Source organism: Pseudoxanthomonas sp. SE1 (genome assembly GCF_029542205.1).
Lineage (GTDB): Bacteria > Pseudomonadota > Gammaproteobacteria > Xanthomonadales > Xanthomonadaceae > Pseudoxanthomonas_A.
This window is the reverse complement of sequence record NZ_CP113783.1, coordinates 828,700-944,042: the sequence shown is the minus strand read 5'-3', so window position 1 is coordinate 944,042 and position 115,343 is coordinate 828,700. Positions and strand designations below refer to the sequence as shown.

At 67.0% G+C, this 115,343-nt stretch carries 101 protein-coding genes, 1 tRNA gene and 2 riboswitches (2 of these 104 only partly in view); of the genes, 55 read left to right on the top strand and 47 right to left on the bottom strand.

Features of this window, described 5'->3' with window-relative positions:
- Positions 1-1,718, bottom strand: partial view of a hybrid sensor histidine kinase/response regulator gene (locus tag OY559_RS04240; protein WP_277728862.1) — the 5' end (the start) only. Its footprint begins 1,849 nt before the window's first position; only the first 1,718 of its 3,567 coding nucleotides appear in the window; it begins with the start codon at positions 1,716-1,718; its stop codon lies beyond the left edge, outside the window.
- Between the two features lie 111 nt (positions 1,719-1,829).
- Here OY559_RS04240 and OY559_RS04235 point away from each other — a divergent pair, with 111 nt between their 5' ends.
- From OY559_RS04235 to OY559_RS04225, 3 genes are read left to right on the top strand one after another with little or no spacing between them, the layout of a single operon-like run.
- Positions 1,830-2,498, top strand: a complete 669-nt coding sequence (locus OY559_RS04235; protein WP_277728861.1) for a YceI family protein — start codon at positions 1,830-1,832, stop codon at positions 2,496-2,498.
- Positions 2,495-3,103, top strand: a complete 609-nt coding sequence (locus OY559_RS04230) for a cytochrome b (protein WP_277728860.1) — start codon at positions 2,495-2,497, stop codon at positions 3,101-3,103. Before OY559_RS04235 ends, OY559_RS04230 begins: the two co-directional genes overlap by 4 nt.
- Positions 3,090-3,650 carry a YceI family protein gene (locus OY559_RS04225; RefSeq protein WP_277728859.1) on the top strand — a complete coding sequence of 187 codons (561 nt, stop codon included), beginning with the start codon at positions 3,090-3,092 and terminating at the stop codon, positions 3,648-3,650. Before OY559_RS04230 ends, OY559_RS04225 begins: the two co-directional genes overlap by 14 nt.
- A 12-nt stretch (positions 3,651-3,662) precedes the next feature.
- Here the strand turns inward: OY559_RS04225 and OY559_RS04220 are convergent, their stop codons facing one another.
- Positions 3,663-4,142 (bottom strand): hypothetical protein, encoded by a 480-nt coding sequence (locus OY559_RS04220; protein WP_277728858.1) that lies wholly within the window; start codon positions 4,140-4,142, stop codon positions 3,663-3,665.
- Positions 4,130-4,354: a glutaredoxin family protein gene (locus OY559_RS04215; RefSeq protein WP_192200334.1), complete on the bottom strand. Its 225-nt coding sequence runs from the start codon at positions 4,352-4,354 to the stop codon at positions 4,130-4,132. The genes OY559_RS04220 and OY559_RS04215 overlap by 13 nt, the downstream gene beginning before the upstream one ends.
- Positions 4,355-4,426: 72 nt before the next feature.
- On the opposite strand from OY559_RS04215, the gene OY559_RS04210 reads away from it, so the two are divergent.
- From OY559_RS04210 to OY559_RS04195, 4 genes are all read left to right on the top strand, one after another.
- Complete coding sequence (locus OY559_RS04210) at positions 4,427-5,809, top strand: L-serine ammonia-lyase (RefSeq protein ID WP_277728857.1); 1,383 nt, start codon at positions 4,427-4,429, stop codon at positions 5,807-5,809.
- A gap of 10 nt (positions 5,810-5,819) precedes the next feature.
- Positions 5,820-6,161 carry a nucleoside triphosphate pyrophosphohydrolase family protein gene (locus OY559_RS04205; RefSeq protein ID WP_277728856.1) on the top strand — a complete coding sequence of 114 codons (342 nt, stop codon included), beginning with the start codon at positions 5,820-5,822 and terminating at the stop codon, positions 6,159-6,161.
- Between the two features lie 692 nt (positions 6,162-6,853).
- On the top strand, positions 6,854-9,961 hold the full coding sequence (locus tag OY559_RS04200; RefSeq protein WP_277728855.1) for a ligand-binding sensor domain-containing diguanylate cyclase: 3,108 nt from the start codon (positions 6,854-6,856) through the stop codon (positions 9,959-9,961).
- A gap of 55 nt (positions 9,962-10,016) precedes the next feature.
- Positions 10,017-11,024: an alpha/beta fold hydrolase gene (locus tag OY559_RS04195; protein ID WP_277728854.1), complete on the top strand. Its 1,008-nt coding sequence runs from the start codon at positions 10,017-10,019 to the stop codon at positions 11,022-11,024.
- A 23-nt stretch (positions 11,025-11,047) separates the two neighbouring features.
- Here OY559_RS04195 and OY559_RS04190 read toward each other — a convergent pair whose 3' ends face one another.
- From OY559_RS04190 to OY559_RS04180, 3 genes are read right to left on the bottom strand one after another with little or no spacing between them, the layout of a single operon-like run.
- Positions 11,048-12,124 (bottom strand): homoserine dehydrogenase family protein, encoded by a 1,077-nt coding sequence (locus tag OY559_RS04190; RefSeq protein WP_277728853.1) that lies wholly within the window; start codon positions 12,122-12,124, stop codon positions 11,048-11,050.
- Entirely contained in the window at positions 12,121-13,344 is a 1,224-nt protein-coding gene (locus tag OY559_RS04185; protein ID WP_277728852.1) for an O-succinylhomoserine (thiol)-lyase, read from the bottom strand. The genes OY559_RS04190 and OY559_RS04185 overlap by 4 nt, the downstream gene beginning before the upstream one ends.
- Positions 13,341-14,387 carry a homoserine O-succinyltransferase MetX gene (locus tag OY559_RS04180; RefSeq protein ID WP_277728851.1) on the bottom strand — a complete coding sequence of 349 codons (1,047 nt, stop codon included), beginning with the start codon at positions 14,385-14,387 and terminating at the stop codon, positions 13,341-13,343. Before OY559_RS04180 ends, OY559_RS04185 begins: the two co-directional genes overlap by 4 nt.
- Positions 14,388-14,478: 91 nt before the next feature.
- Positions 14,479-14,595: riboswitch (SAM riboswitch) on the bottom strand.
- A 113-nt stretch (positions 14,596-14,708) separates the two neighbouring features.
- On the opposite strand from OY559_RS04180, the gene OY559_RS04175 reads away from it, so the two are divergent.
- The 5 genes from OY559_RS04175 to OY559_RS04155 all read left to right on the top strand — a co-directional run bounded on the left by OY559_RS04175 (position 14,709) and on the right by OY559_RS04155 (position 21,285).
- Entirely contained in the window at positions 14,709-15,800 is a 1,092-nt protein-coding gene (locus OY559_RS04175) for an NHL repeat-containing protein (RefSeq protein ID WP_277728850.1), read from the top strand.
- Positions 15,797-16,723: a M23 family metallopeptidase gene (locus OY559_RS04170; RefSeq protein ID WP_277728849.1), complete on the top strand. Its 927-nt coding sequence runs from the start codon at positions 15,797-15,799 to the stop codon at positions 16,721-16,723. The genes OY559_RS04175 and OY559_RS04170 overlap by 4 nt, the downstream gene beginning before the upstream one ends.
- Before the next feature lie 84 nt (positions 16,724-16,807).
- The gene (locus tag OY559_RS04165) at positions 16,808-18,424 is read left to right on the top strand and encodes a peptide chain release factor 3 (protein ID WP_277728848.1); all 1,617 of its coding nucleotides are present in this window, start codon (positions 16,808-16,810) and stop codon (positions 18,422-18,424) included.
- 131 nt (positions 18,425-18,555) lie between these two features.
- Positions 18,556-19,248 (top strand): PAQR family membrane homeostasis protein TrhA, encoded by a 693-nt coding sequence (locus OY559_RS04160; RefSeq protein ID WP_277728847.1) that lies wholly within the window; start codon positions 18,556-18,558, stop codon positions 19,246-19,248.
- Between the two features lie 87 nt (positions 19,249-19,335).
- Positions 19,336-21,285 carry an AsmA family protein gene (locus OY559_RS04155; RefSeq protein WP_277728846.1) on the top strand — a complete coding sequence of 650 codons (1,950 nt, stop codon included), beginning with the start codon at positions 19,336-19,338 and terminating at the stop codon, positions 21,283-21,285.
- An 11-nt stretch (positions 21,286-21,296) separates the two neighbouring features.
- On the opposite strand, the gene OY559_RS04150 is transcribed toward OY559_RS04155, so the two are convergent.
- Genes OY559_RS04150 through mtgA form a run of 3 tightly spaced genes read right to left on the bottom strand, consistent with a single transcriptional unit; the run spans position 21,297 to position 23,498 of the window.
- A complete protein-coding gene (locus OY559_RS04150; RefSeq protein ID WP_277728845.1) occupies positions 21,297-21,725 on the bottom strand; it encodes a CBS domain-containing protein in 429 nt (142 codons plus the stop codon).
- A complete protein-coding gene (locus OY559_RS04145) occupies positions 21,685-22,728 on the bottom strand; it encodes a glycosyltransferase family 2 protein (RefSeq protein ID WP_277728844.1) in 1,044 nt (347 codons plus the stop codon). Before OY559_RS04145 ends, OY559_RS04150 begins: the two co-directional genes overlap by 41 nt.
- Positions 22,725-23,498 carry a monofunctional biosynthetic peptidoglycan transglycosylase gene (mtgA, locus tag OY559_RS04140; RefSeq protein WP_277728843.1) on the bottom strand — a complete coding sequence of 258 codons (774 nt, stop codon included), beginning with the start codon at positions 23,496-23,498 and terminating at the stop codon, positions 22,725-22,727. The genes OY559_RS04145 and mtgA overlap by 4 nt, the downstream gene beginning before the upstream one ends.
- A gap of 109 nt (positions 23,499-23,607) precedes the next feature.
- Here mtgA and OY559_RS04135 point away from each other — a divergent pair, with 109 nt between their 5' ends.
- The 10 genes from OY559_RS04135 to OY559_RS04090 all read left to right on the top strand — a co-directional run bounded on the left by OY559_RS04135 (position 23,608) and on the right by OY559_RS04090 (position 39,267).
- Entirely contained in the window at positions 23,608-24,519 is a 912-nt protein-coding gene (locus OY559_RS04135; protein ID WP_277728842.1) for an Hsp33 family molecular chaperone HslO, read from the top strand.
- 118 nt (positions 24,520-24,637) lie between these two features.
- Positions 24,638-25,501: an XOO1806 family protein gene (locus OY559_RS04130; protein WP_277729912.1), complete on the top strand. Its 864-nt coding sequence runs from the start codon at positions 24,638-24,640 to the stop codon at positions 25,499-25,501.
- A 292-nt stretch (positions 25,502-25,793) separates the two neighbouring features.
- Complete coding sequence (locus tag OY559_RS04125; protein ID WP_277728841.1) at positions 25,794-28,466, top strand: TonB-dependent receptor plug domain-containing protein; 2,673 nt, start codon at positions 25,794-25,796, stop codon at positions 28,464-28,466.
- A 141-nt stretch (positions 28,467-28,607) separates the two neighbouring features.
- Positions 28,608-29,282, top strand: a complete 675-nt coding sequence (locus OY559_RS04120; RefSeq protein WP_277728840.1) for a TIGR02466 family protein — start codon at positions 28,608-28,610, stop codon at positions 29,280-29,282.
- On the top strand, positions 29,252-30,271 hold the full coding sequence (locus tag OY559_RS04115; RefSeq protein WP_277728839.1) for a class I SAM-dependent methyltransferase: 1,020 nt from the start codon (positions 29,252-29,254) through the stop codon (positions 30,269-30,271). Before OY559_RS04120 ends, OY559_RS04115 begins: the two co-directional genes overlap by 31 nt.
- Positions 30,268-32,214, top strand: coding sequence for an O-linked N-acetylglucosamine transferase, SPINDLY family protein (locus OY559_RS04110; protein ID WP_277728838.1), 1,947 nt, complete (start codon positions 30,268-30,270; stop codon positions 32,212-32,214). The genes OY559_RS04115 and OY559_RS04110 overlap by 4 nt, the downstream gene beginning before the upstream one ends.
- Before the next feature lie 45 nt (positions 32,215-32,259).
- Positions 32,260-33,648, top strand: coding sequence for a putative 2OG-Fe(II) oxygenase (locus OY559_RS04105; RefSeq protein ID WP_277728837.1), 1,389 nt, complete (start codon positions 32,260-32,262; stop codon positions 33,646-33,648).
- 213 nt (positions 33,649-33,861) lie between these two features.
- Positions 33,862-36,759 carry a TonB-dependent receptor plug domain-containing protein gene (locus OY559_RS04100; protein WP_277728836.1) on the top strand — a complete coding sequence of 966 codons (2,898 nt, stop codon included), beginning with the start codon at positions 33,862-33,864 and terminating at the stop codon, positions 36,757-36,759.
- An 80-nt stretch (positions 36,760-36,839) separates the two neighbouring features.
- Positions 36,840-38,669: a tetratricopeptide repeat-containing sulfotransferase family protein gene (locus tag OY559_RS04095; protein ID WP_277728835.1), complete on the top strand. Its 1,830-nt coding sequence runs from the start codon at positions 36,840-36,842 to the stop codon at positions 38,667-38,669.
- Between the two features lie 4 nt (positions 38,670-38,673).
- Positions 38,674-39,267: a 2OG-Fe(II) oxygenase gene (locus OY559_RS04090; protein ID WP_277728834.1), complete on the top strand. Its 594-nt coding sequence runs from the start codon at positions 38,674-38,676 to the stop codon at positions 39,265-39,267.
- An 8-nt stretch (positions 39,268-39,275) separates the two neighbouring features.
- On the opposite strand, the gene OY559_RS04085 is transcribed toward OY559_RS04090, so the two are convergent.
- From OY559_RS04085 to OY559_RS04060, 6 genes are all read right to left on the bottom strand, one after another.
- Positions 39,276-40,571, bottom strand: coding sequence for an aspartyl/asparaginyl beta-hydroxylase domain-containing protein (locus OY559_RS04085; RefSeq protein WP_277728833.1), 1,296 nt, complete (start codon positions 40,569-40,571; stop codon positions 39,276-39,278).
- Between the two features lie 69 nt (positions 40,572-40,640).
- Positions 40,641-41,540 carry a DUF4097 family beta strand repeat-containing protein gene (locus tag OY559_RS04080; RefSeq protein WP_277728832.1) on the bottom strand — a complete coding sequence of 300 codons (900 nt, stop codon included), beginning with the start codon at positions 41,538-41,540 and terminating at the stop codon, positions 40,641-40,643.
- Positions 41,541-41,550: 10 nt separating this feature from the next.
- Positions 41,551-42,030 carry a hypothetical protein gene (locus OY559_RS04075; RefSeq protein WP_277728831.1) on the bottom strand — a complete coding sequence of 160 codons (480 nt, stop codon included), beginning with the start codon at positions 42,028-42,030 and terminating at the stop codon, positions 41,551-41,553.
- Positions 42,027-42,617, bottom strand: a complete 591-nt coding sequence (locus OY559_RS04070; RefSeq protein ID WP_277728830.1) for an RNA polymerase sigma factor — start codon at positions 42,615-42,617, stop codon at positions 42,027-42,029. Before OY559_RS04070 ends, OY559_RS04075 begins: the two co-directional genes overlap by 4 nt.
- 196 nt (positions 42,618-42,813) lie before the next feature.
- A complete protein-coding gene (locus OY559_RS04065) occupies positions 42,814-44,604 on the bottom strand; it encodes a phosphoenolpyruvate carboxykinase (GTP) (RefSeq protein WP_277728829.1) in 1,791 nt (596 codons plus the stop codon).
- A gap of 475 nt (positions 44,605-45,079) precedes the next feature.
- Positions 45,080-45,823, bottom strand: coding sequence for a helix-turn-helix domain-containing protein (locus OY559_RS04060; RefSeq protein WP_277728828.1), 744 nt, complete (start codon positions 45,821-45,823; stop codon positions 45,080-45,082).
- A gap of 109 nt (positions 45,824-45,932) precedes the next feature.
- Here OY559_RS04060 and OY559_RS04055 point away from each other — a divergent pair, with 109 nt between their 5' ends.
- Genes OY559_RS04055 through OY559_RS04045 form a run of 3 tightly spaced genes read left to right on the top strand, consistent with a single transcriptional unit; the run spans position 45,933 to position 47,641 of the window.
- Positions 45,933-46,379, top strand: a complete 447-nt coding sequence (locus OY559_RS04055) for a hypothetical protein (protein WP_277728827.1) — start codon at positions 45,933-45,935, stop codon at positions 46,377-46,379.
- A 4-nt stretch (positions 46,380-46,383) separates the two neighbouring features.
- Positions 46,384-47,202 carry a DUF2145 domain-containing protein gene (locus tag OY559_RS04050; protein WP_277728826.1) on the top strand — a complete coding sequence of 273 codons (819 nt, stop codon included), beginning with the start codon at positions 46,384-46,386 and terminating at the stop codon, positions 47,200-47,202.
- Positions 47,203-47,224: 22 nt separating this feature from the next.
- The gene (locus OY559_RS04045; RefSeq protein ID WP_277728825.1) at positions 47,225-47,641 is read left to right on the top strand and encodes a hypothetical protein; all 417 of its coding nucleotides are present in this window, start codon (positions 47,225-47,227) and stop codon (positions 47,639-47,641) included.
- Positions 47,642-47,704: 63 nt separating this feature from the next.
- Here the strand turns inward: OY559_RS04045 and OY559_RS04040 are convergent, their stop codons facing one another.
- Entirely contained in the window at positions 47,705-48,304 is a 600-nt protein-coding gene (locus OY559_RS04040; RefSeq protein ID WP_185741976.1) for a TetR/AcrR family transcriptional regulator, read from the bottom strand.
- 145 nt (positions 48,305-48,449) lie between these two features.
- Between OY559_RS04040 and OY559_RS04035 the strand changes: the two genes are divergently transcribed.
- From OY559_RS04035 to OY559_RS04025, 3 genes are all read left to right on the top strand, one after another.
- A complete protein-coding gene (locus tag OY559_RS04035; RefSeq protein ID WP_277728824.1) occupies positions 48,450-49,409 on the top strand; it encodes an alpha/beta fold hydrolase in 960 nt (319 codons plus the stop codon).
- A complete protein-coding gene (locus OY559_RS04030; RefSeq protein WP_277728823.1) occupies positions 49,406-51,883 on the top strand; it encodes an acyl-CoA dehydrogenase in 2,478 nt (825 codons plus the stop codon). Before OY559_RS04035 ends, OY559_RS04030 begins: the two co-directional genes overlap by 4 nt.
- Before the next feature lie 64 nt (positions 51,884-51,947).
- Positions 51,948-52,430: a hotdog fold domain-containing protein gene (locus OY559_RS04025; protein WP_277728822.1), complete on the top strand. Its 483-nt coding sequence runs from the start codon at positions 51,948-51,950 to the stop codon at positions 52,428-52,430.
- A 128-nt stretch (positions 52,431-52,558) separates the two neighbouring features.
- Here the strand turns inward: OY559_RS04025 and OY559_RS04020 are convergent, their stop codons facing one another.
- Positions 52,559-52,909, bottom strand: a complete 351-nt coding sequence (locus OY559_RS04020; protein WP_277728821.1) for a DUF1304 domain-containing protein — start codon at positions 52,907-52,909, stop codon at positions 52,559-52,561.
- A gap of 68 nt (positions 52,910-52,977) precedes the next feature.
- The gene (locus tag OY559_RS04015; protein WP_277728820.1) at positions 52,978-54,345 is read right to left on the bottom strand and encodes an NTP/NDP exchange transporter; all 1,368 of its coding nucleotides are present in this window, start codon (positions 54,343-54,345) and stop codon (positions 52,978-52,980) included.
- 214 nt (positions 54,346-54,559) lie between these two features.
- Here OY559_RS04015 and OY559_RS04010 point away from each other — a divergent pair, with 214 nt between their 5' ends.
- Together OY559_RS04010 and OY559_RS04005 are read left to right on the top strand one after the other, a co-directional pair.
- Positions 54,560-56,206: a GMC family oxidoreductase gene (locus OY559_RS04010; RefSeq protein ID WP_277728819.1), complete on the top strand. Its 1,647-nt coding sequence runs from the start codon at positions 54,560-54,562 to the stop codon at positions 56,204-56,206.
- A 431-nt stretch (positions 56,207-56,637) separates the two neighbouring features.
- Positions 56,638-58,065 (top strand): serine hydrolase domain-containing protein, encoded by a 1,428-nt coding sequence (locus OY559_RS04005; protein ID WP_277728818.1) that lies wholly within the window; start codon positions 56,638-56,640, stop codon positions 58,063-58,065.
- Between the two features lie 43 nt (positions 58,066-58,108).
- Here the strand turns inward: OY559_RS04005 and OY559_RS04000 are convergent, their stop codons facing one another.
- The 7 genes from OY559_RS04000 to OY559_RS03970 all read right to left on the bottom strand — a co-directional run bounded on the left by OY559_RS04000 (position 58,109) and on the right by OY559_RS03970 (position 63,821).
- Entirely contained in the window at positions 58,109-58,642 is a 534-nt protein-coding gene (locus OY559_RS04000; RefSeq protein ID WP_277728817.1) for an SRPBCC family protein, read from the bottom strand.
- Positions 58,643-58,755: 113 nt separating this feature from the next.
- A complete protein-coding gene (locus tag OY559_RS03995; RefSeq protein WP_142123522.1) occupies positions 58,756-59,202 on the bottom strand; it encodes a histone in 447 nt (148 codons plus the stop codon).
- Positions 59,203-60,248: 1,046 nt separating this feature from the next.
- Positions 60,249-60,644, bottom strand: a complete 396-nt coding sequence (gene gcvH / locus OY559_RS03990; RefSeq protein ID WP_277728816.1) for a glycine cleavage system protein GcvH — start codon at positions 60,642-60,644, stop codon at positions 60,249-60,251.
- 84 nt (positions 60,645-60,728) lie between these two features.
- Positions 60,729-61,850 (bottom strand): glycine cleavage system aminomethyltransferase GcvT, encoded by a 1,122-nt coding sequence (gcvT, locus tag OY559_RS03985; RefSeq protein ID WP_277728815.1) that lies wholly within the window; start codon positions 61,848-61,850, stop codon positions 60,729-60,731.
- Between the two features lie 63 nt (positions 61,851-61,913).
- The gene (locus OY559_RS03980) at positions 61,914-62,429 is read right to left on the bottom strand and encodes a hypothetical protein (protein ID WP_277728814.1); all 516 of its coding nucleotides are present in this window, start codon (positions 62,427-62,429) and stop codon (positions 61,914-61,916) included.
- Complete coding sequence (locus OY559_RS03975; RefSeq protein WP_277728813.1) at positions 62,430-62,861, bottom strand: NfeD family protein; 432 nt, start codon at positions 62,859-62,861, stop codon at positions 62,430-62,432.
- Between the two features lie 3 nt (positions 62,862-62,864).
- Positions 62,865-63,821: an SPFH domain-containing protein gene (locus tag OY559_RS03970; protein WP_277728812.1), complete on the bottom strand. Its 957-nt coding sequence runs from the start codon at positions 63,819-63,821 to the stop codon at positions 62,865-62,867.
- Between the two features lie 159 nt (positions 63,822-63,980).
- Here OY559_RS03970 and OY559_RS03965 point away from each other — a divergent pair, with 159 nt between their 5' ends.
- The 3 genes from OY559_RS03965 (at position 63,981) to OY559_RS03955 (ending at position 66,482) form a co-directional block, all read left to right on the top strand.
- Positions 63,981-64,544 (top strand): RNA polymerase sigma factor, encoded by a 564-nt coding sequence (locus tag OY559_RS03965; RefSeq protein ID WP_277728811.1) that lies wholly within the window; start codon positions 63,981-63,983, stop codon positions 64,542-64,544.
- A gap of 289 nt (positions 64,545-64,833) precedes the next feature.
- Positions 64,834-65,292: a hypothetical protein gene (locus OY559_RS03960; RefSeq protein ID WP_277728810.1), complete on the top strand. Its 459-nt coding sequence runs from the start codon at positions 64,834-64,836 to the stop codon at positions 65,290-65,292.
- A gap of 29 nt (positions 65,293-65,321) precedes the next feature.
- The gene (locus OY559_RS03955; protein WP_277728809.1) at positions 65,322-66,482 is read left to right on the top strand and encodes a PDZ domain-containing protein; all 1,161 of its coding nucleotides are present in this window, start codon (positions 65,322-65,324) and stop codon (positions 66,480-66,482) included.
- 95 nt (positions 66,483-66,577) lie between these two features.
- Here the strand turns inward: OY559_RS03955 and OY559_RS03950 are convergent, their stop codons facing one another.
- From OY559_RS03950 to OY559_RS03930, 5 genes are all read right to left on the bottom strand, one after another.
- Complete coding sequence (locus OY559_RS03950) at positions 66,578-67,534, bottom strand: DUF6607 family protein (RefSeq protein ID WP_277729911.1); 957 nt, start codon at positions 67,532-67,534, stop codon at positions 66,578-66,580.
- An 11-nt stretch (positions 67,535-67,545) separates the two neighbouring features.
- Positions 67,546-68,172 (bottom strand): ChuX/HutX family heme-like substrate-binding protein, encoded by a 627-nt coding sequence (locus OY559_RS03945; RefSeq protein WP_277728808.1) that lies wholly within the window; start codon positions 68,170-68,172, stop codon positions 67,546-67,548.
- Positions 68,173-68,177: 5 nt separating this feature from the next.
- Complete coding sequence (locus OY559_RS03940; protein WP_277728807.1) at positions 68,178-70,472, bottom strand: TonB-dependent hemoglobin/transferrin/lactoferrin family receptor; 2,295 nt, start codon at positions 70,470-70,472, stop codon at positions 68,178-68,180.
- Between the two features lie 144 nt (positions 70,473-70,616).
- Positions 70,617-70,823, bottom strand: coding sequence for a hemin uptake protein HemP (locus tag OY559_RS03935; protein WP_277728806.1), 207 nt, complete (start codon positions 70,821-70,823; stop codon positions 70,617-70,619).
- A gap of 83 nt (positions 70,824-70,906) precedes the next feature.
- On the bottom strand, positions 70,907-71,878 hold the full coding sequence (locus OY559_RS03930; protein WP_277728805.1) for an aldo/keto reductase: 972 nt from the start codon (positions 71,876-71,878) through the stop codon (positions 70,907-70,909).
- Positions 71,879-72,188: 310 nt separating this feature from the next.
- Here OY559_RS03930 and OY559_RS03925 point away from each other — a divergent pair, with 310 nt between their 5' ends.
- The 8 genes from OY559_RS03925 (at position 72,189) to OY559_RS03890 (ending at position 80,979) form a co-directional block, all read left to right on the top strand.
- Positions 72,189-72,761, top strand: coding sequence for a TMEM165/GDT1 family protein (locus OY559_RS03925; RefSeq protein ID WP_277728804.1), 573 nt, complete (start codon positions 72,189-72,191; stop codon positions 72,759-72,761).
- Positions 72,762-72,830: 69 nt separating this feature from the next.
- Positions 72,831-74,129 (top strand): NupC/NupG family nucleoside CNT transporter, encoded by a 1,299-nt coding sequence (locus tag OY559_RS03920; protein ID WP_277728803.1) that lies wholly within the window; start codon positions 72,831-72,833, stop codon positions 74,127-74,129.
- Positions 74,130-74,227: 98 nt separating this feature from the next.
- Entirely contained in the window at positions 74,228-75,223 is a 996-nt protein-coding gene (locus OY559_RS03915) for a ribokinase (protein ID WP_277728802.1), read from the top strand.
- 111 nt (positions 75,224-75,334) lie between these two features.
- On the top strand, positions 75,335-77,488 hold the full coding sequence (locus OY559_RS03910; RefSeq protein ID WP_277728801.1) for a TonB-dependent receptor: 2,154 nt from the start codon (positions 75,335-75,337) through the stop codon (positions 77,486-77,488).
- Positions 77,489-77,527: 39 nt separating this feature from the next.
- Positions 77,528-78,607, top strand: a complete 1,080-nt coding sequence (locus tag OY559_RS03905; protein WP_277728800.1) for a PepSY-associated TM helix domain-containing protein — start codon at positions 77,528-77,530, stop codon at positions 78,605-78,607.
- Positions 78,608-78,636: 29 nt separating this feature from the next.
- Positions 78,637-79,635 carry a tRNA dihydrouridine synthase DusB gene (gene dusB, locus OY559_RS03900; protein ID WP_277728799.1) on the top strand — a complete coding sequence of 333 codons (999 nt, stop codon included), beginning with the start codon at positions 78,637-78,639 and terminating at the stop codon, positions 79,633-79,635.
- Positions 79,636-79,645: 10 nt separating this feature from the next.
- Complete coding sequence (locus OY559_RS03895) at positions 79,646-80,473, top strand: class I SAM-dependent methyltransferase (protein WP_277728798.1); 828 nt, start codon at positions 79,646-79,648, stop codon at positions 80,471-80,473.
- Positions 80,474-80,658: 185 nt separating this feature from the next.
- Positions 80,659-80,979, top strand: coding sequence for a hypothetical protein (locus OY559_RS03890; protein WP_277728797.1), 321 nt, complete (start codon positions 80,659-80,661; stop codon positions 80,977-80,979).
- A 44-nt stretch (positions 80,980-81,023) separates the two neighbouring features.
- Here the strand turns inward: OY559_RS03890 and OY559_RS03885 are convergent, their stop codons facing one another.
- The 3 genes from OY559_RS03885 to OY559_RS03875 are packed head-to-tail and all read right to left on the bottom strand — an operon-like array spanning position 81,024 to position 84,651.
- Complete coding sequence (locus tag OY559_RS03885) at positions 81,024-82,076, bottom strand: metal-dependent hydrolase (protein ID WP_277728796.1); 1,053 nt, start codon at positions 82,074-82,076, stop codon at positions 81,024-81,026.
- Between the two features lie 32 nt (positions 82,077-82,108).
- A complete protein-coding gene (locus OY559_RS03880; protein WP_277728795.1) occupies positions 82,109-82,927 on the bottom strand; it encodes a UDP-2,3-diacylglucosamine diphosphatase in 819 nt (272 codons plus the stop codon).
- Complete coding sequence (locus tag OY559_RS03875) at positions 82,924-84,651, bottom strand: bifunctional ornithine lipid synthase OlsF (protein WP_277728794.1); 1,728 nt, start codon at positions 84,649-84,651, stop codon at positions 82,924-82,926. The genes OY559_RS03880 and OY559_RS03875 overlap by 4 nt, the downstream gene beginning before the upstream one ends.
- A 212-nt stretch (positions 84,652-84,863) precedes the next feature.
- On the opposite strand from OY559_RS03875, the gene metK reads away from it, so the two are divergent.
- The 3 genes from metK (at position 84,864) to OY559_RS03860 (ending at position 88,598) form a co-directional block, all read left to right on the top strand.
- A complete protein-coding gene (gene metK / locus OY559_RS03870; protein WP_277728793.1) occupies positions 84,864-86,075 on the top strand; it encodes a methionine adenosyltransferase in 1,212 nt (403 codons plus the stop codon).
- Between the two features lie 155 nt (positions 86,076-86,230).
- Positions 86,231-86,698: an acyl-CoA thioesterase gene (locus tag OY559_RS03865; RefSeq protein WP_277729910.1), complete on the top strand. Its 468-nt coding sequence runs from the start codon at positions 86,231-86,233 to the stop codon at positions 86,696-86,698.
- A gap of 40 nt (positions 86,699-86,738) precedes the next feature.
- A complete protein-coding gene (locus OY559_RS03860) occupies positions 86,739-88,598 on the top strand; it encodes an ATP-binding cassette domain-containing protein (RefSeq protein WP_277728792.1) in 1,860 nt (619 codons plus the stop codon).
- Between the two features lie 109 nt (positions 88,599-88,707).
- Here OY559_RS03860 and ppc read toward each other — a convergent pair whose 3' ends face one another.
- Positions 88,708-91,431, bottom strand: a complete 2,724-nt coding sequence (gene ppc, locus OY559_RS03855) for a phosphoenolpyruvate carboxylase (protein ID WP_277728791.1) — start codon at positions 91,429-91,431, stop codon at positions 88,708-88,710.
- A 152-nt stretch (positions 91,432-91,583) separates the two neighbouring features.
- A riboswitch (S-adenosyl-L-homocysteine riboswitch) is annotated at positions 91,584-91,711 on the top strand.
- A 34-nt stretch (positions 91,712-91,745) separates the two neighbouring features.
- Between ppc and ahcY the strand changes: the two genes are divergently transcribed.
- From ahcY to OY559_RS03835, 4 genes are all read left to right on the top strand, one after another.
- Positions 91,746-93,185 carry an adenosylhomocysteinase gene (gene ahcY / locus OY559_RS03850; RefSeq protein WP_277728790.1) on the top strand — a complete coding sequence of 480 codons (1,440 nt, stop codon included), beginning with the start codon at positions 91,746-91,748 and terminating at the stop codon, positions 93,183-93,185.
- A 210-nt stretch (positions 93,186-93,395) separates the two neighbouring features.
- On the top strand, positions 93,396-94,796 hold the full coding sequence (locus OY559_RS03845) for an MFS transporter (protein ID WP_277728789.1): 1,401 nt from the start codon (positions 93,396-93,398) through the stop codon (positions 94,794-94,796).
- Positions 94,793-97,165, top strand: a complete 2,373-nt coding sequence (locus tag OY559_RS03840) for a GH36-type glycosyl hydrolase domain-containing protein (RefSeq protein ID WP_277728788.1) — start codon at positions 94,793-94,795, stop codon at positions 97,163-97,165. Before OY559_RS03845 ends, OY559_RS03840 begins: the two co-directional genes overlap by 4 nt.
- Positions 97,162-97,674, top strand: coding sequence for a gluconokinase (locus OY559_RS03835; protein ID WP_277728787.1), 513 nt, complete (start codon positions 97,162-97,164; stop codon positions 97,672-97,674). Before OY559_RS03840 ends, OY559_RS03835 begins: the two co-directional genes overlap by 4 nt.
- An 18-nt stretch (positions 97,675-97,692) precedes the next feature.
- Here the strand turns inward: OY559_RS03835 and OY559_RS03830 are convergent, their stop codons facing one another.
- Positions 97,693-98,250 (bottom strand): DUF3228 family protein, encoded by a 558-nt coding sequence (locus tag OY559_RS03830; protein WP_277728786.1) that lies wholly within the window; start codon positions 98,248-98,250, stop codon positions 97,693-97,695.
- 133 nt (positions 98,251-98,383) lie between these two features.
- On the opposite strand from OY559_RS03830, the gene metF reads away from it, so the two are divergent.
- Positions 98,384-99,217 (top strand): methylenetetrahydrofolate reductase [NAD(P)H], encoded by an 834-nt coding sequence (gene metF / locus OY559_RS03825; RefSeq protein WP_277728785.1) that lies wholly within the window; start codon positions 98,384-98,386, stop codon positions 99,215-99,217.
- A gap of 99 nt (positions 99,218-99,316) precedes the next feature.
- Complete coding sequence (locus tag OY559_RS03820; protein ID WP_277728784.1) at positions 99,317-99,910, top strand: hypothetical protein; 594 nt, start codon at positions 99,317-99,319, stop codon at positions 99,908-99,910.
- A 14-nt stretch (positions 99,911-99,924) separates the two neighbouring features.
- Here the strand turns inward: OY559_RS03820 and OY559_RS03815 are convergent, their stop codons facing one another.
- The 7 genes from OY559_RS03815 to OY559_RS03785 form a co-directional block, all read right to left on the bottom strand.
- Positions 99,925-101,298, bottom strand: coding sequence for a sensor histidine kinase (locus OY559_RS03815; RefSeq protein ID WP_277728783.1), 1,374 nt, complete (start codon positions 101,296-101,298; stop codon positions 99,925-99,927).
- The gene (locus tag OY559_RS03810) at positions 101,285-101,968 is read right to left on the bottom strand and encodes a response regulator transcription factor (protein WP_055936695.1); all 684 of its coding nucleotides are present in this window, start codon (positions 101,966-101,968) and stop codon (positions 101,285-101,287) included. Before OY559_RS03810 ends, OY559_RS03815 begins: the two co-directional genes overlap by 14 nt.
- A gap of 12 nt (positions 101,969-101,980) precedes the next feature.
- The gene (locus tag OY559_RS03805; protein WP_277728782.1) at positions 101,981-102,463 is read right to left on the bottom strand and encodes a hypothetical protein; all 483 of its coding nucleotides are present in this window, start codon (positions 102,461-102,463) and stop codon (positions 101,981-101,983) included.
- A gap of 115 nt (positions 102,464-102,578) precedes the next feature.
- Positions 102,579-103,037 (bottom strand): hypothetical protein, encoded by a 459-nt coding sequence (locus tag OY559_RS03800; RefSeq protein WP_277728781.1) that lies wholly within the window; start codon positions 103,035-103,037, stop codon positions 102,579-102,581.
- A gap of 306 nt (positions 103,038-103,343) precedes the next feature.
- A complete protein-coding gene (rimK, locus tag OY559_RS03795; RefSeq protein ID WP_277728780.1) occupies positions 103,344-104,219 on the bottom strand; it encodes a 30S ribosomal protein S6--L-glutamate ligase in 876 nt (291 codons plus the stop codon).
- An 85-nt stretch (positions 104,220-104,304) separates the two neighbouring features.
- Positions 104,305-104,378, bottom strand: a tRNA-Gly gene (locus tag OY559_RS03790).
- A gap of 79 nt (positions 104,379-104,457) precedes the next feature.
- Complete coding sequence (locus OY559_RS03785; RefSeq protein WP_277729909.1) at positions 104,458-106,257, bottom strand: autotransporter domain-containing protein; 1,800 nt, start codon at positions 106,255-106,257, stop codon at positions 104,458-104,460.
- A gap of 173 nt (positions 106,258-106,430) precedes the next feature.
- Here OY559_RS03785 and thiS point away from each other — a divergent pair, with 173 nt between their 5' ends.
- Genes thiS through OY559_RS03760 form a run of 5 tightly spaced genes read left to right on the top strand, consistent with a single transcriptional unit; the run spans position 106,431 to position 110,502 of the window.
- Positions 106,431-106,631: a sulfur carrier protein ThiS gene (gene thiS, locus OY559_RS03780; protein WP_277728779.1), complete on the top strand. Its 201-nt coding sequence runs from the start codon at positions 106,431-106,433 to the stop codon at positions 106,629-106,631.
- Between the two features lie 60 nt (positions 106,632-106,691).
- Positions 106,692-107,486 (top strand): thiazole synthase, encoded by a 795-nt coding sequence (locus tag OY559_RS03775; protein ID WP_277728778.1) that lies wholly within the window; start codon positions 106,692-106,694, stop codon positions 107,484-107,486.
- A complete protein-coding gene (gene trmB / locus OY559_RS03770) occupies positions 107,486-108,220 on the top strand; it encodes a tRNA (guanosine(46)-N7)-methyltransferase TrmB (protein WP_277728777.1) in 735 nt (244 codons plus the stop codon). The genes OY559_RS03775 and trmB overlap by 1 nt, the downstream gene beginning before the upstream one ends.
- Before the next feature lie 33 nt (positions 108,221-108,253).
- Positions 108,254-110,122: an SLC13 family permease gene (locus OY559_RS03765; protein WP_277728776.1), complete on the top strand. Its 1,869-nt coding sequence runs from the start codon at positions 108,254-108,256 to the stop codon at positions 110,120-110,122.
- Positions 110,119-110,502 (top strand): ACT domain-containing protein, encoded by a 384-nt coding sequence (locus tag OY559_RS03760; protein WP_277728775.1) that lies wholly within the window; start codon positions 110,119-110,121, stop codon positions 110,500-110,502. The genes OY559_RS03765 and OY559_RS03760 overlap by 4 nt, the downstream gene beginning before the upstream one ends.
- 15 nt (positions 110,503-110,517) lie before the next feature.
- Here OY559_RS03760 and OY559_RS03755 read toward each other — a convergent pair whose 3' ends face one another.
- The 5 genes in view from OY559_RS03755 to gspM are tightly spaced (at most 9 nt apart) and all read right to left on the bottom strand, a layout consistent with a single transcriptional unit that may run on beyond the window.
- Positions 110,518-111,375: a glycosyltransferase family 2 protein gene (locus tag OY559_RS03755; protein ID WP_277728774.1), complete on the bottom strand. Its 858-nt coding sequence runs from the start codon at positions 111,373-111,375 to the stop codon at positions 110,518-110,520.
- Positions 111,359-112,207 carry a glycosyltransferase family 2 protein gene (locus tag OY559_RS03750; protein WP_277728773.1) on the bottom strand — a complete coding sequence of 283 codons (849 nt, stop codon included), beginning with the start codon at positions 112,205-112,207 and terminating at the stop codon, positions 111,359-111,361. Before OY559_RS03750 ends, OY559_RS03755 begins: the two co-directional genes overlap by 17 nt.
- Positions 112,204-114,408, bottom strand: a complete 2,205-nt coding sequence (gene gspD, locus OY559_RS03745; protein ID WP_277728772.1) for a type II secretion system secretin GspD — start codon at positions 114,406-114,408, stop codon at positions 112,204-112,206. The genes OY559_RS03750 and gspD overlap by 4 nt, the downstream gene beginning before the upstream one ends.
- 9 nt (positions 114,409-114,417) lie before the next feature.
- Positions 114,418-115,251 carry a type II secretion system protein, XpsN-like gene (locus tag OY559_RS03740; RefSeq protein WP_277728771.1) on the bottom strand — a complete coding sequence of 278 codons (834 nt, stop codon included), beginning with the start codon at positions 115,249-115,251 and terminating at the stop codon, positions 114,418-114,420.
- A protein-coding gene (gene gspM / locus OY559_RS03735; RefSeq protein ID WP_277728770.1) for a type II secretion system protein GspM crosses the window boundary here: on the bottom strand, positions 115,241-115,343 show its 3' end. The gene runs 506 nt beyond the window's last position; the window shows 103 of its 609 coding nt (coding positions 507-609); the start codon falls outside the window, past its right edge; its stop codon occupies positions 115,241-115,243. The genes OY559_RS03740 and gspM overlap by 11 nt, the downstream gene beginning before the upstream one ends.

Below are 115,343 nucleotides of genomic sequence, written 5' to 3'. Positions count from 1 at the left end.
CCCGTGGACTCGACCGCCGGCAATCCTTCCGCCGCGCCGATCCGCCGTTCGCGCACCCAGCCATCCGCATCGCGGCGCCATGCCTCCACCCCCGACATGCGATGCAGCCAGAGCCGGTCACCGTGCTCGAACGCGAACGCATACACACGCTCGCTGCCCAGCGCAGGCACGGCGACGAAACGGGCAGCGGCGGCATCCCAGTGCAGCATGCCTTCCGCACCTCCCAGCCACACACGGCCACTCGGTGCGACCGCGATCCCCTCGATGTCGGGAAGACTGCCGCTTCCGCCCTCTTCCTTGCGTATCGTCCTCAATACCCGCCCGCTGACGGCATCGCGCTGCTGCACGCTGCCCATCTGCGTGACCAGCCACACCGTGTCGTCCTTTGCCTCGACCAGCCAGTCGATGGACGTCCTGTCAGGTACGGCGTCGCCCCCTTCGTGCGCCCACTGCATCATCGCGCCGGTATGCGGATCGGTGCGGATCAGGCCATTGCGATGGCCGATCCACACCTGCCCACGCCGGTCCTGCAGCACCGAAGTAAGTCGCAGTTCGGCCAGCAGAGCGGCATGGTGCGGCATCGGCGTGACATGACCACGACGCGTATCCAGACGCTCCAGCTTGCCCGTGCTGCTGGCCATCCAGAGACCGTCGGCGCCCGCCTGCGACAGGCCGCGATAAAGCCCGCCGCCGAGCCCCTGCGCCGGCGAGAATGCGGCGATGCGCCTCCAGTCCGAGCGGAGATAGGCCAGGCCGCGTGTCGGTACCGGCACCCACAGGCCGCCGTCCGGCAACGCGATGACCGCCTGCAGCACGCGACCGATGCCCACGCTCTGCGCGTCGTAGTTCACCGGTGCCGGCGCGCGGTCGCCCTCGGTCCGCCACAGGCCGCCCTGGCTGGCCAGCCAGTATTCGCCCTGGCCATCACTGGCCATCGCGATCAGCGCATTGGGGCGCGCGAACATCGGCGACCAGGGCGGCGACACCCAGCGGCCCTCCGGCAACCAGCGATGCACGCCATCGGACGCACCCACCCATATCGCGCCCGCATCTGCGCTCACCGAATAGATGATCTGCGCGCCGCCGCCGGGCAGTGCCAGCCGCTGCACGCGCTGGCCGTCATAGCGCGCCAGGCCGCCCATGGTGCCGATCCACAGCGCGCCCCTGGCGTCGAAGGCCAGCGACAGCACGCTGTCCGACGGCAGGCCGTCGGCACTTCCTGCTTCCGCGGTGAACCGGGTGATGCCTCCGTCGGCCGACAGCCTGTGCAGTCCTCCGCCGAACGTGCCGAACCAGATGTCGCGGCCACGGCTGGCGATCGCGAACACATCGTCGCTGCCCATCTGCGGATGGGTGGCCTGGCGGTAGTGCCGGAAACCCTTGCGGTCGTTCCCCATCACGCTCAGGCCGCCGTTCTCCGTCGCCACCCAGACCCGGTCGGCGGCATCGATATGCAGCGCCTGCACCACGTTGCCGGGCAACGACGCCGGGTCGGCAGGATCGTGGCGCCACACCTTGAACCCCACGCCGTCGTAGCGGGCCAGGCCATCCCACGTAGCCACCCACAGATAACCGGCACCGTCACGCGCGAGCGCAGGAATGGTCGTGGAAGGCAGGCCGTCACCCGCCCCGAGCAGGCGGAAGCGCGGAATCTCGGGCACGGTCGCCGGCGCGGACGCGCACAACAGACACAGCAGCAACAGCCACCACGCACGCATCACCATTCCTGCCCGCCCTCGTTCCCTGATCGCCCCTCGGGCATCGTCGCAACGGACCGTTGCACGCGCAAGCGGGTTATCTTCATGGGCCGGCCCCTAGAATCCGTTCCCATGCCCGGATTGTCCTCCCGCTGCCTGTTGTTGCGCGTCCTCTGCCTGGCAGCCTTGTTGCCGGTGACCGCGTCCGCGCGAGACGCGCTGGCCGAGTACCGGTTGGACCCGGTGCACACGCGGGTGATGTTCGCCATCAGCCACGCGGGTTTCTCCAACGCCATCGGGACCGTCTCGGGCAGCACCGGCACGCTCGCTTTCGATCCCGATGACTGGACCCGCGCGCGTGTCGACGTACGCGTGCCGCTGGCGCGCGTGGACCTGGGCGACGCGGACTGGAACAAGGCCACGCTGGCGAAATCGCTGCTGGATGCCGAAGGCCACCCCGAAGCGCACTTCGTATCCACGCGCGTGGAACCCATCGACGCGACACATGCGCGGGCGCACGGGGAGCTGACCTTGCGTGGCGTCACGCGCGACGTCGTCCTCGATGTCGTGCTGAACGCCGCCAAGCGCCATCCGATGCCACCGTTCCGCCGCACGGTGGGGTTTTCCGCCACCACGACGATCAGCCGCGCCGATTTCGGCATCACGGCCTGGAAGTCGGTGATCGGCGACCAGGTGGACCTTCGCATCGAAGCCGAAGCCACGCATGACGGCAAGGCCGACGACCGCGACACCCTGCCTCCCCCGCCACCGCCACCGCCACCGCCGGAGCCGACGCCATGACCCTCAAGAACACCGACGAACGCTGGGGCGCGATCAGCCAACTGTTCCACTGGCTCATCGTGGTGCTGATCCTGGCGATGGCCTACCTCGGCCTGACCATGGGCGACCTGCCCAACGGGCCGCGCAAGATCGACATCTACGCGCTGCACAAGTCCATCGGACTGACCATCCTCGCCCTGGTCGCACTGCGCGTGCTGTGGCGGCTCTACGCAGGAGCGCCCGCACCGGTACCGGGCACGCCCACATGGCAGCAGCGCATCGCCTCCATCACCCACGTCCTGCTGTATGCGTTGCTGTTCGCGATTCCCCTGTCGGGCTGGGTGCTGAACTCGTCCGCCGGCTATCCGCTGCAGTGGTTCAAGCTGTTCAACCTGCCGGCCATCACCGGCCGCGATGATGGCGTGCACGAGGCTGCCGAAGGCGCACACGAGTTGCTGTTCTGGGTGCTCGTTGTACTGGTGCTCGCCCACGCCGCGGCCGCGCTCTACCACCATCTGTTCCAGGGCGATGCCACGCTGACGCGCATGCTGCCGGGGCGCCGCAAGGCCGTCGCTTCCGCTTCCCCTTCCCCCACACCGCAGGATTCTCCCGATGAAACCGTCTGACCGCGCGCGCCTGGCGCTCGCTTCCCTGTTGCTGGCCACCGCGCCGGCCATGGCCGCCGACTATGTACAGGCGCCCGGCTCCACGCTGGTCTTCGCCAGCAACTACCAGGGCGAAACCTTCACCGGCAAGTTCGGCGGCTTCACCACCACGATGAGTTTCGATCCTGCGCAGCTCGCGGCCAGCAAGCTCGATGTCGCCATCCAGCTTGCAGGCACGCAGACCGGCAACAAGGATCGCGACGACACGCTGGTGTCATCCGACTTCTTCAATGTGGGCACGTTCGCGCAGGCGCGCTACACGGCGACCAGGTTCCGTTCGCTGGGCGGCAACCAGTACGCCGCCGACGGCACGCTGTCGCTGCGTGGCGTGAGCAAGCCCGTCACGCTGACCTTCACCTGGACGCCCGGCGCGCAGCCCGTGCTGACCGGCAGGGCCAGCGTGAAGCGCCTGGACTTCGGCATCGGCGGCGGCGAGTGGGCCGATACCTCGACCATCCCGAACGACGTGGCCATCAGCACGAAAGTGGTGTTCAAACCCAAGCCCTGAGGCCCGGCATCGTCAGCTGGCCGGCACCGGAGGAATTCCGAAACACCCGCGCCTGCCCGCTTCGTCCGTGAGGCAGGCGCGATGTGCGCCCTCCGCGGCCGCAGTGCCGGGACGGATGACGAGGCCGAACACCTCGCCTGCCCGCGTCAGCAGGACGGCTTCCCAGATGGTGTCGTTGCCGCCCAGTTGCAGAAACACCTGCTGGTCATCGTTGGCGGCCTGCAAGGAAGCACCGGCGGCATCGCGCAGCATGCGGCGCAGATTGCGCAGGTCCAGGTCGGCGGGCGCGCTGGTCACTGCCTTCAGCAGCACGATGCGATCGATGGCATCCACCGGCAGCACTTGCGAGAGCGTCCGGCCTTGCCACGCAAAAGCCCCGGCACGGCCCGGGCCCGTCTTTGCCAGGTCCACGTCCGTCGCCGCGGCGCTGCCGGACGCGATGCCCAGCAAGGCAAGCCAATGCGACCAGGCGCGCATGTTCACGGCAGCCATGCCTTCACGCGGTCCGCACTGAACGGCCAATCCAGCTCCGCCCCGGTCGCGTCATCGCGCAGCACCGGCACCCGTGCGCCGTAACGCGCTTCCAGCACATCGTCATGATCGATGAACACGCTTTCGAACGCCGGCGCCCGTGAAGCGGCCAGCACGTCCAGCGCCAGGTCGCAAAGGTGGCAATCGTCACGCTGGTAAAGGATCAGGGGCATCGGCGTCCTCGTTCCGGCAATCTGTTGCGACGCGGGAAAGGTTGTCCGCGCCGACGGCATAGAATACGCGGCATGGCAGTCAGCACGTTCGACCTCTTCAAGATCGGCATCGGTCCCAGTTCTTCCCACACGGTCGGCCCCATGCGGGCCGCTGCGCGTTTTGTCGCCCGCTGGCTGGAGGAACCCGGCCGACTGCACGACGTGGCGCGGATACGTGCGGAAGTGTTCGGCTCACTGGCCCTGACCGGCCGCGGCCACGGCACCGACAAGGCCGTGCTGATGGGGCTGGAAGGCCACTACCCGAACGAGATCGACCCGGACATCATCCCGCCGGCCCTGGAGCGCATCCGCAAGGACAAGCGCCTGCTGCTGGGCGGCACCCACGCGGTCGCCTTCGACGAGAAACGCGACCTGCTGATGAACAAGCGGCAGAAGCTGCCCTACCACACCAACGGCATGCGCTTCACCGCGTACGACGCGCAGGATGAGGTGATCGCCACGCGCGACTACTACTCGGTCGGTGGCGGTTTCGTGGTCAACCAGGACGACGCCGCGGTGGACCGCATCGTCGCCGACGAGACGCCGCTGCCCTACCCGTTCAGGAGCGGCGACGAACTGCTCGCGCAGTGCCAGCGCAGCGGATTGAGCATCGCCGCACTGATGTTCGAGAACGAGAAGGCCTGGCGCAGCGAGGACGAGATCCGCGACAACCTGCGCGCGATCTGGAACGCGATGCAGTCGTGCATGGCGCGCGGTATCCGCGAGGAAGGCACCCTGCCCGGTGGCCTGCACGTCTCACGCCGCGCACCTGCGCTGCACCGGGAGCTGTCCAGCAAGCCCGAAGCCGCCATGCGCGATCCGCTGACGGTGCTGGACTGGGTCAACCTGTACGCGCTGGCGGTGAACGAGGAGAACGCCGCCGGTGGCCGCGTGGTCACCGCGCCCACCAACGGCGCGGCCGGCATCATCCCGGCGGTGCTGCACTACTACGACCGCTTCTGTCCCGGCAACAGCGAGCAGCGGGTGTTCGACTTCCTGCTCACAGCCGCGGCCATCGGCATCCTCTACAAGGAGAACGCCAGCATCAGCGGCGCCGAAGTGGGCTGCCAGGGCGAGGTGGGCGTGGCGTGTTCGATGGCGGCTGGCGGGCTGGTCGCGGCGCTGGGCGGCACGCCGAGCCAGATCGAGAATGCGGCCGAGATCGGCATGGAACACAATCTGGGCCTGACCTGCGACCCGATCGGCGGTCTGGTGCAGATCCCGTGCATCGAGCGCAACGCGATGGGCGCGGTGAAGGCCATCAACGCCAGCCGCATGGCCATGCGTGGCGACGGCAAGCACAAGGTATCGCTGGACAAGGTCATCAAGACCATGCGCGACACCGGCCGCGACATGCAGGACAAGTACAAGGAAACCAGCCGCGGCGGGTTGGCGGTGAATGTGATCGAGTGTTAGGCGGCATGACATGAGTCTTCACGACCTTGAAAAGCTGGCATTGCGTCTGAACGAGCTGTATGAGCAGCTTGAGATCGAACGTTATGGCCGCGTCTGGACCACGGAGGAACTCGCACTCGGGTTTGTCGGAGATGTAGGGGATCTGGCCAAGCTGATCCAGGCAAATGCCGGCATCAGGCATATCGATGACTGCAGAGCCAAGCTTGGCCATGAGTTGTCGGACTGCTTATGGTCAATCATTGTTCTGGCGCACAAGTGCGGCATTGACTTGCAGGCCGAATTCGTAAGGAACACGACCGAACTGACCGAACATGTCTCCCGCGAATTGGGCGCCGACACAGGTGCCGCCTGACAGGTTCGCCCAAGCCTGACCCTCTTTTTCGGCAGGCTTGATTCTGGTCGGGACTTCGATGGCCACCAGACCCGTGTGATGAATCGGCACCGCCTCTCACGACCGCGGCTATCCGATCCCCCGTCAGGGTGCGCGGAGTGAGCGAGGTGTGCCCACCTGCTGCGGCGTCGATATACCTGCCAGCCTAGGTACGCGAAGCAGCGTAGCCCGGGTAAGCGAAGCGCGCCCGGGGTCCGACACGCCAGCGTACTTCCCGGGTGCAGCCTTCGGCCTTAGCCGGGCTATGCGGCTGCGACAGTCCTTCAAGTAGTCGCCCCGACATCCCGTTCGTGGTGAGCTTGTCGAACCACGCTTTTCACGGCAGAGCGGGGCTGGCTTGACCTGACGACAGCCCGCAAAGAGCGTGGTTCGACGGGCTCACCACGAACGGGATTCAGCCAGCGCAGCCTGGGCAAGCGCAGCGCACCCGGGATCCGACACGCCGGCGCATTTCCCGGTTGCGGCCCTTGGCCGTACCCGGGCTACGCGGCCTCCGCCAGGTTGGCCACGAAGCTGCGTCATCCGCGCCCTCACGACCACGTTACGGCGACACGTCAGTCCAGGCCCTCGACCCTTTAGGCCCGCAGAACCGCGCCGATACCGTTCTTGGTAAACAGACTTACCGGAGAGCTGCCCTGTCCAGTCCCACGGACATGGCCCGCCGCGCCCGTCCTTCCTGGCGGTGCCGGTTGGCCGCCTGGTGCCTGCCCCTGCTGGGCGGGATGGCGGCGTTTTGCCCGTCGGCGCAGGCGCTCGACCCCTCCAAGTCGTTCCATCACTACGTGCGCAATCACTGGGCCCTGGAACAGGGCCTGCCCCAGCTGAGCGTCCTGGCCATCGCCCAGGACCGGCCGGGCTACCTCTGGTTCGGCACCCAGGCCGGGCTCAGCCGCTTCGATGGAGTGCGTTTCACCAACTTCGACCTGGACAACACGCCGGGCCTGCCCAGCACGTGGATAGAGGCGCTGCATACCGACGACGCAGGACGCCTGTGGATCGGCACGCCGCAAGGCCTGGCGATGCGCGAAGGCAACCAGGTCACGACACTGGCCCTCGCCGGCGGCGAAGTGCCTGGCGTGGTGGACGTGAACGCGCTGGCGCGCGACGCCCGCGGAAGGCTGCTGGTGGCCTCCAACCGGGGCGTGATGGTGGTCGTTGGTCGCCACCTGCAGACCCTCCACCGGATCGAGGACGGCGGTGCACTGGCCCTTCATGTCGATGCTGACGGGACGCTCTGGGTCGGTGGCCGCGGGCGGGTGCATGTCTTCGACGACGCAGGCGAACGCACGCTGACGTTGCCCGGCCACGTCTCCGCGGACGCGATCACCTCGCTGGCGCGCCACGATGGGCGGCTCTGGGCCGGATGCGGTGCCGGCCTGTTCGTGTTCGATGGCCGCCACTGGCAGCGGCACGGCGACGTCGCGCCTGTGAGCGGTGGTGTGCAGGCGCTGCACGAGGACCGCGACGGCATCCTGTGGGCGAGCACGCGCGACACGCTCTACCGCTTTCGCCAGAGCCGACTGCTGGAACGGATCCGCGCCGAAGGTCCGCTGGCGGAGATCCGCGCGCTCTACGAAGACCGCGAATCGAACCTGTGGCTGGGCAGCAACAACGAAGGTGTCAGCCGCGCCTGGAATGGCTGGACACGCCGCTACAGCCGCGCTGAAGGCCTCGCCCAACCGCTGCTCTGGTCGGCCGCGCGCGCGCCTGATGGCCGGACATGGGTCGGCAGCGACGATGGCGTGAGCGTGCTGGAGAAGGGGCGCTTCCGCACGCTGATACCGGGACGCGCACTGCCGCATCCCGCCGCCTACAGCCTGTTGCCCGAGAACGGCCAGACGTGGATCGGCACGCGCAACGGCGCCGCGCTCCATCGCGACGGACGCGTGCAGCGCCCGCACGTACTGGCGGCGATGGATACCGCACAGGTGAACGGCATCGTGCGGGACCGGAGCGGACGGTTGTGGTTCGCCACCAGCACCGGGCTGTACCGCTGGGATGGCGGAGACCGCCTGCGTCGCTACGCCGAACAGGCCGGCCTGCGCGACATCCGCGTCCGCGTATTGCTGGAAACCCGGGATGGCCGCCTGCTGGTCGGCACCCAGAGCGGCCTGTACGAATTCGTCGACGAACATCTCGTCGCGATTCCGTTCGGCGGCACCGGCCTGGATGCGCCGCACGTCGTCGCGCTGCACGAACTCGCCGGCGGCCAATGGCTGGCGGGCACGCTGTCGGAGGAAATGCTGCTGCTGTTCGACGGCCAGCGCTGGACGCGCCTGGACAAGCAGCGTGGCATCCCGGCGAATGCCCCGTTTTTCTTTGGCGAAGATGCCAGCGGATTCCTCTGGGTCGGCGGCCTGCGCGGGATCTATCGGGTCGCCGTCGCGGACCTGCTGGCCGCCACCGAAGATCCCGGCGTGCGCATCAACGCCAGGACACTGCTCAACGAGCGCGGGGACCGCCACGGCGGCCAGAAGGGCGACTGCTGCAACGGCGCCGGCAACAGCCGCGGGTTCCTGGTCGACAACGCACTGTGGCTGCCCACGCGCGACGGCGTGGTGGTGATGGCGACGGACCAGGACCTGGCCAACGCCTACGTCCCGGAATCGGTGATCGAACGCGTGCAGGTCCAGGGCAAGTGGCGCCCGGCGGATCCCGCCGCCGACTGGACGCTGCCCAGCGCGGCGCGCGACCTGCGCTTCGAGTTCACCACCCTCAGCTTCCAGGCCTCGGACCACATCGACATCCGTTATCGCCTGAGAGGCTATGACGAGGACTGGCGGCTGCTGGAAGATCCGCACCAGCGCAGCGCCACCTACACCAACCTGCCCGCAGGCCGGTACGTGTTCGAAGTCATCGGGACCAACAACAGCGGCGTCTCCGGTCGTGCCGCGGCCGCGCAGTCGTTCTCCATCGCCCCGTACTTCTACGAAAGCGTGTGGTTCTACCTGCTGGCCGTCATCGGCCTGGCGATCCTGGTGGTGTTGTCCAACCGCTGGGTGTTGCGACGCCACCACAACAAGCGCGTCGCGCTTGAGCGGCTGGTGCAGCAGCGCACCCGCGACCTGCAGCAGGCCAACCGGCAACTGGAAGCCATCAGCCTCACCGATCCGCTGACCGGGCTGCACAACCGCCGCTACCTGACCCGGCAACTGCCCGCCGACATCGCCTACTACCAGCGCATGCCCGGATTCGCCGCCGGCGTCGACGTGCTGGCTTTCGCACTGCTCGACATCGATCACTTCAAGTCGATCAACGACGGCCATGGCCACCAGGCCGGCGACCACGTGCTGCAGACGGTCGCGCATCGGCTGCGCACGCTGTCGCGCGACGGTGATTACGTGATCCGCTGGGGCGGGGAAGAATTCCTGATGGTATTCAGGCCGATGCCTCGCCACGAGCTGCATGCGCTGGGGCGTCGCATCTGTACCGCCATCGCCGCACAACCGATGGACGTGGGCGACACGCGACTGCAGGTGACGGCCTCGTTGGGCCTGATCGGCTATCCCCCCTTCGCCGCCGTGCCCGACCTTCTGGGCTGGGAACAACTGGTCTCGCTGGCGGATCGCGCGCTGTACGAGGTCAAGGCGAACGGCCGCAACGGCTGGGCACTCTACGAAGCCACGACCTTGCCGCTGCCACCGATCGACCCCGACCTGCTGCGCCGCGATCCCGGCGAACTGGTCCGGTGTGGCAACCTGGCGTTGCGCGGTCCGCATCATCCGATCACGACGCCTCCTGCGCCTTCGCACGACGATTGACGTCGCCTGGAGGGCATCCGCGATACGCTGTCACGCCACGTTGCGGAATCCCTGCATGAAAACTGCTCGCTGGAAGCTGGCCACGCTGGCGATGGCCCTCGCCTCGCTCTCGTCCGCGCATGCCGGACCACTGCCCCGCCACGGCGCACGGCTTGAGGGGTTCGACTACCCGCATCCGGTGCGGACCTTCTCACTCGTGTCGCAGGCACAGTCGCTTGAGATGGCCTATCTCGATGTCGCGACTGCAGCGCCGAACGGCCGTACCGTCGTGCTGCTGCACGGCAAGAACTTCTGCGCCGCCACATGGGAGTCGGCGATCACCGCATTGACGCAGGCGGGCTATCGCGTCGTCGCGCCGGACCAGATCGGCTTCTGCAAGTCGGACAAGCCGCAACGCTACCAGTACTCGTTCGACCAACTGGCTGCCAATACGCATGCGTTGCTGGAACATCTCGGCATCGACCGCGCGGTGATCGTGGGCCATTCGATGGGCGGCATGCTCGCCACGCGCTATGCGCTGCAGTATCCGCAGGCCACGCAGCACCTGCTGCTGGTCAATCCGATCGGGCTGGAGGACTGGAAGGCCAGCGGCGTACCCTGGCGGAGCATCGATGCGTGGTACGCGCGCGAACTGAAGACCTCGTTCGACACCATCCGCGATTACCAGCGCACGGTGTACTACGGCGGCGAGTGGAAGCCGGAGTACGAACACTGGGTACGCATGCTGGGTGGCATGTACGCAGGCGACGGCCGGGACGCGGTGGCATGGAGCCAGGCGCTGACCTCAGACATGGTGTTCAACCAGCCGGTCGTCCACGAATTTCCGCGGATCACCGTACCGACGACCCTCTTCATCGGCCAGAAGGACCGCACCGCCATCGGCAAGGATCTGGCATCGCCCGAACTGGCGAAACGGCTGGGCGACTATCCTGCGCTGGGCAAGCGGGCAGCGGCTGCGATTCCCGGCGCGACGCTGGTCGAGTTCGAGGACCTGGGGCATTCGCCGCAGGTGGAAGCCCCGGCCCGCTTCAACACGGCGTTGCTGGACGCCTTGACGCCTTGAGGCCATGACGCGTCCGGAATGGACTACGCCGCCTGCGAGATCGCCAGCACGTCATCCAGCAGCGCCGCCGCGGTGACGTCCGCCCCGGCGCCCGGACCCTGCACCACCAGCGGCTGTTCGGCGTAGCGGTCGCTGTAGATCGCCACCCGGTTGTCGGTGCCGCCACCGCCGCACAGCGGATGATCGACCGGCAATGCCTGCAGGCCGACGCTGGCACGCTCGGCATCGAAGCGACCGATGAAGCGCAGGCGCGCACCATTCCGGTAGGCGTCCTTGAAACGCGCCGCCAGCGGCGCATCAAGCTGCACCAGTGCGGCGTCCAGGTCGGCCAGCGGCAACGCCGCAAGCTCCGTCGGCACCAGCGAATCAACCCGCACGTCTTCCGCATGCAACGGGAACCCCGCCGCACGCGCCAGGATCATCAGCTTGCGGCGCACGTCCTCGCCGGACAGGTCCAGGCGCGGATCGGGCTCGGTGAAACCGGCCTGCCTTGCCTGGCGAACGAAGCCTGAAAACGCACGCATGCCGTCGTACTGGTTGAACAGCCACGCCAGTGAACCTGACAGCACGCCTTCGACGCGATGGATGCGGTCGCCACCGGCCACCAGCGCGCGCAGGCTGCGCAGCAGCGGCAGTCCCGCGCCGACGGTGGCGGCATCGCCGTAGTGCGCACCGGAATCCGCACGCGCCCGCGCGATGGCTTGCGCGCGCGGGAGCGAGCTGCCACTTCCCAGCTTGTTGGCGGTCACCACGTGCACGCCACGCGACAACCATTCCGCATGCCAGTCCGCCACGCTCTCGCTGGCGGTGGCATCCACCACGATATCGCCGGCACGCAGCGCTTCACCTTCTGCCCAAGGGGGCAGACCGTCCGTACGCGCGGCGGCCTGGTTGGCGTCGTCCAGCGCCTGGCGCACGGACGCGTCGCAGGCCTGCAGGGCACGTGAATTGGCCAGCCATGCCAATGTCGGCACCGGCAATGCACGCTCCTGCAACCGCTGGTAGCGCGCGACGAACGCGCTGCCCACCACACCCGTCCCCAGCAGCGCCAGTTTCGATGCGGAACGCGACACGGTCGCCAGCCGGATGACGCTACTCATGCGTCGGCGAGCCTGCGTTTGGAGTCGGCCACCACGGCTTCCGCGCGCGCCAGCGCGGCACCGATATCGGCCAGCAGGTCGTCCGTGGCCTCGATGCCCACCGACAGGCGCAACAGGCCGTCGGAGATGCCGGCCTTGGCACGCGCTTCCGGCGTCATCGCCGCGTGCGTCATCGTGGCCGGATGCGCGACCAGGCTTTCCACGCCGCCCAGCGATTCGGCCAGGGTGAAGTAGCGCAGGCCTTCGACGAACGCGCGCACGGCCTCTTCGCCACCGTCGAGTTCGACGCTCAGCATCGCGCCGAAGCCTTTCTGCTGGCGCGCGGCCACCGCGTGGCCGGGATGCGACACCAAGCCGGGGAAATAGACCCTGGACACCACCGGATGCCCGTCCAGCAGCGTCGCGATGGCATCGGCATTCTCCTGGTGCACGCGCAGGCGGGCATCCAGCGTGCGCAGGCCGCGCAGGGTCAGGAAGCTGTCGAACGGCGAGCCGGTCAGGCCCAGCGCATTCGCCCACCACACCAGTTGCTGGTGGGTCTCGGCATCGCGCGCCACCACGGCGCCCCCGACCACGTCGCTGTGGCCGTTGATGTACTTGGTGGTGGAATGCAGCACGACGTCGGCGCCGAACGCGATCGGCGTCTGCAGTGCTGGCGACAGGAAGGTATTGTCCACCACGGTGCGCGCGCCGGCCTTGTGCGCAGCGTCGATGACGAAGCGCAGGTCGGTGATGCGCAGCAGCGGATTGGACGGCGTTTCGATCAGCACCAGCTTCGGCGACTGCGCCAGCGCGTCGGCCAGCGAGCGCGGATCGGTCAGGTCGGCGGTGATCAGCTCGAAGTGGCCTTTCTTCGCCAGTGCGTTGAACAGGCGCCAGCTGCCGCCGTACGCGTCATGCGGCACCACCAGGCGATCGCCCGGCTCCAGCAATGCATTCAGCACCAGCGTGATGGCGCCCATGCCGGTAGCGGTGATGACGGCGCCCGCACCGCCTTCCAGCTCAGCCAGCGCTTCGGCCAACAGGTCGCGGGTCGGATTGCCGCTGCGGGTGTAGTCGTACTCGCGCTTCTGCGCGAAGCCGGCGAAGCTGAAGTTGGACGACAGCACGATGGGCGGCGTCACCGCGCCGTAGGCAGTGTCGCGGTCGATGCCGGCGCGCACGGCGGCAGTGGCGGGACGACACGCGGTGTCGGCATCGGTGGGGATGTAGCTGCTCATGCGAGGTCTCCGGCGGCGCGCAGGGCCGAGGTGAGGATGGAATCGATGCGGTCGGTTTCTTTCAGGAAGGCGTCATGGCCGTACGGCGAGCGCAGCACGCGCAGCTGGCCCAGCGTGCCCAGGCCTTCGACCAGCGCCACGGAATCGGACAGCGGCACCAGGCGGTCGCCTTCCACCGCGACTACCAGGGTGGGCACGCGGACGTCGGCGGGGTGGACACGGTGCAGGTCGATGGATTCGGACAGGCGCACGTAGGCGGTGACCGGCGTACGTGCGACGTACTGCGCACCGGCGGCATCCAGGTAGTCTTCGGCGGCCACGCGCACGCGGCCGTTGACGATCTCGGGTGCGCTGTCGAAGCGCTCGCCGAATTCTTCCGGCGTGCGGTAACTCAGCATGGCGAACTGGCGGGCCAGCGACAGGCCCTGCGCGTCGGCGCATTGCAGTTGGCCCAGCGTGACGGCCCGCCGCTGCAGGGCACGCCAGGCGGCCGCATACGGATGGGCGCGGTGGGCACCGCTGACGGCGACCAGCTTCTTCAACCGCTCGGGATGGCGGGCGGCGAACTGCAGGCCGACCAGCGCACCGTAGGAATAGCCGACGAAGGCCTCCAGACGCGCAATGCCCAGTGCGCCCAGCAGCTTGGCGATGGCATCGGCCTGGTCGGCCGAATCGATCGGCGCATCGAGGCGGCCGTCGGCACCGATGAAGTCGAACGCCAGCAGCTGGTACTGCGCGGGATCCAGCGCGCGGCCGGCGCCGACCAGGTCATTCAACCAGCCACTCTCGGGGAATACGTTGCTGGCGGTCAGATGGCGGTGCGCGGAGATGCCGCCAGCGACGAACACCACCGGTGCGCCCACCGGTCCCTGCAGTTCGTAACGCAGCGTCACCGCACGCGTACCGGCGTGGCGCATGGCCAGTTCCACCACCACTTCGCCGCGTACGGCGCGAGGCACGTCGTCCTGCGGCGACGACAGCGGGAGGCCTTCGATCGACGAAGGCTCGGCAAGGCGTTGGAGGGAAGGACTGACGAAGCTCATGGCGGCATCCGGTGGGCGTGATCCCTTGCGGGACGGGACTGCACCACCGAGCTTCGCGGAGCTCGCGTTCGCCGTGCTGAGGACACGGTACGAACCATCTTCCGGCAGACGCAGAGGTCCCCGCAGGATTTGGCACCTACACGGCGCTTGCGCGTCGCTGGCTGCCCCGGCTTCTTCGGGCCTGTCCCTCTGCCGGTCTCGATGGTGAGGCCACTCTGCCGCCGGTTTCCGCCGATGTCAATCGCTTTATTCGGATGAAGCGATGAAATTTGACGTTCGTCTCCCTGCCGGCCGCCACAGCGATAACGCATAATTCACAACATGACCCGGAATTGCCTCCTGGGCGGTCTCTGTGCGGTGCTGCTGGCCGCCTGCTCCACCGCCCCCCTGCACACCTCCACCCCACCCGCACCGCCGCCCAAGACCGCCGCGGACGCCATCATTCCCGAGGCCTGGGTATCCGAGCCGGTGGCCGGCGACGAGTTGGACTCGCTCGTGGCGTGGCCGACCGAGGACGGCCAGGTCTGGCTGATCGCCACAGCCAAGGCCACCCATCACCTTGCCGTCTACGACGCGGACACCGGCCAGCGCCTGCGTACGGTTGGCGCGTCCGGCGACGCGGTGGGCCAGTTCAATCGTCCCAACGGCATCGCGGTGTTCGGCGACCTGTTGTTCGTGGCCGAACGCGACAACCACCGCGTGCAGGCGTTCCGGCTGCCGAAATTCGCGCCGTTGGGCGCCTTCGGTGCCGATGTGCTGCGTGCGCCGTACGGGCTGTGGGTGCACGAAACCGCACCGGGCGAGCTGGAGTTGTTCGTCACCGACAGTTTCATGGCCGATTTCCGCACCATGAAACTGCCTCCGATGGAGGAACTGGTAGGTCGCGTGAAGCGATTCCAGGTGCGCGTCGAGGAAGGGGGCAAGCTGGAGACACGGCTGCTGGGCCAGTTCGGCGATACGGGCGCGGCGGGCGCGCTGCGCATGGTCGAATCGATCGCCGGCGACCCGGCACACGGGCGCCTGCTGATCGCCGAGGAAGACCGGCGCGTCGGCTCCACGCTGCGCGACTACACGCTGGCCGGTCACTACAACGGCCGCAGTCTGAGCACCTTCGACGCCGATGCCGAAGGCATCGCGCTCTGGGCATGCAGCGCGGACGCCGGTTACTGGGTGGCTGTGGACCAGCTGACGCCGACCCGCTTCCGCGTGTTCGACCGCGCCACGCTGGCGCCCCGCGGCGTGTTTTCCGGACAGGTGACGGCCAACACCGACGGCGAGACGGTCTACGCGATGCCGACCTCTCGCTTCCCTGCTGGCGCGCTGTTCGCGTTGCACAACGATGTCGCGCTGGCCGCCTTCGACCTGCGCGACATCGCCCGCGCACTCGACCTGCAGGGCGACTGCCCGCGGTGAACGTACGCGTGCTGGCGGCGGCCTGCGGCATCGCCGTGCTGCTCGGCAGCGTCGGCGAGTTGGATGCCGCGCGCCTGTACCGCTGGAAGGACAAGCAGGGCTACACTCAGTACGGCGACCAGCCCCCACCGCCCGACCAACTGGCCGACAGCAGCGTGGACGTCATGCGGTTCCGCAATCCACCCAGTGCGCTGGTACGCCTGCGGCTGGAGAGGCAGGGACTGCGCTACCAGGCCTGGGCCGACAACCTGATGCATGGGCCGGTGGAAGTGCAGCTCGGCTTCCGTCGCCAACGCGACGTGCGCAGCACGCCCGCGCTGCCGGCCCGCGCCGTGGTGCCCGCGCGCAGCAGCGTGCTGGTGGCCGATATCGCCGTGACGGATCCGCTGCGGGGCGGCGATTTCGAACTGACCCTCGACGGCATGCCCGGCGACCCGACCAGTCGTCCGCAGGACTACGAGTACCGTGTGCCGTTCGACTACGGACGCGTGCGCGTGGACCAGGGGCCGGGCGGCCGGTTCAGCCACAGCGACGTACAGAACCTGCACGCGGTGGATTTCGCGGTTCCCGAGGGCACGCGGATCGTGGCGGCCCGCGAAGGGTTGGTGATGCAGGTGGAATCCGACTTCGAGAAGGCCGGGCTGAACCGCGAGAAGTACGGCGGGCGCGCCAATTTCATCCGCATCCTGCACCCGGACGGCAGCATGGCGCTGTACGCACACCTCAAGGCGGAAGGCGCGCAGGTGCGCGTGGGCCAGTACGTGCGCAAGGGCCAATACATCGGGCTGTCGGGCAATACGGGGTTCTCCACCGCACCGCACCTGCATTTCGTGGTGCAGGCCAACCGCGGCATGCGGCTGGAATCGGTGCCGTTCCGGATGTTCGGTCCCCTGGGGCGGTTGCAGTTCCCGGCCAGCCGTTGAGCCGGCGCCGGCGATCCCTCCCCCGCGCCCCGCTATAATCGCGCCCCTCCCCGCTTTCTCCGTGCCCGTCCGGGCGCCCGCCCCATGTCCGATCCGAAAAGCGCAGTGGCCTCCGAAGCGGCGCGCCGCCGTACCTTCGCCATCATTTCCCACCCCGACGCCGGCAAGACCACGCTGACCGAAAAGCTGCTGCTGTTCGGCGGCGCGATCCAGATGGCCGGCTCGGTGAAGGGCCGCAAGGCCGCGCGCCACGCGACCTCGGACTGGATGGCGCTGGAGAAGGAGCGCGGCATCTCCGTCACCTCGTCGGTGATGCAGTTCCCGTACGACGGCAAGATCGTCAACCTGCTGGACACGCCGGGCCACGCGGACTTCGGCGAGGACACCTACCGCGTGCTCACCGCGGTGGACAGCGCGCTGATGGTCATCGACGTGGCCAAGGGCGTGGAAGAGCGCACGATCAAGCTGATGGAGGTATGCCGCCTGCGCGACACGCCCATCATAACCTTCATCAACAAGCTGGACCGCGAGGGCAAGGACCCGATCGACCTGCTGGACGAAGTGGAAAGCGTGCTCGGCATCCAGTGTGCGCCCGTGACCTGGCCGATCGGCATGGGCCAGCGGCTGAAGGGCGTGGTGCACCTGCTGACCGGCGAAGTGCACCTGTACGAACCGGGCCGCAACTTCACCCGCCAGGATTCCACCATCTTCGCCTCGCTGGACGATCCCCAGCTTGAAGCGCGCATCGGCAGCGAGATGCTGGCCTCGCTGCGCGATGAACTGGAACTGGTGCAGGGCGCCAGCCATCCGTTCGACAAGCAGGCGTACCTGGACGGCAAGCAGACGCCGGTGTTCTTCGGCTCGGGCGTCAACAACTTCGGCGTGCAGCCGCTGCTGGATTTCTTCGTCGAGCACGCACCGTCGCCGCAGCCCCGCGAGACCACCGGCCGCAAGGTGCAGCCGGACGAGAACCGGCTGACCGGCTTCGTGTTCAAGATCCAGGCCAACATGGACCCGCAGCACCGCGACCGCGTGGCGTTCATGCGCGTGTGTTCGGGGCGCTTCGAGGCGGGCATGAAGACCTTCCACGTGCGCAGCGGCAAGGAAATGAAGCTGGCGAATGCGCTGACCTTCATGGCCAGCGACCGCGAGATCGCCGCCGAGGCGTATCCCGGCGACGTGATCGGCATCCACAACCACGGCACCATCTCCATCGGCGATACGTTCACCGAAGGCGAAGCGCTGTCGTTCACCGGCATCCCCAACTTCGCGCCGGAACTGTTCCGCCGCGCCCGACTGCGCGACCCGCTCAAGCTCAAGCAACTGCAGAAGGGCCTGGCGCAGCTAAGCGAGGAAGGCGCCACCCAGTTCTTCCGCCCGCTGATGAGCAACGACCTGATCCTCGGCGCGGTGGGCGTGCTGCAGTTCGACGTGGTGGCCTACCGCCTGAAGGACGAGTACGGCGTGGACGCGTCGTTCGAGAACGTCAGCGTCGCCACGGCGCGCTGGATCCGCTGCGACAACGCGAAGAAGCTCGAAGAATTCCGCGACAAGAACGCCATGAACCTGGCGCTGGATGCCGCGGGCCAGTTGGTCTACCTGGCGCCGACGCGGGTGAACCTGCAACTGGCACAGGAACGCGCGCCGGACGTGGCATTCCTGGCCACGCGCGAGCACGCGCACAGCGTGGACCTGGGATGATCGACGTCGACGGACGTGCGGGTTCATCGATGTCGCCCGCATTGTCCGCCCCGCCTCGGGAAGCCTTTCCCTGCGCTGACCACCCGCGGTCGCGCCATGCACCGCGTGCTGCATTGCGGTAACGTTGCGTCATGTCCGATTCCTCCCCCCTCAAGTCCCTGCGCGCCCGCAAGCGGGCGGATCACCTGGTCGATATCCGCGACGAGATCGCGAGCGCACTGACGCACGGCCTGGGTGCCGTCGCCGCGCTCGCGGGCGGCGCGGTGCTGATCACGCTGGCGGCCATCCATGGCGATGGCTGGCAGCTGGGCGCCTCCATCGTGTTCGGCGTGACGCTGCTCCTGCTCTACACGGCCTCCACGCTGTACCACGCCATCCAGCACCCGGTGGCGAAGGGACGGCTGAAGGTCTTCGACCACTGCGCGATCTACCTGCTGATCGCAGGCACCTATACCCCGTTCACCCTGATCGGACTGCGCGGCCCGTGGGGCTGGGGGTTGTTCACGGCCATCTGGACGCTCGCCATCGCCGGCGTGATCTTCAAGCTCTTCTACACCGGCCGCTTCAAGTTGCTCTCCACCATCATCTACATCGCGATGGGCTGGCTGGTGGTCGTGGCGATCAAGCCGCTGCTGACGTCCGTCGACCCGTGGACGCTGGGATGGATGCTGGCCGGTGGCTTGTTCTATACCTTGGGCACGTTTTTCTATCACCGCGAATCGATCCGCTATTCGCACACCATCTGGCATCTTTTCGTCATCGCGGGCAGCGTCTGCCACTTCGTGGCGGTCACCCAGCAGGTGCTGCAGCCTCGCCTGGCGTGAATCGCGCGTCGACGTTGGTGTCCCGCGCATGAACCGCTGAGCGGCTGCTTCGCGGCATGTGAACACGTGGTTCCCAACCATGGGGCCATGAACGACGCACCCGTCCCTCGCCGCCGCCCTGGGTTGCGCCCGCTGTCGCGGACCAGCGCTCTGGTGCTGGGCGTACTGGCGGCGGTGATCGTGGTGGTGGCGATCCTGTTCGAGTGGAACTGGCTCCGCCGCCCGATCGAGCACGTCGTGGAATGGCAGACAGGGCGCAGTTTCCATATCGCGGGCAACCTCGATGTCGATGTGGGACGTGTGACGACGCTCCGCGCGGAGGCCCTGACCTTCGGCAACGCCGCCTGGTCCAAGGTCCCCACGATGGCGTCGGCCGACCGCGCAGAGTTGAGCGTGGATGTGTTCCCGCTGGTCTTCCTCCGCGAGACCCGCATCCCGCGCATCCACCTGACCCGGCCGCAGCTGCGGCTGGAAACCGGACCGGACGGCACAGGCAACTGGGTGTTCGGCGACGCGAACGGCGGGCGCCGCACGACGTATCACGACCTGTGGATCGACGACGGCCGGCTGCTGTTCCTGGATCCGGCACGGAAGACCGAGGTCGACATCGCGCTCGACAGCGCGCGGGCACCCACGCCGGGCGAAGCGTCCGCGGTGGATGTGGAGGGCAAGGGTCGCTGGGCGGGCAACCGCTTCACGCTCGCGGGCCAGGTGGCATCTCCCCTCGCCCTGCGCGATACCGACAAACCCTATCGCATCAACCTGCGCGCGAGCGCGGGCACGACCCATGCCCATGCGCGCGGCACGCTGCTCGATCCCTTCCACCTGCGCGACTTCGATCTGCGGTTGAGATTGGCCGGACAGGATATGGAAGACCTGTTCCCCCTGATCGGCGTCGCCACGCCACCGACACCGCCGTATCGGCTGGATGGCCGTTTCACGCGCGACGGCAGTACGTGGCGCTACGACGATTTCGCCGGCGTGGTCGGCGATAGCGATCTTCGAGGCTCGGCCGCGGTGATCGTGGGCCGCGATCGGCCCTTGCTGACGGCGAACCTGGTTTCGAAGCGGCTGGATTTCGACGATCTTGCGGGCTTCGTCGGTGCGCCACCGCAGACCGGCGGCGGTGAAACCAGCAATGCAGGGCAGCGGGCGGAAGCGGCCGATCTTGCGGCAGGTGCGCGCCTGCTACCCGATACGCCTTACAACCTCACAAAGCTGCGCGCAATGGATGCCGACGTGCGGTGGAAGGCGCACCGCATCAACGCGCCCCGCCTTCCCATCGAAGACATGGATGCGCATCTGTTCCTGGACGCGGGCCTGTTGCGATTGGAGCCGTTGAATTTCGGTGTGGCGCAGGGAGACATCCGCTCGCAGATCCGCATGGATGCGCGCAGCGACACCATCCGCACCCAGGCGACGATCTCCGCGCGCCGGCTCGACCTGGGCGAGTTGTTCCCGCGTGCCGAGCTCACGCAGACCGCCATCGGCCGCATCGGCGGCGACATGACGCTGGCGGGCACCGGCAACTCGATCGCGGGGATCCTGGGGACCGCGGACGGCGATGTCGCCATCGGTATGGGACGTGGTCAGATCAGCAACCTGCTGATGGAACTGGCAGGCCTCGATATCGCCGAGGCGTTGAAGTTCCTGGTGACGAAAGACCGCACCGTGCCCGTCCGCTGCGCTTTCGGCGATTTTGCCGTCAAGGGCGGCGTGATGCAGGCACGTGCGCTCGCGTTCGACACCACCGACACGCTCATCGTCGGCAAGGGCGAAATCAGCCTGAAGGACGAGACGCTGGACCTGGAACTGCGTCCAAGGCCGAAGGACCGCAGCATCCTGGCGCTGCGCTCTCCGCTGGTGGTGGGCGGCACGTTCAAGGACCCCTCGTTCCGTCCCGACTTCAAACGACTCGGCCTGCGCGGCGCCACTGCGCTCGCACTCGGCAGCATCGCGCCGCCGGCCGCGCTACTGGCGACGATCGAAGTCGGTCCCGGTGAAGACAGTGGCTGCGGCGGGCAATACGCGAAGTAGGCGTACGCGCCTCAGCTGGCGATATAGCGCTGCAACTGGTCCAGTTCGACCTGCTGGTCCTCGATCACGGCCTTGACCAGGTCACCGATGGAAATCACGCCGACGATCGCCTCACCCTCCACCACCGGCAGATGGCGGATGCGATGCTCGGTGACGATCTGCATGCAGTGGTCGACACTGTCGTCAGGACGCACCGTCACCACCTTTGCCGTCATGATGTCGCGTACCGGCGTATTGGATGACGAACGTCCCTGCAACACCACCTTGCGCGCATAGTCGCGCTCGGACACGATGCCGCAGAGTCGCGCGCCCTGCATGGCGAGTACCGCACCCACGCCCTTCTCCGCCATCAGCTTGATGGCATCGAGGACGGAGGCGTCGGGCGAAACCGAAAAGACTTCAGGGGTCTTGGACCCCAGCAACTGACGAACCGTGCGCATGGCGATCTCCGGGACAGGGAGCGGGTCGATCTGGCACGGGCAAGGATACTCCTGCCGCCGCCGGTTGCCACGTGTCGACCAGGTACAGCGGACGTTGCTTGGATTCCTCGTACAGACGGCCCAGGTATTCGCCGATCAGCCCCAGCGCCACCAACTGCGTACCACCGAGGAACAGGATGACCACCATCATGGTGGGCCAGCCTGCCACCGGATCGCCGAACAGGAATGCCTTGGTCACGATGTAGATGGCGAACGCGAACGCCAACAGTGCCGTGAGCACGCCGATGTAGGTCGCGACCCTCAACGGCGCCGTGGTGAAACTGGTGATGCCCTCCAGCGCGAAGTTCCACAGCTTCCAGAAGCCGAAGCTGCTGCTGCCGGCCACGCGCGCCTCGCGATGGTAGGGCACTGCCACCTGGTTGAATCCGACCCAGCCGAACAGCCCCTTCATGAACCGGTGCCGCTCCCGCAGTTCGCGCAACGCGGCAAGCGCACGCGGCGACAGCAGCCGGAAGTCGCCCGTGTCGGCAGGAATGGGCGTCTTCGACAAGCGGCCGATCACGCGGTAGAACGCATGCGCCGTGGCGCGCTTCAGCCAGCCCTCGCCTTCACGCGCGATCCGCGTGCCGTGCACGTTGTCGTGGCCGGCCTGCCACTGGCGTACGAATTCGCCAATCAGCTCCGGAGGATCCTGACCATCGGCATCCAGGATCAGCGCTGCACCGGTGTCCACCCGATCCAGTCCCGCCGTCAGCGCCGCTTCCTTGCCGAAGTTACGTGAAAGCCGCAGCACCGAGACCCGGGAATCCGCTGCGGCCAGCGCGCACAACACCGGCCACGTGGCATCCCGGCTGCCGTCGTCCACGTACAGCACGCGCCCCTGTACCTCCGGCATCGCATCCAACGCCGCCACGATGCGGGGATGCAGCAGTGGCAGCGCTTGCGCTTCGTTGTAGGCGGCCACCACCACGGTAACCTGCCAGACAATACCCACCGCGCTCATCGCAACGTCTCCAGATAGGCCGTGCCGCCGATCTGCCCGACCTGCCGCTGTATGCGTCGTGCCTGGCGCTGCACGTAGGGGCCGGGTTTCTGCGCGCTGTAGCGGCGCGGCGCCGGCAGCACCGCGGCCAGACGCGCGCTTTCGGCCGGCGTCAGGCGCGCCGCATCCTTGCCCCAGTAACGCCGTGCCGCCGCCTGGCCGCCGTACACCCCGTCACCGAATTCCGCGACATTGGCGTACACCTCCAGGATGCGATGTTTCGGCCACAGGATTTCGATCAACACCGTGTACCAGGCCTCCAACCCCTTCCGCGCCCAGCGCGTGGCGGCATGGCGGCCTTGCCACAGGAACACGTTCTTGGCGACCTGCTGGCTGATGGTGCTGGCGCCACGCAGCCGCGTTACAGGCCGGCCGCGCTTTTCGGCACGCTCGACCATCTTGCGGTTATGTGCGCGAGCCTTCTCGATGGCAGCCAGGTCGAACCCGTGGTGGCTTGCGAAGTTCTGGTCTTCCGCCGCCACCATCGATACCGGCAGGCTGGGGGCGATGCGCTCCATGTCGCGCCAGTCGTAGGCAATGCGGAAGCCCCACTCCCCCTGGCCCCAGGCTTCGAACATCCGGGCCGCCATGAACGCTGTGAACGGCGGATCGACGAACCGCAGCACGGCGACCTGCAGGATGCTGGCGGCCGCGAACAGGAACGGCAGCGCAAGCAGCCAGCGGAACCAGCGACGTGGACGCCGCACCTTGGCGGCCGTCGGCACATTCATCGGGCCATCCCGAGCTTGAGGATGGTCATGGTTGCCCCCATCGTGGCGTTTCCCTTGGCGGATTCGTACGGCGCATTATGCCGAGACGCTCCGCCCGCCCGCACTTCCCATGCATGGATCTCCCGTGACCACCGACGCCAACGCCGATACCCTGACCCGATTCCTGCTTCCCGCTGCCGGCGTCCGTGGCGTGGCCGTGCGACTGGACGAAACGTGGCAGACCGTGGCCGGACAGGACGCATATCCGCCGGCCGCCAGCGAACTGCTGGGTGAAGCCAGCGCCGCAGCAGTGCTGTTCACCGGTCACACCAAGGTGGATGGGCGTTTGTCCATCCAGCTCCGCAGCAGCGGCGCGCTGCGCACGCTGTTTGCCGAGTGCACGGCGGCGGGCACCGTGCGCGGCATCATTCAGGTACCCGGGGAGCAGGACGCCCCGCGCGATCTGCGCGACCTGGGCGACGACGCCCTGCTCGCCATCACCATCGAAAATCCCGGGCTGGATCCCCGCGAGCCCCAGCGCTACCAGAGCCTGGTCGGACTTCAAGCCAGCCGTCTGGCCGAGGCCTTCGAGGACTACTTCCGCCAGTCCGAACAGTTACCCACACGACTGCTGCTATCCGCTGACGGCGAGCGGGCCTGCGGCCTGATGCTGCAGAAGCTGCCGGGCGACGAAGGCGACGTCGACGGTTGGAACCGGGCGGGCGCCCTGTTCGACACCCTGGGCGAAACCGAACTGCTGGCGGTGCCCACCCGGGACCTGCTGCATCGCCTTTTCCACGAGGAAGCACCCCAAATACTGACCGAACGCCCAGTTCGGTTCGGATGCTCTTGTTCACGCGAGCGGGTTGAGAGCATGCTGCAGTCGTTGGGGAAGGAAGAGGCAACGGCCGCACTGGCCGACGGGGTGGCTGAAGTCCGTTGCGAGTTCTGTGGGCAGCAGTATCGGTTCACGCCCTCGGAGATCGGGGAACTTTTCAGCCCGCACCCGGTCGAAGCCGAGGCGCCGCACCGCCTGCAGTAGTCCGGTCATCAGCCGGACGCCCCGGGGACTTGTTAAAGAAACATAAAAGGCATAGCATCGGTTCCCCTTCGGGAGGGGAACTCCAGGTCGTCCTAGGAGTCTGAAGCGAGCCATGAATCTGCGTAGCCTGTCACTGTCGCTTGCCCTGCTGCTCGCCTCCGGCGTGGCGGTGGACGCGCATGCGCAGAAGAGCACGCGCAAACCGGCCGCCGATACCCAGGCTACCGCCCTGCCCATCTGGAACAACGATGGCAAGGTCGAGGCCGTCCTGTTGCTGGAACCGACCGGCCAGGCCGAAGCCGGCGCCCGCTGGCGCATGGGCCGCAATTCGCTGACCACGGCATTCGGCCTGGAAAGCGGCGATGCGCTGGGGCTGGTCTGCAACCGCAAGGCCGGCGTGGTCGGCAACATCGGCAATCTGGCGAGCCACTGCATGCTGGCGACGCTGGATGACGAGGACGAAGCGACCTCCAGCCAGCGTATCAGCGCGTCCGCCGTGCTCAGCCGTCCGGGCGGCAAGCTCGGCCTCTCGGCCGGCACGGGCCGTGACACGTTGCCGGCATGGCTGTCGTCCGGCCGCACCACGGGCCGCGTCGAACAGAACGATCTGGCCGTATTCGGACAGAAGAACATCGGTCGCGAGGGCTTCGTATCCATCGGCGGCGCAGTCGCCAAGGCCACGCTGGTACCCGCCTCCGACGTGCCCGCGTTCGCCGAACGGTGGAACAGCCGCAGCCTCACCGTCGGCGGCGGCTATGGCCCCTTCAGCGCAAACATCATCGGCCGCGTCATCGACGTGCCTGGCCAACCCGGCAAGTTCGAAGGCCTGGGCCTGGGCCTGACCTGGCGCACTCCGTGGAGCGGACAGCTCACCGTGGGTGCCGAGAACGTCATCACCCGCGGCAAGAATCCGTTCTCGCTGACCAACGACAACGCCGACGAAGGCACCGTGCCTTACGTCCGGTACGAGCAAGACCTCTAAGCCGTCGCAGCCTTCGTGCCGCGCCTCAAGCCGAGGCGGCATGGCCGTGCTCCCGTGAATGGACCACCCTGACCCGCCCTCTCCCACCCCATCGGGGCACGCGTGGAGGCTGAATTGTGTGCGCCATCTCACAAAAACGTAACAAAACTTACGTCTCCCCCTACTCAATCTTCACGCGGGTTTAATTCCCGTTAAAAGCCGACTAGTATCCGGTCACCCCCTCGTTTCGTGGTCACCCTTTTGACCGCCTCGAGGGACACCTTGGGATACCCCTTACGGGAGAGAGAGACAAATGAACTGCAAAACCACGAAGCTTCGTGACGCGATTTCGTTCGCGCTCGCGGTCGGTGCTGTGTCGGCCACGGGCGTGGGCGCTGCCTTCGCTCAGGAAGCCAGCAGCGATCAAACCACCACCCTCAATCGCATCGAAGTGACGGGTTCGCGCATCAAGCGCACCGATATCGAAACAGCGGCCCCGATCACCACGATCACCCGTGCGGACATCGAAGCGGCGGGCGAACTGTCGGTCTCCGACTTCCTGCGCAACAACGTCTACAACTCGTTCGGCTCCACGCGCGAATCTTCGGGCTCGGCCACGGGTTCGCAGGCCACCATCAACCTGCGCGGCCTGGGCTCGGCCTACACGCTGGTCCTGATCGACGGCCGTCGCATGACCAACTCCGGCGCCCTGGCCGGCGGTGCGGCCAACATCAACATGATCCCGACCTCGGCGGTCGAGCGCATCGAGATCCTGCGCGAAGGCGCCGGCGCCGTGTACGGTTCCGACGCGATCGGCGGCGTGGTCAACATCATCCTGCGCAAGGATTATGAGGGCATGAACGTCACCGCCAGCTACGAGACCTCGTCCGAAGCCGGCCCCGATGGCAACACCCTGAGCGTCTCCGGCGGCATCTCGTCCGACCGCGGCAACGTCACCTTCGTGCTGGACCACCAGCAGCGCGACATGATGTTCAACCGCGATATCCGCGACAAGATTCCCGCCGCATTGTGGACCGCGGGCCTGAGCCCGTACAACTCGTCGGCCACCTTCCTGGGCGGCGCCGGCCTGCAGAGCGTTGCCAACTGCGACCAGTTCGAAAACAGCATCCGCATCAGCGCGACCCGCTGCGCCTTCGACCACGGTGCCACCTCTGCGAACGAGTCCTCGCTGCGTCGCAATGCCCTGTTCGTCAACGGCAACTACAACCTGACCGAGTCCACGCAGTTCTTCTTCCGCGCATTGAACTCGGAAACCCGCAGCCTCGGCGTCTACGCCTCGGCGCCGGTCGACAATGGCGGCCGCGGTCCCGGCCTGCTGCCCACCATCTCGGCCACCAACCCGTTCAACCCCTTCGGCGAAGCCGGTACCCTGTACTACCGCTTCACCCCGCTGGGTACGCGCGACTCGATCCGCCAGGACAAGCAGCGCGAGTACATGGTCGGCCTGAATGGCAGCAATGAGTGGTTCGGCGGCGCCGACTGGGAAGTCAGCCTGGGCCACGGCCTGAACTCGCAGAACAGTGTCAACTACAACTACGGCATCGGCAGCACGCTGCAGCAGCTGATCGACTCGGGTTCGTTCAACCCCTTCGATCCGACTCATGCAAGCGTCGCCGCCAACGCCGGCCGTATCGGCCACACCGTGTTCGTGGAATCGCAGATGCGCTCGGTCACGGGCGACGGCCATATCAGCTTCGACCTGTTCGAGATGCCGGCCGGCGCGGTGGGCTTCGTGACGGGCTTCGAGTACCGCGATGACCGCTTCACCCAGACCTACGATGCCCAGAGCGCCGCACGCAACGTGTTCGGCTCCGCGGGTGCGGGCGGCGAAGGTGAGCGTTCCTACTACGCGGCCTATTTCGAAGCGCTGTTCCCGATCTTCGAGTCCCTGGACGTGACCCTGGCCGGCCGTTACGACAGCTACAACGACCTGGGCAGCAAGTTCTCGCCGCGCGTGTCGCTGGAATTCCGTCCGCTGGACGAGCTGCTGTTCCGTGGCACCTGGGGCAAGGGCTTCCGTGCACCGACCCTGGTCGACATGTACGGCGACAGCTCCAGCACCAACCTGAACAGCCCGCCGGTCAACACGCTCAGCCCGCCGCACGCCGGTGGTGACGAACTGGCGTGCGCAGCGTTGACGGCCGTCCGCACCGCGACCGGCAATGCCGCGTACCAGCCCTACCCGGTGAATCCCTGCACCTCGTCGGGTCAGTACACCTGGCTGGTTTCGTCCAACCCGAACCTGACCCCTGAAGAATCCACCAACTGGGGCCTGGGCGTGGTGTGGAGCCCGACCGCCGACCTGTCGTTCGCGCTGGACTACTACGACGTCGAACTGGAGAACGTGATCGGCACCGTGCCGCGCGCACTGGCCTTCCGCAACGGCGATGCCGGTGTGCCGGGCTACGGCGTCACCCGTGGCGCTCCGATCACTGCCCCCAACGGCACCGTATTGCCGGGCGCTCCGAACCTGATCCTGCTGCCGACCGACAACGGTGCGTTGCAGACGGCACGGGGCCTGGACTTCGAGGCCAGCTGGCGCTTCCAGACCGACAGCCTGGGTACGTTCAATACCAAGCTGGCGTGGTCGCATCAGCTCGAGTACGACTTCACCCCGATCGCGGCCGGCACCATCGAACGCGCCGGCACGGCAACGTTCCCCGAAGATCGTGGACAACTGGCCCTCAACTGGACCGGCGGCATCTACAACTTCGGCGTGATCACCAACTACATCGGATCGAGCTCCAACGGCACCGCAGCAACGACGCTGCCGTCGTGGACCACGTTCGATGTCCAGGCAGGTGTGAGCCTGCCGTGGAAGGCGAAGATCTCGGTCGGTGCGCGTAACGTCACCAACAAGGACGCACCGATCAACAACGCGTTGTTCGGCTTCCCGTTCTACAGCAACACCTTGTACAACATGTACGGCCGCATGATGTACATGAAGTACGAGCAGAACTTCTGATCTGATCAGAGGCTGCGAAACGGACCCGGTCCATCGGGTCCACACGATGCCCCCGGAAGGGGGCATCGTGCTTTCAGGGCCATGCCTTCCGACATGATGGTGGCGTGGCATCATTCGCGGATCGCACGATGGGACGCCCGCATGGCAAGCAATGAGATTCAGGCGCAGGTCTTCCCGCTTTACGCAGTGCCGATGCTGCAATGCCAGATCGGCGACGCTTCACGGCTCAACGCTGAACTGGCCGCGTTGTTCCTTCGACTGGAAAGCCAGGGCGACAAGCATCGTGACCCGATACGCCGGGACACCCAGTACGGCATCTTCGAGAGCCACTTTTTCCTGCACCAGCGCCCGGAGAGGCCCATCCAGGAGCTTTTCGGTTTCCTGCGTGCGTCACTGCAGACCTTCATCCAGGGCATCAACCAGCTGTCCGACGAAGACATGGCCAACATCAACCTGGACATGCACTCCTGGTTCCATGTCACCAGGAAGGGCGGGTTCCAGAGCCTGCACAATCATCCCAACGCCAGCTGGTCCGCCATCTATTGCGTCGACCCTGGCGACGCGGGTGCCCCGGAAAGCGGTGCCGTGCGATTCCACGATCCCCGGACCGGTTGCGACATGTACCGCGACCCCTCGATCGAACGCATGCAGACCCCGTATCGGATCGGCCCGTGGCAGTTGAACCACAAGCCCGGCCAGATGATCGCCTTTCCCTCCTACCTGCTGCACGAAGTGTTCCCCTACACCGGTGATCGTCCCCGGATCGTGGTTGCGCTGAATTCCTGGTGCCGCTGGAAGAACGTGCCTGCGCCGTGAGCCACGAACACACCATGCCGACTGGACCCGCGTCTCTCGAAAGCGATGCATGGAGCAGGCTCTGGCGCGCAGGCGTGCTGCACTCCTGTTCCACCGCCATCGAAGGGAACTACGACGGCGAGATCGCGGCATTCTGGAATGCCCGCTTCAACGGTCTCCAGGCACGGCAGCGGGTGGTGGACATCGGCACCGGCAACGGCGCTTTGGCCCTGCTCGCCAAGCAGCATGCCGCGAAGCGCGGCATCGACTTCGACATTCATGGGGTGGATGCGGCGGATATCGACCCTCCGCGCTGGGCATCCACCGCGACACCATTCGACGGGATCACCTTCCATGCCCGCACGCGCATGGAGGACCTGCCTTTCGAAGCGGGCAGTGTCGCGCTCGTCACGTCCCAATACGCCTTTGAATATTCACGCGCGCGCGAACCTGCGCTGCAGGAGATTTTCCGGATCATCGGGCACACGGGCACGGCGGCGTTCCTGCTGCACAGCGCGGACTCGCTGATTTCCATGACGCTGCGCCAGCAACATGAAGCGTGCGCCCTATTGTTCGACGAAACCCGGATCCTCGACCTTGCGCACCAGTGGATCTCCAGCCTGGCGGGGTCGCCTGCTTCGACTTCCACGAGCCAAGGCACCGCGCAGATCCAGCAGGCCTTCCAGTCGGCGTCCACCCGACTTGTAGCCGCAGCCTCTGCGCTTCCCGAGGCAGCGATCCTGCGCAAGACATTCCACTACCTGCACGCCACGCTGGAACAGGCACAAGGCTCGCCATGGGAGGCGTTGCAATACCTTGCGAATGCACGCGATGACTTGGAAAACGAACGCATGCGCCTGCAACACCTCTCCGGCGCCATCATGGGCCTGCGGGAACTCGAGGGCCTGCATGGACAGTGCATCGCGGCAGGATATGCATCATCCCTCCTGAGTCCTCTCGACCAGGCCGCGGGCAGCCGCATGGGCTGGACCCTCGTCGTCTCGCCATGACGGACGCCGAGCAAGCGCGCCGTTCGCACGCGGCTGGGGATACCATCACCGCAGGCATCCACTACGAACGCGCCCTGGCGGCAGACCCGGCAAATGCCGCACTCATGTTCGACTACGCGCTCCTGCTCATGCATACGGGACGTATCCAGGAAGCGGCGAAGACATTGACGGACGTCAGGCGCCTCGCCCCCGGCGAAGCCCAGGTGCTGCTCGCGCTGGCTGCCTGCCTGCGCGAGGGCGGCACCATCGAAGACGCGATGCAGGCAGCGGACGACGCCACCCGGCGTTTGCCGCATGACGCGATGGCCTGGATGCTGAAAGGGAGCATCGACGTCCGGGCAGGCGAATATCCGCGTGCGGAGACGGCGCTGCGGCGCGCGCTTTCGCTTGCGCCGGGATTCGGCGAAGCCTGGCATTACCTGGGGGAAAGCCTGCATCAGCAGCAACGCTGGGAAGAGGCTATCCACGCGTACACGAGGGCGTCGGTCGAACAGCCGGGAGAGATCTACAACATCGCGATGTGCGCCGAACAGTCGGGGAACCTGGAACTCGCACGCAGTGGCTACCAGCAGGCGTGCGGCATCTATCCCGACCGTCCGGACATCCTTCTTCGCCTGGCGCAGACCGAAGCGCGGCTCTGCGAGTTCTCGAGCGAACACGAAACGCTTGAGCGGTTCCGGCGCCTGGTCGCGGATGGTGTGCCACGCGAACCCGTTCTCGAGGCGTTCCCGCTCACTTATCTTCCACTGGAGAGCACATTGGTCCGCGCCGCCCTGGACCACTACATGGAGGCTGTTTCCGCTCGCGCGGCTGCGCTGGTCCGCCTCGCGCCTGCAACGCCGGAACCCATTCCATCCGGCGGCAGGATCCGGATCGGCTATCTCTCTGCGGACCTGGGCATGCACGCCGTGGGGCAACTGGTAGGAGATGTGTTCCGCTTCCATGAGCGGGAACGATTCGAGGTCTTCGTCTATTCCCTCCGCCGGCACGACGATGCGGTGGCATCGCGGATCCGCGAGAGCAGCGACGTGTACGTGGAGTGCGGGAATCTGGGAGTCGCTGCCGTCGTCGAGCGCATCCGGCAGGACGGCATCCATGTACTGATCGATCTGAACGGCCCTACCACGGGCGCACGCCTGGAAATCCTGGCGTCCCGGCCCGCAGCCCTGCAACTCGGTTGGCTTGGCTTCCTTCATGCCCAGCAAGCGCCGTGGCTGGACGCCATCCTGCTTGATGAGCATGTACAACCGTCAGCGCACGCCTGGTCCTTCGACGACCGTGTCGTCCACCTTCCGGTAAGCGTGTTCCCTCCTCCCCCGCGGGTTGGCGGTCGCAGACAGCGCGAACGTTTCGGCTTGCCGGCGGAGGGAAGCGTGGTTCTTGCCAGCTTCAACAACAGCTACAAGCTGGACGCAGCGTTGGCGGCGGCGTGGGTCGAGATCCTCCGGCGCGCGCCCCGGGCCACGCTGATGGTGTATCTGCCTCCTGCAGCCCGCCCGGGCTTTCTCAGTCATTGGGGCGCCATCGGCGGCGATCCATCCAGGCTCATGGTGGTCGACGCCCTTGCGCCGGAAGACCAGGCCGACCGGGCGGCGAGCTGCGACCTGATGCTCGATGCCTTCCGCTATCAAGGTGGCGCCACCACACTGGATGCGGTTGCCAGCGGGCTGCCGGTGCTCTGTCGCGCCGGGCAGACCCCTCCCTCGCGTCTCGGCGTCAGTATCAACCGGGCCCTCGGGCTGGAAGAACTCGTGGTGGCGGATACCACCGAATATGTAGCGCGAGCCGCCTGGCTCGCCAACCATCCCGGCGAACTGGAAACGCTGCGCCATCGCGTCGCGACCGCCGTGCGGGAAGGCATCCTGTTCGACGCAAGGCGCTCGGCGGCAGGAATAGAAGCGACCTGCGAGCGGCTGCTCCGGGAGAAAGGCATCCTCGCCTGACGGACCATTCCCTCCTTGCGGCAGGGTCCAACCGGTATCCACAAGATGACGAACGAACATTCCTCCATCGCAGAACTGCTCTCCCGGGCGCGCGCGGCATTGCAACGGGGCCAGACCGGTGATGCGATCCGGCTTTACCGCCTGTGCCTGGAAGCGGGGGCGCCCGTCGCCAGCGAACTGGCCGGCGTGCACTACCAGGCGGGCAACCTCGCCGCCGCGCGGGAGGTGCTGGATGCCGCCGTCGCGCACGCGCCGGGACACTGCGACTGGTACTTCCAACGCGGTCTGGTCCTGATGGGATTGACCGAGCCGGCACTGGCGTGCGCGGATTTCGACCACTTCATTTCGGCGTCGCCCGGCTTCGCACCGGCCTACTTCCAGCGCGCGCTGGCCCACCTCAGCCTGCACCGGCTCGGCGATGCCCTGGACGACTTCCAGCACGCCACGCAGCTCCAACCCGACATGGTGGACGCCTGGGTCAACATGGGCATCCTGCTGCTGCGGAAGGGCGATGCGACCGGCGCCGTCCATGCATTGCGTACTGCGGAACTGCGTTCGCCCGGGCAACCGGCGATCCTGCACGCACTTGCCAGCGCATACGACGGCGCGGGAGATGTTCCGTCTGCGCTGCAGCTTTACGCCCGGCTCGAACCTGCAACGTCGTCCAATCCGGAGTTCCTGACCAACCACGCCCTGTGCCTTCTGCGGGGAAGGCAGCCCGACGCCGCCTACCGGCGATTCAGGCGCGCACTCTCGCTGGCGCCGGGAGACCAGACCGCCCTGGCAGGCCTGTACATCGCGGCCAACGAGCTTGGCCGCCACGACGAGGTGGATGTGCTGATGGACTTCGCCGCATTGCTTGGCGTGACGACACTCAGTGCCCTTTCCACGACCGCGCTGGACGCGTTGCGCGTGGCCGTCGAATCCCACCCCGAGCTCAATTGGGAACCGGCTGGTCGCTCCACGGTGCGCGGCCAGCAGAGCATCATGCTTGACCTCACGGAGGGCTCCGCTTTCCACGCCATTGGCGATGCGATGTCCCAACGGGTCACCGACCGCATGACCGCGTTGGCCGCCAACCCCGCGCTCGCGTCACATCCGTGGCTGCGCTCGCTGCCGCGACGCTGGCGATTGCAGATGTGGGCCACCGTCCTGCGCGAAGGGGGCCACCAGACGCCACATATCCATCCGGCGGGCTGGTTGAGCGGCGTCTTCTATCTGGACGCCGGCCAGCCCGCGACCGCGGACAGCGGGGCCATCGTGTTCGGGCAGCCGCAGCCCGAGTTTGCCCAGAGCGCGCCCCCCCGCCGCCTGCAGCACCTGCCCCGCAGTGGTGACGTGCTGCTTTTCCCTTCGTATTTCTTTCACCACACCATCCCGTACAGCGGCCCTACCGCCCGCATCAGCCTGGCGTTCGACGTGATCCCCGCCTGATGCCGTCCGGATGTACCGCCTTCATCTATTCATCACCAACATGAATAGAGAGAAATGGCAATTTCCCATGCCCGGAGCCTCCAAAGCGTCTTAACGACTCTTTAATTCTCCCCACGGCGCGTCTATGATCGGGTCACCCCAGCATTTTGGTAGCCGTATTTGGCTTGCCAGCCGGGTATCCCTAGGGCGTAACAGACCTCATCTGGAGAGAGAATGAACTTCAAGACCACCAAGCTGCGCGAAGCTATCGGCTTTGTCCTCGCAGTGGGTGCGACCAGCGCGGCCGGCACCGGCCTCGCGTTCGCGCAGGAATCCACCACCGAAGGCGCCAAGACCCTGGACGCCATCCAGGTCACCGGTTCGCGCGTTGCCCGCGTCGAAACCGAGACCGCCAGCCCGGTCGTCGTCATCGATCGCGCCGCCATCGAACAGACCGGCAAGCTGACCCTGGGCGATCTGATCCAGGAAATGCCGGCCATGTCGGGCGCCCCGACCAATCCCCAGGTCAACAACGGCGGCGGTGACGGTTCGTCCACCATCGACCTGCGCGGTCTGGGTTCGGCCCGCACCCTGCTGCTGGTCAATGGCCGTCGGGTGGTCAACAGCGACGTCAACTCGATCCCGGCCTCGGCCGTGGAGCGCATCGAAATCCTGACCAGCGGTGCGTCCGCCGTGTACGGCTCCGATGCCGTTGCCGGTGTCGTGAACTTCATCCTGCGCCGCGATTTCGACGGCCTGACCGCGTCGATCGACTTCGGCATCACGCCCAGCCACCAGGACGGCCAGCGCAGCGGCGGTTCGATCACCTTCGGCCAGGTGGGCGACAAGGGCAACATCATCGCCGGCCTGAACTACAACAAGTTCGACGGCATCTCGTCCAACGATCGCGACTATTCGAAGGACGCCACGTACCTGTACAGCGGTTACGTCACCGTCTTCGGCTCCAGCCGCAACCCGAATGGCCGCATCTTCTTCCCGGAAGGCAGCCCCCTGGTTGACCAGTACGGTTGCGGTTCGGTCACCCTGACCCCCGGCACCAGCGGCACGTCGCAGGGCGACTTCCGTTGCTACAACGGCGCACGCGACTCCTACAACTACCAGGCGACCAACCTGATCATGACGCCGCAGGAACGCACCAACGCGTTCTTCCTGGCCAACTACCAGATCACGGACAACCTGAACGCGTTCGCCGAGGTCTACCACAACAAGACCTCGTCCAACTTCGCGATCGCCGCGCTGCCGTTCGACGCCAACAGCGACGGCGTCGTCATCTCGGCCGACAACTACTACAACCCTTTCGACCAGAACTTCGGCCCGGCCGCTGACGGCAGCCAGAACCAGTTCATGACGCGCTGGACCTCGCTGGGTCAGCGCCGCTCGTACTACGACACCACCACCTCGCAGGTCGTTGCCGGCCTGGAAGGCTTCGTGGGCGAGACCTGGAAGTGGGACGCCGCGTTCAACTACGGCCACTACTTCAGCGAGAACACCAGCTACGGCTACGTGGACTACGCCAGCCTGACCGACGCGCTGGGTCCGTCGTTCATGGATACCGACGGCGTGGTCAAGTGCGGTGCCCCGGGCGCCATCATCGCCGGCTGCACGCCGCTGAACATCTTCAACATCTTCGACCCGCAGTCGGTCGCCACGATGCAGGCGGCGGAAGCGCGTCCGGTCTACTCGACCATGTACCAGACCCGCAGCTTCGAGGCCAACGCCTCGGGCGAACTGTTCAGCCTGCCGGCCGGTGCCGTGCAGCTGGCATTCGGCGGCGCGTGGCGCGAAGAGTACCAGCGCAGCGAAGTCGACTACATCGCGATCGCCGATGAAACCGGCCGCTGCATGATCTCGCAGGAAGCCTGCTCGTCGCCGGTGGGCGGCAAGTACGACGTCACCGAGGTCTACGGCGAACTGTACGTGCCGATCCTGTCCGACATGCCGTTCGCGCACCTGCTGTCGGTCACGCTGGGCAGCCGCTACTCCGACTACAGCACCTTCGGCGACACCACCAACAGCAAGCTGCAGGTGGAATGGCGTCCGATCGAGAACCTGCTGTTCCGCGGCACGGTGGCGGAAGTCTTCCGCGCCCCGACCATCGGCAACCTGTACGACGGCCCGCAGGGCAATGCTCCGCAGCTGAACGACAAGTGCGAAGGCTATGGCGCCACCGGTGCACCGCGTGACCACGAAAACGCGTGCGGTGCAGGCGCAGGCGCCACCAACATCCCGACGACCGGCATCGGCCCGGCGCCGACCAGCCAGTCCAACGGCGTGTGGTCGGGTGCCGTCGCCGCAGGCTTCGACCTGCAGCCGGAAGAAGGCAAGTCGTTCTCCTACGGCGTGGTCTATGACCCGCAGTGGGCGCCCGGCCTGTCGGTCAGCCTGGACTACTGGCGCCTGTACCTGAACGACACGATCACCCGTGCCGATGCGCAGATCGTGGTCGACACCTGCTACGCCGATGACAACCACCCGTTCTGCGAATTCATCAACCGTCGTGCCGACGGCCAGGTGGACTTCATCCGCGAGCCGATCGTCAACCTGGGCCGCCTGGACACCAACGGCTGGGATCTGGCCGTGCGTTACCGCCTGCCCGACACCGCGTGGGGCAGCTGGCTGTTCGGTCTGGACGCCACGTACATCGACCGCTACGACAACGACACCAACCCGCTCAGCGAAGACGATGCCGTCAAGCACATCGCGGGCACCTACAACAGTTCGTACGGCATGTACGCCCGCACCCGCGGCCGCCTGTTCGTCAACTGGAACAAGGGTGACCTGGGCCTGAGCTGGCGCGCCCGTTATGTCAGCGGCTTCGACATCGGCAGCAACGACCTGCGTCAGAGCGTCAGCGCGGATGCCGGCTGCAACCCGCAGTTCGCTCCCGAGTACTGCTATGCACGCCGCTTCGACGACTACCTGGTGCACAGCTTCAGCGCCGCGTACTCGCTGCCGTGGTTCAACTCGAAGATCGAGGTGGGCCTGGACAACGCGTTCGACAAGCAGCCGCAGATCATGTTCCAGAACAACGTGCTCAACTCCAACACGGACGTGCAGACCTTCGATACGGTCGGCCGTTACCTGTGGGCTCGCTACACGATGAACTTCTAAGCAGCATGCGGTAAAACGTTGCACCCTGGCCGCGCGGCGCAAGCCGCGCGGCCTTTTTGTTGCCACGCTAGAATCGGACCATGAACCAACCGCTCATCCAGCAGGCCGTCGCCCTGTTCCAGAACGGCCGTTTCCAGGACGCCGCGCAGTTCTGCCAGCAGGCCCTGGCGCGCGTGCCCGGGGACGAGAGCCTCGCCACGCTGTGGGCGATGAGCCTGCAGAACCTCGGTCGCGATCAGGACGCCGCGCCTGTGTACCGGCAGTTGGCCCACGCCCGCCCGGAGATTCCGGCGCATTGGGCGAACCTGGGGCTGGTACTGCGACGCCTGGGCGAATACGCCGAAGCCGAGGCCGCCTACCGGCATGCGCTCGCACGCGATCCCCGCAACACCGGCTTCCTTGTCGACTATGGGCTGCTGCTCTTGGACATGGGCCGCATCGCCGATGCACGGCATCGCTTCCTCGATGCCGTCGACCTGCATCCCGGCCTCGCCGAAGCGCACATCTATGCCTCTCTCGCCTGCTTCGAATGCGGCGATGCCCAACGTGCCGCCGCGCTGATCCCGCCCACCGATCAATGGCGTGGCCTGCCCGATCACCTGCGTGAAGAACTCGCGACCGCGTTGATGCAGGTCGGCCGCACCAGCGAAGCCGAATCCCTGCTGATGGCGCCGGGCGTGCGGCAGTCGCTGTCGGGCATCATCCGTCTCGCGCAGCTCAACGAGCGCACCAACCAGATCCCGCGGGCCCGCGCACTGATGGACCAGGCGCGCGCGCAGGCCTCTACGGCAGGACGCCAGGAGCAGATCGACCTGCTGCATCTGGAAGCCTCGCTGGCCATGCGCGACAAGGACCATGCCAAGGCACGCGCTGCGGCGGAATCGATCATCGCACTGCGACCCCACGTGCAGGCGGAAGCCAACGCGCACTTCACCCTGGCCAACATCGCCGACAAGCAGAAAGACCCGGCAACGGCGATGTCGCACCTCGAACACGCGCACGCCATCCACTTCCAGCTGGCCGCCGATGTCGTGCCTGAAATCGCCCATTCCGACGCCGAGCCGCTGAAGGTTTCCAGCAAATGGCTGACAGCGGACGAAGGCGCGTTCCGCCACGACCCCCGCGCGCCGTCAGCGGGTGACTCCCCCGTCTTCATCGTCGGCTTTCCGCGCTCCGGCACCACCATGCTGGAACAGATGCTGGACGCCCACCCGCACTACGCCTCGATGGACGAACGCGCCACGCTGCAGCGCTGCATCGAACGGATGGAAGCGCGCGGCTTCGAGTATCCGCATGGCCTGGACATGCTCGATGGCGCGGCCGCCGACGAGTTGCGCGCCGTGTACTGGTCCGAAGTCGCCAAGGTCATCACGCTCCAGCCCGGGGAACAGTTGGTCGACAAGAACCCGCTCAACATGCTCCGCCTGCCGATGATCCTGCGCCTGTTTCCCAATGCGAAGATCATCCTGGCGCTGCGACACCCCTGCGACGTGCTGCTCAGCTGCTACATGCAGAATTTCCGGTCACCCGCCTTCATGGTGTTGTGCTCCAGCCTGGAGCGGCTGGCGAAAAGCTACGTCAATGCGATGAGGTTCTGGATCCATCACCAGGCATTGCTGGCGCCCGACACGCTGGTGCTGCGCTACGAGGACACCGTCGGCGACTTCCCCGCGCAAGTGGAGCGCATAGGCGCTTTCCTCGGCATCCGCGACCGCGACTTCCTCGCGCAGTTCAGCCAGCATGCCGCGCGCAAGGGCTACATCAGCACGCCCAGCTATTCGCAGGTGGTCGAGCCTGTGAACGCGCGTGCCGTCGGCCGCTGGCAGCCGTATTCGCGCTGGCTGCTCCCCGCGCTGCCCATCCTGCAACCCGTGGCCGACCACTGGGGCTACGACCTCACCGTACGATGACCCCATGAAAGCGCTGGCCGACTACATCCGCACCTACGACGACGCACTGCCTGCGGCGTTCTGCCAGCAGCTGATCGACGGCTTCGAGTCATCCACGCAATTCCAGGCGCCCAACGGGCGTGGCTACCGGCCGGCGCTGGACGACAGCCGCTGGACCGAGTTGAATCTCACCCGCCTGGCCGACCCCGCCTTCATCGGGTTCTTCATGACCCGCATCGAAGAAGCGCTGGCACGCTACAACGCAGACCTGTCGCTGACCCTGCCCGTGCCGCTGCGCCCACGCATCGACCGGCTGACGATGAAGAAATACCGCGCCAATGCGGGCGAGGGTTTCCAGCCGCATTTCGATTCCGTCGACGAGGTCGCGGGACGCTACATGGTGTTCCTGTGGTATCTCAACGATGTCCAGGAAGGCGGCAGCACCCGTTTCATGGACCTGGATGTCGACGTGCAGCCACGCGCGGGGCGGCTGCTGGTGTTCCCGCCCTACTGGATGTTCCAGCACGTGGGCAACGCGCCGGTTTCGAACGACAAGTACATCCTTTCGACCTACCTGCTGTTCGACAAGCCCGGCAGTCCCGAGCACACGCACGAGTAAGGCGACGATCAGTCCAGGCCCGCCTGCCTGTTGAATCCGCCGATGGCCTCCACCAGTTGCTTCAGCGCCTGGGTTTCCTCGGGTCTGAGGCGCGGATGCCAGGTGTCCAGGATCATCACCACGCGCAACTGGCGGCTGTGGTTCCAGGCCTGGTGCAGGTAGGCGTCGTCGAAGGTCACGCAGCGTCCTTCCTGCCAGTCGTGCTGCACCCCGCCCACCTCCAGCGCGCAGTCCGCCGGTACGATCAGCGGCAGGTGGGTGACCACGCGGCTGTTGGTCACCCCGTGGTGCGGCTTGATCAGGGTGCCCGGTGACAACAGCGAGAACAGCACCTCCGGCGCGTGCGCGTCGATGCGCGTCAGCGGCACCTGCGCCAGCGCCCGGGCGGTGGCGGGACACGCAGCCAGATGTTCGGGATAGGCCTGCCCGTGGCGGTGGAAGAAGTAGGCATCCCACGCGGCCGTGTCGATGTCCTGCTGGCTCGCCAGGAAATCGTCCTTGCGCGCAGCGCCACTGAAATCGAGGAAGGGCTGCAACCCGTCGCGCGCCTGCAGCACTTGCTGCAGTTCGGCACGGATCGCATCCGTTGCGTCCTCCAGCGCTTCGTACCACGGGAACAATGTGCGCTCGAAGTACGGCTCGGGCTGCAGGTCGGGGACGTACAGGAAAGTGGGACGCTGGCGCGGGTCCGGGCTGCCGCCCGGTGCGATGCCCAGATAGGCTTCCAGCGCGCGCGTGACCCGCGACAGCGCCTGCGCGCCGTGCTGTTGTTGCAGTGGCGCGATGGCCGAGAAGAACAGGCGGTGCCGGCCTGCATCGATCAGCCGCATGGCAGTCTTCACCCGCTCCCGCAGCTCGGGCGCCGTGGTCGCATCATTCAGCCATCGCCCCTGTGCCTGTGCCGTGGTGACGGCCCGGAAGTACTCCACCAGCGCCGCATCCGGGTCTCCCGGCTGCAGGCATTCGGCCAGTTGCAGCCGCGCCGGCGCCGCCTCCGGCATGAGCGCCAGGCCCCGTCGCAGCGCTGCCGCGGCGGCCACCGGATCGTCCAGCCGTTTCAGGCACGCTCCCAGCTTCAGCCAGGCATCGCCATGGTCGGGTTGGGCGTGCACCAGCGCTTCAAGTTGGCGGGCTGCGGCGGCAGGTTGCTGCAGTGCCACCAGGCTGAGCGCGGCCACCCATTGCAGGTCCGGGTCATGCGGATGTACTTCCAGCCCCTGCCCGGCCGCGGACAGCGCGTGTGCGGCATTGCCGGTTGCCAGGTGGCGTCGCGCCTGCTGGACGTGGAATGCCGCACTCGTCATGCCTGCCTCTGTATCACCGGAAACCCGTCCCGATGATACGGGAGATGCGGCGCGCGCCCGTGCGGCGACTTACTCCACCCGCACTTCCGCACTGCCCGAGAACGTCTCCACCGTGACGCGGGCGCTGCCGCTGCCGTAGCGGGTGGAGAAGCTGGAACCCGGGCCGCGACGCTTCTCGATGTCCACGCCCGTGGCCTTCAGGCTGCCGCTGAAGCTCTCGCCGCTGACCTGCGCGGACACATCCTTCGGCAGGCGCAGCAGCAGGTCGCCACTGACCGATTCCATGCTGATCTCGCCGCCGGGCGCCAGGGCCGTGCTGACACGCGCCGTGCCACTGACGGTGCTCGTGTTGAGGTCGCGCACCTGTTCGCCGGTGACGGCGACTTCGATACGGCCGGATACGGTCTCGGTACTGATGTCGCCGTTCAGGCGACCGCGCAGCACGATGTTGCCGCTGACCGTCTGCACGTCCACGTCCGCGCTGTTGAGGGTCAGGTGGGCGCTCCCGCTGACGGTTTCGATGTCCGCTTTCTGCGGCGCGGCGGCGGCCGCCACGCTGCCGCTCACGCTGCTGATGGAAAGTTCGCCTGATGCAACGCCGGTCACATGCACGTCGGCCGCGACCGACTCGATGTCCAGATCGGCGCGCAACGGCACCATCAGCACCAGGTCGGTCGGTCCGCTCTGGTTGCCGCCCCAGCCACTGTTCTTCGGGTAGCGCACTTCCACGCTCAGGTGCGGGCCGCCGCCATCCACTTCCAGGCGCTCCACGCCCTTGCCCAGCGTGCCGGTGATCTTGACCTCGTCGCGCTCCCAGCCGCGCACCTCGATGCGACCCTTGAGGTTGCTGATGTCCACCCGGCCGCGCGCATCCAGCGGACGGGTTTCGTTGATGGCGGTCTGCGCCAGCACCGGGGGCGCCAGCAGTGCGCTGCCCAGCAGCAGCGAGAAAGCGATGGTGGTACGCATGGGTAACTCCTCAGGTCATGGCCGCGCGCTGGGTCAGCGCGAGGCGTCGTGCATAGGTGCGGCGCAACTGGTTGAGCAGGAAGTGCGCGTTGGGTTCGGTGGCGATGGCGTGGCGGATCTGGGCGGCGCTTTCGTCCAGCGCATGCAGCGCCGGGGCGATCTCGGGTGCGGTCTGCACCTGCGTGTCCAGTTGCGCCAGCGCACCGGTGTAATCGCGGGTCAGCGCGGCGGCTTCGCGCTGGATCAGCGCACCGCCTTCCGGCGCCTTCTGCAGCTGCCAGGTCACGGTGACCGCGAGCAGCACGGAGGCGGCCAGGGCGAACGGCGCCATGCGGCGGCGTGGCGGTGCCACGGCCTGCTGCGGCGTGGCCGCGAGCCGCGCGGCCAGCGCCGGCCACAGATCACGCGACGGCGGCGTGTCCTGCCGCAGCGCGCGCAGTTGCCAGCGCAGTGCGTCGTCGGAAAGCGGGTTGGGGTCATGGGGGGTCATGCGTGTCCTCCTAAACGGTCGCGCAGCAGATGCCGCGCCCGGTGCAACTGTGCTTTTGAACTTCCGACCGCCATGCCCAGCTCGGTGGCGATCTCTTCGTGCTTCCAGCCTTCCACGTCGTACAGCACCAGCACGGCGCGTGCGCGTGGCGGCAGGGTGGCGACGGCGCGCTCCAGGTCCAGCGACAGCGCCGTACCATGGCCGGCGCTGTCCGCCATGCCCAGGTCGTCCAGTGCGTCCTCGTCGTCATCGAAGCGGGGACCGCTGCGACGGCTGCGCAGTTCCATCAGCGCGGTGGTCACCGCCAAGCGGTGCAGCCAGGTGGAGAAGGCGCTTTCGAAGCGGAACGCCGGCAACGCCTGCCAGGCCCGCACGAACGCTTCCTGCGTCAGGTCTTCCGCCCGCACGCCCTGCGCGCCCACCAACCGCTGGATGACGCCATGCACGCGGCCTGCATGGCGGCGGTACAGCGCTTCGAAGGCCCGCATGTCGCCCCCCGCGGCCGAACGCGCCAGCGCGGTGTCCTGGGCGGCGGCCGCCTCCGGAGCGAGGCTGTCGGCAAAAGGTTCGATCACGGCATTCAGCATACTGACTGGGATGCAGCGATGGGCGTGGAGGTTTAGAACCGCGCGGCCTTTTTCCGCCAGCGAGTATCGGTCGGCAGAAGATTCCCCTCTCCCCTCTGCGGGGAGAAGAAAAGCCGGACGCAAGAAAAAGCCCCGCGGCGTCCGGGGTGGACGCACACGGGGCGTGCGCAGGAAACAGGATGCGCGAGGTGGGGAATCAGTGCGCCAGACGGGCCGCGATGCGTTGCTGCTCGTCTTTCAGCGCCTGCGGGGTGCGGTCGCCGAATTCCTGCAGGTACTCGCCGATGCTGGCGAACTCCGCTTGCCAGCCGGCGCGGTCGAAGCCGAACAGCAGCTCGTGGGCTTCGTCGCTCAGCGCCACGCCGTCCAGGTTCAGGTCCTCGGCGCGCGGCAGGTGGCCGATCGGTGTTTCCACGGCGTCGGCCTTGCCCTCGACGCGCCGGATCATCCACTCCAGCACGCGCAGGTTCTCGCCGAAGCCGGGCCACAGGAATTTGCCGTTGCCGCCCTTGCGGAACCAGTTCACGTGGAAAATCTTGGGCAGCTTCGCGCCGTCGTGGTCGAACGACAGCCAGTGCGCGAAGTAGTCGGCGAAGTTGTAGCCGCAGAACGGCTTCATCGCCATCGGGTCGCGGCGCATCACGCCGACCGCGCCGGTCGCGGCGGCGGTGGTTTCCGACCCCATCGCCGCACCGACCAGCACGCCATGCGTCCAGTCGCGCGCTTCGAACACCAGCGGCACCAGCGAGGCGCGGCGGCCGCCGAACACGATGGCGGAAATCGGCACACCCTGCGGGTCTTCGGCCTTGGCCGAATAGCTCGGGCACTGGCGCGCGGACACGGTGAAGCGCGAGTTGGGATGCGCGGCCGGACCATTGGCCGGATCGTACTTGCGCCCCTGCCAGTCCAATGCCGGCGTGCGCGAATCCAGTCCTTCCCACCACGGCTCCTGCTCGTCGGTGACGGCGACGTTGGTGAAGATGGTGTGGTGGCTGATGGTGGCCAGCGCATTGGGGTTGGAACTGTCCGACGTGCCCGGCGCCACGCCGAAGAAGCCGGCTTCCGGGTTGATCGCGTACAGGCGGCCATCGGCGCCGGGGCGCATCCAGCAGATGTCGTCGCCGACCGTCCACACCTTCCATCCGGCCTGGCGATAGCCCTCCGGCGGAATCAGCATGGCCAGGTTGGTTTTGCCGCAGGCCGACGGGAACGCGGCGGCGATGTAGTGCGTCTCCCCCTGCGGGTTCTCGATGCCGACGATCAGCATGTGCTCGGCCAGCCAACCTTCACTGCGCGCCTGGTGCGAGGCGATGCGCAGCGCGTGGCACTTCTTGCCCAGCAGCGCGTTGCCGCCGTAGCCGGAGCCGAAGCTCTTGATGGTCAGCTCGTCCGGGAAATGCATGATGAAGCGGCGGTCCGGGTCGAGTTCACCCGTGGAGTGCAGGCCCTTCACGAACGTCCCTTCGCGTTCGATGCGCGCCAGTGCCGGCGCACCCATGCGGGTCATGATGCGCATGTTGGCCACCACGTACGGCGAATCGGTGATCTCCACGCCGCAGCGCGACAGTGGCGAATCGATCGGGCCCATGCAGTAGGGAATGACGTACAGCGTGCGACCGCGCATGCAGCCGGCGAACAGCGCGTCCATCTTCGCGTGCGCCTCGGCCGGGGCCATCCAGTGGTTGTTGGGGCCGGCGTCTTCCTGCTGGGGCGTGCAGACGAAGGTCAGGTGCTCCACGCGCGCCACGTCGCTCGGGCTGGAGCGATGCAGCCAGCTGTGCGGGTGGGTTTCGGGATTCAGCGGCAGCAGGGTGCCGTCGGCCAGCATCTGCTTGGTCAGCAGCGCGTTTTCGGCATCGCTGCCGTCGCACCAGTGGATATGGTCGGGCTGGCTGAGCGCGGCGACCTCGGCAACCCAGGCATTCAACGCGGCAAGCGAACTGCCTGGAAAATCGTTGCGTTTGAAAACATCGACCGCTGCGTTCATGCCACGCCCTCGAAAAGTGAGACCAAAATGATACCAATGTCTTGTCTTTCAGACGAGGAGAACGTCGACGGGCGGTCATGCCGGGTAGCAGTTCCGTCTCACCGATGCCAGAGAAGCCCCTTCGTAAGAGGCTTTTACCCAGTGAATGGAGCTTTTCAGGCGGGGGATGGGCCTCGGAACGCCATCGATCGGGCTCGGAGACCCGACGACGGAGCTCTCCCTTCCCGTCGATGGCTTTCGGAATGCCATCGATGGCTCTCCCGGAGCCATCGATCGCAATGGGAGCCTCATCGATCGGGCTCGGCACGTGATCGATGGGGCACGGAGCCCGATCAACGGGGCTTAGAGGGCCATCCCGATGGAGCTCAACGCCCCGTCGACGAGGCTCGACGGCCGAGCGATGGAGCAAAAAAGGCCATCGATGGCTTTCCGAGCCCGATCCGTGACATTCCGGGCCCGATCTCCGCCCCGGCGGCTAGGCCTCGCGCGAGCGCCGGTAGGGATTGAAAAGCTGCAGCAGCCAGGGTTTCTGCGCCAGTACCAGGCTGACGCCAACGCGGTCTTCCGCCGGGAGCGTGGCGTCGCGGGCCAGCAGCGCATCGAACTCGCGCGCGACTTCCTCCAGCCGCTGCCTCACCTGCTTCACGCCGTCGATGCTCAGGCTGCCGCTGAGCAGCAGCAGTGCGTCCTGCTCGCCATCGAACGGATCGGCGAAGTAATCGGACAGCAGGGTCAACCGGAAGTAGCGCTCCATGGGCCCATCGGCGCGCCAGCGGAAGTTGCGCGCGGTCAGTGCGCGGCCGCGGTTGCCGGGCATCAGTTCGATGATGCCCAGCCGGTCCAGCTTCACCAGCAAGCCGGTCCACTGCGCGGGCGTGAAGCCGAAGTGGCCCATCACGTCGTCCTCGCGCCAGCGATTGAGGGTGAGGAACAGCGCCATCAGCAGCGGCGGATCGTCCACCAGCGCCTGCTCCTGCGCTTCGCTCAGCTGCGCCATCGCCTTGCGCCCGCGCGAGGCTTCGGCGCTCAGCTCGGCCAGGCCCACGTCCAGCACGTCGCAGACCTGCTCCAGCCGCTGCAGGCTCATCGCACGGCGGGAGAACATGCGCTTCACCGCCGCCTCGCTCATGCGGATGCGCGCGGCCAGGTCGCGGTAGGTCATGTCCTGCGCGCGCAGGCAACGCTTCAGTGCATCAATCAGGTCCACCGAGACGGCCATGGGTAGCGGATTCCTATACCTGTCGTTCCGCCAGAGCTTACCTTGTCGATGATCCTTGAATCCTCGCGAAGCCTGCGCCCACCCTCCGGCGCCACTGGAGGAACCCCGCATGCACCGCCTGATCGCCCGCTCACTGACCCTGGCCCTGGCCACCGCGCTCTCCGGCGGCGCCGCCCTGCCCACCCACGCCGCGCCGCAATCCGATGGCGCCAGCCGCCTGTCGCAGGCCAGCCTGGAGGCGTCCATCGAGGTGCCGGTGGCGGTGATCCATGCCCTGGGCCACGGCGCCTCCGCCGTGGTCACCGGCGTGGCCGTGGTCGCCGGCAGCGTGGCGGTGACGGTCTCCGTCGCCGCGGCGGGCGTGGTCGCGGGCGCGTCGTTCGTGGTCTACCTGAGTGCGGAAGCGATAAGGCGGCTGGGCATCGCGGTGGGCACGGCGATCAGCGTCACCGTGGTGGCGACGGGATGGATCCTCAGCGCCGCGGGTGAAGCGCTGTGCTTCATCGCCAACGACGCCGCCCGCCCGCACATCCACAGCCATCGCTACGGCGGGTGATCGGATGATGCGCGCGCTCGCGACCCTGTGTTTCGTCTTCGCCCTCGCGCTGCCAGGGACGGCACGCGCGGGCGATGCCTGCAAACAGCTGGAGATGCCGCCGCACAAGGTGGCCGACGCCGCGCGCACCGCGTTGCTGGCCGCGGAACAGCTCGATGAGGTGGATGCGCCGGTGGCGTTGCTGGCGCGCGTGGGCACCGATCTGTCGAAGCAGGGCCTGGCCTACAGCCACGCCGGTTTCGCCGTGCGCGACCACGCGCAGGGGCGCTGGACGGTGGTGCACCTGCTCAACGAATGCGGCAGCGACCGCTCCGGCCTGTATGCGCAGGGACTGGTGAACTTCTTCGCCGACGACCTGGTGAACCAGGATCTGCGCATCGTCTGGTTCGCCCCGGACGTGGCGGACCGGCTCGCCGCGCGCCTGCAGCAGATGCCGCGCCACAGCCTGCACCACCCGCGCTACAACCTGATCGCGCGGCCCGGCAGCGAGGACTACCAGAACTCCACCGCGTGGATCGTGGAGGTGATGGCCGCGGCGCTGGCCGACCGCGGCATCTACGACCGCCGCAGCGCGTACGCATTCGCGCGTGGCGACGGCTTCGTGCCGGATACGGTCCACATCGCGTACTCGAAGCGCGTGCTGGGCGGCCTGCTCTCCGCCAATACCGACTTCACCGATCACCCTGTCGGCACGCGACTGTCAGGCGACTATCCGGTCGTCACCGTGCGCGCGATCTTCCGCTGGCTGGAGCGCAGCGGGTATGTGCGCGAGCAGCGGGAATGGCGCGGTGGCGTGCGGCAGGCGGTGATGGGGCCGGCGTGACCACTTTCATGAGGAGATCGACATGTTCCTGACCCTGCTCGCCGTCACCCTTCTGTTGTCCGCCGCCGTCGCATGGGGCGTGACGTGGATGTTCTCGAAGCCTATCGAGCGCATCCTCACCCGCATCATCGCTGACGACATCAGCCACGCATGGCTGCGTTACATGAAGTTCGCCATCCTCGTCGTCGGCGTGTCGTCCGGCGTGCGCATCCACGCCCTGGAGCGCTACATCACCGCGCCGCAATGGATGGAGAAGGACAAGACGGAGATCATCGCGCTGACCGCCGAGCGCTGGGTGCTGGAGGTCTACCGCACGGTCATCGAAACATTGCAGGGCATCGCCTGGATGCTGCTGGCGTTCTTTGCCGTGGCATTGCTGGCCTACGTGGTCGTTCGGTTGTCGGAGCTGAAGCGGGCGGCGTCCTCCGCGGCTCCGTAGGGTGGGCCTTGGCCCACCATCGACGACACGATCACGCGCGGTGGGCCAAGGCCCACCCTACGATCAAGTCGGAATCAGCGTCGAGATGACGTGTTCGAGGTAGGTCTCGAATTCTTCCGAGGTCATGCGCGGCTGCTGCAGTTGCAGCGACAACTGCAGGAATCCGACGTAGGCCGCATAGGTCAGGCGCGCGCGATGCGTCGCATCAGTGCGCTGCAGGCCGGCCTGGCGGAACATGGCGACCAGATAGTCCAGGCGACGCTGGGAGATGCGGTCGATCACCGGCTGCACGGCCGGATGGTCCAACGCCTTCAAAAGTTCGCTGTAGATGATGTGCGGCTTCACCTCGTGACCGACCAGCTGGAACAGCGTGCGCAGCCGCTCGCGCGGATCGACGACCTTTTCCAGGCTGCCGAAGATGTTCTCCTGCTCACCCGCTTCCCAGCGTTCCAGCGCGGCCTGCAGCAGCGCGTCGCGCGACGGGAAATGCCAGTAGAAGCTGCCCTTCGTGACACCCAGGCGGCGTGCCAGCGGCTCCACCGCGACTGCCGAGACGCCCTGCTCCGCGATCAGGTCGAGCGCCGCCTGTGCCCAGTCGTCCGCGCTCAGACGGGCGTTGCGGGTCGGGGCGCTGGGGGGTGTTTCCGGACTGGGTGTGCTCATGTGCCGCATTTAACCATACGCCGGGGTGTGTAGCGGTACGTTTGTTGCGCCGCACAACAAATAAAGGCAAATCAATCGGTTGCATGTGAAACCCGGCAGCCGAACCGATTGACTGCTCTAAATGCGACAACCCATACTAAGCCGTATGGTAACCCACGCCTCCCCTGCCTCCATGACCTCCTCCAGCGTCGACCACGCCGGATCGGATCGCGTGGTGAACGGGCAAGGCGATGTCGCCCTGGCGATCCGCCGCTTCCCGTCGCCTCGCGCACTGCAGTCGCACCCTGCGCTCATCTATGCGCATGGCTTCGGCCAGACACGCGGCGCGTGGAGCCGCACCGGCGAACGGATGGCGGCGCAGGGTTACGCCGGCCTCGCGTACGACGCGCGCGGCCATGGCGAATCCGACCGCAATGCCGCCGACCTTCCCTACGCCGGCGACCAGTTCGCCGACGACCTGATCGTGCTGGCCGGCGAGCAGCCGGAGCCGCCGGTGCTGGTCGGTGCCTCGATGGGCGGGCTGTTCGGCCTGATCGCCGAGTCGCGCTGGCCCGGCCTGTTCCGCGCGATGGTGCTGGTGGACATCACCCCACGCTGGGAACACGCCGGCCTGCAGCGCATCCTCGCCTTCATGACGGCGTTCCCCGAGGGTTTCGCATCGCTCGAGCACGCGGCCGACATCATCGCCGCGTACCAGCCGCAGCGGCGCACGCGCAAATCCGCCGACGACCTGCGCGAGCTGTTGCGCGAAGGCGACGACGGGCGCTGGCGCTGGCACTGGGATCCACGCCTGGTCGACGAACTGGCCCGCGACAGCGCCCAGCACCAGGACGCCATCGCCGAGGCTGCGCGCCAGGTACAGTGCCCCGTGCTGCTGATCAGCGGTGGCCGCAGCGACCTGGTCTCGGAGAAGACCGTCGAAGAGTTCAAGACACTGGTGCCGCATGCGCGCCACGTGCACCTGCCGCAGGCCACCCACATGGTGGCCGGCGACGACAACGACGCATTTACCGCCACCGTGCTGGAATACCTGGCAAGCCTGTCGGCCTCGCCCGGTAATGCCGAATCCGATGTAACCGAATCCGTGTCCGGAGCAACCCCATGAGCATCGTCATCCCCTTCCTCGCCTTCCTGCTGGCGGGCGCCTTCGCTGCCTACCACCGGATCCGGCTCGCCTACTGGGCGGCGATCACGGCCAGCCTGCTGGTCGCGTGCTGGCTGCTGGGCGCCAACCCCACCGCCACCGTCGTCGCGGCCCTGGTCGTGGTGGCGATCGCGCTGCCGCTGCTGATCCCGGCGATCCGCAAGCCGCTGATCACCACGCCGGCACTGGGCTTCCTGCGCCGCGCGCTGCCGCCGCTGTCGCAGACCGAGCGCATCGCACTGGAAACCGGCTCGGTCGGTTTCGAGGGCGACCTGTTCACCGGCGACCCGGACTGGAACAAGCTGCTCGCCTACCCGAAGCCGCAGCTCAGCGCTGAAGAACAGGCCTTCCTCGACGGCCCGGTGGAAGAGCTGTGCAAGATGACCAACGACTGGGAAATCACCCACGTCCATGCCGACCTGCCGCCGGAGTTGTGGGACTACATCAAGAAGAACAAGTTCTTCGGCATGATCATCCCGAAGCAGTACGGCGGTCTGGGCTTCTCGGCGCTGGCGCACCACAAGGTGATCCAGAAGATCGCCTCGGTCAGCAGCGTGGTCAGCTCCACGGTCGGCGTGCCCAATTCACTGGGCCCGGGTGAACTGCTGAACCACTACGGCACGCAGGAACAGAAGGACTACTACCTGCCGCGCCTCGCCATCGGCCAGGAAGTGCCCTGCTTCGGCCTGACCGGTCCGTTCGCCGGCTCCGACGCGACTTCGATCCCCGACTACGGCATCGTCTGCAAGGGCGAGTGGAACGGCGCCAACGTGCTCGGCATCCGCCTGACCTTCGACAAGCGCTACATCACCCTGGCACCGGTCGCCACGATCATCGGCCTGGCGTTCCGCATGTACGATCCGGACGGGCTGATCGGCGACACGCGCGACATCGGCATCACCCTGGCGCTGCTGCCGCGCGATACCGACGGTGTCGAGGTCGGCCGCCGCCACTTCCCGCTCAACTCGCCGTTCCAGAACGGCCCGGTGCGCGGCAAGGACGTGTTCATCCCGCTGAGCCAGTTGATCGGCGGCGTGGAGATGGCGGGCAAGGGCTGGAACATGCTCAACGAGTGCCTGGCCGTGGGCCGCTCGATCACCCTGCCCTCCACCGCCAGCGGCGGCGCGAAGGCCGGTGCCCGCGTGACCGGCGCGTATGCGCGCATCCGCAAGCAGTTCGGCCTGTCGGTCGGCCGCTTCGAGGGCGTGGAAGAGGCGCTGGCCCGCATCGGCGGCAAGGCGTATGCGATCAGCGCGTTGTCGCAGGCCACGGCCGCCGCCGTGGACCGCGGCGACGTGCCGTCGGTGCCGTCGGCCATCGCCAAGTACCACTGCACGAACATGGGCCGCGACGTCGCCAAGGACGTGATGGATATCGTCGGCGGCAAGGGCATCATCCTGGGGCCGCGCAACTTCGCCGGCCGCGCCTGGCAGGCCTCCCCCATCGCCATCACGGTGGAAGGCGCGAACATCATGACGCGCAGCCTGCTGATCTTCGGCCAGGGCTCGATCCTGTGCCATCCGTACATCATCAAGGAGATGCGCGCGGCGCAGGACCCGGACACCAAGGCCGGCATCAGCCAATTGGACGCGGTGCTGTATCCGCACATCGGCGGCGCGATCTCCAACGCGGTGCGCTCGTTCTGGTTCGGCATCACCGGTTCGAAGATCGGCGCCGCACCGGGCGACGCGTACACGAAGAAGTTCTTCCGCAAGCTCGACCGTTATGCGGCCAACCTGGCCTTGCTGACCGACATTTCGCTCGGTGCGCTGGGCGGCAAGCTGAAGTTCAAGGAATCGCTGTCCGGCCGCCTGGGCGACGTCCTGAGCCACCTGTACATGATGAGTGCGGTGCTGAAGCGCCATCATGACGAAGGCACGCCGGAAGCGGACAAGCCGCTGCTGGCGTGGGCCTTCCACAACAGCGCGTACGAGATCGAGCTGGCGCTGTCGCAGGCGCTGCGCAACTTCCCGATCAAGCCGCTGGGCTGGCTGCTGTGGCCGGTGGTGTTCCCGTTCGGCCGTCGCGCCGTGGCCCCGGGCGACCGCCTGAGCCATCGCGTCGCCATGCTGCTGATGGCGCCGAACGAGGCGCGCGACCGCCTGGGCCAGGGCGTATTCCTGACCCCGTGCGAGAACAACCCCGGCGGCCGCATCGACAGCTACCTGGCCACGGCCGTCGCCGCCGAGCCGGTCGAGCGCAAGTTCCTGAAGGCGCTGAAGACCAAGGACATCGAGGCGCTGGATTACAGCGCGCAGCTGGACGAAGGCGTGCGCGAGGGCTGGATCACGGCCGACGAGCGCAAGCTCCTGGAGGAATTGCGCGCGATCACGCTGGACACGATCACGGTGGACGACTTCGAGACCCACGAACTGCGCGCGGCCAGCTTCTACGACCTGCCGCAGCACAAGCGCCAGCCGCGCGAAGCGGCCTGACGCGCCACCACGTCAACGATCACGACGGCGGGCATGTCCCGCCGTCGTCGCGACAGGAGTTCCGATGAGCGCCGATGTCCTGAAGATCTACCGCAACCTGAGCCGCAAGCCGTTCGGCCACTGGCTGTTCTCGCGCCTGATCTGCTTCAAGGCGCCCTACTTCGGCAGCATCGGCCCGCGCATGACGCGGCTGGAGCCCGGACGTGGCGAGGCGACCATCAGCCATCGGCGCTCGGTCACCAACCACCTGGGCACCGTGCATGCGATCGCGCTGTGCAACCTGGCGGAGTTCGTCGGCGGGTTGACCACCGACGTCAGCATCCCGCGCTCCATGCGCTGGATTCCCAAGGGCATGACGGTGGAATACCTGAAGAAGGCGGTCGGCACGATGCATGCCGTCGCCACGCCGGCGTTCGAGCCGTGCGAATCGGAGGAGGGCTACGACCTGCCGATGGACGTCGTGGTCAGCGATCCGCAGGGCGAACCCGTGTTCCGCGCCCGCATCGGCATGTGGGTGTCGCCGAAGCCGGCGCGCGACACGCACTGAGTTCTTAGAGGCAGGTGTGGGAGCGACGTAAGTCGCGATCGCACGGCATCGGCCTGCACAGAGGTTGGCCATGCGCCTTGACGGCGCAATCGCGACTTACGTCGCTCCCACGTCGGTCCTGACCTCGCTCAGCGAAGCCACACCGCCACCAGCGCCGCGATCGCCGGCACGCCCTGCACGAAGAAGATGCGCTTGTTGACGCTCCACGCGCCGTACAGTGCGGCCACGACCACGCACAGCAGGAAGAAGACGACGACGTTCCACTGCGCGGTGGCCAGACCCCAAACCAGACCGGCGGCGAGGAAGCCGTTGTAGAGGCCCTGGTTGGCCGCCAGCACGCGCGTGGTCTCCGCCTTCTCGGGCGTGTTGCGGAAGGTCTTCAGACCCAGCGGCCTGGTCCACAGGAACATCTCCAGGACCAGGAAGTAGGCGTGCAGCGCTGCTACCAGCACCACCAGCACCGTCGCGATCGCACCCATTCCCGTTCCCCCTGCCGTCGTGTCGCAGCAGCATAGCGGCTGCGCGCCACGGCGTCTGCCGGCCCGCGTCAGGCCTTGGCGGCGGCGGGCGGCGTAGCGGCGACGGCGCGCTCGGAAGGCAGCTTCGATTCCTCGCGCAGCAACCTCCAGGCACTGAAGGTCATGGCGCTGGCCACCAGCAGGCCGGCGCCGAACACCACGTTCGAGCCGAACGCGGACAGGAACTTGTGCAGCCAGACGAAGCTGAGGTCGCCCCCGCGGTAGATCACGGTGTCGATGGCCGCGCCCGCCTTGTAGCGCCACTCGCGGCCGACGCGGGTGTAGATGGTCTCGCGCGCCGGCTTGGCCAGCGAGAACTCGCTGGCGCGGGTGACCACCTGCACGATGGCTACCATCACGGGCAACGGGGACGCGGAAAGGATCGAGAATCCGAGGATGATCGCGCAGCCGGGAATCAGCAGCGCGGGCGCGATGCCGAAGCGGGACAGCAGCAGGCGGGTCAGCAGCAGTTGCACGACCAGCGTCAGCGAGTTGACCGCCAGGTCCAGCGTGGCGAAATAGTCGGCACGGGCCTCGGCCGAGGTGAACATCGTGCGCGCGATGGCGTTCTGCTCGTTGTAGAGCAACGTGCCCACGCCGACACCCATCACCACCATGGCGGCGAGCCAGCGCAACAGCGGCTCGCGGGCGATGAGCTTCAAGCCCGCCAGCACCTCGCCCCCCATCGGGATCTCGCCGCTGACCTGGCGCCGCTCGGCCTCGCGCGCAACCGCCCATCTCCGCAGCCGGTAGATGCACAGGACACAGACCGAGAACAGGAAAGCGGACACCAGCATCATGTTGGGGATGCCCACGCGCACGACCAGCATCTTGGTCAGCGCAGGACCGAGGAACGCCCCCATGGTGCCGGCCGCACCGATGTATCCGTAGTAACGGCGTGCTTCGACATTGGTGAAGACATCCGCCATGAAACTCCAGAACACGGCGACCGCGAACAGGTTGAACACCGTGATCCACAGGATGAAGGCCAGGCCCCGACCGGCGATGCCGCTGTCGAACATGGCGTAGAACGCCAACAGCGTGGCGATGAAGAAGCCATAGATCACCGGCAGGAACACCCGCCGCGGGAAACGGCTCACCAGCCAGCCGTACACCGGCTGCAGCACCAGCATGATCAGGAAGACGGCGCTGAAGATGAACTGCAGCGTGAACTCGCCCAACGCGATGCCGCGACCTGCGAAGAACGCGATCAGCGCCGGCGGGAACACCGCCTCGATGTCGCTCGATGCCGCCATCGCCTCACGCACCGGACGCAGCACGTAATAGCCGCTCAGCAGGCAGAAGAAATAGACGAAGGCCCACAGCAGCGGCGGCGATTCGGTCATCGCGGCGCGGAACCGGCCGAACCGGGTGGTCGCTGGGGAGGACGGGTCCATGCTGTGCGGCCTGCCAATCGCATCATCGGGAGCGGACAAGGCCCGCCTGTGGCGCGCAAGGTATCCGATGCACTGCAACATCGCCAGCCTTTCCCGGACTCATGCCCATCGCGAATCCGTGTTTGCGCCCATCCGCCGTCGTGGCGGTGCCGGCCCGAGCATTTGCTCTACCCCTCGCCGCTAGGTTCGGCCGTACTTCGCAACAGGGCAGCATGTGTACGACTACATCATCGTGGGCGCCGGTTCGGCCGGCTGTGTCCTGGCCCACCGCCTGAGCGAAGACCCCGCCTGTCGCGTGCTGCTGCTGGAAGCCGGCCCGCGCGACTGGCATCCCTTCATCCACATGCCGGCCGGCCTGGCCAAGCTGGTGGGGCAGAAGGGCGTGAACTGGAACTACGACACCGCGCCCGAACCGTACCTCGACAACCGCCGCCTGTGGTGGCCACGGGGCAAGGTGCTCGGCGGCTCCAGTTCCATCAACGCCATGTGCTACATCCGCGGTGTTCCCCAGGACTACGACGACTGGGCGGATGCCGGCGCGGGCGGCTGGAACTGGGACAGCGTACTGCCCTACTTCCGCCGCTCGGAACGCAACGCGCGTGGCGCGGATGCACTCCACGGCGGCGACGGCCCCCTGTCCGTGTCCGACCTGCGCTACACCAATCCGCTGTCCGCCGCCTTCATCGAGGCGGGGATGCAGGCCGGCTACACCCGCAACGACGATTTCAACGGCGCGGCGCAGGCGGGTTTCGGGCTTTACCAGGTCACGCAGAAGGACGGCGCGCGCTGCTCGTCGGCGGTGGCGTACCTCGACCCCGCGCGCGACCGGCAGAACCTGGACATCGTCACCGGCGCACTGGTCCGCCGCGTCCTGCTGGAGAAGGGGCGCGCCATCGGCGTGGCCTACGCCCGTGGCGGCCATGAAGTCGTCGTACGTTGCCGGAGCGAGGTCCTGCTGAGCGGCGGCACGATCAACTCGCCGCACCTGCTGATGCTGTCGGGGATCGGGCCGGCGGAGCATCTGGAGCAGACGGGCATCAGCGTGCGCCACGCGTTGCCGGGCGTCGGCCGCAACCTCCAGGACCATCTCGACATCTGCACCCTGCAACACAGCACACAGCGCATCACCTACGACCGGGCCAGCGAGCTCAAGACCGCCTTCGACTATTTCCTGCGCGGCCACCGCGGCCCGGGCAGCAGCAACATCGCCGAAGCCGGCGCTTTCGTGCGCTCGTCGCTGGCTCCGGACGACCGCCCCGACATCCAGATGCACTTCGTGCCGGCGATGCTGGACGACCACGGCCGCAACCGGCTGGCGGGCGACGGCTATACCGCACATGCCTGCTTCCTGCGCCCGCGCAGCCGTGGCCGCATCCTGCTCGCCAGCGAGGACCCGCGCGCCGATGCGCGCATCGAAGCCAACTACCTGAGCGATCCGGAGGGCTTCGACCTGAAGATGATGGTCGAATGCGCCAAGCTGTCGCGCGACCTGTTCGCGCAGCCGGCCTTCGATGCCTACCGTGGCGCGCCCATCCACCCCGCACGCAACGACCTGTCGGACACCGAACTGGTCGCCTTCATCCGCGCCAAGGCCGAAACCGTCTACCACCCCGTCGGCACGTGCCGTATGGGTGAAGACGAAGACGCGGTGGTGGATTCCGAGTTGCGCGTGCATGGCATCGCGGGACTGCGCGTGATCGACGCCTCGGTGATGCCCTCGCTGATCGGCGGCAATACCAACGCGCCGACGATCATGATCGCGGAGCGCGCGTCGGACCTGATTCGCGGACTACCGGTGTTGTCCGCCAACCGTGCGCACGCGACGGCCACGGCGGCCGCCGCGTTTGCCACCGCCGACTGAGCGGGCCGGGCGGCGCGCTGCGCGCGCATGACGCCGCTTCAGCGGCCACGTGTTGCGATTACGGCCCAGCCCCGCATTCAGCCCGGCCGCTTCCCGCCGCAGCGCATGGCGCATGCTGAATGCGTCGCCGGAGGCGCTTAGACTGCGGGCCTTCGAGCCTCGACGACGCTCCACACGCGCCCGCATCGCAGCGGATCGCATCTAAACGGCGCAGAAGTTGCATGCGAAGGAAGCAGGCATTCCTGAACGTGTCGCACGTGTTCAGGTGCCTGTCGCAGGCGCCCGCGCCCGACTGAACTGGGACGACCGCCACACCTGTAATCAGCAACAGGATGAACAACATGGACATGGAATCTCTCCCTGTTTGTGCAATCGAAAAAAGCGGCGTTATGATCCCGGGAGGCAAAGGTCCTGGGCAGGCGTCACGTACGATGAAACACAAGACAAGCCGGCGCTCGCTGCAGATCTTCCGGATCGGCCTGATCGGGTTGATGCTGCCGTTGACGCTGTCGTCCACGGCGCAGACACCGCTGCGCTGGACATCCACCCATCACGGTACTGAAAGCGCCGCAGTCTCCGCCAATACCGTGGCCAGTGCGGCCGCCTACGCCTCGCCGACGCAACCACGCCCGTACCGCACGGCGCTGGCTGGGCAGAACATCCAGCCTCTCGCAGCAGGGTTCGACGTGCGTGCGTTCGAGGCCATGGCCGAACACCTGACCGTGGGGCATCGCGTTCCCGGCCTCGCCATGGCCATCGTCCACAACGGTCGCGTGATGAGTGCACGGGGCTATGGCGTCACCGATGTGGTCAACCCGCAACAGGTCGACGCGCATACGGTGTTCCGGCTGGCGTCGCTCTCCAAGGCGTTCGCCAGCACGCTGACCGGCCTGATGGTGCAGGACGGTTCGCTGCGCTGGGACAGCAAGGTCAACCAGTATGTGCCGGGCTTCCAGTTGAGCGATGCGAACGCGACCTCCCACGTGACCGTCGCGGACGTGCTGAGCCACAGCGTCGGCCTGCAGGCGCACAACGCCTTCGATCGCGACATCGAAGCCAATGCGGAGTACTACGACGTGGCCCGCAAGCTGGCCTACGCGCCGCTGAAGTGCGCGCCCGGCGAGTGCTATGCCTACCAGAACGTCGCCTTCAGCCTGATCGGCGATGTGGTGTTCGCCGCCACCGGCACCTTCTACGACCAGGCGGTGGACCGGCGCATCTTCAAGCCGCTGGGCATGAACGATGCGAGCATGGGCCTGGCCGGCATCGAAGGCAGCACGCGCTGGGCGCGACCGCACGTGCGCAGCCGCAACGGCTGGGTCTCGCTGACGCCCAAACCCACCTACTACCGCCTGCCCCCTGCCGCCGGCGTCAATGCCAGCGCCAGCGATCTGGCGCAGTGGCTGATTGCCCAGACAGGCCATCGCCCCGACGTGCTTCCGGCCCCCTTGCTGGCGACGCTGCATGCCCCCGTGGTCACCACGCCGGGCGAAATGCGGGGCGGCTGGCGTCGCGAGCGCATCCATTCGGCCAGCTATGCACTGGGCTGGCGCGTGTTCGACTACGCGGGTCAGCAGGTCGTCTTCCACGCGGGCGCCGTCCAGGGATATCGCGGCCTGGTCGCACTGGTTCCCGGCCAGGATCTGGGCGTGGCGATGGTGTGGAACAGCGACAGCTCACTCCCTTCCGGCCTGTTGCCGACCATCCTTGATCGTGCGATGGGCCTGCCAGGTGAACCGTGGGTCGAGACACCGGCGGATTACGACCTGCTGTTGGCCGAGTCGCCTGAGGCGACGCCTGCGGACAACAAGAAGGACAGCGGTACGTCTTCGCACCGCAGCACCGCATCTCCGCGTTGAGATGCCGGTGCACGGCGGACTGCCCGCCGCCGTGCCCATCGGATCAGGCCTGCGTGCCTTCCAGCAATGACTTGAGCTTGCGCAGTCCCTTCTCGTAGTCCGCGCCGATCATCCGGTCGAACACCAGCCCCAGCCAGCGCTTGAACGGGTTCATGCCGTGCTCGGTATCGAACGCCCATGTCAGGCGCGTGCCATCTCCTTCCGGCTCCAGCAGGTAGGCTGCCTGCGCCTGGCTGCCATCGAAGTCGAGCGCCACCACGACACGCCGGTGCGGCTCACTGGTGGTGATCTCCTGGCTGCCGCTGCCGACGGACCGATTGCCGGACCATCGCATGCGCGCACCGACGCCGCTGGCCGGTCCCTCGAACGTGTACCTGGCCTGTGGGTCGTACTCCGCCCATGGCGACCAGGCACTGAAGCGCTCGAAGGAGTTGAGCGTTGCGAAGACCTGCTCGGGACTGCGGTCGATCACCACGCTGCGCTCGACGTGGGTCGTCGCCGGCAGCAGCAGCCCCCCCAGCGCCAGTACCAACCCGACGGCGGCAATCGCCGCCAGTACCCACTTGAAGAACCTCATCCGCGCTCTCCTCCCTTTCCAAAGGATGCAGCCTAGCCGTTCGCCCATAAAAAAACTCTCCCCCCGCTGGGCACAGGGAGAGAGTCCATGGTGTTACGGCTAATCGGGTTGGCTTAGATCAGCGGAGCCGGGGTTGCCGGCAGCGCGACGGGGGCCGCTTTCTTCTTGGACTTCTTGGCAGGCTTCTTGGCGGCCTTCTTCGCGGCCTTCTTGGCCGGCTTCTTGGCTACTTTCTTGGCAGCCTTCTTCGCGGTCTTCTTGGCAGCCTTCTTCGCCGTCTTCTTGGCGGGCTTCTTGGCTACCTTCTTGGCCGACTTCTTGGTGGCCTTCTTCGCGGTCTTCTTGGCGGCCTTCTTCGCCGGCTTCTTGGCTACCTTCTTCGCAGCCTTCTTGGCGACCTTCTTCACTGCCTTCTTGGCCTTGGCGACCTTCTTGGCGACCTTCTTGGCAGCCTTCTTCACTGCCTTCTTCACGGTCTTCTTAGCAGCCGCCTTCTTGGTGGCCTTCTTGGCAGCCTTCTTGGCGGCCGGTTTCTTTTTCGCAGCTTTCTTCGTTGCCATGTGATGGCTCCTCGTCAATGAACTATGGATTTTTACGTCTGGTTACAGCACATCTGCCCGGAGGCAGGCCCAGCTGCAAGAAACGCCGCGGGAGTCGGACCCGTCGGCAGCCGTCGTCGCGACACGCGCGGCGATGCGGATTCCCCAGGGTGCCAGGCGTGCGAAACCCGGCTCCCTACAAATACGAAAACACCCGTGTCGCCAGGCGACACGGGTGCGATGAAATAGGTGCTTTGCGTTTTTCCGGGGGAAGCGAGGCCTGCGTCCACCGTGATCCCGGTGCGGACGATGGGCTGTGTTGTCTTTCGCGCTGTCGTGTTGATTCGACTCACTCGCTTCCGCAGGACGCTCTGCTTGGGGCGAAACCTAATCACGGTTTTTCAAGGTGTCAACACCTTCGCTCAACTTTTTTTCTCTGGTCGTCATGGCCGGACGGCGCCGGCAAGCGCGGATGGCGGCAACGCCGCGCCGCCGATGGGCGCACCCGATTCGACTGACGGACATGCACCTGAAAAAAAACATCGGTAAAACGCGCTTTTTTTTCTCCGGGGTCCTGCAACCCGAAGGTTGAAGCGATGATGCGATGCGTCCTCGAAGGCTGTGCGCTACTGCCCTGGCGGGTTGAACACCGGCTAAAAAAAACTTTCGTCGAGGGTGTCCGATTTCGCGTCGCACAAGTCGGATTGCGCCGATTTGCGCAAACATTTTTCCTTCCACCGGCGACTTCACCGCCATCACCGGCGCCGGAAAGTCGACGCGGCAAGGCATCGCATCGCGGCCACGGCGCGTCACTGCGCGCGCGCATCAGGCAGGTGTACCTGTCATTCCGCTTCGCCGCTCGTCGGCCACGACCCTTCGCGCGTGTCGCCCTCCACGCAACGCGACGGCGGACGCGGCGCGCCTGGCGGCCAGTGACTCGCCTTGGGTGCCGACGGGGATTTCCCTGCGCCACGCAGGCGCAGGAAACGAAACGGGGAACCGGCAACGGGGAACGCCAGGTTCCATCGTTGCCGGTTCCCCGTCGGGGGACAGCCTGTACGGATGCCTCAGTTGTCGTCGTCTTCGATCAGCTCGGCATAGTCGTCGGGCGACAGCAGGTCGTTGAGCTGGTCCGGCTCCTCGGCCTCGATCACGAAGATCCAGCCTTCGCCATAGGCGTCCTCGTTGATGGTCTCGGGCTTGTCGGCCAGCGCCGCATTGACTTCCACGATCTTGCCGGTGACCGGGCTGTAGACATCGGACGCGGCCTTCACCGATTCGACCACCGCGCTGGCGTTGCCCGCTTCGATGCGGTCGCCGACGTTGGGCAGCTCGACGTAGACCAGGTCGCCGAGCAGGCCTTGCGCGTGGTCGGAGATGCCGACGGTGATGCGACCGTCACCTTCGAGGCGGGCCCATTCATGGGACTTGAGGAATTTCAGATCGCCAGGAATCTCACTCATGGGGGGCTCCGGATCGCTGCTGGGTTCGGGTAGGGAAAGATAGTTTAGCGGAGGAATGCGCGGGTGAAGAATGCCGGGGTGCGATCACTCCAGCACGCCGGGCTGGGCCTGGCCGTCGCGCACGAACGGGAACTTCACCACACGCACCGGCACCTCCTTGCCACGGATGTCCACGCGCACGCCGCCCTCGGCACCGAGCGGGATATCGCCGGCCGGCACGCGCGCGAAGGCGATGGCCTTGCCCAGCGTCGGCGAGAACGTGCCGGACAGGATCTCGCCGTCGCCATGCGCGGTGAGCACTTTCTGGCCGTGGCGCAGCACACCCTTCTCATCCATGACCAGGCCGATCATCTGCCGCGGCGCGCCGCCGGCCTTCTGTGCTTCCAGCGTGGCGCGGCCGGTGAAGGCGCGACCTTCGTCCAGCGCGACCGTCCAGGCCAGCGCGGCTTCGTACGGCGAGACGGTGTCGTCCATGTCCTGCCCGTACAGATTCATGCCCGCCTCCAGCCGCAAGGTGTCGCGCGCGCCCAGGCCGGCGGGCTTGACGCCCGCATCGAGCAGCGCATTCCAGAACGCCACCGCCTGCGCCTGCGGCAGCACGATCTCGTAACCGTCCTCGCCGGTATAGCCGGTGCGGGCAACGAACAACGGCACGCCGTCGGTGCTGGTGGTGTCGGTGGCGGCGAACCGGGTCAGCTTGGCGACCTTCGCACGGTCCTCCTCGCGCAGCAGGCCGTGCACGCGCTCGCGCGCCGTCGGACCCTGCACGGCGATCATCGCGAAGTCGGGGCGCTCGGTGACCTGCACATCGAACGCGGCGGCCTGCGCGGTGATCCACGCCAGGTCCTTCTCGCGGGTGGCGGCATTGACCACCAGGCGGAAGAACGCCTCGTCCAGGAAATAGATGATCAGGTCGTCGATCACCCCGCCTTCTTCGTTGAGCATGGCGGTGTACAGCGCCTTGCCCGGCTTCTGCAGCTTGTCCACCGAGTTGGCGACCAGCTGGCGCAGGAACTCCCGCGTGCGCGCGCCGCGCAGGTCGACCACGGTCATGTGGCTGACGTCGAACATGCCCGCGTCGCGGCGCACTTGGTGGTGCTCTTCGATCTGGGAACCATAGTGGATCGGCATGTCCCAGCCGCCGAAGTCGACCATCTTGGCGCCGAGCGCACGATGGGTGTCGTTGAGGATGGTCTTCTGGGTCATGGCGGCGTCCGGGCGGGCAAAGAAGCGCATTATCCCAGAACGCACCAGCAGGGTGCGCCGCCGCTACAACCCGTAGTACGCCTCGTTGATGCAGTCGACAGTGCGCGCATCCAGCACCTCGAAACGGGCATCGGGCAGGCGCAGGCGACCCGCCCAGGCGACATCCTTCAACCATTCCGTCGCCGTGTCGTGCTGGCGCACGATGGCCGCGACGCGGGCATCGTCCTGCCCCTTCACGCGACAGGTACCGAACTGCAGGTAGTAGCCGGGCCGGTCGCCCGCGTATGGCACGGCATCGGTGATGCGCCATTGCGCGCGAGGCCCGTCGCGTCCCGCCAGTTGGCCGGCCACCACGAAGCGCGGCACCGGCTCATCGCTCTCGTCGGCGGCGGGCGAGGCCAACACGCCGACCGAGTACTCGCACAGACGGTCAGGATCCCGGGACAGGGAAACGCAACTCCCGCCCAGTTCGTCGAGCCCGTCGGGATACGGCGGCATCACCCGGCCGACGAGGTCCGCCGCCGTGACGGACAGCGTCGCCAGCACGGACATCGATCGCGCCAGCCCCGTCGCACCCACCTAGGCCTCCTGCACCTTCAGCGTCATGCCATTCACCGCGATCACCCTCACGCGCGTACCGACCGGCAGGTCGGGCCCTTCCACTGTCCAGAACGCGTCGTCGATCTTGACCCGGCCCCGTTCTCCCACGATGGCCTGGTCCAGCACGGCCACGGTACCGACCAGTTGCTCCGCGCGGCGGTTGAGCAGCGGCTTGTCGCTCTGGCGACCCTTGCCGCGGAACCACGTGCGGTAGATCTGGATGGACACGAAACTCAGCACGACGAAAGCTGCCACCTGCGCCAGCAGCGGGATGCCCGGCACCACCAGTACGCCGATGAACACCACCACGGCGGCAAAGCCCATCCACAGCATGAAGGCGCCTGGTGCCATGGTCTCGGCGGCGAACAGCAACAGCGCCACCGCCGCCCAACCCGCAACGTCCCAGCGCATGGCTCAGCCTCCCATCCTGGGCGGCACGCGCGGCGGCGCGGCCTGCTGCTTGCCCAGGGCCTCCTTGGCCAGTTCGGCGATGCCGGCGATGGAGCCGATGATGCCGCTGCTCTCCATCGGCATCAGCACGAACTTCTGGTTGGGCGCCGTGGCCAGTTCCTTGAAGGCTTCCACGTACTTCTGCGCGATGAAGTAGTTGATGGCCTGCACATCGCCCTTCGCGATGGCGTCGCTGACCATCTGGGTGGCCTTGGCTTCCGCTTCGGCCAGGCGCTCGCGTGCCTCGGCGTCGCGGAACGCGGCCTCCTTGCGACCCTCGGCCTCCAGCACGGCGGCCTGCTTCTCGCCCTCGGCACGCAGGATCTCGGACTGGCGCGAGCCCTCCGCCTCCAGGATCTGCGCGCGCTTCTCGCGCTCGGCCTTCATCTGCCGTGCCATCGAGTCGATGAGGTCGCGCGGCGGCTGGATGTCGCGGATCTCGATGCGGTTGACCTTGATGCCCCACGGATTGGTGGCCTGGTCCACCACGCTGAGCAACTGCGCGTTGATGGTCTCGCGCTGGCTCAGCGATTCGTCCAGGTCCATCGAACCGATCACGGTACGGATGTTGGTCTGCACCAGGGCGATCGTTGCGACCTCAAGGTTGGACACCTCGTACGCCGCCTTGGCGGCATCCAGCACCTGGAAGAACACCACCCCGTCGACTTTCACCACGGCGTTATCCTTGGTGATCACGTCCTGGCTGGGCACATCCAGCACCTGCTCCATGACGTTCACCTTGCGGCCCACGCCATAGATGATGGGCACCAGGAAGTGCAGGCCCGGATCCAGCGTGTGGGTGTACTTGCCGAAGCGCTCCACCGTCCACTCGTAACCCTGCGGCACCATCCGCACGGTCTTGAACAGGATGATGACGCCGGCCACCAGCAGGATGATGGCCACGAAACTGGTCTCGAACATCGATGTTCCCCTCTTGGTCCCTGATGCGACCCAGTATAGACCCGTGGGCTCGGCCGTCCGGGGCAAAGGCGTGCCGGTGATCGATGAACTTTCGGCACGCTGCGACGGTATTGCCCTCTGCCGCATCCCTGTATGGGACAACCCGACGAATCCCCCCGCTTGAGCCGATCGCAGTTCGCCATCGACGTCCCCGACAGCCTGGTCGCCCGTGCGCGCACAGGATGCAGGGAAGCGTTCGAACAGATCTATCGACGGTTCGAGCGCCCTGTGTTCACGCTGGCGCTGCGCATCTGCGGCGACCGGGAGCAGGCGGGCGACGTGTTGCAGGACACCATGCTGAAACTGTTCCACCATCTGCCCGACTATCGCGCCGACTGCCCGTTCTGGGGTTGGCTGCGCCAGATCGCGGTGAACGAAGCACTGCTCCGCCTGCGCAGGCAGAAACGGCTGGTGGCCGAGATTGCGGTCGACGAAGACGACCTGCCAGAAGACCAGGGCCTGCCACCCTCGGCGGCAGCCGACGCCTTCCTGTTGCAGCGCGCGCTCGATGCCTTGCCGGCCGCCACCCGCAGCGTGCTGTGGCTGTACCACGCCGAGGGCTATACCCACGACGAGATCGCTGCACTGATGCAGCGCACGCCCAGCTTCTCCAAATCGCAACTTTCACGCGGCACCCGTCGTCTGCGTGCGTTGCTGCAGATCGAGGAACCCGTCCATGCCTGAAGTCCGCGCCCGCGACGCCATGCCGCGCGACTGGGGAGACGCCTTTGCAGGCCTGCCCCTGGAAGCAGCACCCGCAGACAGCTGGGCGACGCTGGCTGGCCGCCTGCCTCCGTCCGTGGTGGCACCGCCCCATCGCTGGCCGCGGCGCGTGGCCATGGCCGCCGCGCTTGCGCTCGCCGTAGTGCTGCCCCTGCGATGGACGAACCCAACCGCTCCTTCACCCGCGCCCCCAACCACCTCGACACGTCAACCCGCTCCGCCGGCGCACACGGACTCGCCACCTTTATATGTGGAGACCGCGAAAGGCCTGCCCACCCCGATCGACAAGCGCGCCACGGACGCCGCAGCTGCGCCGTCCACGCTCCAGCGCAGCATCCTTCCGGACGCCCGGCAACGCGCGGCACGCCCCACCGGTGACGTCGACCCTGCGAAGACCGCCGCGCCCCCCGTCACTGATCCGCTGGACGCGCTGTATGCCGAATCGGCACAACTGGAAGCCGTGCTGGCGCGGCTGCCGGAATCGCGCATGGCCAACGCCGCCACGGAAGCCCTGTCCGCCGGTCTGCAGGAGCGGGTGGCCCGCATCGACGTGGCGCTGTCGCAGGCCGCCTTGCCCAACGACACGCAGACGGAACTGTGGCAGGCACGCGTGGACACGCTTCGACAGTTGACCGGCGTGGAGACCACGCAGCGCTGGCAAGTGGCGCGCGGCGAATCCTATCCGCACCCCGATACCGCGATTTACTGACCCGATACCGACCCATGCCGGAGGCACGCATGAAACCCGCCCTGCTCACCGCTTCGTTGCTGATCATCGCAGCGGCATCCCCCCTCGACAGCCTCGCCCGCCAGGACGAAAGCGCCGTGCAACAGAAGGAGCTGGAAACGGCACGTGCCGACCTCCAACGGGCCGCCAGGCGCGTGGCCGAACTGTCGCGGAATTCCTCCGTGCCCGCGCATGCCTTGCATCCGGGCACCCCGCTCCAGCGCAAACCACGCCTGGGCGTCCTGCTGACCGGCGATGACGACACCGGCGTGCGAATCACTGGCATCACGCCCGACAGCGGCGCGGCGAAGGCGGGCCTCAAGGCCGGCGATCGGCTCGTGGGCGTCGGCGGCAAACCGATTGCCGGCGCCAGTGCCGACGAGCGCCTGGCCAACGCACGCGCGGCCCTCGCGGACTTGAAGACCGACGTGCCCGTGTCGATTTCCTACCGGCGCGACGGTCGGAACCACGATGTCAAAGCCACTCCCATCCCGATCAACCCCCAGTTCGCCTTCTCCACCTACCGGATGGCCGGTCCGGAGCCCAGCGGCCTGGACGAAGCCCTCACCATCACGCTCGATGATCTGCCGGTGGGCATCGCACCGGAAGTGCAGCGCGAGCTCCGACAACTCGGCACGCTCGCGGATTGCAAGGAGCAGGACTGCAGGCTGCCGGTCCTGGCCGAAGCCTTCCGCTGGAGCAACCTGAATCTCGCCCGCGTCGATCCATCGCTGGGGCGTTACTTCGGAACCGATACCGGCGTGCTGGTGCTCTCGGCAGGGGAAGAGCTGAAGGAGCTGCAGGCAGGCGATGTCATCCTCAGGATCGAAGGCGAGCCGGTGACCACGCCGCGCGAAGCCATGCAGGCACTGCGTGGCAGGCCCGAAGAAGCCAAGGTACCGATCGAATACCTGCGTGACCGCCGAACGCAAACCACCACCCTGACGGTCCCCGAAGCCACGTCGTTCCGCCTCCCTGCCATGTCGCGCGCAATGACGCGGCCGCGTGTCGGTGCGATGCCAGGCAAGGCGCCGAAGGTCCTCGAAAGCCGGCGCGTGATGATCATCGACCAGGACGGCAACGTGCGGACGATCGAGGACGGAAAAGCCGCCCCGTTGCCGCCACCCGCTCCCCCTGTTCCATCCGCCGGCAAGAACGGCGCTCTGCTCTGACCCGCACTACAACAAGAGACTCGCTGAATCCCCTGCCCCCGCATCTGCGGGGGTCTTTTTTCAAAGAACGGCACATCCCTGTGCCGGAGAGAACGTCAGCGGACTGTGTCCGCGGTGTCGGCGTGTTCGGTTGGCGCGGGCTCCACCCAGTCGGTGAACACCTGGGCGATGTCCGCGTCCGGCACCGGCTTGCCGGCTTGCACATCACCGGCCTGGGTGAACAGCGGGATGATCATGGCCATGCCATCGACCTTGGTTTTCAAGCGCACGCCCGGCGCCTTCGACAGGAAACCGTTCCAGTGCGCGCGAACCTTGGCCCAGTAGCCAGCCGTTGCCTGCCAGTAATCGCGTGCGGGTTTGAAGTCGACTTCGGTGGTCTTCACGTAGTCGTTGAAGCCGAACTCGCGTGCCAAGACCACCTGCGTGCCGTCCGGTTTGCGCTGCACCTTGGTGTTGAACTGTTCGTGCGTCCATCCGTTCGGTGTCAGCGTGTGGCGGTTGACGACCGACAGTGCGTTGTAATCGCTGCGCTTGGTGTACTCGCGTCGCGGCAGCGGCCGCCAGCCGGGATCGCTCGTCCAGGTGGCCACGCCGTGGGCATAGTCCCAGCGACCGGTGCCGCAGTACCGCGGCGCATCGCTGACTTCGTAGACGCACTGGGTCCAGGCACCGCGGCTCACCTCGGCCGGGACCGGGCGCACGCTCCAGGTCTGGTCGGCACTGAACTCGAAGCGCGTTGGCGCCTGGTACACCCAATCCTGGCGCCAGTGCTTGGTGACATGCCCGCTCCTGGCATCCACCAGGATGTGCTGCAGGACGATCTTCGTCGGCGTGTCCTCGACGACGATCACCGTCTCGTCGCCGCCACTGCGCATCGCCGCCTGGCGTTCGTAACCGGGCTGCAGCAGCACGGTTTCGTCGAACGCGAAATCGACGATGTAATCGCCCCGCATCGCCAGGATGGACTGGCGGTCACGGACCGGATCGGCCGCTGCGGAGGCGGCGAGGAACATGGCGACAATCGACAGGGTGGTGGCGACCGGCTTCTTCATGGTGGCTTCTCTCATTGCAATCCGACCAGCGGAACGACGGTGTCGTCCGCCTCCTTTTCATTCCGTGCGTCTGCGCTTATCGGACGCACGGATTGCGCGCAGCAGCAATCGTGCAGTCCGCTTTCAAGTTCGGCACCTTCGGCGCGCGCGATACGGCGGGCGGTGGCCACGCCGAGCGCAGACATCAGCGACAGGCTGGCCGCCAGCACCGGCAGCGAGGCAGGCTGCGGCACCGCATGCAGTTGCAGCGCGCAGGCGCGCCACTGGCCTCCCAGAAGGCGGCCGGCCAGGCGCTGCCACAGGCGATCGGCCAGGCCGGCCACGTCTTCGCCCAGGCCCAGTGGCAACGAGGCCACCAGGCGGTCCCAAGCCACGAAATCGCTGTCCGGCAGCAGGCAAAGACGCCAGCAGCAACGTCCCTGTGCGTCGAAGAACAACAGCCTCTCGTCCAGGCCATCGCTGTCGAGTCCCGCATGCGCCTGCACGCGCACGGCCTGCTGCCAGCCCGCGAGTTCGCTGCCCTGCTGCGTGCGGTACAGGCACAGCACCGGACCCAGCGCCGCCATCTGGGCTGCCATGGGAAACGCATCCCGTGACGCGTCGGTGATCGAGCCCTGCAATGCGCGCAGCGTCGGCATGGCGGCTACCAACTCACCGCCACGCTGGCCGACAGCGAGCGGCCGGACGCGGTGTAGCGGTCCAGCGTGCTGCTGCCCGCTGCAACCAGTGCGATGTCGCCCGCTTCGATGTAGCTGCGATCAGCAAGATTGAAGACGCCGACATTGAACTTGGCCCCGGGCGCGAAGTCCCAGTGCGCGTACAGGTCCAGCACACCGTAGCCCGGCTGCCGGTAGTAGCTGGCATCGGATACACGTTGCTTGCGGTCGACGAACCGCCCGGCCAGTTCAATACCCCAGGCACGCGCGTCATAGGCCAGTCCAACTGTCGCCGTGAGCGGATCCACGCTGTCCAGGTCACGGGTGACGACCTGTTCGACGGTGTTGCCGTTGCCCGGGTCCACAGACTCCGGCCCCCTGCCCTTGCCCCGCGACCATGCCATCGCGCCACGCAACGACCATCCCCGCCAGCGCTCGGACAGAGCACCGAAATCCATGCCCGCCTTCATCTCGATGCCATGGATGCGCGCCTCGGCGATGTTCTGCGACTGGTACACGGACAATCCTGCCGGTCCCAATGTCGGGTCGAACCCGATGTTGCGCATCGAGGCGATGAAATCCTCGTACTCGTTGTAGTACCCGCTCAGTTCGGCATACATCGCATCGCCCGAGTAACGCACGCCAAGCTCGAGTCCATCACTGGTTTCCGGCTTCAGATCCGGGTTGGCGATGGCGGTATAGCCGAACTGCACGTTGGTGAAGCCGATGTTGACGTCGTTGTAGGGCGGCGAACGGAAACCGTGCGCATAGCCGCCGAACAGCGACCAGGCTGGCGCGAATTTCCACACCATCCCCAGTTTTGGCGACACGCTGGTCTCGCGGATGTCGGCCAGCGCCACGCCGGGATTGTCGGCATCGAATATCGCGTCATGCCGCGGTTCCAGCCGGTAGTGGTCCACGCGCAGGCCCGGCACCAGGCGGAAAGCGCCCTCGGCGAAGCCGATTTCGTCCTGCACGTACAGCGCCGCCGTGGTGGTCCTGCTGACCGGGAAATCGCGCACGGGAAACACGTCCGGCAGCATCACCGGCGTGCTGGCGCCCGTCAGCGGAAAGGTCCTCAGACCATCGCGCTTCTGCCGTGTCTCGCTGCGAGCCACGTCCACGCCGTAAACGAGGTCATGCCGCACGGCATCACCGAACGCCTTCCGGAAGTTCGCCTGCAGGCCATACGTCCTCTGGTCGAAGTTGAATTCGCGCTCGCGGATGTCGCGCAGCGTCGGTGCCGCCAATGTGCGCTCCTCGCGCGTGTACTGGGTGGTCTCGCTGTCCTGGCGATACACCTGCCAATCCAAGCTGTCGGCGAAGCCCGTCGACAGACCGTCCCATTCATGCGCAAACGCCACCCGCGCGCGGGTCTGGTGATCGCGCGCGATGACGCGGTCGTTGGTGGCGCGCGTGAGCGACTGGTAGCCCTGCTGGTTCAGCAGGTCGGTATCGACACTGTCTTCATTGCCTTCCACCGTCAGCCTGAAGCGCTGACCCTCACCTGGTGCGAAAACCAGCTTGGCCAGCAGGCTGCGGCCATCACGCTCCTGCGGGTTCGGCAGCGTACGCGTGGCACCGGTGCCGCCGACATCGGCCTGGTTCTCGGTTTCCTGGCCCTGGCGATGGCCGATGTTGACCAGACCGCTCCAGCGCTCTCCACCGAAAGCGGCAGTGGCATTGCCGAACAGGCCATTCCAGCTGCTGTCATGACCGAGGCGGAAGCCGAAGTAGGCGTCTTTGCCGTCATCCAGATAGTCGGACGGGTCTTTGGTGATGAAGGACACCACGCCGCCGAGCGCATCGGAACCGTACAGCGAACTGGAGGGGCCGCGTACGATCTCGACCTGCTTCAGCGTATCGAGATCCACGAAATCGCGGTTGGCGTTCGAGAAGCTGCCGATGGAGAACGCGTCGGACACGGCGATGCCGTCGGTCTGGATACGCACGCGATTGCCTTCCAGTCCGCGGATGCGGAAGCCCCCCAGGCCGAAGCGGCCGAAGTTGGACGTGACGGTCACGCCGGGTTCGTAGCGCACCAGATCCTTGATGTCGCGGACCAGGTGATCGTCCATTTCCTCGCGGTCGATGACGCTGACGGTATTCGGCACATCGGCGACGGCGCGTTCGCTGCGCGTGGCGGTGACCTGGATGCGCTCCAGTTCATGCGTGCCGGTATCGGCGGAAGCGGACGAAGCCGCAGTGGCGTCGGGTGCAGCGTAGGCGGGCCCGGCAAAGGCCAGCCACACGGCCGCGGTCAGCAGCGTGGGGCGCATCATGGCGTACAGCATTCCTGTGGGTGGTGGAAAACCCGGAAGGCTGGCGGCCGGAGAATCCTTGGCTGGCGCCCGGTGGAGGGAGGTGAGCGCAGGACGACGGCCTGCGACGGGCATCGCCTGGAACGGCGACGCCGGATTGCGCAGCTACTTGGTGAGGATCAGCTTGTCGTTGCTGGTGTGGCGCAGGCGATAGAGGCGATCACCATGGCGGATCAGCACTTCGCGCTGGCCCTTGAGCAGTGCATCGCTGTCCAGCGTTTCCTCGACGCGAGGCGCAGCCTGCGGCAGGGACAGGCGCTCGCGCAGCGCCGGCGTGTCGATCGTGGGCAAGGCGGTGACGTTCGAGATCATCGGGAAGCTCCGTGGCGGAACGGAACTTGATGATAATGATTCTTATTACGGAGTCAACAGGTGCGTGCCGGCTTCCGTTCAATTCAATCTGCAGCTGCGGTCAGCCGGGCCCACACGGCATCGTCGTAGCGTGCGGCCAGGTCGAGGGCCGTGAGGTTCTCGCGCAGTTGCTCCGGGCGACTGGCGCCCAGGATGACACTGGAAACGTGCGGGTTGCGCAGGCACCAGGCGATGGCCAGCGGTGCGGGCTTTTCGCCCAGTTCAACGGCGACCTGGGCGTACCGGCGGGCGCGCTCCCGCCGGCGCGCGCCCGCGGCGCCGAAGACCATGCGCTGGAGTTCCTCGTGCCCGGGCTGGCCGAGGCGCGTGTCCGCGTCCACGCCTGCGTCGTACTTGCCCGTCAGAAGGCCTGACGCCAGCGGCGACCAGGTGGTGGTTCCCAGTCCGAGTTCCGCGTACAGCGGCGCATATTCCAGTTCCACCCGCTGCCGGTGCAGCAGGTTGTACTGGGGCTGTTCCATGGTCGGCCCATGCAGATGATGCCGGCGCGCGATCGAGGCGGCCTCGCGGATGCGGGCGGCCGGCCATTCCGACGTGCCCCAGTACAACACCTTGCCCTGCCGCACCAACGTATCCATCACCCATACCGTTTCCTCGACCGGCGTGTCCGGGTCGGGACGGTGGCAGTAGTACAGGTCCAGATAATCGACCTGCAACCGCTGCAGCGCCGCGTGGCAGCCTTCGACCACATGCTTGCGCGACAGTCCGCGCTGGGTCGGGCGTGGGTTCTCCACGGCACCGAAGCAGACCTTGCTGGATACGCAGAAACCGTCGCGCGGCAGGTCCAGGTCGCGCAACACCTGGCCCATGACGCGCTCGGCTTCGCCATGGCCGTAGACCTCCGCGTTGTCGAAGAAGTTGACGCCCTGGTCCCACGCCAGTGCGATCAGCTCGCGCGCCTGCTCGCGTCCCACCTGCTGGCCGAAGGTCAGCCAGGCACCGAAGGAAAGCGCGGAAACTTGCAGGCCAGAATTGCCCAGGCGTCGGTAGTGCATGGCGTGCTCCGGTAGCGGCGTCCCATCCTAGCGCCGTTCGGCCGGGCCGCTGCGCGACGCCCAAATGAGAACGACTCCGCCTCCGCCGGCGAGGCCTCCGTACAATGCGCGCACTTTCCTCCTCCGGGGAGTAGCCCACCCGTCCTGACGGGTTCCGCGCGTCAACACACTTGGTCGCCGACCATGGTGCGCGGGGCGAAGCGATCCGCTTCACCGGGCAAGACCGAAGGCAGGCGTCGCGCTTACCCGGGCCGGGCAGTGCGTCGTTTGCCTTCGCGCTCGACGCGAATGCCTGGCCCCGGAGTTGTAGATGCTGTCCCTGCATGCCTTGCTGGTCTCCACCGGCACCGTCACCTTGGCCGAAATAGGCGACAAGACCCAACTGCTCGCCCTGTTGCTGGCGGCGCGTTACCGCAAGCCATGGCCGATAGCGCTGGGCATCCTCGCCGCCACGCTGGTCAACCATGCGATCTCGGCGTGGCTGGGCGCGGAACTGACCGAATGGCTGTCGCCCGAGGTGCTGCGCTGGGCCGTGGCGGCAAGCTTCCTGGCCGTGGCCCTGTGGACGCTCAAACCCGACACGCTGGAAGACGAAGCCGACAACCTCCCGGCCCGCGGCGCCTTCGTGGCAACCACCGTGGCCTTCTTCCTGGCCGAGATCGGCGACAAGACCCAGGTCGCCACCGTCCTGCTGGCCACCCGGTACGACCCGCTGTGGCAGGTCATCGCCGGCACCACGATCGGCATGCTGCTGGCCAACCTGCCGGTGGTCTGGCTGGGACACCGCTTTGCTGACAGGCTGCCGCTGACGCTGGCCCGCAGCTTGGCGGCGGCGGTATTCCTCGCCCTGGCCGTCTGGGTCGCCGTGCGGGGGGTCGGCTGAACGACCGGGGCCGGGCCGGGCGCTGCTAGACTCCGCGGTCAGAACAATATGCAAGGTCTGGGGGAATACATGCTGGAAGTCTTGGGGCGGATCGGCTTCGGCCTGTTCGGTCTGGCGGTGCTGATCGGCATCGTCTGGCTGTTTTCCAACAACCGGAAGGCGATCGACTGGAAACTGGTCGCCACCGGCATCACCCTGCAGATTGCCTTCGCCGCCCTGGTGCTGCTGGTACCGGGCGGGCGCGAAGTGTTCGATGCGCTGGGCCACGGCTTCGTGAAGATCCTGAGCTTCGTCAATGCCGGTTCCAGCTTCATCTTCGGCAGCCTGATGAATACCGAGACCTACGGTTTCATCTTCGCCTTCCAGGTGCTGCCCACCATCATCTTCTTCGCCGCGCTGATGGGCGTGCTGTACCACCTGGGCGTGATGCAGTTCATCGTGCGGATCATGGCGCTGGCCATCACCAAGGTGATGAAGGTGTCCGGTGCCGAGACCACCAGCGTCTGCGCCAGCGTCTTCATCGGCCAGACCGAGGCCCCGCTGACGGTGCGCCCGTACATTCCGAAGATGACCGAGTCCGAGCTGATCACCATGATGATCGGCGGCATGGCACACATCGCCGGCGGCGTGCTCGCAGCGTACGTGGGCATGCTTGGCGGCGGCGACGCCGAGCAGCAGGCCTTCTACGCCAAGCACTTGCTCGCCGCCAGCATCATGGCCGCCCCGGCCACACTGGTCGTCGCCAAGCTGCTGATCCCGGAAACCGGCACTCCGCTGACCCGCGGCACGGTGAAGATGGAAGTGGAGAAGACCTCCAGCAACATCATCGATGCCGCCGCTGCCGGCGCGGGCGACGGCCTGCGGCTGGCGCTGAACATCGGCGCGATGCTGCTCGCCTTCATCGCCCTGATCGCGCTGCTCAACTGGCCGCTGACGTGGTTCGGTGAAGCGACCGGCCTGGCCGCGGCCATCGGCAAGCCGACCGACCTGGCCACCATCTTCGGCTATCTGCTGGCGCCCATCGCATGGGTGATCGGCGTGCCGTGGCAGGACGCGACCACGGTCGCCTCGCTGATCGGCCAGAAGGTCGTCATCAATGAGTTCGTCGCCTACCTGCAGCTGGCCGACATCGTGAATGGCAAGGTCGCTGGCGTGACGCTGTCGGAGGAAGGCAAGCTCATCGCCACCTACGCGCTGTGCGGCTTCGCCAACTTCAGCTCGATCGCGATCCAGATCGGCGGCATCGGCGGGCTCGCGCCCGAGCGGCGCTCGGATCTGGCGCGCTTCGGTCTGCGCGCCGTGCTGGGCGGCACCATCGCCACGCTGATGACGGCCACCATCGCGGGCGTGCTGTCGCACTTCGGCTGAATCGGGAGGCGGCCTTCCGCGGCCGCCTTTCCGCTCTCGTTTACGTTCCCCTCCCGTGACCGCGGCATTGCCGCGGTCCGGACTCCAGGTATCACCGCATGAATACGCCATCCTCCGCCCTGTCCCGCGTCGTCGTCGTGGGCTCCTTCAATGTCGACCACGTCTGGCGCTGCGAGGCCCTGCCGTCCGCTGGTGCGACCATCGCCGGGCGCTACGCGACCGGCCCCGGCGGCAAGGGCTTCAACCAGGCCATCGCGGCGGTGCGGGCCGGTGCGGACACGACCTTTGTCTGTGCGCTGGGCGACGACGCCGGTGGGCGGCTGGCACGCGATCTGGCGAACGCCGACGGCCTGGCGCTGCGCGTGCAGGCGAGCGACGAGCCCACCGGCACCGCCGGCATCTACGTGGACGCGCACGGGCGCAACACCATCGTCATCGGTGCCGGCGCCAACGCGGTGCTGTCGGCGGACTTCGTCGCGATGCAGGCGGACGTGCTGGCGACGGCCAGCGTGGTGCTGGTCCAGTTGGAATCGCCTGCCGACGCAGTGCTGGCCGCGTTGCAGGCCGCACGGCAGCAGGGCGCCACCACGCTGCTGAATCCGGCGCCGGCGAACGCCGCGACGACCACCGAACTGCTGGCGCATGCCGACGTCATCACGCCCAACGAAACCGAGTTCGCGGCGCTGCTGGCCCGCCACCTGGGCGAACGCATCACGGCCGACGATGTCGCCACCCTCGATGGCGTCACCCTGCACCAGCATTGCCGGCAGTTGTTCCCGCACGGCACGGTGGTGGTGACGCTCGGTGCCACCGGCGTGTACGTCTCCCACCCCGAGGAGGCGTTGCGCGGCGATGCGCGGCCGCACTACCGCGTCGCCGCCGAAGCAGCGACGGTCGTCGATACGACAGGCGCCGGCGATGCCTTCAACGGTGCGCTGGCCGCGTCGCTGGCCGAAGCCGCGCAGCCGTCCTTCGCCGACCATGTGCGCTTCGCCAACCGTTATGCGGCGCTGTCCACCGAAAGGAACGGAGCCGCGCTGGCCATGCCGCTGCTGAGCGAGCTGCAGGCACGTTTCGAGACTGCGTCCGGCTGAACATGGGTTCCGGTTGGGAGGTGCGCCGGATGGCCGCCTGCGCTCACCTCTAGCTACTGATAACCATTCTCATTTAAAATGGGCAGGTTCGATATCCCAGACCTGTCCCCCATGACCCTTCCGCTTCGCCTGAGCCTGCTGTCGCTCGCCCTTTCCTCCGTCCTGAGCCCCTTCGCCTTTGCGCAGTCGAACGACGCGGTCAAACTCGACCGCGTGACGGTCTCGGCAAGCACCAGCCGTATTCCTGACTCAGCCGCAGCACTGCCGAACACCATCACGATCATCGATCGGGAGCAATTGGATCAGCAGCTGGCGCTCACGCAGGACCTGTCCCAGGTCCTCGCCAACCTGATTCCCGCCTTCACGCCCTCCCGCCAGAAGCTGACCAACGCCGGTGAGAACCTGCGCGGTCGCAAGCCGCTGTACCTGGTCGATGGCGTACCGCAGTCGACGCCATTGCGCGAAGGCGGGCGCGACGGCCACACCATCGACCCGGCGATGATCGAGCGCATCGAGGTGATCCATGGTGCCAATGCGCTGCAGGGGCTGGGCGCCTCCGGCGGCATCATCAACATCATCACCAAGCGCGCGCCCCGGAAAGACGGAGAAACCTTCCAGGACGTGAGCGTCAGTGGAAGTGTCGCGGCCCCCAGGGAAGACGACAGCGCGGGCTACAAGGCGTCCTACGTCTTCGGCACACGGCGCGGCGACGTCGACTTCGTCGGTGGTGCATCCTTTGCCAGCGAGGGGCTCTACTACGACGGCGATGGCCGGGCGATCGCCGTCAACGATGTCCAGGGCGACCTGATGGACGCGCGCAGCCACAACCTGTTCGCCAAGGTCGGCTGGAACCTCGACGACCAGCGCCGGCTGCAGGTCAGCGCCAACCGTTACGAACTGCAGGGCAACAACGATTACCACACCGTGCTGGGCAACATCGCCACCGGCCAGCTGGCCACGTCCGCGCCCGGCGGCAGCGAAGGCGAAGGCGCCCGCAATCGCTCGACATCGGTGGTGCTGGATTACACCGACCACGATCTGGCCGGCGGCTTCCTGCAGACGCAGCTGTACTGGGTGGATTTCAAGGCCCTCTACGGCGGCAGCTACTGGGGCGATTTCTGGGGCGACGGACGCGACCCGGACTGGTACGACCAGTCGCAGAACGCGTCAGAGAAACTGGGTGGCAAGTTCAGCTGGTCGCGCGGCGACCTGTTCGGACTGAACCTGCGCGCCACCTTCGGGCTGGACCTTGCCCGCGACAGCACCTACCAGGAACTGGTCTACGCACAGATCGACTGGGTGCCGGAAACGACCTACGAATCGGTCTCGCCCTTCGTGCAGGCGGAATGGCGGTTCGCCGATGCCTGGCTGCTGACGGGCGGCCTTCGCCATGAGCGCGGCGAACTGCAGGTGGACGACTACCTGACCATCCCCGACCAGCGCACCACGCCGGCCGGCGTGAAGGGAACGCGCTACCTGGTCACCGGCGGCACCACCAGGACCAGCGAAACACTGCCGAACCTGGGCATGGTGTGGGAAGCCACCGATGCGCTGAAGCTGTACGCGTCCTATGCCGAAGGCTACACCGTGGCCGACATCGGTCGCGTGCTGCGCGGCATCACCGCTGCCGGCCAGCGCGTGGACCGCCTGGTCGACCTGCAGCCGGTGATCGCCGACAACCAGGAGATCGGCCTGGATTACGACGACGGCCGCTGGCTGGTACACCTGGCCCTGTATCGCTCCGACTCGGACCTGGGCTCGCGCCTTGCCTTCGACACCGCGACACAGACGTATGCGGTGGTCCGCGAACGGACCGAAATCAAGGGCTTCGATGGCAGCCTGTCGTTCCGTTTCAACGACGGCATGCGCGCGGGCCTGGCCTACGCGCGCAGCGAAGGGCGCTACGACAGCAATGCCGATGACCGCGTCGACAGCGACCTGCCGGGCATCAATGTCAGCCCGGACCGGATCACCGGGTTCTGGGAAGCGTCGTTCACGCCATCGGTGGACCTGCGCCTGCAGGCGAGCAAGGCGCTGGACCGGGAGTTCGACGTGCGCGGCAACCAGGTCGCCAGCTTCGACGGGTACACCACCGTGGATCTTCTGACACGCGTCAGGCTGCCCGTCGGCACGCTGAGCGTGGGCGTCGAGAACGTCTTCTCCGAGCAGTACGTCACCTACTACTCGCAGAGCACGCCACGCAACGACACCTACACCGCCGGACGTGGGCGAGTGCTGACGGTGGGCTGGTCGCACCGCTTCTGATCCACGCCGACAACGCTCCGCATGATCCCTCGCCAGACCATGTCCACCCCATCCGCATGGCGTGTCCGCGCCATGCTGAAGTGGTTGCACCTGTGGCTGGGGCTGTCCGCCGGTCTTGTCTTCGCGGTGGTGTCGCTGACCGGCACGGTGCTGGCCTTCCAATCCGAACTGCTGTTGGCCGCGCATCCCGAACTGGCACGCGAACGTCTGCCGCCGCTCGCGCTGCAGGGCCATGCGCTGGCGCGTGTCGTGGCAGGCGCGGAAGACCGGGGCATCCGCTCCATCGACCTGCCCTCGCCGCGCCTGCCCGCCTGGCAAGCGTTCGCCGGCAAGGGCGAACGCCACTACTTCGATGCCGCCAGTGGCGAGCCGTTGCTGGTGCGCAATACCGGCAACGACGCAGTGATGTGGCTGCGCGACCTGCACACGCATCTGCTCGCTGGCGAGGTTGGTGAGGAAGTGCTGGGTGCGTCCGGAATCGTGGCGCTGTTCCTGCTGTTGTCCGGACTTTACCTGTGGTGGCCGCGGCTGGCGTCGTTGGCCCGAAGCCTGCGCTGGCATGCGGCTCCGCCGCCCCGGCGCTGGCTCAGCTGGCACCGCAGCATGGGTGTTTTCCTGCTGCCTTTGCTGCTGGTGGTGACCTTCACCGGCGTGGCGATGGTGTACAGCCAGCCGTTCCGGAGTGCGCTTCGCTGGACCTTCGGCGACGGGCCCGAGGTCGTCCCGCCATTGCCCATCGAACGGGAGGCCACCTCCATCGATTGGCAGGCCGTGCTGCTTGCCGCTGCGGATGCGGCCCCGCGCGGCAGCGACCTCCGCCGCATCAGCCTGCCCAAGGACGACGCCCTGGTGTCGATCCGCTTCCGCGCTCCCGGTGAGTGGCACCCCAACGGCCGCAGCGTGGTCTGGGTGGATCCCTACCGCGCAAGCGCGGTGCAGGTGCACGACGCGACAGCGCAGGATGCCGGTGCCCGCATCAGCGAGGCGATGTATCCGTTGCATGGCGGCTTCGTGGGTGGGCGTGCATGGCAATGGGCCATCGCCGCCGCAGGCCTGTTGCCCGCATTCCTCCTGGTGACCGGCTTCCTGTTCTGGCGCGCGCGACGCCACCGGCATTGACCCTGCAGGGTCGGCGGTACAATGCCGCCATGCAGATCGGCCCCTACCGCATCGAACCGGCGGTGATGCTGGCCCCCATGGCCGGCGTCACCGACAAGCCATTCCGCCTGCTGTGCAAGCGGCTGGGTGCGGGCATGGCGGTATCGGAAATGACCATCAGCGACCCGCGATTCTGGAACACGTCCAAGTCGCTGCACCGCATGGACCATGACGGCGAACCCAGCCCCGTCAGCGTGCAGATCGCCGGCACCGAACCGGCGCAGTTGGCCAACGCCGCGCGCTACAACGCCGACCACGGCGCGCAGATCATCGACATCAACATGGGGTGTCCGGCGAAGAAGGTTTGCAACACCTGGGCAGGTTCGGCGCTGATGCGCGACGAAGCCCTGGTGGGCCGCATCCTGGAAGCCGTGGTGAAAGCCGTCGATGTCCCGGTGACGCTCAAGATCCGCACCGGCTGGGACTGTGACCACCGCAACGGACCGGTCATCGCACGCATCGCGCAGGAAAGCGGCATCGCGGCGCTGGCCGTGCACGGCCGCACGCGCGACCAGCATTACACCGGCACCGCGGAATACGAGACCATCGCCGCGATCAAGGCCGCGCTGCGCATCCCCGTGGTGGCCAACGGCGACATCGACTCGCCCGACAAGGCAGCGCAGGTGCTGGCGAAAACCGGCGCCGATGCCGTGATGGTCGGCCGCGCCGCGCAGGGACGTCCGTGGATATTCCGCGAAATCGCACATTTCCTTGCCACGGGCGAACATCCACCGGCGCCATCCCTGCATGAAGTCCGCGACATCCTGATGGGCCACCTGCACGCGTTGCACGGCTTCTATGGAGAACCGCAGGGCGTGCGCATCGCGCGCAAGCACCTGGGCTGGTACGCCAGGGACCGCCCCGAGAACCTCGCATTCCGCGCAGTGGTCAATCGTGCCGAGAGTGCGGACGAGCAGGTGCGGCTGACGCGCGACTACTTCGATGCCCTGATCGCCGGCGTCGCGCCGGTGTTGCCTGCCGCCGCCTGAGGAGAACCCCGTGTCCGAGTTGGATGAACGTCCCGCCTACCTTCATGGATTCTCGTCGGTCGAACAGGCGCGCCTGATGAAGCAGGCGCGCCTGCTTGAAAGCACGCTGTTCAACCATGTCGACTACACGGGTGCGCGCCGGTTGCTGGAGGTCGGCAGTGGCGTGGGCGCGCAGACCGAAATCCTGCTGCGCCGCTTCCCCGACGTGCACGTGACCTGCGTCGATCTCAACGACGTGCAGCTGCAGGCCGCTCGACAGAACCTGGCCACCATGCCCTGGTGCCGCGACCGCTATACCCTGCAGCAGGCGGATGCCAGCCGGCTGCCTTACGGTGCGCGCGAGTTCGATGCCGCCTTTCTTTGCTGGATCCTGGAGCACGTGCCGAATCCCGCGCGTGTACTGAGCGAAGTCCGCCGCGTACTGGCACCCGGTTCGCCGATCTACATCACCGAGGTGATGAACTCGTCGTTCCTGCTGCATCCGTATTCGCCGAACACGTGGCGCTACTGGATGGCGTTCAATGATTTCCAGTACGACAGCGGCGGCGATCCGTTCATCGGCGCGAAGCTGGGCAACCTGCTGCTGGCCGGCGGGTATCGCGATGTGGTTACCGAGATCAAGACGGTGCACTTCGACAACCGCGAGCCGGCGCGGCGCAAGGACATGATCGCGTTCTGGGAGGAACTGCTGTTGTCCGCCGCTGATTCCCTGGTGCAGGCCGACCGGGTGACACAGGACGTGGTCGACGGCATGCGGCGCGAGATGCACGACGTGCAGAACGACCCGGACGCCGTCTTCTTCTATGCCTTCGTGCAGGCGCGTGCAACGGTTTACTGACGAAGGTATACGCGCGCTAAACATGACCTGAGTCACGGTGCTTTCCGGCACTGGGGCGCACGGCCACGCAGCGTGAGGATGGACATGCCGGTTCCCCCGCCGGCCTGCGGAGTACCGCAGCCAACAAGCGGTAATCACCTCCCCTGGAGGCTGTCATGAACGCAAGAACCCCGCTCTTCGTCGCCTTGTTCGCCCTGCCCTTCTCCGTGCAGGCCGGCGACAGCATCAAACAACTTGCCGAGTACACCGGCATGAGCGAACGCAAGATACAGATGGTGATCGGCCCTCGCACCGCTTTCCCCGAATATCGTGCGTCCTATCAACGCTCCGTCACCCAGTTCCGTGCCGCCGTCGGTGAACACAATTTCCGGCGTGCGATGAACGGCGAATCGTTCGTCCTGGAACGCCGCTCCGAAGCCGGCGAACAGCAACCCATCGCCGTGGACGCGGCACCGGCGGCGCAACCCGCAGACTCCGTACGCAAGGAAAGGCTCACCGGCTCCTGATACTCGCCTGCCCAAGGGGCTGACGCGCCGGCTTCCGCGACGCGTCAGCCGATGGCGGACCGCAATGGCGCCGTTGACGGATGACGGATGCGGTGCCACATGGCGGCGACCAGCTTCAGCAGCCCTTCCGAGCCAGATACCGGTGCCGACCACGGGTGTTGCACTGGGGCTACCGGATGCCACGACCCGTCGCGCCGTTCGGCCACCTCGAAGCTGAAGCTGTAATCCGGCTCCAATCCCATCCGCAGGTCCGACAGCACCAGGCGATCCTGCTGCACCCTTGCGCGCATGAAGCCCCGGTTGAACCAGGACAGCCGCTGGACCACCGGAACAGCATGCGCCTCCGCCAGCGCCTGCACGTTGGACGGATAGCCGCGAAACTGGAGCGGGCCGTCATCCGCCAGGACGGATCGCTCCGCCTCCACATAACCCGACGGCGTCATCGCCACCACGCGCCAGAGCAGCGTATTGAACGGCATCGGCACCGAGAAATACGGCGCCCCACCCAGTCCCATGGAGGCGAGCGTCCGCTCCGCCTCGCGATCGACCATGGTCTTGGCCAGCAGCGACCATCCGAGGTACGCGCTGCTCAACACCAGGCCGACGGCGAGCGCGCGTTGCGCCGCAGCGCGTTCGCGCAGGAACCACGCCACGATGCAGGCCACCAGCAACCACACCGTATACAGCGGGTCGATGATGAACATGCTGGACCACATCGTCGGCGGCGGCATCAGTGGCCACCACAACTGCGTGCCGTAGACAGTGAAGGCATCCAGCAGCGGGTGCGTGACCAGCGCCAGTTGGATCGCCCAGAACCAGCGCACCGGCGACGCCGCGACGCGTCCGTTGCCGAACCGCTTGAACAGCCACCACAGCAGCCAGCCCACCAGCGGCAACACGAACAGCGAATGGCTGAAGCTGCGGTGCACGGTCATCAGCGTGACCGGGTTGTCCGAGAACAGCGCGATGGGCAGGCTGTCCAGATCCGGCAGCGTGCCGAGGGCGGCGCCCGCGAGCAGCGCGGCGCGACGATGGGCGGCGGGCGCGATGGCGGCGGCGACGGCGCCACCGAGGACGATCTGGCTGAGGGAATCCATGCGGCGATCCTAGCAGCCGTCGGAGGGATTCCTCACGCCGCGCGCGGCACGTCCTGCGGAACCAGGCGCAGGCGCGGCGCGACCTCGGCCAGCACCTTGCCGGTATGCGAGAGCAGGCACAGGGTGCCGTCGGCTTCCTCGCTGAGCGCGGTAAGGCTTTCGACCCAGTCGCCGTCATTCGCGTACAGCAGGCCATCGCGCTGGAACAACGAAGCCCGGTGGATGTGCCCGCAGACGATGCCGTCCAGCCCACGGCGCCGCGCGTCGTCCAGGCCCGCCTGCACGAAGCGGGCGATGTAGCGCTCGGCGGCGTCGCTCTGGCGCTTCAGGTATTCCGCCAGCGACCAGTAGCGCAGGCCGAACCGGCGACGCACCTGGTTGATCAGCCGGTTGCCGGTCAGGATGCGGTAGTACAGCCAGTCGCCGAACTTTTCCTGCAGGCCGCCGAAGTGGGTGATGCCGTCGTAGTCGTCACCGTGCGTGACCAGCAAACGGCGGCCGTCAAGCGTGGTGTGGATCGCGCGTCGACGCACCTGCATGATGGGCAGCATCAGGCCGCAGAAGCGGCGGATCGGTCGATCGTGGTTGCCGGGTACGTAGATGAGCTCCGTGCCGTTGCGTGCCAGCGCGTGCAACGCCTCCACCACCCGGTTGTGCGCGGCATCCCAGGAGACGCGGCGCTGGGCCATCCACCACAGATCGACGATGTCGCCCACCAGATACAGGCGCTTGCAGCGCAGGCCGGCGAGGAAGTCCGCGAACTCCGCCGCGTGGCAGTGCTTGGAACCGAGGTGCACGTCGGAAACGAAGACCGCGCGCCGCATCGGCGGTGGCGCGGCCAGCGGGCTCATGCCGCCGTCTCCATGGGACGCCACGCGTCGCCGAGATAGCGCTCCCGCTTCTTCGGCCGGATGCGGTGCAGGTCCACTTCGATCAGGCCGTCGATGGAATCGCTGAAGTCCGGATCCACCCCGAACGCGAGGAAGCGCGCACCGCCGGGCTCGCACAGGTCGGTGTACTGCTTGTAGAGCATCGGCACGGTCGCCCCCAGCGTGTCGAGATTGGTCTTCAGCACGCGGAACGCCGTGTCGGCATCCAGCGCATCGAAACAGGTCGGCGTGGCGGTGTAGCGGAACGGATGGCGCGAGCGCGCTTCGCCGTTGGGGTCGCCGTAGTAGTGCGCGTAGTACGCGACGATCTGTTCGCGCGCGTGCAGAGGCAACGCCGCGCTCATCGACACCGCGCCGAACAGGTAGCGCACACGCGGATGCCGGCGCAGGTAGGCGCCGATGCCCTGCCACAGATAGTCGATGCTGCGGCTGCCCCAGTATTCGGGCACCACGAAGCTGCGCCCCAGTTCCATGCCCGAGGCCAGGCGCGGCAGCGCGTCGTCGGCGTAGTCGAACAGCGAGGCCGTGTAGAGGCCCTTCAACCCCTGCGCCGCCAGCACCGGCGCCCCACGCGCGATCCGGTAGGCGCCGGCGATCTTCCGCTGCGCTCCATCCCATAGCACGATGTGCTCGTACCACGCATCGAACGCATCCACGTCCATCCGCTTGCCGGTGCCTTCGCCCACGACCCGGAACGTCAGCTCGCGCAGGCGGCCGATCTCCCGCAGCAGCGGTGAGCCGCCCGCCAGGCGCCCCACGCAGATGCGTTTTCCGTCGGTCGTTTCGCCCAGTACGTCGAGCGCATCGATACAGGCTTCCAGCATGTCCGGCGCCAGCGCCTCCGCCAGTGGCTCCGGTGAGTCGCCGGCTTCCGGCGCGGGCAGTGCCATCCCGCCGCCCAGCGCATAGAGCGCCTTGCGGACCCGCAGGATCTGGGCAGCGGCGTCCTCGTCCGCGTCCATGCGCAGCAGGTGCCCCACATGCAATTGCAGGCGTCGCTGGTGGCGGCGGAACATCTCGCGTGCAAGCAACGCCGTGCCCGCCGGCTTGAACAAGGCCGATGCACCGTAGAACAGCGCCGAATTGCGCGCTTCCACCCGGATGGGCAGTACCGGTGCGGCGGTCGTACGGGCGAAGCGGAGGAAGCCCCGGCGCCAGCGGGTATCGCGCACGCCACGCGGACCCAGCCGCGACACTTCGCCGGCGGGGAATACGATCACGCACTGCTCGGCTTCCAGCGCCTGCTCGACCGCGCGCACGCTGTCCGCGCCGGGCTTGCCGCCAAGGATGCGGACCGGCAGCAACAGACTGGTCAGCGGTGCGATACCCGTCAGGAAGTCGTTGGCGACGATCTTGACGTCACGCCGCACGCGGCCGACGAGTTGCAGGAGCGCCAATGCGTCCAGCGCACCGGAAGGATGGTTGGCCACGATCAGCAACCGGCCCTGCGCCGGGATGCGCCGCTCCGCGGCGGGATCGACCGTCGGCCTGAGGTTGAGATGGTCGATGGCGGCATCGACGAAGTCGAGTCCGTGCAGGTGGCCGTGGTCGGCCAGGAAGGCATAGGCCTGGTCCAGCCGGGACCAGCGGCCCAGCGTGCGCAGCAGTGGCCGGGTCAGTCCGGCGCGACGGCCGCGGAACCAGTGCGGATAGCGTTCGACGATCTGCTGTTCCAGGGGGCGCATGGTCGTGGGCAAAGCCTGGCGGCGGGGTTTCGCCGCGCAGCCTGCGCCTGGCCGGCGACAGCCCGGTTTCCGTTTTCTGGCAGTCCGGTGACAGCGGAGCCGTGATTCCCGCTTAACCCGCGGCAACCCTGAACGACGCAGAATGCACACACCGCCCCCGGCGTGTATCATGCGCGCCCATCTTTTCATCCGAATCAAAGGATATAAGCCTGATGTCCAGCTACCTGTTCACCTCCGAATCGGTCTCCGAAGGCCATCCGGACAAGATCGCCGACCAGATCTCCGACGCCGTGCTGGACGCGATCCTGGCCCAGGACAAGCGCGCACGCGTGGCCTGCGAAACCCTGGTGAAGACGGGTGCCGCCATCGTGGCCGGCGAAGTCACCACCACCGCGTGGGTCGACATCGAGTCGCTGGCGCGCAAGGTCATCAACGACATCGGCTACGACAATTCGGACGTCGGTTTCGACGGCCACACCTGCGCCATCATCAACATGCTCGGCAAGCAGTCGCCCGACATCAACCAGGGCGTGGACCGCAAGAAGCCGGAAGAACAGGGCGCGGGCGACCAGGGCCTGATGTTCGGCTACGCCTGCAACGAGGCGCCGGAATTCATGCCTGCCCCGCTGTACTACAGCCACCGCCTGGTGGAACAGCAGGCCAAGGTCCGCAAGAACGGCAAACTGAAGTGGCTGCGCCCCGACGCCAAGTCGCAGGTCACGCTGCGCTACGACGGCAACAGCATCCTCGGCCTCGACGCTGTCGTGCTGTCCACCCAGCATGACCCGGACGTCAAGCAGAAGGACCTGATCGAAGCCGTGCGCGAGAGCATCCTCAAGCCCGTGCTGCCGAAGAAGTGGCTGGACGCGCTGCCGAAGAACAAGGTGCACATCAACCCGACCGGCAAGTTCGTCATCGGTGGCCCGGTGGGCGACTGCGGCCTGACCGGCCGCAAGATCATCGTCGACAGCTACGGCGGCATGGCCCGTCATGGCGGCGGCGCGTTCTCGGGCAAGGATCCGTCGAAGGTGGACCGTTCGGCCGCCTACGCCGCGCGTTACGTGGCCAAGAACATCGTGGCCGCCGGCCTGGCCGACAAGTGCGAAGTGCAGGTCTCCTACGCCATCGGCGTGGCCGAGCCGACCTCGATCTCGGTGACCACGTTCGGCACCGGCAAGGTCGGTGACGACGTCATCGAGAAGCTGATCCGCAAGCACTTCGACCTGCGCCCGTACGGCATCACCAGGATGCTCGACCTGGAGCACCCGATCTACCAGCCGACCGCCAGCTACGGCCACTTCGGCCGCAAGCCGCGCGAGATCAGCTACGTGGACGGCGCCGGCAAGAAGCACACCGCGACCGCCTTCTCCTGGGAGAAGACCGACCGCGCCGAAGCGCTCCGCAAGGATGCCAAGCTGAAGTAATCGCCGCGACCTTCACGATGACAGGAACGGGCCGCACCAGCGGCCCGTTTTCTTTCGGGAAGCGGCATCGCACGCCCCGCGCCGGGATCGGTTAGCCTGCGCGCCTCACCTTGCGGAGGCATGCCGTGGAATCACTCAAAAGCCACCAGCTCACGATGACGGTGCTGATGACGCCGGACATGGCCAACTTCTCCGGCAAGGTCCACGGCGGCGCCATCCTCAAGCTGCTCGACCAGGTGGCCTACGCCTGCGGCAGCCGCTACGCCGGCAAGTACGTGGTCACCCTGTCGGTGGACCAGGTGATGTTCCGCCAGGCCATCAACGTGGGCGAACTGGTGACCTTCCTGGCCTCGGTCAACCACACCGGCACCTCGTCGATGGAGATCGGCATCAAGGTGGTGGCCGAGGATATCCGCAAGCAGAGCGTGCGCCACGCGAACAGCTGCTTCTTCACGATGGTCGCGGTCGACGACGACGGCCGTACTACGCCGGTGCCGCCGTTGGAGCCGTCCACGCCGGACGAGATCCGCCGCTTCGCCGCCGCGCGCCTGCGCCGTCAGTTGCGCGAGGAAATGGAACGGCGGCACGCCGAACTGGGCAGCCGGGCGGCGGAAAACGCCTGAACCGCCGTTTCGGCCGGCGCGCGCCGGCTACAATACGCACATGTCCTTGATGCAATTCCAGCGGGTCGACTTCAGCGTCGGCGGGCCGCTTCTCCTCGAACACGTCGACCTGTCCATCGAACCCGGCGAGCGCGTCTGCATCGTCGGCCGCAACGGCATGGGCAAATCCACGCTCATGCGGCTGATGGCCGGCGAACTGAAGCCCGACGACGGCGAGATCCGCGTGCAGAACGGCGTGATCGTCGCGCGCATGGCGCAGGAAGTGCCGCAGGACACGCAGGGCACCGTGTTCGATGTGGTCGCCGAAGGACTGGGCGACCTGGGCCAGTTGCTGGCGCGCTACCACCATGCCCTCCACGACGGGGACATGGATGCGATGGGCGAGGCACAAGCGCAGATCGAGGCGCAGCACGGCTGGGACCTCGACCTGCGCGTGCAACAGGTGCTGACGCGCCTGGAACTGCCCGAAGAAACCGACTTCGCTGCGCTCTCCGGCGGCATGAAGCGGCGCGTGCTGCTGGCGCAGGCGCTGGTGCGCAACCCGGACATCCTGCTGCTGGACGAACCCACCAACCACCTGGACATCGAGGCGATCGCCTGGCTGGAGGGCTTCCTGAAGTCCTTCGGCGGCAGCATCGTGTTCGTCACCCATGACCGCAGCTTCCTGCGCTCGCTGGCCACGCGCATCCTCGAGATCGACCGCGGCCAGCTGACCAGTTGGCCGGGCGACTACGACAACTACCTGCGTCGGCGCGAAGAGCGCCTGCATGCCGAGGCGCAGGAGAACGCGCGCTTCGACAAGCTGCTGGCGCAGGAAGAAGTGTGGATCCGCCAAGGCATCAAGGCGCGCCGTACCCGCAACGAGGGCCGCGTGACCGCGCTGAAGGCGATGCGGCGCGAGCGCGCCCAACGACGCGACCTATCCGGCAACGTCAGGATGGAAGCCGCGGCGGCACAGTCGTCGGGCAAGAAGGTCATCGAGGCGAAAGACATCACCCAGGCCTATGACGGTCGCGTGCTGCTGGACGATGTGTCGGCGACGATCATGCGCGGTGACCGCGTCGGCATCGTCGGCCCGAATGGTGCGGGCAAGTCGACGCTGTTGAAGATCCTGCTGGGCGAACTCGCCCCGCAGCACGGCGAGGTGAAGCTGGGTACCGGGCTGCAGATCGCCTACTTCGACCAGCACCGCAGCCAGTTGGACGACACGCGCACCACGCTGGAGAACGTCGCCGAAGGCAGCGACTTCGTCGAGATCAACGGCAGCCGCAAGCACGTCATCGGCTACCTGCAGGACTTCCTGTTCTCGCCCGAGCGCGCCCGCGCGCCGATCACCCGCCTGTCCGGCGGCGAGCGCAACCGCCTGCTGCTGGCCAAGCTGTTCGCGCAGCCCTCCAACCTGCTGGTGATGGACGAACCCACCAACGACCTGGACGTGGAAACGCTGGAACTGCTGGAAGAGCTGCTGCTGGACTACAAGGGCACGCTGCTGCTGGTCAGCCACGACCGCGACTTCCTCGACAACGTCGTCACCAGCACGCTGGTGCTGGAGGGCGAAGGCCGACTGGGCGACTACGTCGGTGGCTATTCGGATTGGCTGAGGCAACGCCGCACGCCGGTTGTCGCGTCTGCGACGCCGGCTAAGCCCACGCTGTCCAAACAACCGGAACCGGCGGCGGCCAAGCGCAAGCTGGGCTTCAAGGAAGCACGCGAACTGGAACTGCTGCCCTCGCGCATCGAGTCATTGGAAACCGACATCGCCAAACGCACGGCGGCCATGAACGACGCGGCCTATTACCAGCAGGCGCCCGCCGACCTGCAGCGCGCGAATGACGAGCTCGCGGCCAGGCAGACGGAACTCGAGCATGCATACCAGCGCTGGTCGGAGCTGGATGGGTGAAATCCTGAACCCCATGTAGGAGCGCCCTCGGGCGCGATGCTCATGCGCGGGGAATGATCGGAATGAAAGGCATCGCGCCCGAGGGCGCTCCTACAGAAGCGAGATCGCCTCAGCCGGTATTCTGCACACCCTGCGACACGCCGTTGATGCTGGCCACCAGGGCATGCAGCAGCGCGTCGTCCTCGCGATCACTGGCGCGCCAGCGCTTCAGCAGGTCGGCCTGCATGATGCTGATCGGGTCGATGTAGGGATTGCGCAACCGGATCGACAGCGCGAGTCGCTGGTCGTGCTGCAGCAGCCATTCATTGCCGTTGAGCGTCAGCACCCAGTGCAGCACCGATGCGTGCTCGCGTTGTATCCGCGGGAAGAACGCATCGTGCAGCTCGCCGGCCATCTTCGAGTACATCTCGGCGATGCTCAGGTCGCCCTTCGCCAGCACCATCGAGACGTCGTCGAGGAAGGTCTTGAAGAACGGCCAGTCGCGCGCCATCTCGCGCAGCGCGTCTTCACCGTACGCATCTGCGGCTGCCTGCAGGCCGGCGCCCACGCCGTACCAGCCGGGGATCACCGCGCGCGCCTGGCTCCAGGCGAACACCCACGGAATCGCGCGCAGGTTGCCGAGCGCCGCGTCCTGGCCCAGCCGTCGCGAGGGTCGCGAACCCAACGTCATCCGTTCGATCACATCGATCGGTGTGGCACTGCGGAAATAGTCCATGAAGCGCGGCGACTGCACGAACGCGCGGTAGGCCTGCGTGCTCTCGCTCGCGACCAGCGCCATGATCTCGCGCCAGTGCGCTTCGCGCGGCTCCGGCGGACGCGGGCGCAGGCTGGACAGCAACACGGCGCCGACGGACTGCTCAAGCGAACGCAGCGCCAATGCGCGGATGCCGTACTTGCGATGGATCACCTCGCCCTGCTCGGTCACGCGCAGGCGGCCGTCGACGCTGCCGCGCGGCGCCGCTTCCAGCGCGCGCGAGGTCTTGCCACCGCCGCGGATGATCGACCCGCCACGGCCATGGAAGAACGTCAGCTTGATGCCGAGTTCCTGCGCAGCGTCGACGAGGTCCACCTGCGCCCGCTGCAGCCCCCAGCGCGAGGCGGCGATGCCGCCGTCCTTGCCGCTGTCGGAGTAACCCAGCATCACCATCTGCACGTTGTAGCGCGCGGCCAGGTGGGCGCGATAGACGGGGTCGGCGAGCAGGTCGCGCAGCACCTCGGTGCCATGTCCGAGGTCGTCGATGGTCTCGAACAGCGGCGCGATATCGAGCGGCACCTGCCCTGCATCGTCGACCAGGCCGCCACGCCGCGCCAGCGCCAATACGGTCAACACGTCGGCGCGGCTGTGCGCCATGCTGATGATGTAGGTCCCCAGCGCATCGGTGCCGTGGCGCGCACGCGCATCGGCCAACGCACGGAAAACCGCATCGAGACGGTCGTTGCCCTCTTCACTGCTGGCCGGCAGCGCCGCATCGCCGTTGGCATACGGACCCAGCAGGGCTGCGCGGTCGACGGCATCGCGGCTTTCCCAGCCCGCGTCGCCCAAGGCCGCAGCCACGGCACGCGCATGCACGCTGGATTCCTGGCGCACATCCAACCGCGCGAGATGGAAGCCGAACGTGCGCACACGCCACGCCAAGCGGCGCACGGCGAACCAGCCGGCATGGATGCCGCGGTTGGCTTCCAGGCTGTTGAGGATCAGGTCGACGTCATGCGCCAGTTCCTCCGGCGAGGCATAGCCTTCCGGGCGGCCGTCCAGCGCGGCCTGCAGGCGCGCACGCATCAGGTCGTTGAGCAGGCGGTACGGCATGTCGCCATGGCGCGGGCGCGACTTCTTCACTGCTTCCGGCATCAGCGCGCGATAGGCCTCCACGCGCTCGGCCACATCGCGCGACACCCCGATGATGGAGCTCGATTGACTGAGCAGCGTGGTGAGCTGGCGCAGTTCCTTCAGGTAGCGCGTCAGGATGGCGCGTCGTTGCGCATCCAGCGTGGCGGTGATCGTGCCGGCATCGACGTTCGGGTTGCCGTCCATGTCGCCGCCGACCCAGGTGCCGAAACGCAACACCCGGGGCAGGTGCGCGGTGACCTGCGGCGCAGCGCCGTAGACCTCCGTGATCGCGTTCTCCAGCGTTTCATACAGCACCGGGATGACGCGGTAGAGCACTTCGATCAGGTAGAAGCCGACATGCTCGCGCTCGTCCTCGACTCCTGGCCGGACAGGCGAAGAATCCGCCGTCTGCCAGGCCGAGGTCAGCGCCATGCGGAAACGCGCGGTGTCGGTGGCCAGTTCGCCCGGCGTACGCGTGCCGTCCAGCCCGTTGATCAGGCTGGCCACCATCAGCTGCTCCTTTTCCAGCAGCGCCCGGCGCACGGCTTCGGTCGGGTGCGCGGTGAACACCGGCTCCACGTCGATGCGCGGCAGCCAGTCGGCCAGCTCTTCCAGCGTCACCCCTTGCGCCTTGAGCTTGGAAAGCGTGTCGTGCAGGCCATCGGGCTGCGGCCGCGCACTGCCGGCGCGCTGATAGTCACGGCGACGGCGGATGCGGTGGACGCGCTCGGCGATGTTCACGACCTGGAAATAGGTGCTGAAGGCGCGGATCAACGATTCCGCCTGCTCGGGCGGCTGGCCATCCAGAAGCCCCGCCAGTGACTGCGGCGGCTCGCCGGCCTGCCGGCGCGCGATGGCGGTGGTGCGCACGCGCTCCACATCGGCCAGGAAATCGGGCGACACCTGTTCGGCCAGCATGTCGCCGACCAGCGCGCCCAGCCGGCGCACGTCTTCACGCAAGGGGACATCGGGCGGAGCGAATTCGAGACTGCGGGGGCTGTTCATGCGCGGCGCGTGGATCCCGTCGTTCGTTTGGCTTGTATTGGTATTGCCGGGAAGGGCAATTGGTCTGCTGCAAGGCAACAATCCAAGCCTACCCGATCAGGCAAATCCGTGCGCCATCGTTTCATCCGGAACAAGCGATATAATGGCCGCCCTTCGCCGAGGGGCGCTGCGACCGTGACATGTGCGGATCCTTCCGCAAAAGCCTGCACATCCTTGTGCAGACTTTCCACATAGTCCGGCCAGGCTCGGCGGAATGAACCTGCAACGGCGCCCGGATAACCTGCGACCCTGATCGCACAGACCGGAGCAATGCCATGAACGCAGTACGCAAGTTTTCGACCGAGGGCGACTACAAGGTCGCCGACATTTCCCTGGCCGACTGGGGCCGCAAGGAACTCGACATCGCCGAGCACGAGATGCCCGGCCTGATGTCGATCCGCCGCAAGCATGCCGCCACCAGGCCGCTGGACGGCGTGCGCGTGACCGGCTCGCTGCACATGACGATCCAGACCGCCGTGCTGATCGAGACGCTGAAGGACATCGGCGCCGACGTGCGCTGGGCTTCGTGCAACATTTTCTCGACGCAGGACCACGCTGCCGCCGCGATCGCCGCCACCGGCACGCCGGTGTTCGCGTGGAAGGGCGAGACGCTGGAGGAATACTGGGACTGCACGCTCGACGCACTGACCTTCACCCTGCCCGACGGCACCCAGACCGGTCCGGAGCTGGTGGTGGACGATGGCGGCGACGTCACCCTGCTGATCCACAAGGGCTATGAGCTGGAGAACGGCTCGAAGTGGGTCGACGAGCCGGCCTCCTCGCACGAGGAAGGCGTGATCAAGGCGCTGCTGAAGCGCGTCGCCGTCGAGCGCCCCGGTTACTGGACCCGCGTGGTCAAGGACTGGAAGGGCGTCTCCGAAGAGACCACCACCGGCGTGCACCGCCTGTACCAGATCGCCGAAGCCGGCAAGCTGCTGGTGCCGGCGATCAACGTCAACGACTCGGTCACCAAGTCCAAGTTCGACAACCTGTACGGCTGCCGCGAGTCGTTGGCCGACGGCCTGAAGCGCGCGATGGACGTGATGCTGGCCGGCAAGGTCGCGGTAGTCTGCGGCTACGGCGACGTGGGCAAGGGCTCGGCGCACTCGCTGCGCGCGTACGGCGCCCGCGTCATCGTCACCGAGATCGATCCGATCTGCGCGCTGCAGGCGGCGATGGAAGGCTTCGAGGTCAACACCGTCGAGGACAGCCTGGGCCAGGCCGACATCTACGTCACCACGACCGGCAACAAGGACATCATTACCCTCGAGCACATGAAGGCGATGAAGGACCAGGCCATCGTCTGCAACATCGGCCACTTCGACAACGAGATCCAGGTGGATGCGCTGTACGCCTCGGAAGCCAAGCGCATCAACATCAAGCCGCAGGTGGACAAGTTCGTGTTCCCGAACGGCAATGCGATCTTCCTGCTGGCCGAAGGCCGCCTGGTGAACCTGGGCTGCGCCACCGGCCACCCGAGCTTCGTCATGTCGAACTCCTTCGCCAACCAGACGCTGGCGCAGATCGACCTGTGGGCGAACAAGGACGTGTACGAGAAGACCGTCTACCGCCTGCCGAAGCAGCTGGACGAGGAAGTCGCCCGCCTGCACCTGGAGAAGATCGGCGTGAAGCTGACCACGCTCACCAGGGACCAGGCCGACTACCTCGGCGTGGCGGTCGAAGGCCCGTACAAGCCGGACCACTACCGCTACTGATCGCGTCGGCGGTTTCGCTGCACTTCCGGAACGGGCGCCCCAGGGCGCCCGTTCTGCATTGCGTGACGGAATGCGCTTTACCGTCACCGTCACCACACCCCTGCGCTTGCCTCCCCGGCGCGATCATCGCAAGCTTGGCCGCCGTTTCGGTTTGCGCCGGGCACTGTCCTTCGTGCCCCGTCGCGCAACGACGTCAATCCGGGAGTGGACATGCAACGCGACCAGGGGAGCGGCGGCACCGCGCACCCCGCAAGCAAGGCAACACCAGCAACGGAACCCCGTCTGGGCGAAAAAGTCGGCTACGGCGTCGGCGATTTCGGCTTCAACCTTTACTGGGCCAACATCTCGGCGTTCCTGCTCATCTTCTATACCGACGTGATGGGACTGGCCGCCGCCGCAGTCGGCACGATGATGCTCCTCACCAAGGTGGTGGACGCCGTCACCGATCCGCTGATGGGCGCACTCGCGGATCGCACGCGCAGCCGGTCTGGTCGCTTCAGGCCCTATCTGCTCTATGGGGCATTGCCGATGGCGTTCGCGGGCGTGCTGACCTGGACCGTGCCCGATCTCGGCGACGGGGGAAAACTGGTGTGGGCGTATGCGACCTTCACCCTGATGATGCTGGCCTATACCGTGCTGAGCATTCCCTACTCCGCGCTCTCCGGTGTGATCACGGCCGACAGCCAGCAGCGCACCCAGCTGATCAGTTTCCGCTTCATCGCCGCCTTCGCCGGCACGATGGCGGTGAACTGGCTCACGCTGGACCTGGTGCGCTGGCTCGGACATGGCGATGAGGCGCTGGGCTGGCAGTTGACGCTGTCGCTGTACGGCATGATCGCCACGGCTGCGTTCGTCACGGTGTTCCTGACCACGCGCGAACGCGTCGCGCCGCTGCCGCAGCAACGCAGCGCCGTCCGCCAGGACGTGACCGACCTGCTGCACAACCGGCCGTGGATGGTGCTGTTCGCGTTGGCGCTGATCATCATGGTGACCATCGTGATGCGGGGCGGCTCGCTGGCGTATTACCTCAAGTACCATCTCGAGCGGCCGGAGCTGACCGGTCTTTTCCTGGGCGCCTATGCGCTGGCCCTGGCCGTGGGCGCCGGGCTGACGCCACTGATGACCCGCTACGTCGACAAGCGCAGATTGATGGCGTGGCTGATGGCGGGCGTCGGCGTGGTGAGTTGTGCGATGTTCTTCATCCCCCCTGAATCGGTCTGGGTCATGTTCGCGCTCAACCTGCTGGTCGGCCTGATGCTGGGGCCGAAATCGCCGCTGGCGTTCTCGATGTACGCCGACTGTGCGGATTACACCGAATGGAAGACCGGCCGGCGCGCCACCGCGATGACCTTCGCCGCGGCGACGTTCTCGCAGAAACTCGGCGGTGCGCTGGCGTCGGCGACGATCGCGTGGATCCTGGCCGGCATGGGCTATGTGGCGAACGCGGCGCAGTCGGATGCCTCGCGGCTCGGCATCGTGCTGCTGCTGACAGCCATCCCAGGTGGCGTCGCCCTGCTGGCTGCATGGGTAATGCGGTTCTATCCGCTGGATGACGCCACGCTGGCTCAGATCCAGGCCGAACTGAAATCGCGCCGGGAGGCATCGGCATGACGAACGTGCCGTACGGCTTCGAGGAACAGGGCCGCCGCTTCATCCTGACCAGTCCCACGGCGATGCCCGCCGCGTCCACGTTCCTGTGGAACCGGCGCATGCTGCTGCAACTCAACTGCCGCGGATTCGCCACGGCGCAGTTCATGCAGCCGGAGCCCGCCAAATACGCGCATGCACCGACGCTGGAGGCCAAGACCTTCATGCAGCCGGAACAGCCGTATTACGCGCACCATCCGGGCCGCTTCTGCTACGTGAAGGACGAGGAGGACGGCGGACTTTTTTCGGTGCCACACGAACCGGTGCGACGGACGCCGGAGGCGTTCGCGTTCTCCGTCGGCCTGAGCGATGTCGCGTGGCGGGTGCGATGCGCGGGCATCGAGGTCGAGATGGGCGTGGTGTTGCCAGTCGACGACGTGGCGGAGTTGTGGACGGTGCGCGTGCGCAACCGGTCGGGCCGACGACGACGACTGAGCCTGTATCCGTATTTCCCGGTCGGCTACATGTCGTGGATGAACCAGTCCGGACGGTACCGCGCCGACTTGGGCGCGATCGTCTGCGACAGCATCGCGCCGTACCAGAAGGTCGAGGACTACTTCCGCCAGCGCGACTTCAAGGACCGTACCGTGCTGTTGCACGCGCGTACGCCGGACGCATGGGAAGCGAACCAGGCCCAGTTCGAGGGCGAAGGCGGGCTGCATGCCCCGCACGGCATCGTCGGCGGCGAGTGTCTGGGCGGCGGCGACGCGGCCTACGAAATGCCGACGACGGTGCTGCAGTACCGCGTGGCGCTCGACGATGGCGAGATGCAGGAGTACCGCTTCGTGTTCGCGCCCGCGCGCGACGATGACGGGATCCGCCAGCTGCGCGCGCGACATCTTTCACTGGACGGTTTCGCCGAAGCCCGGAGCGCTGGCGCCGCGCACATCGAGGCCGGCGCGGGCTGCCTGCGCATCGAAACGCCCGATCCGTGGCTGGATGCGTTCGCCAACCACTGGCTGCCGCGGCAGGTGTTCTACCACGGCGACGTCAACCGCCTGACGACGGACCCGCAGACACGCAACTACCTGCAGGACCACATGGGCATGGCCTTCCTCCGTCCCGAGGTGGCGCGGGCGGCGTTCCTGCATGCGCTGTCGCAGCAGGAACCGTCCGGGGCGATGCCGGACGGCGTCCTGCTGGTCGAAGGCGCCGAGCTGAAGTACATCAACCAGATCCCGCACACCGACCATTGCGTGTGGCTGCCGGTCTGCCTGCGCGCCTACCTGGACGAGACGGGTGACGACGCGATGCTCGACGCCATGGTCACCGACCGCGAGGGCCATGCCGCCCCGGTCGGCGAGCGCATCACGCACGCCATGCGCTGGCTGCTGCAGGCGCGCGATGCGCGCGGGCTGAGCTACATCGCGCAGGGCGACTGGTGCGATCCGATGAACATGGTCGGCTGGCGCGGGCGCGGCGTGTCCGGCTGGCTGACGCTGGCCAGCGCCTATGCGTTGAAGCAGTGGGCGGACATCTGCGCACGCCGTGGTGACGCGGCGCGCGCCGACGAGTTCCGCGCGGGCGCGGAAGCATGCAATGCCGCCATGAACACGCACCTGTGGGACGGCGACTGGTACGGTCGCGGCATCACCGACGATGGTGTCGCGTTCGGCGTCAGCGCGGACCACGAAGGCCGCCTCTTCCTCAACCCGCAGAGCTGGGCCCTGCTCAGCGGCGCGGCGGATGCGGGCCGGCAGGCGCGCATGCTGGGCGCCATCGACACGCACCTGGTATCGCCGTATGGCGTGACCATGTACGACCCGCCGTACACGCGCATGCGCGAGGATATTGGGCGGGTGACGCAGAAGTTCCCGGGCACCGCCGAGAACGGCGCGGTCTACAACCATGCCGCAGCGTTCTACCTCTACAGCCTGTACCAGGCCGGGGATGCCGACCGTGCCTGGCAGGTGCTGCGCGCGATGCTGCCTTCGCCGGAGGCGGCCGATTGCCTGCAGCGCGGCCAGTTGCCGGTGTTCGTGCCCAACTACTACCGGGGCGCGTGGCGGCTGCACCCGCGTACCGCCGGCCGTTCCAGCCAGTTGTTCAACACCGGCACCGCCGCCTGGCTGTACCGCTGCCTGGTGGAGGAGCTGTTCGGCCTGCGTGGCGATGGCGATGCGTTGCGGATCGAACCGCACCTGCCCTCGCACTGGCCGTCGGCGCGCGCGTCGCGCCGCTTCCGGGGCGCCACGTTCGAGGTCGCCATCGAACGCGTCGCCGGGCTCACCCAGGTACGTGTGGCGCTGGATGGCGTGTGGCAGGACGACGCCGCCATCCGTGGCTTCGCAGCGGGACGCACCTACCAGGTGCGGGTGGAAGTGCCGGCATGAGCGACCGCGTGAACGTCATCGTGGTGATGGGCGTGTCGGGCAGCGGCAAGACCACCCTGGCGCGCGCCTTGGCCGGCGCCTGGCCAGCGACGTTCCTGGATGCCGACGACTTCCACAGCGCGGTGGCGAAAGCGCGCATGGCCAGTGGCCGACCGCTCACCGACCGCATGCGCGCCCCCTGGGTACGTCGCATCGCCATGGACCTGCAACAACACGTGGCGGCAGGCGAACGCGTGGTGCTGGCGTTCTCCGGCCTGCGCCGGCGCCACCGTGACCGGCTGCGTGCGACCGGCGTGCCAATGCGGTTCCTGTTCCTGCACGGCGACCAGGAGCTGATCGCCACGCGGCTGCAGGTGCGCCATGACCATTACATGCCGGCCTCGCTGCTGGACAGCCAGTTCGCCGCGCTGGAAGCGCCGCGGGAGGAAGCCGATGTCACGGGGATCGACGTGGCCGATCCGCCCGCCGTGCAGCTGCGCGATGCGCTGGCGGCGCTGGCGTTGCCCTGAGCCACAACGATGCGCCTTCTACGGGCGCCAGTTGGCATTGCGTTCCCAGAACGCCACGCTCCGCCGGTAGGCCCCGGCATCCAGCGGCACGCCCGAGCCGCCTTCTTCCACGCCCAGCGCATTGCGCATCATCGTGATGGGCGCCATCGGGATCTCCTGCGGCGTGGCGGTGTAGAGGCAGCCCACCACGCCCCAGTCGCCGTCGATCGGCGCCTCCTCCTTCGCCAGCTGCGCGGCGCTGTAGAGGATGACGACCAGGTAGTCGGCCACCGGCGGTTCGACCCCTTCGAACCAGCGCACCAGCACGGGCAGTTCCGCCGACGAGCGTGCTTCGTAGCCCGACCGCAGCAGATGCCGGTTGCCGTCGGTGATCGGCATGGTCAGGCAGCGGGTCGACGTCCAGTTCCGGTGCACGTGCAGGCGACAGAACGGAGCATAGCCATCGAGTACATGCAGCGGCTTCTCTTCGTTGAGGCGTTGCTCGAATGCCTCCGGGGTGCAGTCCTGGATGGCATTGCGGCGCTTGTCGGCGGGGAACAGGCGGGTGCGGGCGAAGGGCGTGAGGACGATGGTCATGCGGCAGCCGGCGGCGGGATGGCGACAGGGTAGCCGCGCCAGCCCGCCGTGGGATACGGTCCGACGCCGCCCGGGAGCATCATTCATCCGGATGAAGAGATATACTGCGCCCACGATCCGACGGGCGCCCTCCATGCCATCCATCAGCTTCGAGTTCTATCCTCCCAAGACCGATGAGCAGCGCACGCAGTTGGACCGCACCGCGGACAAGCTCAAGGCGTACGCACCCGAATATGTGTCGTGCACGTTCGGCGCAGGCGGCTCCACCCTCAGCTATACCTCCGAAACGGTCCGCCACCTCAACCAGCACCATGGCTTCGATGCCGCGCCGCACCTCTCGTGCGTGGGCGGCAGCCGCGAGGAAATCCGCGAACTGCTGCGGCTGTATCGGGCCCTCGGCTGCAAGCGCATCGTCGCCCTGCGCGGTGACCTGCCTTCCGGCATGGGCCATCCCGGCGACCTGCGGTACGCCTCCGAACTGATCGAATTCATCCGCGCCGAGCACGGCGACACCTTCCATATCGAAGTCGGCGCGTATCCCGAGACCCACCCGCAGGCGGCAGATGCACTGATGGACCTGCGCCACTTCAAGGCCAAGGTCGATGCCGGCGCCGATGGCGCGATCACCCAGTACTTCTACAACCCGGATGCGTACTTCCACTTCGTGGACGCGGTGCGCAGGCTCGGGGTGGAGATCCCGATCATCCCGGGCATCATGCCGATCTCCAACTTCGCCCAGTTGCGCCGTTTCTCCGAGGCCTGCGGCGCGGAGATCCCGCGCTGGATCGGCAAGCGCATGCAGGCGCTGGGCGACGATGCGGATGCCGTCCGCGACTTCGGTGCCGACGTGGTCGCCGGCCTGTGCGAACGCCTGATCGCAGGCGGCGCGCCCTCGCTGCATTTCTACACGCTCAACCTGGCCAAGCCCACACAGACCGTGCTGTCGCGGCTGGGCTGGGCACGCTGAGCAACGGCGGCCGGGTCCATCCTTCCTGCAGGTGAATGGCCATCCCATTCCGTGCGCTTGCGCCATGACCTGGACGCAGGCGCGGATTAGGCTGGTCGCATGCGCTCCTTGTCGTGTCTTGCCCTGCTCTGCCTGGCCCCGTGGACCTGCCTGACGGCGCATGACGCGCGCGCGCAGCAACAGGGCGTGCAGCGCTGCACCACGATGTCCGGCCAGACCGTCTACACCGACAAGCGCTGCGAGGATATCGGCGCGATGGACCGCTTGCCGTCGGGCGACATGCCGACCGCCGCGGCAGGTGCCCTGTACCGGGGCGGCTGCTCACGCACACTCAGCGACCTGGTGATGCAGGTCTCGTCGGCCATCCAGGCGAAGGACGTGAATCGTCTCGCCGGCGTTTACCACTGGACCGGCGCGTCAGATGCCACCGCACTGCGCATCCTCGACCGGCTCGATGCGGTCGCCCAGCGCCCGCTGGTCGACATCGTCCCGGTCCGCCCCGCCCCTTCACCGGTGCTCGATGCCACCGGACAGGTGGTCGACACCAACCTGGACGGCTACTACCCGCACACCGCGCAGCGGCAGCGTCCCATCGGCCTGCGCGTGGTGCAGACGCTGAAGAACAGCGCCACACCCGCCGATACGACGTTCGGCCTGCGCCGCGCCTACAACTGCTTCTGGATCACGCTGTAGGGAAACCCGGGACCTCACGCGTCCTGCGGCGCAGCGCTCGAAGGGTCCGGCGGCATGTCCCGCGCTGGCGAGAAACGCAACGTGGCCACGACGCCTTTCGAGTCCCCCGGCCGGACGCCGACCTGCCAGCCATAGAGCGCGCACAGGCGACTGACGATGGACAGGCCGATGCCGCCGCCTTGCGAATGGCCGGCATGCGTGCCGCGATAGCCTCGCTCGAACAGGCGCGCGGCGTCTTCCTTGCTCAGCCCGGGCCCCGAATCGACGACTTCGACGGCGTCCGGCAACAGGCGGACGACCACTTCGCCATCCTTGGTGTACTTGACCGCGTTGCCGATCAGGTTGCCCAGCGCCACCGACAGTGCGGCCTCGGGCGAGTCCACGGTGACACCACCTTCGCCTTCGACCCGGAGGACCAGCGGCTTTCCTCCCAGCGTGGCGCGATGGGCATCGAGCAACTGGTCGACCACGCGCGCGACGTCGGTGTTGCCATGGCCACGCTCGTTGCGCGACAGCAACAGCAGCGCGCTGATCAGGTCCGTGCACTGCTGCTCGGCACGCTGGATGCGCTGGATGCGGGTGCGCGTCTTCTCGTCCATGTCCGGGCGCGACAGCATCAGCTCGACCGAGCCGCGGATGATGGCCAGTGGCGTGCGCAACTCGTGGCTGACGTCGGCGTTGAACTCGCGGTCGCGCTGGACGACTTCGGTCAGGCGGCCGGAATAGTCGTCCAGCGCCTTGGCGAGTTCGCCCACCTCATCCTCGGGAAAATGGGGCGCCAGCGCGCGAGGGTTGCTGCTGCCGCGATAGGAACGGAGACGCGCCGCCAGTTCGGAAACAGGGCTCATCACGCGCGAAGCGGACCACCAGCCCACCAGAAGCGAGAAGAGGGTGAACACCGCGATCGAGCCATAAACGGCCCGCTTGAACTGGACTTCGGCGCGCGCTGTCTGGCCCATGTCGTAGGCAAGGAAGAACCAGACCTGCGGGGTCTTCCTGACGCCGAGCTTGAAGGGATAGGGCCTTCCATCGTCGCCAATGTCGGTAATGTTGTGGATACCATCAGGCAGCGCATACCACTCAGGCTTGTTGAGCCTGACGCTTTCGAACCTGTCGGGCAGATAGTAGTACGCCTTCACCTGCTCGAACGGTGCGCCTATGACCTGCCCATCACTCTCGGCGAAACGTCGCCACGACTCGTCCAGGTTGCGGTTCATGACATCTTCGACCAACTGGTCCTCGACGCGCTGACGCGCAACGATGGTCGCGTAGGCGAACAGGACCGTCAGGCCAAACCCCAACAGCACGAACGACAGGATGATGCGGGTGCGCAGCCGCCGCCGGAAGCGGCGGTGGCGGCGGGGTTTCGACGACTCAGCTGCTGGCATCGGGTGCGGCGATGCGGTATCCGATGCCGTGGCGGGTCTGGATGTACGGGCTGTCGAACGGCTTGTCCACCACCGCACGCAAGCCGTGGATGTGCACGCGCAGGGAATCCGAATCGGGCAACTCTTCGCCCCAGACCCGCGTTTCCAGCTCCTGGCGCGTCACCACGGCGGGCGACGCCTCCATCAAGGCCTGCAGGATCTTCAGCGCGGTCGGATTGAGCTGCAGCAGCTTGCCCTGGCGGCGCACTTCCAGCGTGTCCAGGTTGTACTCCAGCTCGCCGACTTCCAGCACCCGCGTCTGCACGCCTTTGCCGCGCCGCGACAAGGCATTGAGGCGCACCTCGACTTCCTGCAACGCGAACGGCTTGATCAGATAGTCGTCGGCACCGGAATCGAAGCCGGCCAGCTTGTTGTCCAGCGAGTCCCGTGCCGTCAGCATCAGCACCGGCGTCTGCTTGCGGGCCTCGTTGCGCAACTTGCGGCAGACCTCCAGCCCATCCATCCCGGGCAGGTTGAGGTCGAGCACGATCGCATCGAACTCATGCACTACCGCCAGGTGCAGACCCGTCACGCCATCGGCCGCGAAGTCCACCGTATGACCCCGCTCCTCAAGGTAATCACCAAGGTTGGCGGCGATGTCGCTGTTGTCTTCGATAACCAGAATGCGCATGTCAGGCTTCAGTCAATTGATAGGCGAGCGGAAGTTCTTGTCCATCTCGTTCTGCGCCTCGTCACGATGCCGTCGACGCTCCGCGACCGTGATGCAGTGAGTGATGGCGCGTCTCGTACCGACGGGGGCCTCCCTCTTGCAGACGAGCCGACTCTCTTCACCGGCATGGGTCAGTATGGCGTTGATCAATTCCTGATCGTTCAACACTGCAATCTTCTGTTCGGCGGAAAGTCCATCTACCGAGCCGTTTGCGCGAGCCAACTGGCTGGACATGCGACTCAGCGCTTCCTTCACCTTGGCCGAATCCTGGGGGCTGATCTCGCCATACTTCTTGCCTCCGGCAAGATCATTGAGGATCTGTTGCTGCTGCGTCTCGAAGGGCGACTTGATGTCCAGTGCACTGTCCGAGCCTTCGCGTGAAGACAGCGAATCAATCTTGGCGTGCGCTGCCGAGGAAGTTACCAGCAAAAAGCCCAGAACAATCGCCTTGTGCATGCTTTGAATCTCCTGTTGTGTGGCTGGGGGAGCACGATCAAACGTATCTTGGACAGACTTCCGGGCGAACGGCTCGAACAGGACCATTCAAGCGACCACCCGACTATCAGGCGCTTCAACTGCCCTTGTTGTAGGTACCCGAGGGATTGCGGCGCATCACTTCCTGCGCCTCCTGGGCATCGCGACGACGCTCTGCCACGGTCTTGCACTGGGTCGTCGTACGCAGCGAACCGATCTGCGCCTCACGGCGGCAGATGAGACGGCTGTCGGCGGCGGCCTGGGACAGGATCTGGTTGATTTCGTTCCGTTCGTTGGCGAGCTGGGTCTTCTGCTCGGGGTTCAAGGACCCGCCGCTCTCATTGATGATCGAGGCGAACCTGGCGAGGGATTCCTTGACCTTGGCACGGTCGGCGGCCGCGATCTCGGCATAGGTTTCGCCATCATCCAGCTGTTTCTGGATCAGCTCCACCTGCTCGGGCAGCGGCTTGTCGAGGTCCAGTGCTTGCGGTTTGGCCGACTTGTCGCGGGGAGCACCGTGGGCGGTCGCTGCAAACAGCAGCAGCATCAATGCCATGAAGGGAGGGCGACGCATGCTGCTTCCTTACGTGATGGGGATTACCGAATTTAGCCAACGGGACCCATGCCAGCAAGTATCGGAAGGGCTGATCGAGAAAAACAAAGGCCCAAGCGGGTGGAAGCCCGCTTGGGCCAAACTGATGCCCCGATTACCGTAAACCTGTGCTTTCCAGATGCAAACACCGGGAGGAACGCAGAGCTGCGGTCCGGACAAGGCTACGCGGGTTTCGATTAAACCACCGTTAAAGGGCGCGTTAATTCCACGTGAAATTCAATGTCCTGTCGCAGATCGTGTCCTGCCGCCCTATTCAGAGTGGGCAGCCAGGTGTTCGACGATCCGTCCGGCGACGTCCACACCGCAGACCGCTTCGATGCCTTCCAGCCCCGGGGTCGAGTTGACCTCCAGGACCAGCGGGCCACGCGCGGCGCGGATCAGGTCCACGCCCGCCACGCCCAGTCCCAGGACGCGCGCCGCCCGGATGGCGACGGCGCATTCCTCTTCCGTGGCCACCGCGTTCTGGGCTGTGCCACCCCGATGCAGGTTGGACCGGAAGTCCCCCTCCGGGGCCTGCCGGCGCATCGACGCGACCACTTGGTCACCGACCACGAAGCAGCGCAGGTCGGCACCCTCGGCCTCCGCGATGAATTCCTGCACCACGAAGCTGGCGTACAGGCCGCGCAAGGCCTCGACGACGCTGCGGGACGCGGACGGCTTCTCCGTCAGCATCACACCGGCTCCCTGTGCGCCTTCGTTCAACTTGATGACATGGGGGGGCGGGCCCAGCATCGAAAGCAGGTCGTGGGTGTCGTCCGGGTTGTCGCCGAATACGGTCACCGGCAGATCGATCCCCTGCGCCGCCAGCAACTGGTGCGCGCGCAGCTTGTCGCGTGCGCGCAGGATGGCATCCGACGGGTTGGGGCTGTACGTCCCCATGAGCTCGAACTGCCGCAACACGGCCGTGCCATAGCGCGTGATGGAGGCGCCGATGCGCGGAATGACGGCATCGTAGTCGGCCAGCGACCTGCCCTTGTAATGCAACTGGAAGCCGGTGGATGCGATGCGCATGTAGCACCGCAACGGATCCAGCACCCGCGCCGTATGGCCACGCTGGCGCGCGGCTTCGACGAGACGTCGTGTCGAGTACAGCTTGCCGTTGCGCGACAGGATGGCGAGCTTCATGGGTGGGCGATCACGGGGGCCGGGCACAGCTTGCCACGCACCGGATACCGGGCGATGACAGGACGTGGGAAAGGAAATGCGGAGATGGAGCGGGTGATGGGAATCGAACCCACGCTAGCAGCTTGGGAAGCTGCAGTTCTACCATTGAACTACACCCGCACGATGCGGCGAGTCTATGCCGCAGGACGCGGCAAGGCAATGCGGCGCCGGCGCCCGGCGCCGCATTGCGGGTCGTGCATCAGAAGTTGCCGCTCAGGGTCATGAACGCCGTGGTGTTGGTGCCACCCCCCTGGTTGACCGTCGTATTGACGCCCAGGTTGGCGTCGAACCCGAACAACCGCGTGCGTGCGCCCAGCAGCAGGGTTCCGTAGCTGTCATCGGTATCCAGGCCCGGCACCGCATAGGGCGTCGTGCCCGGCAGCGACAGGACCTGAGCGAAGACTTCCTCCGCCGGATCCTCGAATTCGCGATCCACCGTCAGCCGGGCATACGGCGCCAGGTGATCATGGATGGCGTAGCTGACCTGCCAGCCTGCGCTGCCGATCAGCGAATCGAAATCCTGGTCCGGGTAGGCCAGCGCGCTGGAACTGAGGTTGCTCTCGCTGTACCCATCCATCTCGATGGTCTGCGAAAGCACGCTGGCTACCGGACCATGGCGGAACGCGCCCTCGCCGAACTCGTAACCCACGCTGGCGCCGACGCTCAGGTTGGTGCCGTCCGGCGAGCCGGAATGGCGACGGGTCATGTCACCCAGCTGCACTTCGCGGTCCACGTCGTAGGAGATCCAGCTGTAGCTGATCTGTGCGTTCGCCCAGAGATGATCGCCATACCAGCCGACGAAACCGCCCAGGGTGGCGTCGGACTCGTCGAAACTGCCGCCACGGCGGCCGAAGTCGTACTGCGCACGACCATAGCCCGCGAAGCCGCCATAGACCCAGGAGCCACGCGACCAGTCCACCCCGAACGTACCGGTCGGGCCGACGCCGTCGTACACGTCGCCGTCTCCGTAACGCAGGAAGTCGCCGCGCAGGTCACCCCACCAGCGCATGCCATCGCCTTCGGGCTTGCCGGCCACGTGCGAGGCCACGCGGTCCGCGCGCGCGCGGCCATGCACGGACGCGGTATACGGCAGCAGCGCGATCTGGCGCGGCCCCTCCAGCATCGAGACCGCGTACTGCGACAGGATGCCGTGAGCGCGCGAGGTCGGATGCACGCCATCCGCGAACGCGTAGGTGTCGGGTGCATTCGGGGTGACGTACGAGGTGGGGTTGCAGGTCAGCGAGTTCGCGGTGATCTGCGGCTGGCAGGCAGTGCCGGTGACATTGGCGAAACCGTACGCGGCCGGGCTGGCCACGATCTCCTGCAACAACGTGAACGTGTTCAGCGGAATCACGCGCAGGCCAGCCGTGCTGATGGCGCCGTACAACGCATTGTTGTACGTCGTCGCCAGTTGGGTGCCGCCCGCCATGGCCGCCGGGCCCTGTGCGCGGAAGCCCGGCGTGACGCCGAGGTCGGGCACCGTGGGCACCAGGATGTAGCGGGCGCCCGCGTTCTGCAGCGTGGCGATGATGCCCACCTGCGCAGTTACCGCAGAACCTATCGTCGTAGCAGGGTCCGCGCCGCCATTGGTGATCGCGAACAGGTCGTTGGCCCCGCCCCACACCGTATACAGCGCATCGGGGTCGGCGCGTCCGCCGGTGGAGGCGAGGTAGGTGTTCACCTGGCTGGCCAGCGAGGGGATCGGCCCCAGCGCACCGGTCGTGTTCGTGCCCACGCGCGCACCGCCGGCCGCGTAGTTGGTACCCACCTGGCCGTTGCCGTTGGCGTAGGCGCTGGTGCCGTAGTACTCCGCCAGGTACTGCGACCAGACAAAGCCGGGATTGGTGGTGAACTGGCCGGTCACCGGCCGCACCGAAGCCGGCAGCAGCGGCCGGAAGTAGCCTGCGTCGGTCAGGCTGTCGCCGAAGAAGATGGTCTGCGAATAGGGGCCGTCCTGCGCAAGGGCGGGGGTCGCCGCCGCGGCCAGCGCGAGGGCCAGCAACGAACGGACGGGCGAGATGGAACGCTTCATGGAATCTCCCGGGGCAATGGATGATGGGCTGCGCGCCGGCGCAGCCGTACGGCTGCGCATGGCGCGCATCCTTCCACCAAGCCCGTCGGCGCACACGCTGCAATGCGGCAAGCACGCGGGCCATCGGCGACAATGGCGGCATGGATATCCAGTTGAACGGGCAGCCCCTGGCGCTGCCGGACCAGAGCACCGTCGCCACCCTCCTCCACCGGCAAGGCCTGGCCGAGCGCCGCGTGGCCATCGAGGTCAATGGCGAGATCATCCCGCGCGGGCAGCACGCACAGCACATGCTGCAGGCGGGTGACCGTGTCGAGATCGTGCACGCACTGGGCGGCGGCTGAAACCACGTATCGATCCCGATCGACGGGACGCACCGGCGCGACATGGGCGATAATCGCCGCATGTCCAACACCGCCCCCCATGACCCGCTCGTGATCGCGGGCAAGACCTACCGTTCCCGCCTGCTGACCGGCACCGGCAAGTTCAAGGATTTCGAGGAAACCCGCCTGGCCACCGAGGCCGCGGGCGCCGAAATCGTCACCGTGGCCATCCGCCGTACCAACCTGGGCCAGTCGCCCAACGAGCCCAACCTGCTCGACGTGCTGCCGCCGGACCGCTACACCATTCTGCCCAACACCGCCGGCTGCTACACCGCCGACGACGCCGTGCGCACCTGCCGGCTGGCGCGCGAACTGCTCGATGGCCACACGCTGGTGAAGCTGGAAGTGCTGGGCGACCAGAAGACCCTTTACCCGGATGTCGTGCAGACCCTCGCCGCCGCCGAGAAGCTGGTCGCCGATGGCTTCGACGTGATGGTCTACACCAGCGACGACCCCATCCTGGCCCGTCGCCTGGAAGAGATCGGCTGCGTCGCGGTGATGCCGCTGGCCGCCCCGATCGGTTCCGGCCTGGGTGTCCAGAACAAGTACAACCTGCTGGAAATCATCGAGAACGCCAAGGTGCCCGTGCTGGTCGATGCCGGCGTCGGCACCGCGTCCGACGCCGCCATCGCCATGGAGCTCGGCTGCGATGGTGTGCTGATGAACACCGCCATCGCCGGTGCGAAGCATCCCGTGCTGATGGCCAGCGCGATGAGGAAGGCCGTGGAAGCCGGCCGCGAGGCCTTCCTGGCCGGCCGCATCCCGCGCAAGCGCAATGCCTCGGCTTCGAGCCCGATCGACGGACTGATCGGCTGATGACGGACCCGTTTTCCAGCCCGGGCGCCAAGACACCCCCCAAGCCGTTCACGATCAGCGAAGGGCGGCGCGAAATCCGCAGCTTCGTGTTGCGCCAGGGCCGCTTCACCGAAGCCCAGCAACGCGCGTTCGACACGCAATGGCCGCGCTTCGGGCTGGACTACACGGGCGAACCACGCGACTACGACGCGGTGTTCGGCCGCACGGCGCCGCGCGTGCTGGAAATCGGCTTCGGCAATGGCGAGGCGTTGCGCTTCGCGGCCGCCCACGACAAGGAACGCGACTACCTCGGCCTGGAAGTGCATGCGCCGGGCGTCGGCCGCCTGCTCAACGCATTGGCCGAGGACGGCAGCGATCACGTGCGCATCTACCACCACGACGCGGTGGAAGTCCTGCAGCACGAGGTCGCGGATGGCTCGCTGGACGAAGTCCGCATCTACTTCCCCGATCCGTGGCACAAGAAGCGCCACAACAAGCGCCGCCTGGTGCAGCCGGAGTTCGCCGCTCTGGTCGCGCGCAAGCTGCGCGTCGGCGGCCGCCTTCACTGCGCCACCGACTGGGAAGCCTACGCCGAGCACATGTGGGATGTGCTGGACGCGACCCCCGGGCTGGCCAACCGCACCGGCCCGCGTGGCAGCGTGCCGCGCCCCGACTGGCGGCCGCAGACGCATTTCGAGACCCGCGGCCAGAAGCTCGGGCACGGGGTGTGGGATCTTCTGTACGACCGCGAGTAAGACCGCAGCACGCACCAGGAAACCGACCGCGACATGGAAAACGCGCTGACGCTGACCAACGACATGAAGCTCGTCCTCGGGCTGGTCGGCTTCACGATGGCGATGTTCCTGTTCGAGCGCATCCGCGCCGACCTGGTGGCGCTGGTGGTGCTGGTGGTCTTGGGCATCACCGGCCTGATCGCGCCGGAGGAGATCTTCGGTGGCTTCTCCGGCAACGCGGTGATGAGCATCATCGCCACCATGATTCTCGGTGCGGGACTGGACCGCACGGGCGCACTGAACCGCCTGGCCTCGTGGCTGCTGCGGCGTGGACACGGCATCGAGCAGCGGCTGCTGCTGATGACCACCGCCATCGCCAGCCTCAACTCCTCCTTCATGCAGAACCCATCGGTGATGGCGCTGTTCATGCCGGTCGCCTCCCGGCTGTCGTCGCGCACCGGGTTGTCGCTGCAGCGGCTGCTGCTGCCGATCGCCGCCGCCATCGTCATGGGCGGCGCGTTCACCATGGTCGGCAACTCGCCGCTGATCCTGCTCAACGACCTGTTGGTCTCCGCCAACAACAACCTGCCCTCCGGCATGGCCACGCTGGAGCCGCTGCGCATGTTCGCGCCGTTGCCGATCGGACTGGCACTGGTCGCCGCCTCACTGCTGTACTTCCGCTTCCATGGCGACCGCAAGCTGAAGGACGAAACCCCTGACGCTGACGGTGCCGTCACCCCGGCACGCACCGAGAGCTACTTCGCCAATACCTACGGCATCGAAGGCGACGTGTTCGAACTGGTGGTCACCGCGGAAAGCCCGCTGGTGGGCATGTCGCTGGGCGAAGCCGAAGCGCTGCACGATGCGCCGCTGATGCTGGCCCTGCAGACCGGCAATGACACGCGGCTCGCGCCGCCGGCCGACATGCGCATCTGGGTGGGCAGCGTGCTGGGCGTGATGGGCACGCGGCAGGAGGTGGGCGATTTCGCCCAGAACCAGTTCCTGCGCATGTCCTCGCGCCTGCGCCATTTCGGCGACCTGTTCAACCCGAGCCGCGCCGGCATCTCCGAGGCCGTGGTGCCGCCGACATCCAAGTTCATCGGCAAGACCGCGCGCGAGCTGCGCCTGCGCAAGCAGAACGGCATCAGCCTGCTGGCCATCAACCGCGACAAGAAGGTCATCCGCGACAACGTGCGCGAGGAGAAGCTGCGCGCCGGCGACATGCTGGTGTTCCACAGCATCTGGCAGGACCTGGGCCAGGCGGCGGAAAGCCGCGACTTCGTGGTGGTGACCGACTACCCGAAAGGCGAGCAGCGGCCGCACAAGTTCAAGATCGCGATGACCATCTTCGCCATCACCATCATCATCGCGCTGACGTCCAAGCTGCCGGTGGCGCTGACGCTGATGACCGGCGTGGCCGGCATGTTGCTGACCGGCGTGCTGCGCATGGACGAGGCCTACGGTGCGATCAACTGGAAGACCGTGTTCCTGATGGCCGGCCTGATTCCGCTCGGCTGGGCGATGGACAGCAGTGGCGCGGCGGCCTGGGTGGCCGGGCATACAGTGGAACGCTTGCCCGAAGGCATTCCCGTGTGGGCGCTGGAGATCGCGGTCGCGTTGCTGACCACGGCCTTCTCGCTGGTCATCAGCCATGTCGGCGCGACCATCGTGATGGTGCCCATGGCGATCAATCTCGCGCTTGCGGCTGGCGGCAACCCGACCGCATTCGCGCTGATCGTGGCGCTGTCCGCGTCCAACAACCTGATGACGGCATCCAATCCCGTGATCTCGATGATCGTCGGCCCGGCCAACTACACCTCGCGCCAGCTGTGGCGTGTCGGCGGCCCGCTGTCGCTGATCTATACCGTGGTGGTGGTGCTGGCGGTCAACGCGTTGTTCTGGTGGAACGGACGCGCAGGATGACATCGTTGGCGCTGGCCCTGCTGCCGGGTCGCTACGCGGTCGCGCAACTGCCTGCGGATTCCGCACTGCCCGCGTGGTGGCCCAACACCGGCATGCGACATGCCGGCTGGACCGATGAAGAACTGTCGCTGGTCTGCGAGGAAGCGCATGTTCCCGAGGACGTGCGCTGCCAGCGCGGCTGGCGCATGTTCAAGCTGCAGGGGCCCTTCGATTTCGCCCTGACCGGCATCCTGGAGGCGGTGCTGGATCCGCTGGCGGCGGCGGGCGTCGGGATCTTCGCGCTGTCGACCTACGATACGGATTACGTGCTGGTGCAGGCGCCGCAGCTGGACGAGGCGGTGTCGGCACTGCGCGACGCGGGTCATCGCATCGACGCTTGAAAGACGGCAGCTACGTCACCGCCGCCGCAGCAGGATGCGCGCCGCTACAGCGCCGAAGTGCAGCCAGATGGCACCAAACACACCCGCGCGGGTGACCGCCCCGCATCGTGCGGCTTCGAACTTGCGGAAGTAGCGCCACAGGCCGCGGTGCTTGTGCCACTCCACGAACATCGGCCGCGCACGGCTCGATACGCCACGGATATGCAGTACGCGGATGTCGTTGGCGACGGCGACCTTCGCCCCTGCCGCACGTGAGCGACGGCAGAGGTCCATGTCCTCGGCGTGCAGGCGATAGCCTTCGTCGAACCCGTCAATCCTGTCGAACAGCGCGCGCGGCATCAGCATCAACGCGCCCGACACGATGTCCACCGGCTGCAGCACCTGCCCTTCATCGACCGGCACCGCCAGCCTGGACGCCGCGCCCGGCGAGCGCAGCATCGCGGCGAACAGAGGATCGCGACGACGCGCCGCCGCATCGCGCGCGCCACGTTCGTCCACCAGGTCCACGCCCAGCAACACCTCGCCCATCGCATGGCAGGCATGCGCGCGCAAGCGCGACAGCGTGTCGGCCTCGACCATCAGGTCGGGATTCACGAACGCCAGCCAGGGGGCATGCGTATCGCGTGCGCCCTGGTTGCAGCCGACTGCGAAGCCGGGATTGTCGGGATTGGCGATGAAGCGCAGGCGCGCATCATGCAGCGCGTGGCGCTGCACAATCTCCATCGTGTCATCGGTGGAGGCATTGTCCACCACGCGGATCTCGTCCACGCCGTGCGCCGTGCGCAGCCGCATCAGGCAATCGTCGATGCTGGTGGCGCTCTCATGCGTGACCACCACCACGGCAATGCCGGCGTTCTCAGCCGAAGAGGTCACGCTGGCGCTCCGGTGATCCCGCGTCGGCGTACAGCGCACCCAACCGTTCGCGCGGCTCGTGCAGCGGATCCTCCATCAGGAACGTCGCCAGCCGCGGCGTGAAGGCGGGCCAGCGTGCGTTCAATGCGTCCATGTCGCCATCGGCAGGCCCGCCCTCGCCTCCGCGTGCGACGAAGGCGGTCTCGCACAGGGCGTTGCGCCACCCCAGTCCGGCCAGGCGCAGCGACAGGTCGACCAGCGCGGCGTACCACGAGCCGTAGCTCGCGGCATCCAGGCCACCGACGCGCTTGCGGGCGCTGCCGCGCAACGCCACCGCGTGCGCGACGGCCGCGGGCAGCTCCGGGTGCAGCGGCGCCATCGCCGCGCACGCATGCGCCGTGCGTTCGAAGTCCGCGGGCGGCGGGCTCACTTCGCCGAGCCGCGGCCAGGCAGCGGCTTCGCCCGCATTGCACCAGGGCGTGGCGGTGGCGATGGCGGCGTCGCGGGCGAAACAGGCGGCCAGTTGCTGCAGCCAGCCCGGCAACGGCTGCGCATCCGGTGCCAGCACCACCACGTCGGCGTCGCCACAGGCTGCCAGCATCTGGTCCACATGCGCGACTTCGCCCAGCATGCGCGGTCGCCGCGTGTAGTCGGCCTGCAGTCGCGTACGCGTCAGCCAGCCCTCGATGATGGCCAGCCCGCGCGGGCCCGCCTGCGCGTCGTCGGCCAGCCACAGGCGTGTGCCGGCCGGTGTCCCGGCCTCCAGTGCACCCAGGCAGGCGTCGAGCGCATCGTCGTCGGTGCCGATGGGCAACAGGACGATGGGCAGGGACGATGCGGCGGATGGTGTCACTTGTCGCGCGGGGTGTTCAAGGGTTCCAACGCGCGGAAGCGCTTCCCGTACTCGTCGGTCAGGTCGTTGGCTTCCTGCGGATTGCTGACGATGGTCGGCGTCAGCAGCACGATGACTTCGCTGCGCTCGGTGCCCGTGGTCTTCCTGCCGAACAGCCCCCCGATGATCGGAAGACGGCTCAGGCCCGGAATGCCGGACGATCCCTGGGTCGCCGTGTCGCTGATCAGACCGGCCAGCATCACCGTGTTGCCGGCCTGCACGGCGCCCTCGGTCTTGAAGCGGCGCGTATTGATCCGCACGTTGCCGTTGGCATCCGGCTCGCTGCCGGGCGAGCTGACTTCCTGCACGATATCGAGGAACACCATGCCGTCCCGGGTCACGCGCGGGCGCACCTTGAGGATCACGCCCGTATCCAGGTACTGCACCTGGCTGTAGGTGTTGTCCGTGCCCAGTCCCGGATTGACGGTGACGGACGATATCGGGATGCGGCTGCCGACATTGAGTGTCGCTTCGGCGTTGTTGCGCACGAAGATGGAGGGCGTCTGCAGCAGGCGCACGTCGGACACTTCGTCCAGCGCGGTGATGACGGCGGCCGCGTCGTTCTTGACCAGCGTCCACACGGCCCCCGCGCCGCTGACGCCGCCGATGCTGCCGGCGAGGGTGCTCCACTTGCTGGGGCCACCTGCGGCCGGCGAAGCGAAGGGCCCCAGGCCGTTGTCGGTCATCGCGCGTTCCAGGTACCAGTTCACGCCGTAGCTCAGGTCGCCGGTCAGCGACACTTCCGCGATCTGCGCTTCGATGTGGACCTGCAACGGCATCACGTCGAGCTTCTCGACCACCTCGCGGATCGATTGCCAGGCGCTGGCGCTCGAACGCACCAGCAAGGTGTTGGTTTCTTCCACTGCGGCCACGCCCACGCGACTGCCATCCACGTCCAGCGTGACCGCGCCGTTGCCGTTGTCGCGCTGATTGAGCGAGAGCGACCCGCCACCCAGTCCGCCGCCGGAACCGCTGCTGCCCGAGCCGCCGAAATCGACCGAGCCGCCGGTACCGTTCATGCCGCCGTCGTTGATCTGTACAGGATCCGTGCCCGGCATCAGCGACACATTGCCTGGCCCGCCGGTGGAACGGTCATCGCCACCGCTACCGCCACCCGACGCGCCGAACACCTCCGCCAGTCGCTGCGCGAGTTCGCGCGCCTTGACGTATTTCAGTTCGTAAGAGAACAACCGGCTGCCTTCGCCCGCACCGTCGATGCGTTCCAGCCACTGCTGGATCTGGTCGAGATAGGCCGGCTGCGGGGTAATCACAAGCACCGCGTTCGCGCCTTCCAGCGGCATGAAGCGGAACATGCCCGCACTGGGCGTCTTGCTGTCGTTGCCGAACACCTTCTCCAGGTCGGCCACCACGCGCGTGGCGCGGCCGGACTGCAGCGGGAACACGCCCACCGACATGCCAGACAGCCAGTCCACGTCGAAGATCTCGACGGTGCGGAGGTAGTTCTCCAGCTCGGAGCGGGTGCCGGCGAGCGTGATGACGTTGCGGGTGGCGTCCGTGTTGACGATGGCGTTGGGCCGCGCGTAGGGCTCCAGGACCTTTTTCATCTCGCTCGCGGAGATGAAACGCAGCGGCACCACGCGCACCTCGAAACCACGCGCATTGGCGGGACTGCCGGTGCCGGGCGCCACGCTGCCGGCCAACGCCTGGTCGGCGGGCACGATGTTGTAGCGGCCACCGCTGTAGACCAGCCGGGCGTTGTTCCAGCCCAGCACCATTTCCAGCAGGTTCAACGCCTCGGCAGGCGATACCGGCTTGGGCGTGCCCAGCGTGACGGTGCCCTGCACGCCAGGCGCGATCACGTAGTTCTGCCCCAGCATGTCGCCCAGGATCGCCTTGACCACGGCGTGCACGGATTCGCCTTCGAAATTGAAGGTGGCCGATCCGCTGCTTGCGCTGCCGAGCGACGGCATCGGGGCGGCCGCCGCACTGCGGTTGATCATCTGGCCGCTGCCGCGGCGGATCTGCGCCTGCGGACCCCCGACCGGCGCCTCGGCATCCTTCAATGGCGCGGTCTGCGCACTGCCGGGCACGACCTCGCCGGGCGGCGTGGGCGACGTGCGGCGCACATCCGGCACCGGCGCACTGGCACAGCCGGCCAACAGGCCGAGGCAAAGGGAAAACAGGATCACACGTGGCGTCATGCCGGCACTCTACTGTGTCTTGCCGGGCGTTGCCGGCGGCGTGGTGGGTTGCGCCTGCTGCTGGCGCAGCTGCGCGCGGCGCTGCTCGATGCGCTGGCGGATGGCTTCCATCTGCTGGTCGGTGGTCGTTGCCGGTGCGGCCGCCGCGTCGTTGGCGCGTGGCGGCGAGGGTGCAGGCACCGGCGCCGGCCCCTGTGCAGCCGGCGACGGCACGGTCGGCATGACGGCAGGGGCATTGTTGCCGCCGGTCGTGCGGCTGCCCGGCATGGGCGCGGGCATGGGCACACCGGCCGGCGGGACGGCCACCGGCGGCGATCCGCCCACGATGGGCGTGGGCGGCTGGCCACCCGCGCCGTCGAAGACGCGCAGTTCCAGCTCACGCCGACCTTCAGGGCCATCGAACACGGCCCGGCGCGGTGCCAGTTCGCTCAACCGCCAACCCGGGAAGCCTGCAGGGGATTCGCCCACCTTCACCCGCAAGCCCTCGCCGCCCTGCGCAGGCTGGACGATGGCCAGTTCCAGCGCTGGCGTGATCAGCACGCTGCTCAACACCAGGTCGAAGGCCGGCGCAGCGGCTTCCTCGCCGGACAGGAAGAACGGTTTGGGCCGACGATCTTCAGAGAACAGCGGCCGTTCGCCGACCTCCGCGTACCGGGTCAACGCACCCAGGCGTTCCGGTGGGCCAGGAGGCAGGCGTGGCAATGCCTGCACGAGGGCCGGATCGGCAGGCAACGGCGTGATGCGGCCACCCAGGCCGAACAGCGCCAGCAGCGCGACCAGCACCGCCCATCCCGCCGTCACGGCAAGGATCCAGGTGCGCGCGGTCCAGGTCTCAAGGCGCACGGGGCGGCTCCTGCACGGCGGCGGGCGCGGGCTTGAGATAACCGTACAGGTCGAAGTTCACGTCCAGCCCGCCTGCACCGCTTTCGCTGGCC

Bases quoted from the DNA above. Each gene is read 5' to 3' on its own strand.
- OY559_RS04235 (WP_277728861.1), top strand. From the start codon at position 1,830: ATGCCCGGATTGTCCTCCCGCTGCCTGTTGTTGCGCGTCCTCTGCCTG.
- OY559_RS04230 (WP_277728860.1), top strand. From the start codon at position 2,495: ATGACCCTCAAGAACACCGACGAACGCTGGGGCGCGATCAGCCAACTG.
- OY559_RS04225 (WP_277728859.1), top strand. From the start codon at position 3,090: ATGAAACCGTCTGACCGCGCGCGCCTGGCGCTCGCTTCCCTGTTGCTG.
- OY559_RS04220 (WP_277728858.1), bottom strand. From the start codon at position 4,142: ATGGCTGCCGTGAACATGCGCGCCTGGTCGCATTGGCTTGCCTTGCTG.
- OY559_RS04215 (WP_192200334.1), bottom strand. From the start codon at position 4,354: ATGCCCCTGATCCTTTACCAGCGTGACGATTGCCACCTTTGCGACCTG.
- OY559_RS04210 (WP_277728857.1), top strand. From the start codon at position 4,427: ATGGCAGTCAGCACGTTCGACCTCTTCAAGATCGGCATCGGTCCCAGT.
- OY559_RS04205 (WP_277728856.1), top strand. From the start codon at position 5,820: ATGAGTCTTCACGACCTTGAAAAGCTGGCATTGCGTCTGAACGAGCTG.
- OY559_RS04200 (WP_277728855.1), top strand. From the start codon at position 6,854: ATGGCCCGCCGCGCCCGTCCTTCCTGGCGGTGCCGGTTGGCCGCCTGG.
- OY559_RS04195 (WP_277728854.1), top strand. From the start codon at position 10,017: ATGAAAACTGCTCGCTGGAAGCTGGCCACGCTGGCGATGGCCCTCGCC.
- OY559_RS04190 (WP_277728853.1), bottom strand. From the start codon at position 12,124: ATGAGTAGCGTCATCCGGCTGGCGACCGTGTCGCGTTCCGCATCGAAA.
- OY559_RS04185 (WP_277728852.1), bottom strand. From the start codon at position 13,344: ATGAGCAGCTACATCCCCACCGATGCCGACACCGCGTGTCGTCCCGCC.
- OY559_RS04180 (WP_277728851.1), bottom strand. From the start codon at position 14,387: ATGAGCTTCGTCAGTCCTTCCCTCCAACGCCTTGCCGAGCCTTCGTCG.
- OY559_RS04175 (WP_277728850.1), top strand. From the start codon at position 14,709: ATGACCCGGAATTGCCTCCTGGGCGGTCTCTGTGCGGTGCTGCTGGCC.
- OY559_RS04165 (WP_277728848.1), top strand. From the start codon at position 16,808: ATGTCCGATCCGAAAAGCGCAGTGGCCTCCGAAGCGGCGCGCCGCCGT.
- OY559_RS04160 (WP_277728847.1), top strand. From the start codon at position 18,556: ATGTCCGATTCCTCCCCCCTCAAGTCCCTGCGCGCCCGCAAGCGGGCG.
- OY559_RS04155 (WP_277728846.1), top strand. From the start codon at position 19,336: ATGAACGACGCACCCGTCCCTCGCCGCCGCCCTGGGTTGCGCCCGCTG.
- OY559_RS04150 (WP_277728845.1), bottom strand. From the start codon at position 21,725: ATGCGCACGGTTCGTCAGTTGCTGGGGTCCAAGACCCCTGAAGTCTTT.
- OY559_RS04145 (WP_277728844.1), bottom strand. From the start codon at position 22,728: ATGAGCGCGGTGGGTATTGTCTGGCAGGTTACCGTGGTGGTGGCCGCC.
- mtgA (WP_277728843.1), bottom strand. From the start codon at position 23,498: ATGAATGTGCCGACGGCCGCCAAGGTGCGGCGTCCACGTCGCTGGTTC.
- OY559_RS04135 (WP_277728842.1), top strand. From the start codon at position 23,608: ATGCATGGATCTCCCGTGACCACCGACGCCAACGCCGATACCCTGACC.
- OY559_RS04125 (WP_277728841.1), top strand. From the start codon at position 25,794: ATGAACTGCAAAACCACGAAGCTTCGTGACGCGATTTCGTTCGCGCTC.
- OY559_RS04120 (WP_277728840.1), top strand. From the start codon at position 28,608: ATGGCAAGCAATGAGATTCAGGCGCAGGTCTTCCCGCTTTACGCAGTG.
- OY559_RS04110 (WP_277728838.1), top strand. From the start codon at position 30,268: ATGACGGACGCCGAGCAAGCGCGCCGTTCGCACGCGGCTGGGGATACC.
- OY559_RS04105 (WP_277728837.1), top strand. From the start codon at position 32,260: ATGACGAACGAACATTCCTCCATCGCAGAACTGCTCTCCCGGGCGCGC.
- OY559_RS04100 (WP_277728836.1), top strand. From the start codon at position 33,862: ATGAACTTCAAGACCACCAAGCTGCGCGAAGCTATCGGCTTTGTCCTC.
- OY559_RS04095 (WP_277728835.1), top strand. From the start codon at position 36,840: ATGAACCAACCGCTCATCCAGCAGGCCGTCGCCCTGTTCCAGAACGGC.
- OY559_RS04090 (WP_277728834.1), top strand. From the start codon at position 38,674: ATGAAAGCGCTGGCCGACTACATCCGCACCTACGACGACGCACTGCCT.
- OY559_RS04085 (WP_277728833.1), bottom strand. From the start codon at position 40,571: ATGACGAGTGCGGCATTCCACGTCCAGCAGGCGCGACGCCACCTGGCA.
- OY559_RS04080 (WP_277728832.1), bottom strand. From the start codon at position 41,540: ATGCGTACCACCATCGCTTTCTCGCTGCTGCTGGGCAGCGCACTGCTG.
- OY559_RS04075 (WP_277728831.1), bottom strand. From the start codon at position 42,030: ATGACCCCCCATGACCCCAACCCGCTTTCCGACGACGCACTGCGCTGG.
- OY559_RS04070 (WP_277728830.1), bottom strand. From the start codon at position 42,617: ATGCTGAATGCCGTGATCGAACCTTTTGCCGACAGCCTCGCTCCGGAG.
- OY559_RS04065 (WP_277728829.1), bottom strand. From the start codon at position 44,604: ATGAACGCAGCGGTCGATGTTTTCAAACGCAACGATTTTCCAGGCAGT.
- OY559_RS04060 (WP_277728828.1), bottom strand. From the start codon at position 45,823: ATGGCCGTCTCGGTGGACCTGATTGATGCACTGAAGCGTTGCCTGCGC.
- OY559_RS04055 (WP_277728827.1), top strand. From the start codon at position 45,933: ATGCACCGCCTGATCGCCCGCTCACTGACCCTGGCCCTGGCCACCGCG.
- OY559_RS04050 (WP_277728826.1), top strand. From the start codon at position 46,384: ATGATGCGCGCGCTCGCGACCCTGTGTTTCGTCTTCGCCCTCGCGCTG.
- OY559_RS04045 (WP_277728825.1), top strand. From the start codon at position 47,225: ATGTTCCTGACCCTGCTCGCCGTCACCCTTCTGTTGTCCGCCGCCGTC.
- OY559_RS04040 (WP_185741976.1), bottom strand. From the start codon at position 48,304: ATGAGCACACCCAGTCCGGAAACACCCCCCAGCGCCCCGACCCGCAAC.
- OY559_RS04035 (WP_277728824.1), top strand. From the start codon at position 48,450: ATGGTAACCCACGCCTCCCCTGCCTCCATGACCTCCTCCAGCGTCGAC.
- OY559_RS04030 (WP_277728823.1), top strand. From the start codon at position 49,406: ATGAGCATCGTCATCCCCTTCCTCGCCTTCCTGCTGGCGGGCGCCTTC.
- OY559_RS04025 (WP_277728822.1), top strand. From the start codon at position 51,948: ATGAGCGCCGATGTCCTGAAGATCTACCGCAACCTGAGCCGCAAGCCG.
- OY559_RS04020 (WP_277728821.1), bottom strand. From the start codon at position 52,909: ATGGGTGCGATCGCGACGGTGCTGGTGGTGCTGGTAGCAGCGCTGCAC.
- OY559_RS04015 (WP_277728820.1), bottom strand. From the start codon at position 54,345: ATGGACCCGTCCTCCCCAGCGACCACCCGGTTCGGCCGGTTCCGCGCC.
- OY559_RS04005 (WP_277728818.1), top strand. From the start codon at position 56,638: ATGAAACACAAGACAAGCCGGCGCTCGCTGCAGATCTTCCGGATCGGC.
- OY559_RS04000 (WP_277728817.1), bottom strand. From the start codon at position 58,642: ATGAGGTTCTTCAAGTGGGTACTGGCGGCGATTGCCGCCGTCGGGTTG.
- OY559_RS03995 (WP_142123522.1), bottom strand. From the start codon at position 59,202: ATGGCAACGAAGAAAGCTGCGAAAAAGAAACCGGCCGCCAAGAAGGCT.
- gcvH (WP_277728816.1), bottom strand. From the start codon at position 60,644: ATGAGTGAGATTCCTGGCGATCTGAAATTCCTCAAGTCCCATGAATGG.
- gcvT (WP_277728815.1), bottom strand. From the start codon at position 61,850: ATGACCCAGAAGACCATCCTCAACGACACCCATCGTGCGCTCGGCGCC.
- OY559_RS03975 (WP_277728813.1), bottom strand. From the start codon at position 62,861: ATGCGCTGGGACGTTGCGGGTTGGGCGGCGGTGGCGCTGTTGCTGTTC.
- OY559_RS03970 (WP_277728812.1), bottom strand. From the start codon at position 63,821: ATGTTCGAGACCAGTTTCGTGGCCATCATCCTGCTGGTGGCCGGCGTC.
- OY559_RS03955 (WP_277728809.1), top strand. From the start codon at position 65,322: ATGAAACCCGCCCTGCTCACCGCTTCGTTGCTGATCATCGCAGCGGCA.
- OY559_RS03950 (WP_277729911.1), bottom strand. From the start codon at position 67,534: ATGAAGAAGCCGGTCGCCACCACCCTGTCGATTGTCGCCATGTTCCTC.
- OY559_RS03945 (WP_277728808.1), bottom strand. From the start codon at position 68,172: ATGCCGACGCTGCGCGCATTGCAGGGCTCGATCACCGACGCGTCACGG.
- OY559_RS03940 (WP_277728807.1), bottom strand. From the start codon at position 70,472: ATGATGCGCCCCACGCTGCTGACCGCGGCCGTGTGGCTGGCCTTTGCC.
- OY559_RS03935 (WP_277728806.1), bottom strand. From the start codon at position 70,823: ATGATCTCGAACGTCACCGCCTTGCCCACGATCGACACGCCGGCGCTG.
- OY559_RS03930 (WP_277728805.1), bottom strand. From the start codon at position 71,878: ATGCACTACCGACGCCTGGGCAATTCTGGCCTGCAAGTTTCCGCGCTT.
- OY559_RS03925 (WP_277728804.1), top strand. From the start codon at position 72,189: ATGCTGTCCCTGCATGCCTTGCTGGTCTCCACCGGCACCGTCACCTTG.
- OY559_RS03920 (WP_277728803.1), top strand. From the start codon at position 72,831: ATGCTGGAAGTCTTGGGGCGGATCGGCTTCGGCCTGTTCGGTCTGGCG.
- OY559_RS03915 (WP_277728802.1), top strand. From the start codon at position 74,228: ATGAATACGCCATCCTCCGCCCTGTCCCGCGTCGTCGTCGTGGGCTCC.
- OY559_RS03910 (WP_277728801.1), top strand. From the start codon at position 75,335: ATGACCCTTCCGCTTCGCCTGAGCCTGCTGTCGCTCGCCCTTTCCTCC.
- OY559_RS03905 (WP_277728800.1), top strand. From the start codon at position 77,528: ATGTCCACCCCATCCGCATGGCGTGTCCGCGCCATGCTGAAGTGGTTG.
- dusB (WP_277728799.1), top strand. From the start codon at position 78,637: ATGCAGATCGGCCCCTACCGCATCGAACCGGCGGTGATGCTGGCCCCC.
- OY559_RS03885 (WP_277728796.1), bottom strand. From the start codon at position 82,076: ATGGATTCCCTCAGCCAGATCGTCCTCGGTGGCGCCGTCGCCGCCGCC.
- OY559_RS03880 (WP_277728795.1), bottom strand. From the start codon at position 82,927: ATGAGCCCGCTGGCCGCGCCACCGCCGATGCGGCGCGCGGTCTTCGTT.
- OY559_RS03875 (WP_277728794.1), bottom strand. From the start codon at position 84,651: ATGCGCCCCCTGGAACAGCAGATCGTCGAACGCTATCCGCACTGGTTC.
- metK (WP_277728793.1), top strand. From the start codon at position 84,864: ATGTCCAGCTACCTGTTCACCTCCGAATCGGTCTCCGAAGGCCATCCG.
- OY559_RS03865 (WP_277729910.1), top strand. From the start codon at position 86,231: ATGACGGTGCTGATGACGCCGGACATGGCCAACTTCTCCGGCAAGGTC.
- OY559_RS03860 (WP_277728792.1), top strand. From the start codon at position 86,739: ATGTCCTTGATGCAATTCCAGCGGGTCGACTTCAGCGTCGGCGGGCCG.
- ppc (WP_277728791.1), bottom strand. From the start codon at position 91,431: ATGAACAGCCCCCGCAGTCTCGAATTCGCTCCGCCCGATGTCCCCTTG.
- ahcY (WP_277728790.1), top strand. From the start codon at position 91,746: ATGAACGCAGTACGCAAGTTTTCGACCGAGGGCGACTACAAGGTCGCC.
- OY559_RS03845 (WP_277728789.1), top strand. From the start codon at position 93,396: ATGCAACGCGACCAGGGGAGCGGCGGCACCGCGCACCCCGCAAGCAAG.
- OY559_RS03840 (WP_277728788.1), top strand. From the start codon at position 94,793: ATGACGAACGTGCCGTACGGCTTCGAGGAACAGGGCCGCCGCTTCATC.
- OY559_RS03835 (WP_277728787.1), top strand. From the start codon at position 97,162: ATGAGCGACCGCGTGAACGTCATCGTGGTGATGGGCGTGTCGGGCAGC.
- OY559_RS03830 (WP_277728786.1), bottom strand. From the start codon at position 98,250: ATGACCATCGTCCTCACGCCCTTCGCCCGCACCCGCCTGTTCCCCGCC.
- metF (WP_277728785.1), top strand. From the start codon at position 98,384: ATGCCATCCATCAGCTTCGAGTTCTATCCTCCCAAGACCGATGAGCAG.
- OY559_RS03820 (WP_277728784.1), top strand. From the start codon at position 99,317: ATGCGCTCCTTGTCGTGTCTTGCCCTGCTCTGCCTGGCCCCGTGGACC.
- OY559_RS03815 (WP_277728783.1), bottom strand. From the start codon at position 101,298: ATGCCAGCAGCTGAGTCGTCGAAACCCCGCCGCCACCGCCGCTTCCGG.
- OY559_RS03810 (WP_055936695.1), bottom strand. From the start codon at position 101,968: ATGCGCATTCTGGTTATCGAAGACAACAGCGACATCGCCGCCAACCTT.
- OY559_RS03805 (WP_277728782.1), bottom strand. From the start codon at position 102,463: ATGCACAAGGCGATTGTTCTGGGCTTTTTGCTGGTAACTTCCTCGGCA.
- OY559_RS03800 (WP_277728781.1), bottom strand. From the start codon at position 103,037: ATGGCATTGATGCTGCTGCTGTTTGCAGCGACCGCCCACGGTGCTCCC.
- rimK (WP_277728780.1), bottom strand. From the start codon at position 104,219: ATGAAGCTCGCCATCCTGTCGCGCAACGGCAAGCTGTACTCGACACGA.
- thiS (WP_277728779.1), top strand. From the start codon at position 106,431: ATGGATATCCAGTTGAACGGGCAGCCCCTGGCGCTGCCGGACCAGAGC.
- OY559_RS03775 (WP_277728778.1), top strand. From the start codon at position 106,692: ATGTCCAACACCGCCCCCCATGACCCGCTCGTGATCGCGGGCAAGACC.
- trmB (WP_277728777.1), top strand. From the start codon at position 107,486: ATGACGGACCCGTTTTCCAGCCCGGGCGCCAAGACACCCCCCAAGCCG.
- OY559_RS03765 (WP_277728776.1), top strand. From the start codon at position 108,254: ATGGAAAACGCGCTGACGCTGACCAACGACATGAAGCTCGTCCTCGGG.
- OY559_RS03760 (WP_277728775.1), top strand. From the start codon at position 110,119: ATGACATCGTTGGCGCTGGCCCTGCTGCCGGGTCGCTACGCGGTCGCG.
- gspD (WP_277728772.1), bottom strand. From the start codon at position 114,408: ATGACGCCACGTGTGATCCTGTTTTCCCTTTGCCTCGGCCTGTTGGCC.